Here is a 109522-nt window from a genome sequence, read left to right as displayed (position 1 = left end):
GTGAACCACCCTGGAGGGACGGAGCCAATGGACACCATCATCACCGCCGCCGACGGGCACCGCCTCTCGACCTATATGGCGGGGTCGGAGGCGGATGCGGATCGCGCCCTGGTCATCGTCCAGGAGATCTTCGGCGTGAACGACCACATGCGCTACGTGGCGGACAGCTTCGCGCGGGAGGGCTACTTCGTGGTCGTTCCCGCCCTCTTCGACCGGGCCGAGCGCGACGTCGAGCTGGGCTACGGCCCGGAGGACATCGAGCGCGGCCTGAAGCTGCGCAGCGGGATCCCCGAGGACAAGGTGCTGCTCGACATCCTGGCCGCGGCCGGCGCCGCGCCTTCCGGCATTCCGCGCGGCATCATCGGCTATTGCTGGGGCGGCACGGTCGCGTGGCACGGCGCCACGCGCAGCACCGCCTTCAGGGCGGCGGTGGGCTGGTATGGCGGCGGCATCGCGGCGGCCAAGGACGAGGTGCCCAAATGCCCGGTCCAGCTGCATTTCGGCGAGAAGGACGGCTCCATCCCGATGGCGCATGTGGAGGCCATCCAGGCGGCGCGCCCCGAGGTGGAGGTCTTCGTCTATCCCGGTGCCGGCCATGGCTTCGGCTGCGAGGCGCGCGGCAGCCACGTGCCGAAGGATGCCGCGCTGGCCCAGCAGCGCAGCCTGGACTTCTTCGCGACGCATCTCTGAGCGATGCGGCGCCGCGCGCCCTGGCTGCTTCTGCTGGCCGGCGGCGCCGCGATGCTCCTGGGCTTCGGGATGGACCCGCTCTGGCCGGCCCAGGACGCGCCGCCGGAGCTGGCGCGGCGCCAGGCCGCGGAGGCGGAAGCCGCCGGCCGCATCTACACGGCCGGCGGGGTCCTGCTGCTCCTCGGGACGGCATGGCTCCTCCTGCGCCTGGCGCGGCGCAGGCGGTGAGCCTCAGTCGTCCGGCAACGCGTCCTTCACCCGCGCGAGCTTCGCCTCGACGACGGCGGCCAGCACGCCGGCGCCATAGGGGATCGCCGCGTCGTTGAAGTCGAAGCTCGGATTGTGCACCTCGGCCGTGTCGCCGTTGCCGGTGACGATATAGGCGCCCGGGCACTTCTCCAGCATATAGGCGAAGTCCTCGCCGCCCATCACGGCCGCGAATTCGCGCTTCACGCCGCCCTCGCCGACCAGCGCCGCCGCGGCGTCGCCGAGCGAGACGGCCTCCATCGCGTCGTTCACCAGCGGCGTCGTGATCACCCGGAAATCCAGCACCGCCTGACCACCGAGGCCGGCGGCCACGCCCTCGCTGATCGCGCGCATCCGGTCTTCCACCAGCTTCATGGTCTCGTTGCTGAAGGCGCGGACCGTGCCGCCGAGGCGGACCTCGTTGGGGATGACGTTGTAGGCATTGCCCGCATCGAAGCGCGTGATGCTGAGCACGGCGCGATCGGCGGCCGGCACGTTGCGCGCCACGACGGTCTGCAGCGCCTGGACCACGGCCGCGCCCATCACCACGGGGTCGAAGGTCGCCTCCGGCCGGGCGCCGTGGCCGCCCTTGCCGGTGATGACGATGTCGTAGAAGGCCACGCCCGCCATCATCGGGCCGGGCCGCAGCCCGTACTCGCCGACCGGCAGGCCGGGGCGGTTGTGCAGGCCGAAGACGGCGTCGCAGGGGAAGCGCTCGAAGAGCCCATCCTCCAGCATGGCCAGCGCGCCGCCCGCGCCTTCCTCGCCCGGCTGGAAGATGAGGTGGACGGTGCCGTCGAAGTTCTTCGTCTCGGCCAGGTATTTCGCGGCGGCGAGCAGCATGGTCGTGTGCCCGTCATGGCCGCAGGCATGCATCTTGCCGGGCACGGTGCTGGCATGGCCGAAGGCATTGGCCTCGGTCATGGGGAGCGCGTCCATGTCGGCGCGCAGGCCGATGCGCCCCTGGCCATTGCCGTTGCGGATGACGCCGACCACGCCCGTCTTCCCCACGCCGGTGTGCACCTCGATGCCCATCTCGCCGAGCTTCCGCGCCACCAGCTCCGCCGTGCGGTGCTCCTCCAGCCCGAGCTCCGGATGGGCATGGATGTCGCGGCGGATGGCGGTGAACTCGGCCTGCCATTGGCCGATATGCTCGACGGGATGGGTCACGTGGATCCTCGATGCGGGTGTGAAGGCAGTCTTGCGCCGGCGAAGGCCGGGCGCAACGGCCTCAGCTCAGCCGGTATCTCGCGGCGGCAAGCTTGTCCTGCGTCAGCGCCCGCCTGACCTCCTCCCCCACGCCGCCCTCGTCGAGCACCAGCACCCGGTCGAACCACGGCACCGTCCCGCGCACCCGCGCCTGGAACAGCCGGTCCAGCGCCTGGGCCGCCTCGCCGCGCCCCTGGCAGCAGGCGCAGGCGACGGCATGGGGCGAGGCGCCGGCGGCGAAGCGCTCGGAGGCCACGCCGCCTTCCGGCCCCCCCCTCGGGCCCAGCACGGCGGCCGGCTTCCCCTGGGCCAGCGCGGCCGCCAGCGACGCCGCGTCGGGCAGGACGGAGAGCGGGATCCGGGCATCGAGCGACCACGTCATCGGCTGGACATAAGGATATCTTTATGCCATTTGAAGCCCATGGATCACCTCCTCTCCCAACTGCGCGCCGCGGCCGAGCCCACCCGGCTCCGGCTGCTGGCGCTCTGCGCGCGCGGGGCCTTCTGCGTCACGGAGCTTTGCGCGGTGCTGGGCCAGTCGCAACCGCGCCTGTCGCGCCACCTCAAGCTGCTGACCGAGGCCGGCCTGCTGGAACGCATCCCCGAGGGGCCCAACGCCTATTTCCAGGTGCCGGCCTCCGCCGACCTCGTGCGCGTGGTGCTCGCCCGGCTGCCGGAGGAGGAGACGGTGCTGCAATCCGACCGCCGCCAGGCCGCGCGCATCGCCGCCGAGCGCGCCCGCGCCGCCTCCGCCGCCTTCCAGCGCGACGGCATGGACTGGGACGAGCTGCGCGCCCTCGACCTCGACGCCCGCGCCATCGAGGCCGCCCTGCTCGCCGCCCTGCCTCAGCACATCGGCAACCTGCTGGACATCGGCACCGGCACCGGCAGCCTGCTGGAGCTCCTCGCCGATCGTACCGATCGCGCCCTCGGCGTGGATGCCAGCCGCGAGATGCTGGCCCTGGCCCGCGCGCGCCTCTCCGAGCGCGGCCTGGCCGATCGCTGCACCGTGCGCCAGGCCGACATGTACCGCCTGCCGCTGGCCGATGCTTCCTTCGATGCCGTGACGCTGCAGATGGTGCTGCACTATGCCGAGGAGCCCGCCGCCGCCCTGGCGGAGGCCGCCCGCGTGCTGCGGTCGGGAGGGGTGCTGCTGGTGGCCGACCTCGCCTCGCATGCCGAGGCGTCGGTGCTCACGCGCTTCGCCCATCGCTGGCCCGGCTTCGACGACGCGGCCTTGGCCGGATGGCTGGGCGAGGCCGGCTGCGCCATCGCCGCGACGGACGAGATCGGCGGACCCATGAAGGTCCGCCTCTGGCGCGCGGAAAAGCTCCCCGCGCACGCCCTTACGAACGCCTGAAGACAAGAAGAGCATCCCATGTCCTCACGCCCGCATCTCCTCGACGCCCTGCGCGACCGCGTGCTGCTTTGCGACGGCGGCATGGGTAGCCGCGTTCAGGCGCTGACCCTCGATATCGTCGAGGACTTCTGGGACAAGGAGAACTGCACCGAGGTGCTGAGCCTCTCCCGGCCGGAGCTGATCCGCGAGATCCATCGCGGCTATTTCGAGGCCGGCGCGGATATGGTGCTGACCAACACCTTCGGCGGCAGCCCCATCACGCTGGAGGAGTTCGAGCTCGGCAGCCGCGCCTTCGAGATCAACAAGCTCGGCGTGGAGCTGGCGCGCGAGGCGGCGGAGAGTTTCGCCGACGGACGCCACCGCTGGGTGATCGGCGATATCGGCCCGGGCACCAAGCTGCCCAGCCTCGGCCACATCGCCTATGACGTGCTGGAGGCGGGTCTCGTCGAGCAATGCATGGGTCTCATCGCCGGCGGCGCGGATGCGCTGCTCACCGAGACCAACCAGGACACGCTCTTCATCAAGGCGGCGGTGAATGCCGCGAAGATCGCCAAGGCGAAGACGAACAGCGACATCCCCATCTTCGTGCAGGTGACGGTGGAGACGACCGGCACGCTGCTCGTCGGCCCCGACATCGCCGCCGCGGCGGCCGTGATCCACTCGCTCGACGTGCCGCTGGTCGGCCTCAACTGCGCGACGGGCCCGCAGGAGATGGCCGAGCATGTCCGCTGGCTCAGCCAGAACTGGCCCGGCCTGCTCAGCGTGCAGCCCAATGCCGGCCTGCCCGAACTGGTCGACGGCAAGACGCACTACCCGCTCGGCGCCGAGGAGATGGCGACCTGGATGGAGCGCTTCGTGGTCGAGGACGGCTTCAACCTGATCGGCGGCTGCTGCGGCACCTCCATCCCGCATATCGCCGGGCTGGACGCCATGCTGCGCAAGCTGGGCGGCGCGAGCCATCGCCCGGTGCCGGTGGCGCGCAAGCATCATTGGGTGCCGAGCGTGGCGTCGCTCTATTCCGCCACGTCGCTGCGCCAGGAGAATTCCTATTTCTCCATCGGCGAGCGCTGCAACGCCAATGGCTCCAAGGCCTGGCGCGTGGCGCAGGAGGCCAATGACTGGGATAGCTGCCTCGCCATCGGGCGCGAGCAGGTGGCCGAGGGCTCCAACAGCCTCGACATCTGCACGGCCTTCGTCGGCCGCAACGAGATGGCCGAGATGAGCGAGGTCATCACGCGCTTCACCGCCTCGGTGAACAGCCCGTTGGTGATCGACAGCACCGAGACGCCGGTCATCGAGGCCTCGCTGAAGCTGCATGGCGGCAAGCCCATCATCAACTCGATCAACTTCGAGGAGGGCGAGGGCGCGGCCACGGACCGCATGCTGCTCGCCCGCAAGTTCGGCGCGGCCGTCATCGCGCTCACCATCGACGAGGTGGGCATGGCTAAGACCGCCGAGGACAAGCTGCGCATCGCCGAGCGGCTGGTGGATTTCGCCTGCAACAGGCACGGCCTGCCGCAATCGGATCTGATGATCGATCCGCTGACCTTCACCATCGCGACCGGCAATGAGGACGACCGCAAGCTCGGCGTCTGGACGCTCGACGGCATCCGCATGATCCGCGAGAAGTTCCCGGACATCCAGATCATGCTGGGCCTGTCCAACATCTCCTTCGGCCTCAACCCGGCCGCGCGGCACGTGCTGAACTCGGTCTTCCTGGATCACGCGGTGAAGGCGGGGATGACGGGCGCCATCGTGCACGTCTCCAAGATCAAGCCGCTGCACTCCATTCCGCCGGAAGAGGTGAAGGTCATGGAAGACCTCATCTTCGACCGCCGCGCGGAAGGCTACGATCCGCTGCAGAAGCTGCTGGAGATGTTCTCCGGCCGGAAGGCCGCCGACAACGTCGCCAAGGTCAAGGCGGAGACGGTCCAGGGCCGCCTCAAGGACCGTATCGTCGACGGCGACCGCAAGGGCCTGGACGACGAGCTCGCCGCCGCCATGGCCGAGGGCATGACGCCGCTCGCCATCATCAACGACGTGCTGCTGGACGGCATGAAGGTGGTGGGCGAGCTCTTCGGCGCGGGCAAGATGCAGCTGCCCTTCGTGCTTCAGAGCGCGGAGACGATGAAGGCGGCCGTCGCCTATCTCGAGCCGCATATGGAGCGCGTCGAAGGCCAGGAGAAGGGCATCATCGTGCTCGGCACCGTGCGCGGCGACGTGCACGACATCGGCAAGAACCTGGTCGACATCATCCTGACCAACAACGGCTACAAGGTCGTGAATCTCGGCATCAAGGTGCCGCTGAACCAGATCGTGGACGCGGCGCGCGAGCACAAGGCGAACGCGATCGGCATGTCCGGCCTGCTGGTGAAGTCCACCGTGGTGATGCGCGAGAACCTGGAGGAGATGAGCCGCCAGGGCATCGACATCCCCGTCCTGCTCGGCGGCGCCGCGCTGACGCGCAACTATGTCGAGGACGATTGCGTCCAGGCCTATGCCTCCGGCCGCGTCGTCTATGCGCGCGACGCCTTCGACGGCCTGCACCTGATGGACAAGGTGATGGGCAACGACTTCGAGGGCTATCTCGGAACGATCCAGGCCAAGCGCGCCGGCAAGTCGCGCAACGAGAAGCGCGTGCTCGGCCAGGCCGATCCGCGCGGCTTCGCGCCGGTCGATGTCGCCTATGCGCAGAACCGCCGCCGCCGCGAGACGGCCAACCAGCCCGTGCCGGTGCCGCCCTTCTGGGGCGCCAGGATCATCGAGACCGATCCGAAGGCGCTGGTGCCCTTCGTCAACGAGCGCAGCCTCTACCAGTTCCAGTGGGGATTTCGTAAGGCCGGCCGGTCGCTCGAAGACTTCCTCGGCTGGGCGAAGCAGGAGCTCCGCCCCGTCCTGAAGCGCATGCTCGCCATCGCGGACGAACAAAGAATCCTCAAGCCGCAGGCCTCCTACGGCTACTGGAAATGCGCGGGGCAGGGGAACGATCTCATCCTCTTCGAGGAGGACGGCACCACCGAGGTCGCCCGCTTCAACCTGCCGCGCCAGCCCAAGGAGGATGGCGAGTGCATCGCCGACTTCGTGCGCGACATCGACGACGGCGAGCGCGACGTGATCGGCCTGCAGGTCGTCACCATGGGCCAGAAGACCAGCGACGTGGCGCGCGAATGGTTCGAGGAGAATCGCTACCAGGACTACCTCTACCTGCACGGCCTCGGCGTGGAGATGGCCGAGGCCTTGGCGGAGGTCACGCACAAGCGCATCCGCGCCGAGCTCGGCTTCGCCTCCGAGGACGAGCGCGACATCGAGAAGATGCTGAGCCAGGGCTATCGCGGCGGCCGCTACAGCTTCGGCTACCCGGCCTGCCCGAAGCTGGAGGACCAGGCGCCGCTGCTGAAGCTGCTGGACGCGAAGCGCATCGGCGTGGAGATCTCGGACGAATGGCAGCTCCATCCCGAGCAGAGCACCAGCGCCATCGTGCTGCATCACCCGCGCGCCAAGTACTTCTCCGTCTGATGGCGGCGGCGCGCGTCCGGCTTTGCGTCGGCCTGGCCGCGCTCCTCCTCGCCGGCTGTGCGAGCCAGCCGACGCGTGACATGGCCAGCAGTTTCTGCGCGGCGCGGGTGGAGCGCCGCGCCTCTCCCCTGCCGCCGCCCGATCCCGATCGGGCGCGCGTCGTCGCGACGCTGGGATTCTCGAGCGAGGCCGTGGAGATCGCCGAGGTCATCGGGGCGCTCGACGCCATGGAGGCCCTGGTCGCGGCCGAAGGCCGGCCGGCGGTGGGCGTGAACTTCCTGCTCGCCCGCCAGGCCGTGACCGACCGCGTGCTGCTCGCCACGCTCGACGTGAACGCCTCGCTCGCCGCGATCGACTGCGAGGGCGAGCGGGGGGATTCGCTGCGGGGCCAGCTGCAGCGGGTGGAGTCCCGGCGCGCGCGCAACCTCGGCCTCGCGAGCATCCTCCTCGGCGCGACGACGGCGGCCCTCACGGGCGGGCTCGGCCTGGCCGGGGCCAATTCGGCGGATGACATCGTGGGCATCATCGGCGGTGCGGCCGAGGCGAGCCTCGGCGGCGCGCTGCTCTACAACTCGACCTCCGGCCGGCTCCGCACCCGCAACAACCTGCTGGGCGAGATCTGGCGAAGCCCGGAGCAGTCCACGCTCTTTCCCCCGACGGTCTGGCGCTACCTCACGCGGCGCGAGGCGCCGGATGCGCCGAGCATCGCCGAGGAGATCGCCGCCGGCTGGCGCGAGGCCGGGCTCGCCAGCGACGGCGACGCGCTCTTCGAGGCGGAGGGCGAATTCACGGTCGGCGACCTCGAGCGGCGCGACGCGATGCTGGACCTGCTGGAGGCGCGGATCGCGTTGATGAGCCGCGACCTGCGTATCCTGCTGGAGGAGGTGGTGGTGCGGACGCCCGCGGCGGTCCGGGATCAGCCGAGGCGCGTCAGGGCCCCATAGGCCTCGGGGATGGCGCCGAGCTCATGCGGCGTCAGCTCCTCCATCGCATGCACCCGCGCCTCGTGGGTTCCGTCCGGGTGGAAGCTGTGCTCGACCCAGCCGAGCAGCTTCCGGCCGACCGGCTTGTGATAGGCATCGCCCACGATGAAGGCCGCCGCCGGGGCCCAGATGTGGCGGATGCCGTCGGCCTCGCGATCGCGAAGCTGGTGGACATGCCCGCTGGCGACGAGGGCGGGCCGGCGATCGCCGAACATGGCCAGCAGCTCGGCGCGCGGCTCCGGCAGCAGCGGCCAGTAGTTCACGGCCGTGTCGGCGAGCGCCTCCTCGGCGATGGGCTTGTGCTGGAACAGCGCGATGCGGCGCTCGCCGGCGCCGCGGATGGCGGCGGCGGTGGCTTCGCGATGCCGCGGATTGGCGGCGAAGCCCTGGGTGTCGAGGCCGACGAGGCGCCAGCCCGGAACGTCGCGGAAGAAGCCGAGCGGCGCCACGCAGCCTTCCCATCGGGCGTGGCGCTCGGCCGTGACGGGCTGCCGGCTGGGCAGCGTCAGGTCGTCGCCGACATCATGGTTGCCCGGCACGGCCACCCAGTCGAGGCCGAGCGAATCCATCATCGCCCTGCCATGGCGCAGGTCCTCCTCGGAATCCGCCCCGTCCAGCGAGAGGTCGCCCGTGTGGACGACCAGCTCCGGCCGCGCCGCGCGCAGGGCTTCGGCCAGCGGCGGGAAATTGCCGTCGAAAAGGGGGCGGGTGCGCGAGAGATGCGTGTCGGTGATCTGGGCGACGCGGAAGGCCATGGGGAGAACTCACCAAATCGGAGGGAAGACGACAACGGAAATCCGGGCGCGCCGCGTTCCGGCGCGCCCGGCGTGCTTCGGCCGGACGATCAGCCGCGGGCGCGCGGCAGCAGCCGCCGGACCTCGCCCGCCATGTCGGCCAGCGCCTGCTCCGGCGTCGCGCGCTGCTCGACGATGCGGCCGGAATTGTTCACCACGCTCTGCGTCACGCGCACCGAGTTGCTGCCCGGGAAGGCGTACCAGGGGATGCTGATCGCCATCTGCCGCGTCGCCGGCACGTAGAGCGGGTTCCGGCGGTAGAACTCGCCGAGATGCTTGTCGTCGTCGATGGCGAGCTGGTTCGTCGGCACATAGCCGGTGTTGCGCGCCATCAGCGACGTGCCCTCGGGGCTGGTCGAGAAGCGGAGGAACTTCCAGGCCGCCTCGCGCTTCGGCCCGTCCTTCGTGACGAGCATGCCGGCGGCGCCGCCGGTCGGCAGGCGGCCCTTCTGCGCGTCGATGACCGGCATGGCGGTCGTGCGCAGCTGGAAATTGCGGCCGACCTGCTGGAGCGAGCCGCGGATCATCGCCGTCGTCCAGAAGAACATCCCCATCCTGCCCGCCGCGAAGGCCTGGGCCGCCGCGTCGCGCGAGAGGTTGGCCATGCCGCCCTCCTTCACCATGCGGTCGAGCAACACCATGGAGGCGAGGCCCTCGGGCCCGGCGAAGGCGATGTCGCGCTCATCCTCGGTCAGCATGCGGCCGCCATGGCCGAAGAGCAGGGCGGAGAACATCCAGTCGTCGCTCGACCAGGCGTAGTGCATGCCCTCGATGCCGTCGCCCAGCGCCTTGATCTTGGCGGAGAGCGCGAGGATGCCGTTCCAGTCCGTCGGCAGCGCGTCGGGATTGCCGCCGGCGCGGCGCACGAGGTCGGGGTTGTAGAAGCAGATCGGGTTGGACGCCGCGAAGGCCAGGCCCGACTGGATGCCGCCGAAATGGCCGAGCGACAGCATCTGCGCCGAATAGCCGTGGCTCGCCGGATCGCCCTCGCGCGCCAGCAGCGGCGTCAGGTCCTGCGCGATGCCGCGCTCGGCGAAGAGGCGCAGGCGGTTGAAGCCCTGGTAGGAGAGGTCCGGCAGCCCGCCCGCCGCGGCCTGGCGGAGGATGAGCTGCATGCCCTCCTCGTAGTTCACCGTGGTCACGTAGTTGATGCGGATATTCGGCTCGCGGCGAGCGAACTCGGCCGTGATGGCGTCGTAGGCCTCCTTGTAGATGACGGGCTGCGCGTAGTGGACGGTGATCTCGGTCACCGGCTGCGCGCGCAGCACGCGCGGCGCGAAGAGGGCGGCCGAGGCGCTGGCCAGGGCAAGGGTGCGGCGGTCGATCATGGCGGAAGTCTCCGGGGTCATGGCCTCAACCCTTGAGGCCGGTGGTCGCGATGCCTTCGACGAAGCGCCGCTGCGCGAAGAGGAAGGCCAGGATGAGGGGCGCGGTCATGATCGCCGAGGCGGCCATGAGGGCGGCGAAGTCGTCGCCCGCCTCGTCCGTGCGGAAATGCAGGACGCCGAGCGCGGGCGTGGCGTGCTCGTGGCCGGTGACGGCGATGAGTGGCCAGAAGAGGTCGTTCCAATGCGCGACGACGGAGAAGATCGCGAAGGCGGTCGCGGCGGGCCAGGCATTGGGCAGGGCCACACGCCAGACGATGGCGCCCTCGCCCATGCCGTCGAGGCGCGCGGCGTGGATCAGGTCGTCGGGCAGGGAGCGGAAGAACTGCCGGAAGAGGAAGATCGCGAAGACCGAGATGGTCGAGGGCAGGATCAGCGCCGTGTAGGTGTTCAGCATGCCGAGGCTGGAGAGGCCGACATAGAGCGGCAGCGCCTGCACATGCGGCGGGACGAGGAGGCCGAACATGACCGCGCCGAAGATCCACTCCTTGCCGGCGAAGCGCAGCTTGGCCAGGGCGTAGCCGGCGGGGATGGCGAAGAGCAGCTGGAAGAAGAGGATCCCGCCGCAGACGATCACGCCGTTCATGAGATAGCGCGCGACGGGAACCTGCGCGAAGACGCGGCCGTAGTTCTCGATCGCCGCCCAGCGCTCCGGGATCAGCGCGAGGTTGGCGCGGAAGATCTCGTCGGTCGGCTTCAGCGAGGCCGAGAGCATCCAGATATAGGGCGCCAGCATCAGCAGGCCGAGCACGCTCAGCAGCGCGAGGCGCGGCAGGTCGCGCATGAGGGGAGTGCGGCCGTCACCGGCCGATTCACGCCTCCGGGCCTGACGGCCCTGCGGCGATCGGACGGGGTCAACCATAATGCACCCGCTTGTCGAGCACCCGCGTCTGCAGGAGCATCAGCACGAGGACGATCGCGAGGAACACCAGCGTGATCGCGGCGGAATAGCCGAGCCGGAGGAAGGTGAAGCCCTCCGTGTACATGGTGTAGAGCAGCGTCTCCGAGGCGCGGTTCGGCCCGCCGCGCGTGAGCACGGCCACCGTGTCGAAGACGCGGATGCTGCGGATCAGCGTGATGGTCACGACGAAGAGCGTCGTCGGCCCGAGCAGCGGCCAGGTCACCAGCCGGAAGCGCGACCACGCACTGCGCGCGCCATCCACCGCAGCGGCCTCGCGCAGCTCGCGCGGGATGGCGGTGAGGCCCGCCATGAAGAGCACCATGTTGAAGCCCGCATTCTCCCAGACGCCGATCGCGGCCAGCGAGATCAGCACGGTGTCGGAGGAGGAGAGCCAGGCCGGCCCCGCGACGCCGAGGCTTCGCAGCAGCGTGTTCAATGGGCCGATGGTGGGGTGCAGCAGGTATTGCCAGGCCGAGGCCATCGCCACCGTCAGCGACACCACCGGCAGGAAGAAGACGGCGCGGAAGAAGGCGCGGCCGCGCGTCCCGGCCTCGATCAGCAGCGCGAAGGCGAGGCCGAGGCCGACCGAGGCGGGAGCGACCAGCCCCACATAGATCACCGTGTTGGCGAAGGACTGGCGGAAGCCGCGATCGCCGAGCAATTCGGTGAAATTCTCCAGGCCGATCCAGGCCGGCGGCCAGACGCCGAGCTCAAAATCGGAGAAGGCCATGACGATCGCGGCCAGCGTCGGCAGCAGCAGCAGGATCACGAAGGAGATCACGGCCGGAAGCGTCAGCAGCCAGGCGCCCAGCGCCTCGCCGCGACGGCGCTTCACGGGCGCCAGATCCAGATGGGGCAGGATGCCGGTGTCAGGCACGCGCGGGCTCCCGGAGCTCGGCGGGGATGCGCCGGCCGTCGGCGCCGAAGAGCAGGGCGCGCTCCGGCGCGAAGCCGAGGCGAAGGCTCTCGCCCACCGTCACGCGCAGCCCGGTCCCGGTGCGCAGGACGACGGGGGCCTCGGCGATGCGGAGATGCACCAGCGTGTGGTCGCCCAGGAACTCGGCGTGCTCCACGCGGGCGGGAAGGCCTTCCGCATCCATCACCCAATCCTCCGGGCGGATGGCCAGCGTCACCGGCCCGCGGGCGAAGCTGCGCAGCGGCGTCGGGTGGCCGGCCACGCGGACCTCGCCGGATTCGCCGGCCATGGCCGCCAGCAGGTTGATGCGGGGGCTGCCGATGAAGCTGGCCACGCGCAGGTCCACCGGGTCGCGATAGATCACCTCGGGCGTGGCGATCTGCAGGATCTCGCCGGCCTGCATGACCGCGATGCGGTCCGCCATGGTCAGCGCCTCGGACTGGTCGTGGGTGACGTAGAGCGTGGCCGCGCCGACGCGGCGATGCACCTCCACGATCTCGCGCCGGGTGGTCACGCGCAGCGCGGCATCGAGGTTGGAGAGCGGCTCGTCCATCAGGAAGGCGCCGGGCGCGCGGATCACGGCGCGCGCCAGCGCCACGCGCTGCCGCTGGCCACCGGAGAGCTGCCCCGGCTTGCGGTCCAGCAGGTGCGACAGGCCGAGCGGCCCCGCGCCGCGCGCGACATCCGCCTGGATGCCGGCCCGAGCCGCCCGGCTGCCGGGCATCATCCCGCCCAGCAGCGGCATGCGCTGGAGGCCGTTCAGCCGCGTCATGGTCAGCGGCACGGCGATGTTCTGCGCGACCGTGAGGTGCGGGTAGAGCGCATAGGACTGGAAGACCATGGCGACGTCCCGCTCGGCCGGATGGGCCGCCGTCACGTCGCGCCCGCCGATCCGCACGCGGCCGGAATCGGCCCGCTGGATGCCGGCGACGACCCGCATCAGCGTGGTCTTGCCGCAGCCCGAGGGGCCCAGCAGGGCAACGAACTCGCCCCGGGCCACGCGCAGGGAGACGTCGCGCAGGATCGGCTGGCCGCCGAGCGACAGCTGCGCCCGCTCGACCGAGAGGCCGGAATCGGGTCCGGGGGGTGTGGCTGAATTCATGGGCGCGGCGTAGGCCGCCACGGTTGCGGCGATGCGCCAGTTTCGTGAAGCTTCCATGTCACCGGCCCTGCTTCGCGGGCGGACGGGAATGGGTTAGACGGGCGCCGTCCGCGGAAGGTTTTGGAACGAGATTTGACCCGTGCCGTGAGCCTCGCGGCCGGCAGCGTCGCTGTCGCCCTCGCCGTCCTGGCGCTGAAGCTCGTCGCCTGGTGGCTGACGGGCAGCGTGGCGCTGTTCGCCGACGCGCTGGAGAGCGTGGTGAACGTGGCCGCCGCCGGCGCCGCCCTGGTGGCGATCCGCTTCTCCGCCATGCCGGCCGACGCCAACCACCCCTACGGCCACGACAAGGCCGAGTATTTCTCGGCCGTGCTCGAAGGCGCGCTGATCCTGGTGGCGGCGATCGTGATCCTGAGCGAGGTGTGGTCGGCCTGGAGCCATGCGCGCCAGCCGCAGCTGACGCCGCTCGGCATCGCGATCTCGGTGGCCGCCACGGTCCTGAACGCGATCTGGTGCGCCGTCCTGTTCCGCCACGGCCGGCGGCTGCGCTCGCCGGCGCTGCTGGCCGATGCCCGCCACCTGCTGGCCGACGTGGTGACCTCGGCGGGCGTGCTGGCGGGCATCACGCTGGCCCTGGCGACGGGCTATTTCTGGCTCGATCCGCTCCTGGCCGGGCTGACGGCGGTGAACATCCTGTTCAGCGGCGTGCGTCTGGTGCGCGAATCCGTGGGCGGGCTGATGGACGAGGCGGTGCCGCCCGAGCAGCTCGCGCGCATCCGCAGCACCGTCTCGGCCGCGGCCGAGGGCGCCATCGAGGCGCACGACATCCGCTCCCGCCAGTCCGGCCGCTGGACCTTCATCGAGTTCCACCTGGTCGTGCCCGGCGACATGCGGGTGGTCGAGGCGCACGCGATCTGCGACCGCGTGGAGGCCGCCCTGAAGACCGAGCTGGGCGACGCCGTCATCACCATCCATGTGGAGCCCGAGGGCAAGGCGAAGCACAGCGGCGTGCTGGTGCTGTGACGCTCCCTTGACCCCCGAGGGCCGCCGCCCGGCGCCCGGTCGCTTCGCCATGGCCGCGGCGGCCTCGGCGCTGGTCCATGCGGCGGCGCTGGCGGCCGTGCTGTTCTGGTCCGGACGCGGGCCCACGCCGCCTCCGCCGCCCGAGCAGGGGGTCGAGATCGTCTGGGACGAGGCCTCCGGCGCGGAGGTGGGCGAGGAGGCCTCTCCTGCGCCCCCCGGCGCGCCGCCCGACCCGCCGGCGCCGGAGGCGATGCCGGCACCGGAGGCGCCCCGCGCCATGGAGGTGCCGCCCAGGCCCGAAGCCGCCGAGCAGCCCCGACCCCCGCCGCCTTCGCCCCTCCCGCCGCCTGCGCCACGACTGGCCGAGGCGCCGCCCGCGCCCGCTCCCGCGCTCGACCTGCCGCCCGGCGAGGCGCTCCAGCCGGATCTGCCGGCCATTCCCATGGCGCCGCCTTTGCCGGAGATGCCGCCCTCGGGCGAGCCGGAAGCCCCGCCCGCGCCGCCGCCCGAACCCCCGCCCGCGCCGCCCCCGCCGGCGCGGGCGCGGGCCGCGCGGCAGCCGCCCTCCGAACCCGCCCGGCCCGGCAGCCAGTCGGCCGCCCCCAGCGCGGCCGGGGTGGGCCGGGCCATGGGCGCCGTCGTGCGGCCGGGCCTCGACCCCACCTACCGCAATGCCGCCCCCGCCTATCCGGAGGCGTCCCGCCTGCGCGGCGAGCAGGGCGCGGTGGGGCTGGATCTCTCGATCAGCGCCCAGGGTCGCGTCCTCAGCGTGACGGTGGCACGATCCTCAGGCTCGCCGGCGCTGGATGCGGCGGCGCGCAACGCGGTGGCGGAATGGCGCTTCCGGCCGGCGACGGTGGACGGCCAGCCCGTGCCGGGCGCCATCCGGACGACGGTGCATTTCCGGCTGAATTGAAGTCCGATCGTTCTAGCCCTCCCGGAGGTCCGCCCATGGTCAAGCTCGATGTCATCACCACCCGCGGCGGCGACGGCGGCGAGACATCGCTCGGCGACGGCACCCGGCTGCGCAAGGACGCGCTGCGCATCCAGGCGATCGGCGAGGTGGACGAGCTGAACAGCGTGCTCGGCCTGCTCCGCCTGCAGGCGGATGCCGAGGCCGACGCCATGCTCGCGCGCATGCAGAACGACCTCTTCGACCTCGGCGCCGACCTCTGCATGCCCGGGACGGAGGGCGGATTGCGGATGTCGGCGGCCCAATGCCTTCGGCTGGAGCGGGAGGTGGCGGCCATGAATGCGGCCATCCCGCCGCTGCGCAGCTTCGTGCTGCCCGGCGGCACGCCGGCTGCGGCGCATGCGCATCTGGCCCGGACGGTGGCGCGTCGGGCCGAGCGGAGCGTGGTGGCGCTGGCCGCCGCCGAGCCGGTGAATCCCGAGGCCGTCCGCTGGCTGAACCGGGCCTCGGATCATCTCTTCGTGCTGTCGCGCCGGTTCAACGGGAACGGCGCGGGCGACGTGCTCTGGGTGCCGGGCGGCAACCGCTGACGCGCGTCAGGCCTCGGCCAGGTCGCGGGCGCCGGCTTCCTCCAGCGTCCGACGCACCGCATCGGCCTTGCCGCCCGCCAGGCTGACCGAGACCTCGACGGCGCCATGCAGCGCCGCGTCGTCGCGCTCGCGGGTGCCGGGCTGGGCGTCCGGCGCGTCGGAGCCGGCGACCCGCGTGCCGGCCGTGTTCTCGGCTCCGAGCGGCAGCACCGAGATCCGGCTGCGATCGATCCCCTGCTCCTGCACGAGATGCTCGATCGCGAGCTCCGCGTCCCGGCGAGTCTCGAAGCGGCCTGTCAGGCTGCGGTCCATCCGTTTCCTCCGTCATGGGTGTCCATGGCGGGAGAACGTGCGGCGGGAAGCCCGGGTTGCCGCGCGGTGAGCGGGCCCGTCCCGCGGGACGGAGATGTCCCCGTTGGAGCTTAACGCGTGGGTGCCGGCGGATCCTGGCTGTAGTCGTAGAAGCCCTTGCCCGTCTTGCGTCCGTGCCAGCCGGCCTCGACATACTTCACCAGCAGCGGGCAGGGACGGTACTTGCTGTCCGACAGCCCGTCATAGAGCACCTGCATGACCGAGAGGCAGGTGTCCAGCCCGATGAAATCCGCCAGCTCCAGCGGCCCCATGGGATGGTTGGCGCCGAGCTTCATCGCCGTGTCGATGCTGCGGATGTCGCCCACGCCCTCGTAGAGCGCATAGACCGCCTCGTTGATCATCGGCACCAGGATGCGGTTCACGATGAAGGCGGGGAAATCCTGCGCCGTCGCCGTCATCTTGCCGAGCCGGCGGGCCAGCGCCTCGACGGCGCGGTAGGTCGGCTCGTCGGTGGCGATGCCGCGGATGACCTCGACCAGCTTCATGACCGGAACCGGGTTCATGAAGTGCATGCCGATGAAGCGCTCGGGCCGGTCGGTGCCCGCGCCCAGCCGCGTGATGGAGATCGAGCTCGTGTTGGAGGCGATGATCGCCTCCGGCTTGAGGTGCGGGCAGAGCGCCTTGAACACCTCGTGCTTGATCGCCTCCTTCTCCGTCGCCGCCTCGATGACGAAGTCGGTCCCGGCGAAGCTGGCATAGTCGGTGCTGGTGGTGATGCGCTCCAGCGCCTCGTCGCGCTGCTCGGAGGTGATCAGCTTGCGGCCGATCTGGCGCTCCATGTTGCGGGCGATGGTCTGCATCGCCTTGTCCAGCGCGTCCTTGCTGATGTCCACCATCGCCACGGGCAGGCCGGCCAGCGCGCTGACATGCGCGATGCCGTTGCCCATCTGGCCGGCGCCGATGATGCCGATGGAGCGAATCTCCGGAACATCCGGCGCGGAATCCGGCATGTCGGCGCGGCTGGCGAGGTGGAGCGACATCAGGCGGGCTTGCCCAGCTCGGCCTCGAGCTCCGGCAGGACCTTGAAGAGGTCACCCACGAGGCCGTAATCGGCCACCTGGAAGATCGGCGCCTCCTCGTCCTTGTTGATGGCGACGATGACCTTGCTGTCCTTCATGCCGGCGAGATGCTGGATCGCGCCCGAGATGCCGACCGCGATGTAGAGGTCCGGGGCGACGATCTTGCCCGTCTGGCCGACCTGGTGGTCGTTCGGCGCATAGCCCGCATCGACGGCGGCGCGCGACGCGCCGACGGCGGCGCCGAGCTTGTCGGCGATCGCCTCGATCAGGTGGAAGTTCTCGGACGAGCCCATGGCACGGCCGCCGGAGACGACGATCTTCGCGGCCGTCAGCTCCGGCCGCTCGGACTTGCTGACCTCGGCGCCGACGAAGCTCGACGTGCCGGGATCGGTGGCGGCGGCGACGTTCTCGACCGGGGCGGAACCGCCCGTGGCGGGCGCGGGATCGAAGCTGGCGGCGCGGACGGTCAGCACCTTCTTGGCGTCGGCGCTCTTCACCGTCGCCATCGCATTGCCCGCATAGATCGGGCGCACGAAGGTGTCGGCGTCGATCACGCCCGAGATGTCGCTGATCGGCTGCACGTCCAGGAAGGCGGCGACGCGCGGCATCACGTTCTTGCCGGCGGCCGAGGCCGGGGCCAGCAGATGCGTGTAGTTGGGCGCGAGGCTGACCAGCAGGGCCGAGACCGGCTCGGCGAGGCGGTTCGCCAGCGAGGCGTCCTCGGCCAGCAGCACCTTGGCCACGCCCGGCACGGCGGCGGCGGAAGCGGCGGCCGCGGCCGCGCCCTCGCCCAGCACGAGCACATGGACTTCACCCAGCTTGGCGCCGGCGGCGATGGCGCTGCGCGTGGGCTGGGAGACGATCGCGCCGTCGTGATCGGCGAGGAGGAGGACGGTCATCTCAGATCACCTTCGCTTCGTTGCGCAGCTTGGAGACCAGCTCCTGCACGGAGCCGACCTTGGCGCCGGCCTGCCGCTTCGCCGGCTCCTCGACCTTCAGCACGGCCAGCCGCGGCGTGACGTCCACGCCGAGATCGGCGGGCTTCACGTTGTCGATGGTCTTCTTGCGCGCCTTCATGATGTTGGGCAGCGAGGCGTAGCGCGGCTCGTTCAGGCGCAGGTCCGCGCTCACCACGGCCGGCAGCTTGACCTTGACCGTCTCCAGGCCGCCATCGACCTCGCGGGTGACGGTGGCGCTGCCGTCGGCGATCTCGATCTTGCTGGCGAAGGTCGCCTGCGGCCAGCCGAGCAGGGCGGCGAGCATCTGGCCCGTGGCGCTCATGTCGTCGTCGATGGCCTGCTTGCCGAGGATCACCAGCTGCGGCGATTCCTTCTCGACCAGCGCCTTGAGCAGCTTGGCGACCGCGATGGGCTCCAGCACCCCGTCATGCTCGACGAGGATGCCGCGGTCGGCGCCCATGGCCAGGGCCGTGCGGATCTGCTCCGAGGCGGCGGCGGGGCCGGCGGAGACGGCGACGATCTCGGTCGCGACGCCCTTCTCCTTGAGCCGCACCGCCTCCTCGACGGCGATCTCGTCGAAGGGGTTCATCGACATCTTGACGTTGGCGGTCTCGACGCCCGTCCCGTCCGACTTCACGCGGACCTTGACGTTGTAATCGACCACCCGCTTGACCGGGACGAGAAGCTTCATTGCCGGTTGCGCCTTCTTTGCTGCACTGCCGTGAAAACCGGTCGGACCCTACCTATCGGTCGGGTGAAGGGCAAGCCACGCTTCGGCCGGAAGCCTGTTCCGGCGGCGCTTCGAGCAGCGCCAGCAGCTCCGCCACCCGGGATTCGGGCAGGTCGCGGATGCGCCGGGCCAGCCGGTTGGCCAGCTCGGTCGCCTGGGGGCTGAGGCCGGAGGTGTCCACCACCACCCGCGGATGCGAGAGCCGGGCGAGGCGGACCAGCTCCTCGCCGTCGTCCCAGATGAGGCCGAAATGCTCGTTCACCTGATGGATGAGCCCGGCCGAGGGGCGGCCGCGCTTGCCGTGCTCGAGGGCGGAGAGATAGGCGGGGGAGACATGGAGGGCATGCGCCAGCTCGGTCAGGGAAATGCCGTGCTGGTCGCGCAGCGCCCGGAGCCGCTCGCCGAAGGGGGTCATTGCTTTGTGCCCTCAAACGCCGGGCGCCCGCTCCGCGGGCTTGGCTTCGCCGCGCCACGGCCGCACCAGGCCGGAAGCGCAGGTGGGCGGCGCCGGCCGCCTTGCGGCCGGATGCTCGGAGGGGCCGTCATGGCCTGGTCGGGCGTCATCGCGGCCGCCGCAGCAGCAGGTGGACCGAGCCCGCATTGGACCGGTGCGGATGCGCGGCCCCCAGGATGATGGGCCGCAGCGCCGGGGCGTTCAGCCAATGCGGCAGCTCCCGCCGGAGCACGCCGCCCTCGGCGCTGCTGCCCTTGCCGGTGACGATGCAGACGACGCGCAGCCCCTCGGCCTGGGCCGAGCGCAGGAAGCGCTCCACCTCCTGATGCGCCTTCGCGGCGGTCATGCCGTGCAGGTCCAGCTTGCGCTCCGGGCGCATGGTGCCGCGCCGCAGGTCGCGCCAGCGGCGCGCGTCGAGGCCGGAGGGCTGGGCACCCACGGCGATCTCGGGCGGCGGCAGCCGGCGCTTCGGGACGGCGGCGGGCGGCGGCTCCCCGGCGGGCCGCGGCGGGGGCGTGACGGTCACGGAGGGCGGCGCCTCCGGCATTTCCCGACCGGGCAGGGGGCGGATGCTGCGCGCCACGGCCGCCCAAATCGCCTTGTCCTCCGCCGTAAGGCCGCGCCGCCTCACGTGGGGGCGAGGGCGGCGGGGTCGTCATCCAGGAGGAGGACATGCAGCATCCGTGGGCCCCGGTCCGCGGAGCGGACGTTTGAATCAGGCATGGGCCACGGCTCCCGGATCGTCGTCGAGCAGAAGGACATGCAGCATCCGTGGCCCATGCGCGCCCAGCTCCAGCGTCTGCTCGATGTCCGCGCTGCGCGACGGGCCGGTCACCAGCATGACGTTGCGCGGCATGAAGCCGCCGGTGAGCGGATCCTTCCGCTCGGCCCGCAGCAGGTCCCAGGCCTCCTCATAGGCGCCCACGATGCGCGAGGCCCGCACCAGCACCATCGCCACATCCGGCAGCAGGTTCAGCGTGGTGGGGCGGATCGCATCCGAGGGGAGCATGAGCGTCCCGGTCTCGGCGACGGCGGCAAAGGCGCTCTGCAGGCTGACGATGTCGCTCGCCTCGCCCTTGCGCGCCTCGAATTGCAGCATGGGCCGGCTCGACCAGTCGATGCCCTGCAGCTCCGGATGGGGCGCCATGGCGAAGCGCGGCGGCTGGTTTTGGGCCGCCAGGTAGTCGGCGACGGCCGCCGGCACGGCATCGAGGTCGGGGATGCGCTCGACCGTGCCGAACTCCTTCTCGACATTGGCGATGAACAGCGCGATCTGCTCCGGCCGCGAGACGCGCGAGCGCGCCGGGATCAGGTGGCGCGGCGGCGCCGCCATGCGGGCGCGCAGCATGGCCTTCTGGTCCTCCGGCAGCTCGCCGCGCCGGAGCCCGCGACGGATGGCGCCGAGGATGGCCTCCTTGCTCATCGCCGCCGCCCCTCCTCGCGCTGGCGCTTCGCATACTGCGCCATGAAGGTGCCGCCTTGCGGCACGGGCAGGTCTCGCCCCTCGGTCCAGTTGCCGGCCATGGGCAGCGATTTGAAGGCGCCCTTGCCCCGGCCGAGCAGGCCCAGCGCGGCGATCCCCATCCTGGCGGCCCAGCGGTAGAACCCCGGCCGCCTGGCGAACCAGGCCCAGACGCCGAGGTTGGTCCGCATCGCCCCCGGCCGCAGGTGCCGCTCGAATTCGCGCTCGCGCCAGTGGCGCATGAGGTTGGGCAGCGGGATCTTCACCGGGCAGACGCTCTCGCAGCGGCCGCAGAAGGTGCTGGCGTTCGGCAGATGGCCCGACTTCTCGACGCCGATCAGCGAGGGCGTCAGCACCGCGCCCATCGGGCCCGGATAGACCCAGCCATAGGCATGCCCGCCCGTGGTCCCATAGACCGGGCAATGGTTCATGCAGGCGGCGCAGCGGATGCAGCGCAGCATGTCCTGGAACTCGGTGCCGATCATGTCGGAGCGGCCGCCGTCGATCAGCACGACGTGGTATTCCTGCGGCCCGTCGAGATCGCCCTCGCGCCGCACGCCCGTGCTGAAGGTCGTGTAGACGGAGAAGTCCTGCCCGGTGGCCGAGCGTGCCAGCAGCCGCAGCAGCGAGGTCGCATCCTCGATCGTGGGCACGCATTTCTCGATGCTGGCCAGCGCGATGTGCACGCGCGGCAGGGTCTGCGTCAGGTCGCCATTGCCCTCGTTGGTGACGATGACGCTGCTGCCGGTCTCGGCGATGAGGAAATTGGCGCCGGTGATGCCGACATCGGCTGCGAGGAATTTGCCCCGCAGCCGCGCGCGCGCTTCCGTGAGAAGGTCGCGCCTTTCGTGGAAGACGCGGTCCTTCGGCAGGTCGGTATGCGCCGCGCGAAAGCTCTCCTCCCAGTCCTCGACATTCAGATGAAAGGCCGGCGCGATGATGTGGGACGGCGTCTCCTTGCGGAGCTGGATGATGTATTCGCCGAGATCGGTCTCGACCGGCGTGATGCCGTGGCGCTCCAGGTGGTCGTTGATCCCGAGCTCCTCGGAGATCATCGACTTCCCCTTGGTCACCGTCCTGGCGTCGGCGTCCCGGCAGATCTTCAGGACGGCCGCGCGCGCCTCGTCCGGCGTGCTGCACCAATGCACCTTGCCGCCCGCGCGCTCGACGTTCTCGGCATAGGTCTCCAGGTAGAAGTCCAGGTTGGCCAGCGCGTGGTTCTTGATGTCCCGCCCGACGTTCCGGAGCTGCTCGAACTCCGGCAGGCGCTCGACGGCGGCGGCGCGGCGCTGGAGGAAGGCGCCCTTGGCCGTGGTCAGCGCCTTCTGCAGGCCGGGATCGGCCATCGCCCTTCGGGCGTTCTCCTTGAACTGGGGCGAGGTGGCGAGCAAGTCGGGCGTCCCTTCGGCGAAGTTCCGGCAGGTTAACGGAACTTCGCCCCCGGGAACATCGGGCCCGCGACTCAGAAGCTCATCCGCAGCCCGGCCGTGACCGCCTGGGAGGTCAGGTTCTCGCGCAGGTCGGCCGCGTAGTCCGCGAAGACCGAGACGCCGCCGCGCAGGCCGAGCGTGAGCCCGGCGCCCAGCACCGCCGCGTCGCGCCCCGGACGGGCCGAGCGCACGCGGAACCCCGCGCCCGGCGCGCCCTGGAAGGCCGCGTTGGTCAGCGCGGCCCCGTCGGCCAGCTCATGCGCCCAGGCGAGGCGGAAGACCGGCGTCAGGCTCACGCCGTCCCAGGCCGTGGCGAAGCGCCGCTGCGCGGTGACGCCCAGGCTGCTGCGGACGCTGTCCAGCGCGCCGCTCCGCACGTTCAGCCCGAGCGAGCCCGCCCCCGTCTCGGCCAGCGCGCCGCGATCCACGCGCTCGGCGCGGAGGGCCAGGCTCGGCTCCAGCGCCCAGCCCCGCCGCTCGAAGCGGAGGCCGGCCCGCAGCCCGCCGCCCACGGCGCCGCCATCCGCCGAGCCCAGGGCGCTGCGGCCGAAGCTGGCGAGATTCCGGCGGGTGCGGTCATGCGCCCAGCCGCCGCCGACATCCGCCTCGGCGAAGAGGCCGGAGGCGTCGGACCAGCCGCCATAGATCGCGAAATGCACCGCGTCGGAGTCGATCCGCCCGCCCGCGCGGGGCGTCAGCGTGCCGGAGGTGAAGCCGATGGCCGCGCCCAGCCGCCAGCTCGCGCCCAGCCGCATGTCCATGCCGGCCGCGACGCCGCCCATGGAGCCGCTGAAGCCGCTCGCATGGCCGTCCCCGCCCAGCCGCAGCATGGGCTGGCCCAGCGCCTGGATCCAGGCGGTGCGCTCGCCGCCGGACACGCTGGTCGATTGCCGGTCGGCGAGGCCGCCGCGCCCGGCGGCCAGCTGCCCGGCGATGGCGCCGGAGAAGAGCCGCCGCGACTCCATCCGCCCGGTCAGCCCGTCGCCGTAGGCCGAGCCGGAGAGCTGGTCGAGCGCGGTGCCGAGCTGGCCCGCGGACATCTGGTACAGGGTGTTGAAGACCTCGCCGACCTCGCCCGCCAGGCGCGGTCCTGCGGCCGGCCGGAAGGCGTCGAGCCCCGCGCCGGCGGCGGCGGCATTGGCCGTCCCGCCCAGCGCGGCGTAGCGGGCCGGCGTCGTCACCAGGGCCACGGCATTCGTGCCGTAGAGGGCGTCGAAGCGCGCGTTGGCGGGCAGGCCGGAGGCGGGCTGCGCGATGCCCGAGAAGGAGCCGAGCACGCCGCCATCGGCCTGCACGATGGTGAAGGCCTGGCCGAAGGCCGGCGTGAAGGCATTGGTGGCGGAGCCCGGGATGCCGCGCAGCTGCGGCACGATCTGGCCGGCGGCGGTGAAGCTGTTCCCCACCCCCGTGACCACCACCCGGTCGTGATTCCCGGCGCCGGTCCCGGTGCCCGGCCCGTCCACCTCGATGGCCAGGGCCGCGCCGGGCAGCATCACCACCGGCGCGGTGAAGGTGAGCGTGCCGGGCGAGCTGCCGGGCGCGATCGTGCCCGCCACCGCCGTCGGCGCGTTCACGACGCCGTTGCCCGCCAGCGTGGCGCCCGAGCCGATGGCCAGCGCCGGAGCGGTCAGCGTGCCGTTCACCGAGAGCGTGCCGGAGGCCGCGACCACGATCTGGCTGCTGGTCGTGTCCCCGGCCAGCTGGAACCTGCCCGCGCCGACATGCGCGACGGGCCCCAGGAAGCTGGTGGGCCCGTTCAGCTGGATGACGAAGCCCGCGCCCGTGTCGAAGGTGCCGCCCGCCGCGGCCACGGTCACCGGCCGCTGCGAGGTGATGTTGCCCAGCGCCCGCAGCGTGCCGCCGGAGAGGGTCAGCCCCGCCGTCGCCGCGCCCAGGGCCGCATCGGCATTGACGGCCAGGACCGTTCCCGCCCCGACCAGCGTGCCGCCCGAATGGGTATTGGCGCCGGTCAGCGTCACGGTGCCGCCGCCCCCGACCGTCAGCGCGCCGCTGCCCGAGATGACGCCGGAGAGCATCGACGCCTGCCCATTCCCCGAGATGGCGCCGCCCCCCTGGCCGAGCACGACCGGGAGCGCCAGGTTGAAGCCGCTGCCGGCCGTGCTCGCGCCCAGGATGCCGCCGGCCAGGGTCAGCGCGCCGGTGCCGAGCTCCCGCCCGGTCACGATCGAGAGCGTGGTGCCCCCGGTCACCGTGGTGCCGCCGGTGTAGCCGCCGGGGCCGGCGAGGTTGAAGGTGCCGCCGCCGGCCAGCGTCAGCGCGGCATGGCCGTTGATGCCGCCGGTGAAGCCCGCCGTGCCCGCGCTTTGCAGCGTGGTATCGGCCAGCAGGACGCTCGGCAGGCTGGAGAAGAAGGTGGCCGGCAGCGCCACGTTGCCCTGCAGCGCCAGCCCCGCCGCGACGCGCCCGGCGGCGGCGGCGGGCGCCAGCCGGTAGCCGATGAAGCCGTTCCCCGCGTCGAAGATCACGTCGAAGCTGTTGAGGAAGTGCCGGCCGGTGTTCACGAAGGCGTTGGAGCCGCCGGAGACCGTGATGTTCTGGGGCGTCAGCGGCGTGTTCTGCACCAGGTCGCCGCCGGCCCCGTTCTGCACGGTGAAGCTGTAGCTCAGGAAATCCGCCGCCCCGCCGGGCAGCGTGATGCCGACCACCGTGCCGTCGGCCACCGCCTGCGAGGGCACGAGCCCGGTGCCGGGAAGCGCGTGGAGGAACATGCCGCCGATGCCGGTATCCACCAGCGCGGTTCCCTGCCCGGTGACGCCGTTGACGCTCACCGCGCCCGGGGCCGCCTGCCATTCGTGCGCATAGGTGGCGGCCGGCAGCAGCTTCACGAAGGCGGCGCCGGCGGTCTCGGCGGCGCTCAGGCCGAGCGTCACGCCGCCGCGGCTGACGATATAGCCGTTGTGCCAGCCGGAAGGCAGGCTCTGCAGGCTTCCGCCCACCGTCGCATGGGTCAGGTTGAGGAGCGGGTTCTTGTCCGGCGTGCTCTGGGGCTGGTGATCGGCCTCGCGACCGAAGCCCACCCCCATCATGGCAACGCCCGTCGGGCTCGTCGTGGCCGTGCAGTGGCGCGCGCCCGGGACGCACCTGATCTCGGTCACCTGCAGCACCGGGACCCGCGCGATCGCGACCACGGTGCCGTCGGCCCCCTTGATGGACACGTCGGTCAGCCACCAGGTGCCCAGGTTGCGCTGGCCGCTGCTGCTGTAGGTCAGCTCGCCGGCGCCCATGTTGATGGCGCCCGGCCCCGGGGTGAAGTTCTCCGGCGAGGCCACGATCCCGGTCGAGCCGGTGTCCATGGTGAAGGCGGCCGCGGAGGGAGTGAAGCCGGCGAAGTCGAGCATGATCGACGGCGAGAAGTTCAGATGCGTGTTGGTGGCGGCGTTGTGGAAGGACACGAAGGCGCTCTGCCCGCCGTCATAGAGGCTCCAGCCCTGGGCCCATCCGGGCGGCGCCTGGCAGGCCAGCAGGCCGATGGCGAAGGCGGCGGTGGCGGTCTTGCGGGAAACGGTCGGGGCGGCGGGACGGGCGGCGCGGCGACGAGGCATGGAAGTCCGGATCTCGCGATTGAATTCAGCGCAAATCTGATGACCTGTGCGGAAGTTCTGCAACCTGGGATTGCAGGAATTTTCCCGGAAGTTGCAGCATCGCAACAGGTGCCGGAACGGGGAAGGATGCCCGTCGCGGGCGGCGTCAGCGGCCAGGCGAGAGGCGGGTTCCGCTCTCCAGCACCGTTCCACCGGCATGGCGGGCCTCGCCGGAGAGCCGGAAGGTGCCGCCGCCCGCCAGGACCAGCCGCCCCGGCCCCGAGACGCCGCCCCCCAGCTCGACATGGCCGGAGCTCGCCAGCCGGGTCTCGTCCAGCAGCGTGACGGGCAGGCTGGACCGGAAGCCGTCGGGCAGCGTCACGGGCCCCCGCAGCGCCAGGCCCGGGACGACCTGGCCCGCCGCGGAGCCGCGCGCCGGGCGGTAGCCGACGAAGCCGTTCGCCGGATCGAAGATCACCTCGAAGGCGTTCAGGAAGAAGCGCCCGGTGTTCACGAAGACCGCGTTGCCATGCGCCACCGTCACGCGCGCCGGCGTCAGCGGCGTGTCCCGCGCGAGGCGGTCGCCCGGGCCGTGCCGCAGGGTGAAGCCGTAGCGCAGGAAGGCGGCGCCGCCGCCGGGCAGGGTCAGGCCGATCGTCGTTCCCTCGGGCACGGGCTGCGCGGGCGCGAGGGGCGTGCCGGGCGGGGGCTGGAGGAACATCGAGCTCACGCCGGTGTCCACCAGCGCGCTGCCCTGTCCGGCGACGCCGCCGATGGCCAGCTCGCCCGGCGGCGCCTGCCATTCGCCCGGAAGGGCGGGATCGGGGAGGAGCTTCACGAAGGCCGCGCCTTCCGTCCGCTCGGGCGAGAGGCCGAGCGCGACGCCGTCGCGGCTCACGGCATAGCCGGCATGCCAGGCCGCGGGCAGCTCCTGCAGGCGGCCCTCCACCCGGAGGCGGCGGAGGTTGATGAGCGGGTTCCGGTCGGGCGTGCCCTGCGGCTGGTGGTCGGCCTCGCGGGCGAAGCCCACGCCCATCATGGCGACGCGGGTGGGGCTTTCGCTCGGCTCGCAGTCGCGGGCCCGCGGCAGGCAGGTGATGCGGGTCACCTGGAGCACGGGCACCTGCGCGACGGCCATCACCTCGCCATCGGGGCCGCGGATCTCGACCTGGCTGCGCCACCAGGTGCCGTGGTTGCGGCGGCCGGAGCTGCTGTAGGTCAGGGTTCCCGGCTCGACCGCCACCGCCCCGGGGCCGGGCTGGAAATTGTCGGGCGAGGCGATGATGCCCGTGGAGCCGGTGTCCATCGTGAAAGCCGCGATGGCCGGCGTGAAGCCCGGGAAGGACAGCGCCAGCGAGGGCGAGGCCTCCAGGTCCTGGTTGCTGCCGGCATTGTGGAAGGGGACGAAGACGCTCCGCCCGCCCTCGTACAGGTTCCAGCCCTGCGCGGCCGCCGGCCCCCCGGCGAGGGCCCCCCAGGCCGCGAGGCCCAGCGCGGCCCGCCGGGGCGCGCGCCGCGGGGCGGTCCTGTCCTTGCCTTCCGGCGCCTCGGTCGTCATGCCCGCAACCCTCCCCCCTGGCCTTGGACGGCCCGGCCTTGCGGGTCTAAGCTCCCGCCCACACGATCAGGACCCCGCCGATGAACGAGATCTCGCGTCCGAACAACATGGACGCCTTCTTCATGCCCTTCTCGGACAACAAGTACTTCAAGTCCCACCCGCGCATGCTCGCGCGCGCCGAGGGCATGAGCTACTACACCCCCGAGGGCCGCGAGATCCTGGACGGCACGGCCGGCCTCTGGTGCAGCAATGCCGGCCATGGCCGCCGCGAGATCACCGAGGCCATCCAGAAGCAGGCCGCCATCCTCGACTTCGCGCCCACCTTCCAGCTCGGCCATCCGCTGGCCTTCGAGGCCGCGGCCCGCGTCGCCGACCTGACGCCGGGCGGGCTGGACCGCGTCTTCTTCACCAATTCCGGCTCCGAGAGCGCCGACACGGCGCTGAAGATCGCGCTCGCCTATCAGCGCGCGCGCGGCCAGGCCCAGCGCGTCCGCCTCGTGGGGCGCGAGCGCGGCTATCACGGCGTGGGCTTCGGCGGCATGTCGGTTGGCGGCATCGGCGGCAACCGCAAGCAGTTCGGCGCCATGCTCCCCTATGTGGACCACCTGCCGAGCACGCATCTCCCGGGCCAGAACGACTTCTCCAAGGGCCAGCCCGCCAAGGGCGCCTACCTCGCCGACGAGCTGGAGCGGCTGGTGAGCCTGCATGGCGACACCATCGCCGCGGTGATGGTGGAGCCGGTCGCCGGCTCGACGGGCGTGCTGGTGCCGCCCGCCGGCTATCTCGAGCGCCTGCGCGAGCTCTGCACCAAGCACGGCATCCTGCTGATCTACGACGAGGTCATCACCGGCTTCGGCCGCATCGGCACCCCCTTCGGCGCCGAGCGCCTGGGCGTGATGCCGGACATCATGACCATGGCGAAGGGCCTCACCAACGCCGCGGTGCCCATGGGCGCGGTCGCGATCAACGAGCATATCTACGACACCATCGTGAAGGGCACGGAAGCGGGCATCGAGTTCTTCCACGGCTACACCTATTCGGGCCATCCGCTGGCGGCCGCCGCCGCCATCGCGGCCATCGACATCCATGTCCGCGAGGACCTGCCGGGCCGGGTGAAGTCCATCGAGCCGTACTGGGAGCAGGCCTCCCACGCCATGAAGTCCGCGCCCAACGTGATCGACATCCGCAACTACGGCCTGATCGCGGGCATCGAGCTGAAGTCGCGCGAGGGCAGGCCGGGCGACCGCGCCACGCAGGTCTTCCGCCGGTGCTTCGACGACGGGCTGCTGGTGCGCGTGACAGGCGACATCATCGCCCTCAGCCCGCCGCTCATCGTCGAGAAGAGCCATGTGGACCGCATCTTCACCACCCTGGCGGATGCGATCCACAAGGAAGCCGCCTGAGACTGGGGCCTGAGACTGGGGCCTGAGACTGGGGCCTGAGACGCGGTCCGGTTCGCCCGAGCCGGACCGTCCAAACCGACCGAAGGCGCCGCTGGCGTCAGTGGCCGACCTGGTCCTTCAGGGCCCCGCCGACCTCGCCCTGGCGGGGCGACTTCTTCGAGGGTGTCTCGCCGGCCCTCTCGCTGTGCGGCTTCACCTCGTCGGCCTGCTTGCCGTTCGCGTCGGTGCTCCGGGTGTCGATGTCGCCCTTCTTCGAACTGCCGGGAATGGATTTTCCTTTGGTCATGGCGGCCTCCTCTGATGGAGCCTGTTCAACCCGTGGCGCGCGGAATCGTTGAAGCCGGGGACATTCGGACCGGAATTCCGGTCATGACCGGCGCATCTTTCGGCCCTGGTCATCCAGGTCGAGCAGGGCGCCGAGATCGCCCTCCGGTGGCTCAGCGGTCCTGCCGGAAATAGGGCCTGTCCTTGACCATCAGCAGCGCCACCGGCCAGGCCATCAGCCCCGCCCCGATCGCCACCGAGAGCGCCAAGGCGCCCCAGCCCACCTCCGCCACCGCGTAGCAGGCAATCCCCAGCGGGTAGAACAGCAGCACCGCCGAGATCAGCCCCGGCGAGAAGCGCCCGCCGAAGCGGATCGCCGGCAGGACGTGGAAGAAGGTCGCGTTGATCAGCATCAGCGCCGGAAAGGCCAGCGCCACCGCGGGCAGGTTCGGCGCCACCATCGCCGCCGCCGCCCCCAGCACCGCGACGACGGCGTTCACAACGTAGAAATTCGGCCATTCCGCCGGCAGCCCGAGCACGTTCTGCGCCCAGCCCCGCCAGTCGAGGGTGAATTCCTCGATGACATGGGCGGCATAGGCGGCCGTCGAAAGCCAGAGCAGGTCCTGGAGGGTCATGGCCCCAGGCTATGCGCCCCCCGCAGCCCTGGCCAAGCGGCACTTTGCCCTTTCGCGCCCCTGCACCATATTGCGCGCGAAGCCTTTTCGGAGTTCCACCAGATGAGCGACACCGCGCCCGTCCCCGTCACCGTCCTGACCGGCTATCTCGGCGCGGGCAAGACCACGCTGCTCAACCGCATCCTCACCGAGAACCACGGCAAGAAATTCGCCGTCGTGATCAACGAGTTCGGCGAGCTCGGCGTGGACAACGACCTCGTCGTCGATGCCGACGAGGAGGTCTTCGAGATGAACAACGGCTGCATCTGCTGCACCGTGCGCGGGGATCTGATCCGCATCCTCTCGGGCCTGATGAAGCGCCGCGAGAAGTTCGACGGCATCATCGTCGAGACCACCGGCCTCGCCGACCCGGCCCCCGTGGCCCAGACCTTCTTCGTGGACGAGGATGTGAAGCGCGCCACCAAGCTCGACGCCATCGTCACCGTGGTCGACGCCAAGCACCTGCTGGCCCGCCTGGACGACACCAAGGAGGCCGAGGAGCAGATCGCCTTCGCCGACCTCATCCTGCTCAACAAGATGGACCTGGTGAGCGAGGCGGAGGCCGTCGAGGTCGAACGCCGCATCCGCGCCATCAACCCCATGGTCGAGCTGATCCGCAGCACGAAATCCGACGCGCCGATCGACAGCGTCATCGGCCGCGACGCCTTCAACCTCGACCGCATCCTGGCCCGCGAGCCCGACTTCCTGTCCGGCGACGACGACCACGAGCACGACAGCGACATCAACTCGATCTCCTTCGAGGTGTCGCGCCCCATCGACCCGGAGAAGTTCAACACCTGGATGACCGACCTGCTGGCCGCCAAGGGGCAGGACCTGCTGCGCACCAAGGGCATCCTCGCCTATCCCGGCGAGGACCGCCGCTTCGCCTTCCAGGCCGTGCACATGATCGCCGACGGCGACTATATCGGCCCCTGGAAGGAGGGCGATCCGCGCAAGTCGAAGATCGTCTTCATCGGCCGCGACCTCAACCGCCCGCAGCTGCGGCGCGGCTTCGAGGCCTGCCAGGTGGACGCCGCCTCCTGATGTCGGACACCGATATCGAATACCTGCTGGCCGAGCGCGGCCTCTCCCGCCAGCTCGGCGCCTGGGTCATCGGCGCGGCCTTCGGGCGCGAGGGCCGCAGCCTGCATTTCGGCCTGGGCGACGGCAGCGTGCATGTGGTGGACCTCGCCGCCAGGGGCGCGGACTGGACCAGCGTCGAGGCCCATAAGGGCGCGGTCCTCTCGCTCTGCGCCGACGGCAAGGACGGCGCGCTGACGGGCGGCGACGACGGCCGCGTGATGCGCATCGCCCCGGACGGCACCGTCACGGAGCTGCAGAAATTCGGCAGCAAGTGGATCGAGCATGTCGCCTCCCACGAGAGCGGCATCCGCGCGGCCGGCGTGTCCAAGGCCGTGCATGTCATCGACGCCAAGGGCAACGTGCAAAAGTCGCTGGCGCATCCCTCTACGGTCGGCGGCATCGCCTTCGACACCAAGGGCAAGCGCATCGCGGCGAGCCACTACAACGGCGCCTCGCTCTGGTTCGTCGGCGCCAAGGAGGACCGGCCGCGCGTGCTCGACTGGAAGGGCAGCCACGCCGCCATCGCCATCCATCCGGACGGCTCGCATGTCGTGACCGCGATGCAGGAGATGGCGCTGCACGGCTGGCGCCTGGCCGATGGGCAGCACATGCGCATGTCGGGCTACCCCTCCAAGACGCACAGCATCTCCTTCACCTCCAAGGGAAAATGGCTGGCGACGAGCGGCGCGGAATCGGTCGTGCTCTGGCCCTTCTTCGGCGGCGGCCCCATGGGCAAGGCGCCCACCGAGCTGGCCGGCGGCGACGGCGTGATGTGCACCCGCGTCGCCTGCCATCCGCAGCACGAGATGGTGGCGGCCGGCTTCGAGGACGGGCTGGTCCTGCTCTCGGACATCAACAGCGGCCGCATCGTCCCCGTCGCCCCGCCGGGCGAGGGCGGGATCTCGGCGCTGGCCTGGAACGCCAACGGCACGCTGCTGGCCTTCGGCACCGAGAAGGGTTTTTCGGGAGTCCTGGACCTCTCGGCTAGAGCATGATCGCCGTAGGTGGAATCACCGGAGGCGTGAATCATGCGCTTAAACAACAAGCTAGAGCCTTTGCAGTGAGCCCTTGCGAACGGAGAAGGCTCTAAGTGAACGCGCCCGGAGGTTGACGTGGCGTCCGGATGGGCTTGCTCTCCAGCAAACCTTGGAAAGCAGGCCCGCCGGATGAACGTCCCCATCCTCACCACCAAGCACATGGCCATGCCGGCCCTCGGCCTCGGCACCTGGCCCATGAAGGGCGCCGATTGCGAGGAGGCGGTCTGCAGCGCCCTCGCCATGGGCTACCGCCACATCGACACGGCCGAGATGTACGGCAACGAGGACGCGGTGGGCGCCGCCCTCGCGCGGACCCATGTGCCGCGCGGCGAGATCTTCCTCACCACCAAGGTCTGGTGGGACAAGCCCGATGGCCCGGCCTTCCGCGCGGCGTTCGAGGGATGCCTGTCCCGGCTCAGGCAATCCTATGTGAATCTGCTGCTGATCCATTGGCCCTCGCCCGAGCTCGACCTGCCCTCCGTGCTCACCGCGATGGCGAAGATCCGCGAGGAGGGGTTGGCCCGCGCCGTGGGCGTGGCGAACTTCCCGACCGCCCTGCTGAAGCAGGCGCTGGCGCTGGACATCGTGCCCATCGCCTGCAACCAGGTGGAGCAGCATGTGATGCTGGACCAGCAGAAGCTGCTCGACATCACGCAGCCCGGGGGCATCGTGCTCACCAGCTACACGCCGCTGGGCAAGGGCGAGGTGCTGGATCATCCGGAGATGCGGCGCATCGCCGAGGAGCATGACGCGACGCCGGGGCAGGTGGCCCTGGCCTGGCTGCTCTCCAAGAACCTCGTCGCGGCGATTCCCAAGGCGCGCGGCATCGAGCGCCAGAGGGAGAATCTGGGCGCGGCGAAGCTGCGGCTCAGCGAAACGGATCTGGCGGCGATCGGCGCGATGCCCAAGGACAGGCGCTACGTGAACCCGGCCTTCGCCCCGGCCTGGGACCGCTGATCAGGCTTGCTGCGGCCCGGCGTCCCGGATCAAACTCCGCCCGCCGGGCCGGATGAAGAAATCCGGCCGCCGGCCCCTTGCGGCCCGCAACGACCCCCGGCATTCCGCGTTTGCGCGAGGTGCCGTGGCCCCCTCGTACAAGGATGCGGGCCGAGACGAGGAAAGGCGAAGATATGGCAGAACCGGACGATGACGGCGAAGATGTCGATCTCGGCATCAGCCTGGAGGTCGTCGCCACGGTCGTCGACCTCGCCCATGCGGTGCAGGAGGCCGGGGAGGCCAAGCTCGGCGACGACGACGACGACGAGGAGCTCGACGACGACGAGGACGAGGAGATCTCCGAGGAGATGCTCACCGACTACATCGACGAGCTGAACGAGGAGCAGCAGGTGGCGCTCATCGCGCTCGCCTGGGTCGGCCGCGGCGACTACGAGCCCGAGGAATGGCAGGAGGCGCTGAAGCTCGCCGCCGAGCGCAACGTGAAGGGCGACGCCAGCGCCTATCTCTCCGGCCTGGAGGGCCTGGGCGACCTGCTCTCCGAGGGCGTGGGCGCCTTTGGCCTGGCCATCGAGGAAGTGGACCGGTAAGGGCCCTCAGGCCCCGCGCGGGAAGATCGCTTCCTCGATCATCGCGCAGATCGCATGGCCGAGCACCTCGTGCCCCTCCTGGATTGCGGGGGTCGAGGCGCTCGGCACGCTCACGGTCACGTCGCAATGCTCCGCCAGCACGGCCGCACCCGGCCCGTTGCCGGTGAACCCCACGCCGAGGATGCCGCGCTCCCTCGCCGCCCGCATGGCGGCCAGGACATTGGGCGAGCGCCCCGAGGTGGTGAGGCCCAGGAGCACGTCGCCCGCCACGCCCAGCGCCTCCACCTGCCGCGCGAAGACGCGCTCGTAGCCGTAGTCGTTGCCGATGGCCGTCAGGATGGAGCTGTCCGTCGTGAGCGCGATGGCCGGCAGGCCCGGCCGGTCGTAGTGGAAGCGGCTGACCAGCTCGCCCGCCCAGTGCTGGGCATCGGCGGCGCTGCCGCCATTGCCGCAGATCATCACCTTCCGGCCCGCGCGGAGCGCGGCGATGCAGAGTTCCGCCGCGCGGGTCGCGGCCTCGATCATGGGCTGGTCCGCGGCCATGCGGCCCATCAGCGCCTGCGTGGCCCGCACCGCCCCCAGGATCGTCCTCGTCTCGCCCATGCCGCGCATCCTCACCGGTGACGCGGGCTCTATCGCCCCGATCCCGCCGAAAGGCCAGGGTCGGAGAGGAGAGAGGTCAGAGCAGGGCGGCGTAGCGCTCCAGCCAGTCGAGGTCGGGGCAGAGGAGGATCTCGTCGCGCCGGTCCGGGCGCAGCAGCGCGCGGCGCAGGGCCGCGTCGAGCGCGACGCCGTCGAGCAGCACCCGCGGCTCGTGCGCCGCGTCGAAGCCCACGGCATGCGGGAAGCCCGCGACGCAGGCCGAGAGCGCCGCATGCGGCCCTGCCGGGTCGGCCACCAGCTCGGTCAGGTCGAAATTGACGATCGTCAGCGTGCCGCGCTCCAGCAGCCAGGGCGCCATCTGGGCCGCCATCCGCGCGGCGCCGGGCCCGCCCAGGCGCAGCGCATCCAGCCGGCCCAGCCCCTCGCGGGCCAGGGCGGCCGGAATCTCACCGAGCGGCACGGCGCGCGAGGCGGCCCGCGAGAGCCCGTTGCCGGCCAGGTTCTCCGCCAGCGCCGCGGCCTTGCGCAGCGAATCCTCATGCGCGACCAGCGCCGCATGGCCCGGCGCGCCCGTGGCCAGCCCGAGCGTGGCGACGCCGATCCCCGCGCCGTCCTCGAGGATCACGCGGCCCTCGCCGCCATCGGCCCAGGCCGCGCGCAGCAGCCTGGCCCAGCGCGGCGCGAAGCCGGGGGCGGCCAGGAATTCCGGCTCGCGGCTGTCGCCCGTCAGCACCACCTCGCCGCCGGGCAGCCGCAGGACCCGGCTGCGCGGTCCCTCGGGCTGCGGCAGGCGGTGCGCGACGGGGGGGCTGGCCAGCAGCACCTGCCGCAGCACGCGCAGGCTCGGCGCGCGCAGCCGCAGCTCCTCGACGGCGTCGTCCGCAGGCGCGGCGCCGTCGCGCAGGATCAGCGCGGCCCGGGCCGCCTCGTCCGTCATCCGGCTCTCGATCCAGGAGCCGCGCTCCGGGAAGCCGGCCAAGGCGAGGCCGGCCATCTCCGGGCTGGTCAGGATCCCGTCCATCAGCCCCGCGACGCTGCCCGCGCCGCACCAGGCGTCGAGCACGGCGTCGCTCTCCGGGTCGCGGCCCAGCAGGAAGCGATAGGCCCAGCGGACCGTGGCGGGCTCCAGCCTTTCGGTCATGAGGGGTCTCCGCTCACGCCCAGCGCTCCAGCCAGCCGAGGTCGTGGCACAGCACCAGGTCGTCCACCCCGGCGCGCCGGTCCAGCACGGCATGCAGCAGCCAGGGCAGATCCGCGGCGGCGGCGAAGGGGAGGGGATCGCCCTCGTCGTCGAAGCCGACGAGATGGGGGAAGGCGGCGTGCCATTCCTCCAGCACGGCCAGGGGGTTCTCGCGGGCCGCCGTCATCAGCGTCCAGAGGTCGAATTCGGCGAGGACCATCGGCCGGTCGCGGCGGATGGCCTGGACGGCGCCGAGCATTGCCTCGGTCTCGTGGCCGGCCGCCGCGAGGCGCAGGAGATCGAGCCGGTCCAGCCCCTGCTCGGCCAGCACGCCGTCGAGCCGGCGGCGGGAGAGGTCGGCCCGCCCTGCCACGACCCGGTCCTCGGCGCCCAGCGCGGTCCCGGCGAAGCGGGTCTCGTGCAGCCCGTTGGCGGCAAGGTTGTGGCGCAGCAGCCCGGCCGCGTCGGGCTCCGGCTCGATGCCGAGGATCCAGGCGTGATAGGGCAGGGCCGTGCCCATCGCGATCGCCGCGAGGCCGCTTCCGGCATGGGCGTCCACCAGGACCCTTCCGGCGCCCCCGTCCGGGAAGGCGGCAGCGGCGACGCGGGCCAGCCGCTCGGTCCGCGGATCGGGCCGGCCTTGCGCCAGATGGGGCCAGGCGGGCTCCCGCCCCGTGGCGCGCAGCGTGCGGCGCTGGCCGAGCAGGCGGAATTCCGCCTCCCGGATCTCCGCCGGATGCCCGGCATCCTCGGCATCCACGATCGCGACGGGGGCCTGCTCCATGCGGATGTTTTCCGCGCTGGCGTCCGCAGCGTCAATCCACGGCCCTTCTATGCGATCTCGCGGATCAGCTTGCGTCGCACCGCCGTGCCGAAGGACTCGAAGTCCTCGGCCACGATCAGGAAGGCGCCGTCGCCGCCGATGACGTGCTGCTGGAAATACTGGTCGAGCGGGATCGAGGGCATGCGGCCGAAGGTCGGCCGGTCGTTCACGATGGGCAGGCCGTTGATGACGATGCCCTCGGCCACGGCCTCGTCGCGCGCCGATTCCGCCGGGCGGCCGGAATTGTTCACCCCGTCGCCCGAGACGTCGATGACGCGGCGCGTGGCCTCGTAGGGCGCCTCGGCCAGGGTGCGGCGGGCGAAGTCGATGCCGCCCGAGATGGAGGTCCAGGAGAGCGAGTTGCGCGGCGCCTCGGCCAGCGCGGAGGACCAGGCGTCGGCGTCGCCCTGGCCGGCGATGCGCGTCCAGGGGATGACCAGCCGCTGGTACTCGAAGCCCGCCCATTCGACATAGGCGAGGCCGATGGCGCCGATCATGCCGCGGCGGACCACCTCCACCACGCGCGGGTCGCTCACCGCGCTGCGGTAGCCCTCGCGCTGGAGCCGGGCCTCGTCCTCGTCGATCGAGCGGCTGACATCCACGGCGAGAACCAGGAGCACGTCCACCGGCTCGGTCTCGGCCCGCGCGGGAGAGGCGGCCCAGAGGGCGGGCGCGGCGGCGGTGGCGGCGAGGAGAGAGCGACGGCGCATGGCGACGGACTCCACGAGGGAGTCCGCATGGAACCGCTCATTACGCCGTCAATGCAATCCCTAGTTGCGCTGCACTAAAGAGCGCCGACGACCGCCTCGGCCACCCGGTCCACCTCGCCCTCGGTCAGGTAGGGGTGCATGGGCAGCGACATCACCTGGTGGCAGAGCGCCTCGCTGACGGCCAGCGCGGGCGCCGCGGCCAGGCCCGCGGCATGGGCGGCCCGGTAGGCCGGCTGGTGGTGCAGCGGCTTGGGATAATAGACGCCGAAGGGGATGCCCTCCGACTTGAGCGATGCCTGCACGCGGGCGCGCTGCTCGGCGTCGGCAAGGCGGATCGTGTAAAGGCCCCAGGCGCTCTGCGCCTCGTTGGAGATGCGCTGGAGGGCGACCTTGCCGGTCAGCCGGGCCGCGTACCAGGAGGCGACCTTGGCGCGGTCCTGCAGCTCCTGCGCGAAGAGATCCATCTTGCACAGCAGGATGGCGGCCTGGAGCGTGTCGAGGCGCCCGTTCATGCCGGTGCGCAGCACCTCGTAGCGGCCGCCGCCCTCGCCATGGGTCCGCAGCGAGCGGTAGAGCTCGGCCTTCTCGGCGCTCTCGGTCAGCATGGCGCCGCCGTCGCCGTAGCAGCCCAGCGTCTTGGTCGGATAGAAGCTGAGCGTGGTCACGTCGGCGTGGCGGCCGAGCGCCTTGCCGTGCAGCGTGGCGCCGAAGGCCTGGGCGGCGTCGTCCAGCGTGACCATGCCGTGCTTCTGCGCGAGGGCGTTGAGCGCGGGCCAGTCGGCCGGTAGGCCGAAGAGGTCCACGCCGACGATGGCGCGGGGCTTCAGCCTGCCCTCCTTCAGCACCAGCCCGATGCGGCGCTCCAGGTCGGCGAGGTCGATGTTGAAGGTGTCCGGGTCGACGTCCACGAAGACGGGCGTGGCGCCCAGCACCAGCGGCACCTCGGCGGTGGCGGTATAGGTGAAGGCCGGCAGGAAGACCGCGTCGCCCCGGCCGATGCCCTCGGCCATCATGGCGATCTGCAGCGCGTCCGTGCCGGAGGAGACGCCGACGGCATGGCCGCAGCCGGCGAAATCCGCCAGCCGCTTCTCCAGCTCGGCGACCTCGGGCCCGTTGATGAAGCGGCCGGAGGAGAGGACATGCGCGATGCGCCGGTCCAGCTCGGGCCGGATCAGCGCCTGCTGGGCCTGCATGTCGAAGAGCGCGATGGGGCGGGTCTGGTCGTTCATGGGCGCCTTGGTGCGCCGCGGGGCGGGACGGATCAAGACCCGGCCGATTCAACTGGTGTGACGAAACGCTACCGGCGCGGTCGGGCGCCCGGGCTTCAGCCGCCGCCCTTCTGGCCCACCGTCGCCGCGTCCTGGTGATCGAATTCCGGCACGAGCCGCGAGAGCTGCGCCAGCGCCAGCCGCCCGTGCCCCCCGCGCGCGGCGGTGGCGATCTCGTCCAGCGCCCGCGCGACCAGCGCCGCATCCGCCGTGCGCGGCGTCGCCACCAGCAGGCCCGGGAACTGCGTCGGCCGCGGCGGCTCCTGCCCGTGGAACATCTCCTCGAACAGCTTCTCGCCGGGGCGCAGGCCGGTGAAGCGGATCTCCACATCCTCGTCCGGCCGCAGCCCCGCGAGCCGGATCATCCGCCGCGCGAGATCCACGATCTTCACCGGGCTGCCCATGTCGAGCACGAAGATGCCGCCCTCGCGCAAGGCATCCTTCAAGTCGGCCGCGCCGGACGCGGCCTGCGGCGGCGGCGCATCGTCGCGGTCCACGGCGCCGACCACGGCCGCCTGCAGCACCAGCCCCACCGCCTCGCGCACCGTCATGAAGTAGCGGCGCATGTCGGGATGCGTGACGGTCAGCGGCCCGCCGCGCTCCAGCTGCCGGCGGAAGAGCGGCACGACGGAGCCCGTGGAGCCCAGCACATTGCCGAAGCGCACCGTGATGCAGCGCATGCCCTGGCCGGTCTGCCGCGCCTCGCGATCCAGCGCCTGGCAATACATCTCGGCCATGCGCTTGGACGCGCCCATCACGCTGGTCGGGTTCACCGCCTTGTCGGTCGAGATGAAGACCATCAGCGAGCAGCCCGCCGCCCGCGCCGTGTCGGCCACGATGCGCGTGCCGTGCGCGTTGGTGAGCAGGCCCTCCAGCGGGTCGTTCTCCACCATCGGCACGTGCTTCAGCGCGGCGGCGTGGAAGACCAGCTCCGGCCGGAACTCCTCCATCAGCCGGCGCATCCGCGCCTCGTCGCGCACATCGGCCAGCACCGAGCGGCGGACGACGTTCGGATGCCGCTCCGACAGCTCCAGGTCGATCTCGTAGAGCACGTATTCGCCGTGATCGAGCAGCGTCAGCACCGAGGGCCCGAGGGCAGCCACCTGCCGCGCCAGCTCGCCGCCGATGGTGCCTCCGGCGCCCGTCACCAGCACGCGCCGGCCCTGGACCAGCCGGGCCATGCCCTCGCGGTCCAGCGGCACCTGCGGGCGGTCCAGCAGCTCCTCGATGGAGACGGGGCGGAGGCTGATCTTCGTCGCGTCCTGCGGCCGCGCCGCCTGGCCGAGCATGGTGGGCTGCGGCGCGCGGCGGATCGGCACCCCATGATGGTCGGCCGCGTCCAGCAGCGCCTCCAGCATGGGGCCGTTCAGGTCGGGCGAGGCCAGCACCAGCAGGGCAGGGAGCCGCCCCTCGGCGCGCAGGCTCTCCAGCACCGCATCCGTCTCCTCGATGGTGCCGAGGATGGGGTGCCCCTGGATGCGCCGCGCCACCTGCCGCGAGCGCCGGGCCAGGATGCCCTGCACGCGATAGGCGGGCTTCCGCTCCTGCTCCAGCGCGCGGATGAAGAGGTCCGCCTGGTCCACGCCGCCCACCACGAGGACCGGCTGGGTATCGCCCTCCTCGGCGATGCGGCGGATGGTCCGCAGGCGCGCGTTGAGCCGCGGGATGCCGAGCAGCCCGGTCACCGCCATGGCGTGCAGCGCCGGGAAGGCCAGGTTGGGCGAGTGCCAGGCGCCGAGCAGCCACAGCGCCGCCGTGAAGATCGCTGCCGCGCCGATTGCGGCGCCGAGCACGGCCAGCAGGTCCCGCACGCCGGAATAGCGCCAGTATTGCTGCGGCAGGCCCAGCGCCCAGGCGGGCGCCAGCATGGACAGGGCCGCCAGCGGAATGCCGAGCCGCCACCAGCCGGGTTCCGGCCAGCTCCCCAGCCCCGCCAGGAGCAGCGCGACCGGCAGCGCGACGACGGCGAGCGCCGCGTCGAGCGAGAGGTTCATCAGGATTCGCGAGGAGGCCCTGGGCATCGCGCGGGTTATAGTCGCTCCGGCCCCGTGCTGGAACGCCGGGCGCGAAATGGCTGGTTCCGGGGTCTCAGCCATCCGCGCGGCCGCAGCCGAATCCGGGCCGCGGGCGCCTCACGCCCGCTTGCCCGGCAGGTCCGGAACGGCGGCCGCCGTTTCGTCCCTGGCCCGCCCCGGCGCCGTCAGCCCGCGATAGAGCTCCACCAGCCGCTCGGCCTCGGCCGCCCAGCCCCAGGGGCCGCGCGCGGCGCGCCAGCCCGCATCGCCGAGCCGGACGCGCGCCGCCCGATCGGTCAGGGCCGTGACGGCGGCGGCGATGCAGGCCGGGCTGCCCACATCCACCAGCACGCCGCAGCCGGCGCCGCGCACGATCCCGGCCACCCCGGTCGCGAAATCCGGCGCGATGACCGGCAGGCCGATCGCCATGCCGTCGAAGAGCTTGTGCGGCAGGGCCAGCCGGTGGTTCTCCTCGCCCGGCTGGAAGAGGACGAGGTTCACATCCGCCTCGGCCGCCGCGCGGGCGAGGGCGGCCTCGGCGGGCATCCAGCCGGCGACCTCGATGCGCCCGGCGAGGCCGGCGCGCTCCGCCGCCTCCCGGAAATCCGCCTCGCTGCCGTCGGTGAAGCGGCCGATGACCAGGAGGCGGGTGCCGGCCGGCGCGAGCGCCATGGCCGCCAGCAGCTGCGGCCAGCCGCGCCTCACGCCGATGGCGCCGAGATGCAGCAGGGTAATGGGCCCGTCGCGATGCTCGCGGCGCGGCAGGCCCGCCGGCACCAGCGCATGGTTCCGCACGGCGACCAGGGGCGTGCGCGCCGTAAAATCCGCGGCCAGCCCCTCCTTGGCGAGGACCACCGCATCGGCCGCCCGCCCCATCGCCCGCATGGCGAGCCGCAGCGCCGCTCGCGCCACGGGCCGCAGCGCCGCCGGCAGCCGGCCGTCGAGGCGGGAGGGGTAGTGCTCGTGGACGTCGAGCACCACGCGGGCGCCGCAACGGGCACCGGCCAGCAGCGCCACGGCCCAGGAATCCGGCTCCGAGGCGTGGATCACGGCGGGGCGCAGCGCCACCGCGCGCCGATACAGCGCGGGCAGCCGGCGCAGCCGCGAGCGGCCGGCGACGGTATCGATCGCCACGCCCCCGACCGGCGGCAGGGGCCCGCCGGCCCCCGGACAGAGATGCATGACCCGCCAGCCGGCGGCGGCCAGCGCCGCCCCCTCCTTGCGGACGACGCGCATGTCGTCGGGCGGATGGGCCGCGGAGAGCAGCAGGATCATGCGGCGTCCCAGCCCGGCGCCGCGGCCGCGCGTGAGGTCGCGGCCCCCTCGGCGGCCGCCCCCTCGACGGCCGTCACGAAGCGCGCGGCGAGCAGCCGCCGGTCGAAGCGCCGGACCGCGAGATCCCTCGCCGCCCGGCCCATCGCCTCGCGCCGCCCGGGGTCGGCGGCGAGGCGGGACAGCGCGGCGGCGAGCGAGGCCGCGTCCGCGCAGGTCTCGCCCGCGCCGCCGGAGAGGATCCGCGCGGCCTCGCCCGGAACGTTGGACAGCACGGGCAGGCCGGCGGCGAGGTAGTCCATCAGCTTGTTCGGCGCCGTCCACTCGGCGAATTCGGGCAGGGGCGCGAGGCAGAGCAGCCCGGCCCGGCTGCCGGCGAGCAGCCGCGCCAGCTCCCGCTTGGGCAGGGGGTCGAGGAAGGTGACGTTGCCGAGCCCGCGCGCCGCCGCATCGGCCACCAGCGCCGGCCTCTCGCCGCCCTCGCCGACCAGGACCAGCCGCACCCGCCGCTCGCCCGCCGCGCGCAGCCGGGCCGCCGCGTCGAGCAGCAGCCCCAGCCCGTTCGCGCGGCCATGCGCCCCGGCATAGACGGCCAGCATCTCCTGGCTGCCCGCCGCCTCCGGCCGCCAGGGCGCGACCTGCGGGCCGAAGAGGTCGAGGTCGCAGCCCTGGGGGATGACATGCAGCCGTCCGGCCGGGGTGCCGCGGGCGAGCGCGGTGGCGCCGATCCCCTCGGTCAGGGCGACCACGGCCGAGGCGTTCCGGCAGGCCGCGCCGGCGAGGCGCTCCATGGCGGCGAGCAGGCCCGGCGCCCGCAGCCCCAGCGCGGCCGGCAGCTCCGGCCAGGGATCGCGGATCTCGAAGAGGAAGGGCGTACCCCGCAGCCGCCGCGCCGCCAGCGCCGGCAAGGCGACGGTCAGCGGCGTGGAGCTGGCGATCACCAGGTCCCATTCGCCGCGCGCCGCCATCCACCCGGCGCGCGCGGCATAGCGCAGGAAGGCGGCGGTCCGGGCCTTGAGGCTCATCGCATTGCCGCAGGGAATGGCGAATTCGACCAGTTCGAAGCCCGAGACGCGACCGGAGCGGCGTCCCCGGCGGAAGGGGCCGGAGAGCCCGGTCGCCGCCCCGGAGAATTGCCCGCAGGCCAGCGTCACCGCATGGCCGCGCTGCGCCAGGGCGCGGGCCATGGCATGGCTGCGCGTGGCCGTCGCGCCATCGGGCGTGGAGAAGTGCTGGTGCAGATAGAGGATGCGCAAGCTGGCGGCGCCGGCCTCAGCGATGCAGCGCACGGATGGCCGAGATGGCCCGGAACTGCTGCGGCACCGTCATCGCGCTCCCCGAGGGCAGGCAGAGTCCCTGCTCGAACAGCGCCGCCGCCACCTCGCCGCCGACCGAGGGCGCGTGCCGGAAGGCGGGCTGCAGGTGCAGCGGCTTCCAGACCGGCCGGCTCTCGATCCCCTGCTCCGCCAGCGCCAGGCGGATGGCCTCGCGGTCGCGGCCGAAGTGCTGCGGGTCGACCCGCATCGCGCTCAGCCAGCGCGTGGAGCGCGACCAGCCCGGCTCCGGCATGAAGGAGAGGCCAGGGAGCAGGCCCAGCGCGTCGAGGTAGCGGCCGAAGACCGCGCGGCGCGTCTCGACCCGCTCCTCCAGGCTCGGCAGCTGCGCCAGGCCGACGGCGGCGAGCACCGAGCTCATGGCATAGTTGAAGCCCGTCGTCTCGTGCTGATAGTGGGGCGCCGGCTCCTTGGCCTGGCTGGCGAGGTGGCGGGCCCGGGCGATCATGTCGCCATCGGCGGAGAGCAGCGCCCCGCCGCCGCCGGCCGTCACGATCTTGTTGCCGTTGAAGCTCACCGCCACGAGGTCGGCGCCATGGCCGGCCGGCCGGCCGTGCTGCCGCCCCCCCAGGGCGCAGGCGCTGTCGGAGAGCACCGGCACGCCCCAGCGGGCGCAAACGGCGCGGATCGCCGCCATGTCGGAGGGCTGGCCGTAGAGATCCGCCGGCACCACCACGCGGGGCAGCCGGCCGCGCCGCGCGGCGGCGGCGAGTTCCTCGCCCAGCAGCTGCGGGTCGAGCGTCCAGCTCGCGGGATCGACGTCCAGGAAGCGGGGCGTCGCGCCCATCTGCACGGCGGGGGCGATGGTGGCGACGAAGGTGAGAGTGCTGGTCCAGACCTCGTCGCCCGGCTCGACGCCCAGCAGCCGATAGCCCAGATGCAGCGCCGCGGTGCCCGAGCTCAGCGCCGCCGCATGGGGCAGCTGCATCGTCCCGGTCAGCGCGGCCTCGAAGCGGGCGAGGGTGGGGCCGGCGGGCGCGAGCCAGCCGGATTCCAGCGTCTCGCGCAGGGCGTCCATCTCGGTGCCGACGAGGTGGGGCGGCGAGAGGCGCAGCGGCGCCGGCATTTCGGGCCGCTCCCGCCGGAAGGGGAGGATCGGAGCTGAGGGAAGCGCAACGGAAGGTTGCACGGGCGCCATAAGGCTCACTCTCGCTGGACAGGACGAGGGTGAGCAAATCATTGATTGTTAAGGATTGCAAGTCATGCGTGCATTGCTGGCCAACGAAACAACCACGCATTTCACGGCATATTTACGCACCAGATATGGTCGGCCGCAGCCGGCGCCGTCGCACCGCTTGTGCTGGACCTCAGGCAGTGCCTGAGGTCTGACCGCGGCGATTTTGCCACAGTTGGACGAAATCGATGGGATTGAGCATCACCGGGGGGAAGCCGCCGCCGGCCGTCACATCGGCCAGGATGTTGCGGGCGAAGGGGAACAGCAGTCGAGGGCATTCGACCAGCAGCACCGGCTCCAGATGCTCCTGCGGCACGTTGACGGTGAAGATTCCGCAATAGGTCAGCTCGGCGATGAAGCACTGGGTGCCGTCTGCCGCCTTGGCGTCCGCCCGGATGATGAGCGAGATCTCGAAGACGTTCTCCCCCTCCTGGACCGGCCGGGCCTGGACGTCGAGCGCGAGGTCGACCCGCGGCTGCTCGCGCAGGGTGGCGAAGATGCCGGGGGCGCCGGGCACCTCGAAGGAGAGGTCCTTGGTGAACTGGATGTTGAGCGTCAGCGGCAGCGGCGGCTCGCCGTTGGGCGGGTTCGGGAGCTGGATCGGCTGGTCGGACATAGCGGCCCTCTGGGGAGATTGCGTCCGGCGGCGGCTACCACGCGGGCGGCCGGGCCGCCAGAGGATCCCGCAGGCCGGCCATTCGCGGCGGGACGGGCCCCGAGGCTTTGCGCGCTGCGGCATAAGGCCTATCTTATGCTGCGATGCCGTTGTCCTCCCCCTCTCCCCGGAAGCTCTCGCACCTGCGCGACATCTCGCTGCGCGGCTATGCGCGGGAGGACGGGCAGGTCGACATCGAGGCCCATCTCACCGACACCAAGACCTACGGCTTCCCCTCCGAGCACCGCGGCGACGTCCATCCGGGCGACCCGATCCACGGCATGTGGGTCCGCATGACGGTGGACATGGAGATGAGGATCACGGCCTGCGAGGCGGTGTCGGACCATACGCCCTTCGCCGTCTGCCCGGGCGCCACGCCGAATTTCGCGAAGCTGGCCGGGCTGACCATCGGCGCCGGCTTCAACCGCGCGGTCAACGAGCGGGTGGGCGGGGTGCTGGGCTGCACCCATCTGCGCGAGGTCATCGCCCAGATGGCGACGGTGGCCTTCCAGACCGTCTGGCCGATGCGCAAGCGCCAGCAGGACGAGCAGCGCCAGGCCGAGGCCGCCGGCGCGCCGCGCAAGCGCCCGCACCTCCTCGGCACCTGCCACGCCTATGCGCCGGACAGCCCGGTCGTCCGGAAGAAGTGGCCGGAATGGAGCGACCTGGCCGAGAGCGCCGCCGAGAAGACCGCGGGCTGATCCCGCCCGGTTGGCCATCGGCCCGCCACGCTTGATTTTTGCGGTCCGGAAGGACATCTCTTCCCCATGCCTGCCCGCCTCGCCATTTCTGGACGCGGCCTCGCTCGTGCGGGGCGCCTGATCGCGGGCCTCTAGCCCGGGCCGGCGGCGGCGCGTCTCGCGCCCCCTCGCCCGGGACGACTTCCATCTCCATCCCTTCGCGGACGCTCCCTGCGTCCGGGCTCCGGCGCGTCCGGCGCGCCCAGGAACATTCGAGACATGACCCAACCCCTCGCGCTTCGGCGCCCGCCCCTGCTGATGTCCATCGAAGGCCAGATCCAGCTGGTGGCCCTGGCGGATGCGGCGGCGCGCCGCCATCCGCAGGTCGCCAGCCTGCTGCACGAGGAGGCGGACCGCACCGAGCTGGTCGCCGCCGCCGAATTGCCGGCCACCACCGTCGCGCTCGGCTCGCTCGTGGAGTTCCACGACGCCGGCACGGGGGAGAGGCGCGCCGTCCGGCTCGTGCTGCCCGGCGAGGCCGACATCGCCGAGGGGCGCGTCTCGGTGCTGTCCCTGGTGGGGGCGGGGCTGATCGGGCTGTCGGAAGGCCAGTCCATCGACTGGCCGACCCAGGACGGGCGGATGCGCCGCCTGACCGTGCTCTCCGTCCGGCCCGGCTCAGCTGACCTCTGAGGGGGCCCGCAGCGTCAGCGCCAGCGCGTGCAGCCCGCCGGAGAATTCGGCTTCCAGCGCCGCATGCACGGCGCGCGAGCGCGCCACGCGGTTCATGCCCGTGAAGGCGTCGCTCACCAGCAGGACGCTGTAATGCGTCTGCCCGCCAGGTCGCGCGCCGGCATGCCCCGCATGCTTCGCGCTGTCGTCCACCACCTCGATCCGCGCCGGGGCGAATTGCGCCGCCAGCACGGATCGGATCCGATCGGCCCGATTGTCCATGACACAAGCTTTCGCCCGCGAAGCCGACGTTGCCAAGCCCGTGCCGCCCACCCATAAAGTCCGGATGGCGCGCCGCGCGAGTTTCCAGCCCCAGACCGACCCCAAGGCGCCGCCCCGCGACTGCGCCTCGCCCGGCTGCGGCAAGCATGGCGAGTTCCGCGCCCCCAAGGACCGCGCCCTGCGCGAATACCTCTGGTTCTGCCTGGACCATGTGCGCCAGTACAATGCCGGCTGGGACTTCTACCGGGGCATGGGCGAGGCCGCGATCGAGACCGCCATCCGCTCCGACACGGGCTGGCAGCGGCCGACCTGGCCGCTGGGCCGCCTTGGCGGCGCCTCCTACATCGATCCCGAGCTGATCGCCGATCCGCTGGGCATCCTGCGCGACACGGCGCTGCACGAGAAGCGCCGACAGCCGCCCCGGCACGAGGCGCCGCCCGAGCTGCGCGCGGCCCTCGGCCTGCTCGAGCTGGAATGGCCGCTCGACCCGGCGACGCTGAAGATGCGCTACAAGGAGCTCGCCAAGCGCTACCATCCGGATGCGAATGGCGGCGACCGCAGCACCGAAGAGAAGCTGAAGGACATCAACCGGGCCTATTCGCTCCTGCGCCAGCGCGTGGGGCGGGCGGCGGATGCCGCCCAGCCTGCCCACGCGGGTTGAGTGCGCCGGACATCCGGCCGGCTTCGGCCCCGAGCCGGGTAGCCGCGGGACGCGGGCTGCCCTAACATCCCTCCACACCCAAATGCAACGAAGCGGAAGCGTGATGACGAAGCTGGCCCAACTTGGCGATGTGAGCCCGACCTCGGCGATCAATTTGCCCGATATCACCGTGAATGCCCGCGAGGTCTTCGGCGTGGACATCGACATGCAGGTGCCGGCCTATTCGACTCGCACCGAGCACGTCCCCGAGCTCGACACCTCCTATCGCTTCGACAAGGAGACGACGCTCGCGATCCTCGCCGGCTTCGCCTTCAACCGGCGGGTGATGGTCCAGGGCTATCACGGCACGGGCAAGTCCACGCATATCGAGCAGGTCGCGGCGCGCCTCAACTGGCCCTGCATCCGCGTCAACCTCGACAGCCACATCTCGCGCATCGACCTGATCGGCAAGGACGCCATCGTCCTCAAGGACGGCAAGCAGATCACCGAGTTCCGCGAGGGCATTCTCCCCTGGGCGCTGCAGCATCCCTGCGCGCTCGTCTTCGACGAGTATGACGCGGGCCGTCCGGACGTGATGTTCGTGATCCAGCGCGTGCTCGAGGTCGAGGGCAAGCTGACGCTGCTCGACCAGAACCGCGTGATCCGCCCGCACCCGCAGTTCCGCCTCTTCTCCACGGCGAACACGGTCGGCCTCGGCGACACGACGGGCCTCTATCACGGCACGCAGCAGATCAACCAGGGCCAGATGGACCGCTGGAACATCGTCGCGACGCTGAACTACCTGCCGCATGCGCAGGAGACCGAGATCGTGCTGGCCAAGCTGGGCGCCTCGGGCGACGCGAAGATGAAGAAGCAGGTGGAGTCGATGGTGGCGCTGGCCGACCTCACGCGCGCGGGCTTCATCGCCGGCGACATCTCCACCGTCATGTCGCCGCGCACCGTCATCACCTGGGCCGACAACACGCGCATCTTCGGCGATGTGGGCTTCGCCTTCCGGCTGACCTTCCTGAACAAGTGCGACGAGGCCGAGCGCTCGACGGTGGCGGAATACTACCAGCGCTGCTTCAACGCCGAGATCTCGACCGGGCTCTACAAGAAGGCGAGCTAGAGATGGGATCGGGGCAGGGCCGTCGCGCCCTGGCCCGCCCCCGGTGCCTGACTTGGAGCGGCCCGAACGCCGCCTCGATCTGACGAGCTGAGAGAAGATGTCGAAGCAGGACCTCACGCGGCAGGAAGAGTTCAAGCGCGCGACCGCCGGCGCCGTCCGCGCCATCGCCCAGCAGACGGAGGTGCAGGTCGCCTTCCAGCCAGGGCCGGCCGGCGTCTCCGGCAAGCGCGCGCGCCTGCCGCTGCCCACGCGCTCCCTCCCGCCCGCCGAGATGGCGAAGCTGCGCGGCGCGGCCGACGCCGTCGCGCTCAAGCTGCGCCACCATGACGAGGCCGCGCACGCCGCCCGCTCGCCCTCGCGCAAGGAGGCGCGCGAGGTCTTCGACGCGCTGGAGGATGTGCGCGTCCAGGCGGTCGGCAGCCGCCACATGGCCGGCGTTGCCGCCAATCTCCGCGCCCGCCTCTCCGAGGAATGCGAGGCCGAGGGCTACGACCGCATGACGCGGAAGGACCAGCTGCCGATGCACACGGCGCTGTCCCTGATGGCGCGCGAGCGCATCTCGGGCGAGGCCGTGCCGGCCGCCGCCCAGCGGGTGCTCGACATGTGGCGCGAGAGCCTGGACGAGAAGGCCAGCGCCGCCATGGACGATCTCGCCCATACGGCGACGAACGACCAGGAGGCCTATGCCCGCGCCGCCCGCAAGCTGCTGACCGCGCTCGACCTGGCCGAGGCCGAGGTCGACAGCGAGGCCGACCAGGACGAGGAGGGCGACGAGGGCGGCGACCAGTCCTCCCAGCAGGAGCAGTCCAGCGCCGGCGAGGCCCAGTCCCAGGAACAGGAATCCATGCAGGGCGCCGAGCCCGAGAGCATGGAGGGCGAGGCCGCCGACGAGGAGGCCGAGGAGAGCGAGGAGGAGGGCGCCGCCGCCGAGGGCGACGAGAAGCCCGGCGGCCCGCAGGCCCGCAAGGAAGTCCCGCAGACCGACGACAGCTCGCGCTACAAGCCCTTTTCCACCCAGTTTGACGAGGTGGTCGAGGCCGAGGATCTCTGCGATCCAGAGGAGCTGACGCGCCTGCGCCAGCAGCTCGACCAGCAGCTGCAGCACCTGCAGGGCGTCGTCTCGAAGCTCGCCAACCGTCTGCAGCGCCGCCTCATGGCGCAGCAGCAGCGCGCCTGGGAGTTCGACCTGGAGGAGGGCCTGCTCGACGTCGCGCGCCTCGCGCGCGTGGTGGCCAATCCCACGCTCTCGCTCTCCTACAAGCGCGAGCGCGACGCGGATTTCCGCGACACCGTGGTCACGCTGCTCATCGACAATTCCGGCTCCATGCGCGGGCGGCCGATCACCGTCGCCGCCATGTGCGCCGATATCCTGGCCCGCACGCTGGAGCGCTGCGCGGTGAAGACCGAGATCCTGGGCTTCACCACCCGCGCCTGGAAGGGCGGCCAGTCGCGCGAGAAATGGGTGCAGGAGGGCAAGCCGCGCAATCCGGGCCGCCTGAACGACCTGCGGCACATCGTCTACAAGTCGGCCGATGCGCCGATGCGACGCTCGCGCCGGGCCATCGGGCTCATGCTGCGCGAGGGGCTGCTGAAGGAGAACATCGACGGCGAGGCGCTGAACTGGGCCTATCGCCGGCTGCTCTCGCGCTCCGAGCATCGCCGCATCCTGATGGTCATCAGCGACGGCGCGCCGGTGGACGACAGCACGCTCTCGGTCAATCCGGGCAACTACCTGGAGCGGCACCTGCGCGAGGTCATCAAGGAGATCGAGGGCCGCAGCGCGGTGGAGCTCATCGCCATCGGCATCGGCCACGACGTGACGCGCTACTACCGCCGCGCGGTGACGATCGTGGATGCCGAGGAGCTGGGCGGCACCATGATGAAGAAGCTGGCCGAGCTCTTCGACGAGGATGCGGCCGAGGCGTGGCATCGCGCCGCCGCGGAGCGCGCGCCGCTGGTGGCCTGAGGTTCCGGGACGCTCCGCACGCAGGGTTTCTCGTTTCGCCTTGATGGGCTGGCACAGGCCCCCGCTCACCTCCGGATGATCCTGGCTTGATCCGTCGCCGCCACCTCTTCGCGGGGCTTTCCCTGCTGTCCGTCGGCTCGGCCGGGGCGACCGGCCCGGCCTCGACGCCCCTGGCCCTTCCCGCCCCACGCGGCGGCCGGCTGCTGCCGCTCGGCGGGTTGGAGCTGAGCACCTCCGCCTGGGGCTTCGGCGGGCTCTCGGCCCTCCACCTCGCGCCCGACCTCACGCTCACCGCGGTCAGCGATCGAGGCCGCTGGTGGCGGGCCCCGCTGCGGCTCAGCGCGGGACGGCTCGCCGGCCTCGGCGAAGCCGCCCACGGCCCGCTGCGCGATGCGGCGGGCGCCGCCCTGGGGCAAAGCGCCAATGCGGATTCCGAGAGCCTGGCGCGGCTTCCCAACGGCGACTGGCTGGTTGGCTTCGAGCGATGGCACCGCATCCTGCGCTACCGCGACCTCGCGGGGGCCGCGCAAGCCTTCGAGGCGCCGCCCGGGCTGGAGGGGGCGCCGCGCAACGGCGGGCTGGAGGCGCTGACCGTGCTGGCCGACGGGCGCCTCCTGGCCGTCGCGGAGCAGCTGGCGGGCGGCGATTCCGAAAGCCGCGCCGCCTGGATCGGCACCTTCCAGGGCCCGCGCCTCGCCTGGCGCCGCAGCGAGTACCGCCCGGCCCCCGGCCTCGATCCCACCGACGCCGCGGGCCTGCCCGATGGCGGGGCGCTGGTGCTGGAGCGGCGCTTCTCGCTCTTCGGCGGCTTTTCCGCGCGGCTCGCGCATCTGCCCGCCGCCGCCCTGCGCGGCACGGCCCCGCTCGCCGGCGAGACCTGGCTCGAACTGCCGCCCGATGCCCCCGCCGAGAACTGGGAAGGCGTCGCCACCACGCAGCATCAGGGCCGCGGCCTGGTGGCCCTCGTCTCCGACGACAACCAGAGCCCCTTCCAGCGGACCCTGCTGCTGCTCTACGCCATCGCCTGATCCATCGCCGCCATGCGCTCCGGCGGCAGCGACAGGAAGGCGCGCGCGCCGATCCCCGGCGCGGCCTCGATCACCAGCTCGCCGCCATGCGCGCGCAGCAGCGAGCGCGCCAGCGAGAGGCCGAAGCCCAGCCCCCGCGTGCGCTCCGGCGCGCCGTCATGCAGGGCCGGCGACAGCTCCTCGACGGCCACGCCCACCCCCTCATCCTCCACGATGATGGAGGCGGCATGCGGCCGGAGATCGGCGCGGATGTCGATGAAGTCGCCCTCCATGGTCGCGCGGGCGGCGCGGCCCAGCACCTGCACGACCGCCCCGCGCAGCGCGCGCCGGTCGGCCGTCACGCTCAGCCCTTCGAGATTCGGGGTGATCCGCCAATGCCGGGTTCCGGGCCCGAGCTGGGCGCCGGCGATGGCCACGGCCTCCTGCAGGACGGGCGCGAGGGCGAAGCGCTCCTCCACGAGGTTCCGGGCCGGCGCGGCCCCCGCGCCCTCCTCGGCGGCGGCATCGGCCAGGGCGAGGAGTTGGCGCGCGTCGCCCTCGAAGGCCAGGCCCGCCTCCTGGCCGAGATGCTGGGCCCGGCCGAGCAGGGCCAGGCCGATGCCGTTCATGTCGCGCGCGATCAGGGCGAAGCTGCGGGCCCGGCTCTCGGCCAGGCCGCGATGCGTGGCGAGCTCGGCCGAAAGCCGGGCGGCGTGCGTCGAGGAGCCGACGGCGGCGAGGGCGCCGCCCAGCGCCAGGACGGCCAGGAAAGCGTGCAGGAGATCCAGCGTCATGCCCGGAGCATGCCGGGGACAGGTTAATGCCGGGCTAACGGCCCCATGCGAGCGGGCGCATGCCAAAAGGGCCCGGTTCCACCGGAACCGGGCCCTTTTCACCATGTCGCTGCCGGAAGGTCAGGCGGCCGCGGCGGCCTTCTTGGCCTGGGCGCGCAGGATGCGGCGCTTCAGGACCAGCGCCTCGGGCGGCAGGTTGCGCGTCTTGGTGCCGAGAAGGAACGAGTCCAGCCCGCCATTGTGCTCGATCGTGCGGATGCCGTTCGTCGTCAGGCGAAGCTGGATCGAGGCGGCGAGGATGTCCGAGAAGAACGAGGTCTCCTGCAGGTTCGGCAGGAAGCGCCGGCGCGTCTTGTTGTTCGCGTGGCTGACGTTGTTGCCGGACTGAACGCCCTTGCCAGTGATGCCGCAGCGGCGAGCCATGATCTACATCCTGCAGTCGGGCCGCGCGCAGGTCTCCGCGGCCGGTGGAAAACGGAGCCGGGCGTATGCGGCAGCCCGGCCGGGGAGTCAAGTCAGCGCTTGGGAAGGCTGGGCAGCTGCCGCAGCTCGCCGGCCTCGACGCTGGCCAGCGCCTGGCGCAGCACGCCGGCGATGGCGCGGTCGTCCATGCTGCGCGAGAGCAGGCCCAGCGCGCCGCCCAGCAGGGCCGAGGCGGCCGAGACGGGGGCGATCTGCTGCTCCATCATGTACTCGATGGCCTTGTCCACGACCGAGCCGGCGTGGCTCAGATCCTCGGGGGCTTCGTCATCCATCAGCTGATCTCCAGTCACGCCCGAAATGGGACGGAAACATTCCCGAGGAAAGCCCCGCCGGCCCCCTTCCGCATTACGCCTTCGTCATCTCTTCCGCCGACCGCGCGCTGACGCCGCTGCCGAACTGGGCCTGGGCCTGGGCGATGGCGGCCGCCTCGGCCGCCGCGACGGCCTCGGACTGGCGGCGCCACATCTCGGCATAGAGACCGTCCTGGGCGATCAGCCCGCCATGGGTGCCGCGCTCGGCGATGCGGCCGTCCTCCAGCACGATGATCTCGTCGGCCTCCACCACGGTGGAGAGCCGGTGCGCGATGACCAGCGTCGTCCGCCCGCGCGAGACGTCGCGCAGGGCGGCCTGGATCTCCTGCTCGGTGCGGGTGTCCAGCGCGCTGGTCGCCTCGTCCAGGATCAGGATGCGCGGGTCCTTCAGGATGGTGCGCGCGATGGCGACGCGCTGCTTCTCGCCGCCGGAGAGCTTCAGGCCGCGCTCGCCGACGCGGGTGCGGTAGCCTTCCGGCAGCTTCAGCACGAAGTCGTGCACCTGGGCGAGGCGGGCGGCCTGCTCCACCTCCTCGTCCGAGGCGCCGGGGCGGCCATAGGCGATGTTGTAGCGGATGGTGTCGTTGAACAGCACCGTGTCCTGCGGGACCACGCCGATGGCGCGGCGCAGGCTGTCCTGCGTCACCGCGCGCACGTCCTGCCCGTCGACCAGCACGGCGCCGCCGGTCACGTCGTAGAAGCGGAAGAGCAGGCGGGAGAGGGTGGATTTGCCCGCGCCGGTCGGGCCCACGATGGCGAGCATCCTCCCCGGCGGCACCTCGAAGCTGACGCCCTTCAGGATCTCGCGGTCCGGCCGGTAGGCGAAGCGCACGTCGCGGAAGGCGATGGCGCCGTCGGCGACGGCGAGGGGAGGGGCGCCGGGCGCGTCCGCGATCTCCTGCGGGACGTCGAGGAGCTGGAACATGGCCTCCATGTCGGTGAGGCCCTGCTTGATCTCGCGATAGGCGAAGCCGAGGAAGTTCAGCGGCAGGTAGAGCTGAATGAGGTAGGAATTGACCATCACGAAGTCGCCGACGGTCATGGTGCCGCCGACGATGCCGTTCCCGGCCAGCAGCATCACCACCGTGAGGCCCAGGGCCATGATCAGCGCCTGGCCGGCATTCAGCGCGTTGAGCGAGATCTCGGAGCGGGCATAGGCGGTCTCGTAGCGGCTCAGGCTCTCGTCGTAGCGGCGGGCCTCGTGCGCCTCGTTGTTGAAGTACTTCACCGTCTCGTAGTTGAGCAGGCTGTCCACCGCCTTGGTGTTCGCCTCCTGGTCGGTGTCGTTCATGGCGCGGCGGAAGGCGAGGCGCCAATTGGTGAAGAGCAGCGTGAAGGCGACGTAGCCGCCGATCGTCACCAGGATCGTCAGCGCGAAGGAGACGCCGAACATCCACCACAGGATCCCGGCGACCAGGACGATCTCGAAGATGGTCGGGATGATGTTGAAGAGCAGGAAGTTCAGCGCCGTCGCGATGCCGCGCGTGCCGCGCTCGATGACGCGGGAGAGCCCGCCCGTCGAGCGGTCCATGTGGAAGCGCATGGAGAGCGCGTGCAGGTGCCCGAACACCTCCAGCGCCACGCGGCGGCCGGCGCGGGCCTGGACCTTGGCGAAGACGGCGTTGCGCAGCTCGTTCAGCGCGGCGGCGGTGAGGCGCAGCAGGCCGTAGCCGAGCACCAGCGCGACGGGCAGCGCGACGACGAGGCCCATGCCCTCCTTCGGCGTCAGCGCGTCCACGGCGCGGGCATAGGCGATCGGCACCAGCACATTGGCCGCCTTGGCCGCGACGAGGCTGACCACCGCGAGCACGACCCGCACCTTCAGCCCGAGCTCCCCCCGGGGCCAGAGATAGGGCAGGATGGCCAGCAGGGCCCGGCCGTGATTGTCGTTCTTCGCGCTCATGGCCTCCCATGTGGCGCGGGGCCGGGGGTTTGGGAACCGGCGGCGGCAGCAGGGCAGGGTTTTGCTCCACCGGCCAACGCGCCCTACATGACGGGATGAGCTCCTCCCTCTTCCGCCACATCGAAGCCTGCAACAACACGCCCTCGCCGAGCCATCTGCTGCCCTTCCGTTTCGGCGCCGAGCAGGTGGGCTGGGTCTCGGCCGAGTTGGCCCGTGCGCTGACCTTCTTCCCGCGCGACTTCCACTTCGAGGGGCGCGGCGTCTCCATGGCCGGGCGGCTGCGCACGCCGGGGATGCGCAGCGATGCCCTGGCGGCCACCGCGCGCGAGCTGGCGAAGCAGGGCTTCGGCCGGATCCGCGGCGAGCTCTTCGACATCCGGGCCGAGGCGAACGGCCCGGTGCTGGGCACGCTGGACCGGGGGCTGATCCCGCAATTCGGCGTCATCGGGCAGGGGGCGCATCTGAACGGGCTGGTCCGGCGGGCGGACGGGCTGCACGTCTGGGTCGGCATCCGCGCGAAGGACAAGGCGGTGGCGCCCGGGCAGGTGGACAATCTGGTCGCCGGCGGCATCCCGGCCGGCATGACGCCCGAGGAGACGCTGCTGAAGGAGGCGGGGGAGGAGGCCTCGCTGCCGCCGGAGCTGGCGGTGGCGGCGCGGCGCGTGGGGCGGCTCTCCTATATCCTCTCGAACAACGAGGGGCTGCGGCGCGACGTGCTGCACGTTTTCGACCTGGAGCTGCCCGAGAGCTTCGTGCCCAGGCCCAACGACGACGAGGTGGAGCGCTTCGAGCTCTGGCCCGTGGCGCGGCTGCTGGAGGTGGTGCGCGAGACGGAGGAGGTGAAGTTCAACGTGAACCTCGTGCTGATCGACCTCTTCCTGCGCGAGGGTCTGGTCGATCCGGCCGGCGCGGAAGGGCAGGCGCTGCGCGCGGGACTGGACCAGGGGCCCTGAGCATCGGTATGATTTCTTCCTACCGAAGTGGGAGCGGATCATGGCATCGGTCGAGAAGCGCACGGTGAGCCTGCCCGCGGAGCAGGCCAGCTACATCGACGGCCTCGTCGCCTCGGGCACCTATGCCACGGCGAGCGAGGTGGTTCGCGCCGGGCTGCGGGCGCTGCAGGAGCGCGACGCGGCGGTGGAGAGATGGCTGCGGGAGGAGGTGACAGCGGGGCACGCCGAATACCTTGCCGACCCCTCAAAGGGAGTTCCGGCCGAACAGATTCTGGACCGCATCAAGGCGCGCCGCGCGGCCGTCCGAAGCCGCTGAAGGACCGTGCGGGTCGTCTTCACGCCCCGCTGGCCGAGCGCCAGGTCGACAGGCTGCACGGGCATTTGACGCAGATCGCGGGCGAGGGGAGGGCGGATGCCGTCGTGAACCGTCTCACCCCCTACTGTCTGGGCCTCGAGGTCTTTCCGAAGCGCGGCATGCGGCGCGACGACATCGTCCCCGGACTGCGGATCATCGGCTTCGAGCGGCGCTTCGCGATCGCCTTTGTCGCGACCGAAGACCTTGTGCTGATCGAAGGCGTCTTTCACGGTGGGCAGGATTACGAGGCGGCTTATCGCGAGCGTGACGAAGGCTGGACTGACTTGCGCAACTGTGCCGCAAACCTGGCGTTCAGCGGGGCACCATGCTCCTCCTGCTCGCCCTGACGCTGCTGCTGGCCGGGCCCGGCCTGGCGACGGCTCAGCTCCAGACCGACCGTTTCGGCACCACCACCGGACGGATCGGCGGCGCGCCCGTGCAGGGCCTCACGCGGAACGGCATGACCACGGGCCGCATCGGGGAGCGGGGCTTCCAGGTGCAGACCGACCGCTTCGGCAACACCACCGGGCGCATTGGCGATGCGCCGGTGATCGGCCAGCGGGACGCGCTCGGAAACACCCGCGGAACGGTCGGCGGGCGGCCCTTCAGCTGCACCGCGAACGGGATGGGCGGGCAGACCTGCCGCTGATCGGCCCGCGCCCGCCTCAATCCGCGAAGTCCGGCTGCTCCTTCATGAGCTGCCGCTTGATGCTCTCCAGATGCAGGACGGCGCTCTCCCGGTCGCCCTCGCGCATCTGCGCGTAGGTGGCTTTCGCGACCGCCTCCGGCACTGGCTTCAGGGCGCGGCCGGTCGCCATCGCCAGCCGCTGCACCTCGGCCGCGCGCTCCAGGTAGTAGAGGTCGTCCCAGGCCTCGGCGCAGCTCGCGCCCACCACCATCACGCCGTGGTTCTTCATGAAGACGACATCTGCATCGCCCAGGGAATCCGCGATCCGGTCGCCCTCCCGCTCGTCGAGCGCGAGGCCGTTGTAGTCCTCGTCCACCAGCGTGCGGCCGTAGAACTTCAGCGCCGTCTGCCCGGCCCAGACCAGCGGCGGCCCCTCCAGCATCGAGAGCGCCGTGGCGTTGGGCATATGCGTGTGGAAGGCCGCCTTGGCGCGCGCATGCCTCATGTGGAGGCGGGCGTGGATGTAGAAGGCCGTCGCCTCCGGCACGCCCTTGCCGGCCACCACGCGGCCCTGGAAGTCGCAGATCACCAGGTTCGAGGCGGTGACCTCCGCGAAGGCATAGCCATAGGGGTTCACCAGCATCAGCTCGTCATGCCCGGGCACGACGAGGCTGAAGTGATTGCAGATCCCCTCCTGCAGCCCGAGCTTCGCGGCCATGCGGAAGCAGGCGGCGAGGTCGATGCGCGCCTGGCGGATCCCGGGCGCATCGAGCGCGGCGTTGCGGAGAAGGGCGGGGGCGGCGGTGTCGAGGGCATGGGCCATGGCCCCAGAATGCCGGCCACCCCCGGCCCGGGGCAAGACGGGGCCAAGGGGTTTCCCGGCGGGTTTGACGCGCCGGCCTCCCGCCTTTAGGTGCGAAGGCGAAACGCCATGGGGGAAAAATACATGCCCAATACGCATCGCCGCGCCCTGCTCGCCGGCGCCGGCTTCGCCGTCATCGGCCGCGCGCAGGCCCAGGCGCGCACCGTCCTCCGCATCGGCTGGACCACCAGCGACGGCCCGCAGGACCCCTATGCCTCGGGCGCCCGCGCCTTCAAGGAAGAGGCCGAGAAGCTCTCCAACAACCGGCTGGACGTGCAGCTCTTCCCCAACCGCGCCCTGGGCGACGAACGCCCGATGCTGGACGGGATGCGCCTCGGCACGGTCGACATGGCGGTCATCACCAATGCCGTGATCGCGCAGATCGAGCCGTCCTTCCAGATCAACGACATGCCCTTCCTCTTCCCCGACGAGGCGACCGCCCAGCGCGGCCTTGACGGCGCGATGGGCCGCAGCCTCGCCCAGCGGCTCGACGCGCGCGGCGTCGTCCCCCTCGGCTACATGGAGGGCGGCTTCCGGCAGATGATCAACAACGTCCGCCCGATCGCCCGCCCGGCCGACGTCCGCGGCGTGAAGTTCCGCGTGCTGCAGAGCCCGATCTTCATCGGCATGTACAACGCGCTGGGCGGCACCGCCGTGCCGATGGCCTGGGGCGAGACCTTCACCGCCGTCCAGCAGGGGACGATCGACGGGCTGGAGATCCCGCTCGCGGTCATCGACGCCAATCGCTACAACGAGGTCACGAAGTACCTCTCGCTGACCAACCACATCTACTCGATGAACGCGCTGCTCATCGGCAAGCGCAACCTCGAGCGCCTGCCGGCCGACCTGCGCGACATCGTCCGCGCCGCTGGCACCGCGGCCACCGCGAAGCAGCGCGCCGCCTCGCTCGCCAATGCGCGGCTGATCGTGGAGTCGCTGCGCGGCAAGGGCATGGCCGTGAACCCGGTGGCCGATGCCGCCGAGTTCCGCCAGGCCGTCCTGCCCATGTACGAGAGCTTCCGCGGCGCCATCGGCGCGGAGATCGTCCAGCAGGCGCTCGCGGCCTCGCGCTGACCGCCTGGGGGGAAGGGGAGCGATGAAGCTGGCCGCCGCGGGCCTCGCCGGCCTCGCCGCGCTGCTGCGCTGGAGCCTGATTCTGGCGACGCTCGCCATGCTCGTGCTCATCTTCGTCCAGGTGGTGATGCGCTACGTCTTCTCGCACACGCCGCCGTGGTCGGAGGAGCTCGCGCTCCTCGCCTTCTCCTGGGCCACCATGGGCGGCCTCGCGCTCGGCGTGCGCGAGGGCTTTCATGTGCGCCTCACCCTGCTGAGCGACCGCCTGCCTCCGCGCGCCGCCGTGGCCTGGGAGGCGGGGATCAACCTGCTGACGGCCGGCCTCGGCGCCTATTTCCTCTGGTCCGGCCTGCGCTTCCTGGAATTCACCGAGGGCAGCACCTCGGCCGCGATGGAATATCCGATCGAGCTGCTGAACGGCATGGCGCCCATCGCCGGCGCGCTGGTCTGCCTCTTCGCGCTCGGCCGCGTGATCCTGCCGCCCCCGCCGCCCGTCGAGACCGCCGACGCATGATCGGGATCCCCGTCCTCCTCACGGCCGGCTTCGCCACGCTCGTGATCTGCGCCGTGCCCTTCGCCATCGCCATCGCGACGGTGACCATGGGCTCGCTCCTCGCGGCCGACATCGAGCCCGCCTTCCTGGCGCAGCAGTTCATCGCCGGCTCGCAATCCTTCAGCCTGCTGGCCATTCCGCTCTTCATGCTGGCGGGCGAGATCATGTCGGCCGGCGGGCTTTCGCAGCGCCTGGTCGAGGTCGCCTCCACGCTGGTGCGCCATCGCACGGGCGGGCTGGCCATGGTGACGGTGCTGGCGGCCATGGTCTTCGCGGCCATCTCCGGCTCGGCGCCGGCGACGACGGCGGCCATCGGCGGCATCATGATCCCGGCCATGGCCAAGGCGGGCTACGACAAGGCCTTCGCCGCCTCCATCGCCGTCTCGGCCGGCGTGCTGGGGCCGCTGATCCCGCCCTCCATCGCCTTCGTCATCTGGGGCATCGTGGCCGAGCAGTCGATCGGCCGGCTCTTCCTCTCGGGCATCGTCCCCGGCCTCGCCATCGCGATCGGCCTGCTGGGCGTCTGCTGGTTCCATGCGCGCCGCCACAATGTGCCGAAGCAGGCGCCGGCGAGCTGGGCCGAGGTCGGCCGCGCGGTGAACGACGGGAAATGGGCGCTGCTCTCGCCGGTCTTCGTGCTGGGTGGCATCTATGGCGGCATCTTCACGCCGACCGAGGCGGCCGCCATGTCCTGCGTCTATGCGCTGGTGGTGGGGCTGCTGGGCGGGACGCTGAAGCTGCGCGTGCTGCCGGAGCTCTTCCTGCGCTCGGCGCGGACGAGCGCCATGATCACCTCGATCATCGCCGTCTCGGTGGGCTTCGGCGTGCTGGTGGCGCAGGAGCGGATCGCGGTGGATTTCGCGGCCTGGATGGCGGACAGCCTGGGCACGAAGTGGCTGGCGCTGGCCTCGCTGAACCTGGCCTTCTTCCTGCTGGCGGCGGTGATGGACGAGATCGCCATCATGGTGGTGCTGGGGCCGATGCTGATCGCCATCGCGAACCGCTTCGGGGTGGACCCGGTGCATTTCGGCGCCATCATCGTGACGAACGTGTCGATCGGCATGGCGGCGCCGCCGATCGGCTATTGCCTGTTCGTGGGGATGGCGATCAGTGGGTTGTCGCTGGCCAGGATCTCGCGGGCGATCTGGCCGCAGATCTTGGTGATGTTGGTGGTGCTGATGCTGACGACCTACATCCCCGGCTTCGCCCTGCTGCTGCAGCCCCGATAGCCTGCCGCCACGGGTTGCCGCCCGTCCTGCCGGGGCCATCTCCCCCCGGCAGCCACGGATTCACGAATGCCCCCCATCCTCTCCATCGCCGGCGTCGAGAAGCACTACCCTTCCGGCCTGACCGCCCTGGCCGGCATCGACCTCGAGGTCCGGCGCGGCGAGATCTTCGCGCTCCTCGGCCCCAACGGCGCCGGCAAGACCACCCTGATCAGCATCGTCTGCGGCACCGTCACCATGACCGCCGGCCGCGTCTCGGTCGGCGGCCACGACATCCTCCGCGACTTCCGCCGGACGCGCGCCACCATCGGCCTCGTCCCGCAGGAGATCGCGATCGACATCTTCGCCACCGTCTGGAACACGGTGCGCTTCAGCCGCGGCCTCTTCGGCCTGCCGCCCAACCCCGCCTATATCGAGCAGCTCCTGCGCGACCTCTCGCTCTGGGAGAAGCGCGACAGCCGCATCATCGAGCTCTCCGGCGGCATGAAGCGCCGGGTGATGATCGCCAAGGCGCTCAGCCACGAGCCCGAGCTGCTCTTCCTCGACGAGCCCACCGCCGGCGTCGACGTCAACCTGCGCCGCGACATGTGGGCGCTGGTCCGCAAGCTGCGCGACAAGGGCGTCACCATCGTCCTCACCACCCACTACATCGAGGAGGCCGAGGAGATGGCCGACCGCGTCGGCGTCATTGACAAGGGCCGCATCCTGCTCGTCGAGGACACGGCGGCCCTCATGCGCCGCTTCGGCAAGCGCCGCCTGAAGCTGGTGCTCCACCAGCCCCTGGCGACCCTCCCCGCCGCCCTCGCCGACTGGCCGCTGGAGCTCCAGGCCGAGGGCCACGAGCTTCTCTACAGCTTCGACGCCAATGCCGGGGGCGCCGGCATCCCCGACTTGCTGCGGCGCCTCGACGCGCTGGGCATCGGCTTCAAGGACCTCGACACCGAGCGCAGCTCGCTGGAGGACATCTTCATTCGCCTGGTGGAGCCCGCCTGATGCCCCTCATCAACCGTCACGGCGTCTGGGCGGTCTACCGCACCGAGATGGCGCGCGCCCTGCGCACCATGTGGCAGAGCATCGTCACGCCCGTCATCACGACCGCGCTCTACTTCGTCGTCTTCGGCGGGGCGATCGGCTCGCACATGCAGCAGGTCGGCGGCGTCGACTACGGGGCCTTCATCGTCCCGGGGCTGATCATGCTGACGATCCTCACGCAGAGCATCTCCAACGCCTCGATCGCGATCTACTTCCCGAAATTCACCGGCACCATCTTCGAGATCCTCTCCGCGCCGCTTTCCGCCTTCGAGGCGGTGGTGGCCTATGTGGGCGCGGCCGCGACCAAGTCGGTCGGCATCGGGCTGATCATCCTGGTGACGGCGACCTTCTTCGTGCGGCTCGAGATCCAGCATCCCGTCTGGATGGTCGCCTTCCTGCTGCTGACCTGCGTCACCTTCAGCCTCTTCGGCTTCATCATCGGGATCTGGGCGCGGAACTTCGAGCAGCTGGCGATCATCCCCTCGCTGGTGGTGACGCCGCTGACCTTTCTCGGCGGGGCGTTTTACTCGATCGACATGCTGCCGGAGCCGTGGCGGACGATCAGCCTGTTCAATCCGGTGGTGTACCTGGTGAGCGGGTTCCGGTGGAGCTTCCATGGGGCAGGGGATGTGAGCGTGGCCGCGAGCCTGGGGTTCACGGCGGGATTCATGGTGCTGTGCTTGGCGGTGCTGTGGTGGATGTTCCGGACGGGGTATCGGTTGAAGGCTTAGTGGGTGGATCGCGATCCGCTTCGCAGACACAATCGGAAAAGCGCTGGTTGTGCCGAATCCACACGCTGTGATGTTGGAATAGTCCGAACTTAAAATACCCAGCGTGAGGAGGCTTTGGCGATCAGACATGAGATTCATCGCTGAAGGGCCCGATCTGCCGGGTGATTTGCTCGACGCTCGGGATGAGGGACAGGTTATATTCTTCTGCGGCGCTGGCGTCTCACGCGCGGAGGCTGGCGGACCCAGCTTCCGTGAGTTGGCTGATCGCGTCGTAACCGAACTGGGGTCCTCCCAGACTAGCCCGGCCCGACAGCTTCTCGCCCTATCGGACAAGATCGCGCCGGTTCCGGGTGTCGGCGGCATACCCTCGGCAGATCGGATCTTTGCGCTGCTTGAGCAGGAGTTCCCCGTCGCGGACGTGCGTGGCGCGGTAGCAAGGTCGCTCCGTCCAAAGCCAGACGCAGGACTAGGTCCGCATCAGTCGCTAATCAATCTGTCGAGAGCACCTGATGGGGCCGTGAGGCTCGTTACAACCAACTTCGACCGCGTCTTCGAGCAGGCTGATCCGTCGCTTGAGCCTATCATCCCGCCGGCGCTTCCAGACCCCGCCCGGCCAGGATCGTTGAATGGGATCATCCATCTCCATGGCAAAGTCTCGCTGGACTATAAGAGGTCGGAGGGGCCAGAGTTTGTGTTGTCATCAGCGGACTTCGGACGGGCCTATCTAGCTGACGGATGGGCCACCACATTCATGCGTGCCCTGATGGACCGATATCGAATCGTGTTCGTAGGGTATTCCGCCGACGATCCTCCGATGCAGTACCTTCTGGAGGCGCTTCAGGCCAAGGTGGGATCTGGGCGGTTGTATGCGCTTCAGGAAGGCGACGCATCGTACGCGTCGGGTCTCTGGAGGCACAAGGGCGTCACGGCGATCCCTTTCGATGGCTTTTCAACGCTATGGAGAACGCTTGCCGCCTGGGCGGAGCGGGCCACCGATCCAGAACGCTGGCGTAAAATGATTGCAACCATGGCGGTGACCGGTCCTAGGGAACTGCTTCCCTATCAACGAGGGCAAGTCGCTCATCTCGTGTCCTCTCCGATTGGTGCGGGTATTTTTTCAGAACACGAACCAGCGCCGCCCGCCGAGTGGCTCTGTGTATTTGATGCAAATGTTCGATACGATAGATGCCGACCGGTAGCTTGGCGTGATCCGGAGCCAGATCACTTTAATCCCTTTGAAAGCTACGGACTCGACGGGGAGACACCGCCGCTCCGTGACGAGGATCGTCCTGAGCCGATCACACCCCCGCCAGGAAGCTGGTCTGCGTTTGAATCGGTAGCCAGTGAGAGTCCGGCAGGACGCCCCGTCTCCCCATCTCTGCGCGGGCCTGCTTCGCGACTGCCGCCTCGGCTATCGGTGCGCCTCTGGCGCCTTGCGCGATGGTTTGGCCGTGTCGTGAGTGACCCCGTGGCTCTCTGGTGGGCTTCGGGAGAGAAGGCACTACATTCGGATCTAGTGTTCTTCGCTCGTGATGCTCTGCTGAGGGGTGAAGTGCCATCGGACATTCGGACGGCATGGCGCTTACTCCTGGTGTCGCTCGACGAACAAAGTCAATATGAGCGCGATCGATTTGAGCTTCGGCGCGTAATTAAAGCCGAAGGATGGTCACGATTAAATATACTGGAGCTGGTGGAAGTCGAGCGGCCTAGACTGACCACCAAACGTCCCATGACATCTCCGATCTCGGGGCAATTAGGGCAGCTTCGGTATATCGACGCGACCGTTTTGTATCCGGGTCGTGATTCCAATTTGAAAGTACCAGCAGATTATTTGATGGACTATGTAGATGGAACTCACCGCAATCTGATCATCGCGACAAGATTAGAAGAGGAAGTTGGCAGTTTTGCCTTCACGAATCTGAGGCCATTAAACGCTTTCAAGCGCGAACCTAACGAGTTCAACACGAGATCACCGGATCTATCTTCGCTGATAGCTCACCTCGCTGCGCTCGTTCGCCACCTACTTGAGACCGCGCCGGATCTCGCGATCGCGCAGGTCAGGAACTGGCGTAATGAACAGGGCATTCCCTTTCGGAACCTGCGGGTTTGGGCCGCGAGTGAGGCGAGGCTCACCAATCCAAAAGAGGCGGCTCTTATCCTTCTTTCCCTTGAAGGAGGCGTGTGGGACGGTAGACTTGAGCGTGATTTTCTCACCGCGATAAAGGCACGCTGGTCCGAACTGCCCAGAGGCTCGAGGAAGCGTATTGAGGCTATCACGCTTGCGGGCCCCCAGCCGTGGCGGGACGCCGACGCTGTGGAATTTGAGCCATATCGCATCCGCGCTGTATTGGGTCGTCTATTTTGGATGGAGCGGGAGGGGATAAAGGTCTCTTTCGATCTCCCCAAAAAGCTTGATCGTCTCAAGCGGCAACTTCCTACATGGAATGCGCAGGATGCAGCCGAACAACTTGATCGAAGCCCGTCGAGGGGCGGGTGGGTCGCGACGGACAAAAGCCATGCCCTGTTGCTCGACGTTCCGTTAGATAATCTTTTGCTTGAGGCCGAGGCCGCTAGGGGGCGAGGTAGAGACTTCCTAACGGAAACACGACCTTTCCGTGGTCTAGTAGAGACAAGGCCGGTGAGGGCGTTGGCCGCACTTCGCCAAGCAGCGGATCGTGGTGAGACATGGAACTGGGCTTGGAATGACCTGTTCTGGTCAGAGGCCCGCGGAAGTGACAAGCGCCGCTTTCGCTGCCTTCTGGCTCGGCGTATTGCAGAGTTGCCAGACGCCATCCTGTCCACGAACCTCCAGGCAGCGGCCCAATGGTTTACGAGCCATTCGCGCCCAATTTGGGAAGATGACAGGGATTTGTATCTCGCCACCTGGAACCTGCTCGTCGACACGATTTACCATCATCCGACCGCAGCCAGTTCTGCGGTCCTGACGCGCGGCCAGCAGGACTGGATCACTGAGGCGATCAATTCGCCCAGCGGACGTCTTGCTGACCTCATATTTGATGAACTCGGCTGGTCTGACGATCCTCAAGCGATTGATGTTGTGTTTAAGGATCGGGCCACAAAGCTGCTCAGGTTATCGCCAGAACCTCGTGCGTATTCCGCAGCCATATTTGCTAGACAATGTAATTGGCTTTTCATGCACGATCGTGATTGGACGGAAGCACATATACTTGCGATTATTGAAAATGAAGATGATGAGAAATCGGTATCGGATGCTGCCTTATCCGGATTTCTTCAACAGTCGAGCTTTTTGCCAAATGATCTGTTTTTGGCGGTAAAACCATTACTTATTTCACTTTTGAAAGAAAGAAAATCGTCACCCCGGCGGCATGAAAATCTTTTGGAAATTGTACTTTCTGGTTGGTTTCGAAAACAGCCAGAAGGTGGTCGATTGATTACATCAATCGATTTACGAGAGGCGTTGCTCACTACGAGCGAGGAGCAGCGGCTCCACACATTGCATGTCGTTGCAAATTGGTCCGAAGAATCGGAGGAATGCGCTGAGCAGCTGACCGAATTCCTTGGCTGGGTCTGGCCACGCCAGCTCGCTGCGCGGAGTCCAGCTGCATCTTCTGCTCTCGCAGAGATCGCCCTTCGCGCCGGAGATAGGATGCCCGAAGTTACTGTCGCAGTATTGTCAATACTAGAGAGTGCGGCTGAGCCAATCGACTCTGTCCCGCACCTTCATCACATTGAGGATGATCGAATATCAATGTTTCCAGCGGAACATCTTGCACTGTTCTACGCTCTGTTGCCGAAGGATGCACAAACTTGGCCCTGGGGTATGGCGCAGATTGTCGCGAAGCTCGCAGCGATGCCATCCCTGACGAACGATCGACGCCTATCTGAACTTAGGCGGCGTATCGCCCGAACATAGCGCACCCAATTCCACCCCCACCCATCCTCCCCTAAAACCCACCCCATGAACCCCACCACCAACCAGCGCATCAACGCCCCCCGCCTCTGGTCCACCCTCATGGCCATGGCCGAGATCGGCGCCACCCCCAAGGGCGGCGTGAAGCGCCTCACCCTCACCGAGGTCGACAAGGCCGGCCGCCAGCGTTTCACCGATTGGTGCGAGGCCATCGGCCTCACCGTGCGCGTCGACGCCATCGGCAACATGTTCGCCCGCCGCGAGGGCCGCGACCCCGCGCGCAAGCCGGTCCTCCTCGGCAGCCATCTCGACAGCCAGCCCACCGGCGGCAAGTTCGACGGCGCGCTGGGCGTGATCGCCGGCCTCGAGGTCCTGCGCACGCTGAACGACCTCGGCATCACCACCGAGGCCCCCATCGAGCTGGTGAACTGGACCGACGAGGAGGGCAGCCGCTTCGGCCATTCCCTCATGGGCAGCGGCGTCTGGGCCGGCGTCTATCCCCAGGACAAGGTCTATGCCCTGACCGACACCGACGGCGTCACCGTCGGCGATGCGCTGGACGCCATCGGCTACAAGGGCGAGCACCCGGCAAAGCCCTTCCCCGCCGATTCCTACTTCGAGCTGCACATCGAGCAGGGCCCCTTCCTGGAGCGCGAGGGCCGCCAGATCGGCATCGTCACCGGCGCCCAGGCCCAGGTCTGGTACGACGCCGTCATCATCGGCCAGGACGCCCATGCCGGCACCACGCCGCCCTCCACCCGCAAGGACGCGCTGGTCGCCGCCGCCCGCCTGATCGCCCGCGTGGACGAGATGATGCGCGCCCGCGGCGACGACGGCCGCGGCACGGTGGGCCGCCTGCAGGTCTTCCCCAACAGCTGCAACGTCGTCCCCGGCGAGGTGCGTTGCAGCATCGAGTTCCGCCACCCCGACGGCGCCGAGATCGACGCCATCGCCAAATCCTTCCCCGCCGAGGCGAAGGCGCTGGTGGAGGAAGGCGGCTGCCAGCTGGAGCTCAAGGAGCTCTTCGTCATCCCCGCCCAGCCCTTCGACGCGGACTGCGTGGACCTCGTCCGCCAGGCCGCCGCCCGCCTCGGCTACCCCGCCCGCGAGATCATCTCCGGCGCCGGCCACGACGCGGTCTATGTCGCGCGCCTGATCCCCACGGCAATGATCTTCACCCCCTGCAAGGACGGCCTCAGCCACAACGAGGCGGAGAGCATTCTGCCTGAGGAGGCGGAGGCCGGCTGCCAGGTGCTGTTCGAGGCGGTGGTGGCCCGGGCGAACCGGTAGCTCACAGGATCGGTGGGCCATCCGGGCATCCGGCCGCACGGCGGCCGGCGCGCCCAGGCTACCCTCACATCCCGCGTGCCAGTCTTGGCGCGAAGCCAAGGCGGCGGAGCCGCCGCCCGGCGTTTGAGAGCATAAAAATCGAGGTTTTGGTTGCGCTAAAGCGCAGCCAAAACCGTCTCAGCCTTGCTCACCTCGAAGGCGCCCGGCGCCTCCACGGCCACATGCGTCACCACGCCGTTCTTCGCCACGAGCGCGAAGCGCTGGCTCCGCACGCCGAGGCCGCGCGCCGTCAGGTCGAACTCCAGCCCCATCGCCTTGGTGAAGGCCGCGCTGCCATCCGCCAGCATCACCACCTCGTCGCCGATCGACTGGTCCTTGCGCCAGGCGCCCATCACGAAGGCGTCGTTCACCGCGATGCAGGCCACCGTGTCCACGCCCTTGGCCTGGAACGCGGCCGCCTGGGTCACGAAGCCCGGCAGGTGCTTGGCCGAGCAGGTCGGCGTGAAGGCGCCCGGCACGCCGAAGAGCACGACCGTCTTGCCGGCGAAGAGGTCGTCCGTGGAGACCTCCACCGGCCCCTCCGCCGTGGCCTGCATGAGCTTCGCCGAGGGGATATTGTCGCCGGCCTTGATCGTCATCCTGGTGTTCCTCCGAGGGGAAAGTGGGGGAAGGTTTAGGCCCTGGGAAGAATCCTGTCACGCTTGCGGAGGCGATGGCGCATCCTCACATTCGTCCCCATGGCAAGACATGACTGGAAATCGGCCTTCGGGGCCCCCAAGCCGCTCGAGGAGGCCGGCACGCCGCTGGCGGGGCAGCTGCTGGTCGCCATGCCCAATATGCGGGACCCCAACTTCGCCGGCAGCGTGATCGTCCTCTGCGCGCATTCCGCCGGCGGCGCGATGGGGCTCATCCTCAACCAGCCCATCCCCAAGCTCTCCTTCGAGGAGCTGCTGAAGCAGGCGGGCGTGGAGCCGCTGCCGCCCCAGCGCAGCATCCGCCTGGTGAATGGCGGCCCCGTCGAGGAAGGCCGCGGCTTCGTGCTGCACAGCGGCGAGTGGAAGGCCGAGGGCTCGCTCCCCGTCGAGGGCGGCTACGCGCTCACCGCCAGCCTCGACATCCTGAAGGCCATCGCCTCCGGCGGCGGCCCGCGCCAGGGCCTGCTCGCGCTCGGCTATGCCGGCTGGGGCGCCGGCCAGCTGGAGGCCGAGATCGCCCGCAACGACTGGCTCTCCGTCCCCGCCGACGAGGACCTGCTCTTCGGCGGCGACGATGCGACGCGCTGGCGCCGCGCCCTCGCCAAGCTGAACATCGACCCCACGCTCCTCTCCGCCGAGGCCGGCCACGCCTGATTCATTCTCTTTTTGTTCTTGACGGACGGGCCGGCCTTCGCCACCTTCCGCTTAGGAACAAGAAGAGAACACGGTCATGCCGGACGGTGCTCATTATCCTCTCGCCCCCAGCGGGTACCAAAAGGGCCGCGGCGCGGTTTCCAACCCGCATGTGCGCTACGAGACGCAGGTCGCCGAGGCCTTCGACGACGGCTGGGGCTCCCTGGTCGAGGACATCGCGCCGCTGCGCACCACGCTGACGCGCGAGGCGGCGAAGTCGGCGCTCACCTACAATGACAGCCCGGACATCGGCTTCGACCGCTCGCTCAACCCCTACCGGGGCTGCGAGCACGGCTGCGTCTATTGCTTCGCCCGGCCGAGCCACGCCTATGTCGGCCTCTCCCCCGGCCTCGATTTCGAGACCAAGATCCTCTTCAAGCCCGACATGCCGGAGATCCTGGCGCGCGAGCTCTCCCGCCCCGGCTACACGCCGAAGCCGGTGACGCTGGGCGCCAACACCGACCCCTACCAGCCCATCGAGCGCCACCAGGGCCTGACGCGCCGTATCCTCGAGGTGCTGGACCGCTTCAACCACCCGCTGAGCATCGTGACCAAGGGCGCGGGCGTGATCCGCGACATCGACATCCTCGCGCGCATGGCGAAGAAGAACCTGGTGCGCGTCTGCGTCTCGATCACCACGCTCGACGCCCGGCTGGCGCGCATCATGGAGCCCCGCGCGGCGAGCCCGGTGCGGCGGCTGGAGGCGGTGCGCCAGCTTTCGGCGGCCGGCATCCCCGTGGCGGTGCTGGCGGCGCCGATGATCCCCGGCATCAACGATGCCGAGATGGAGAAGATCGTGGAGGCCAGCGCCCGGGCCGGGGCGGACAGCGCGGGCTACGTGCTGCTGCGCCTGCCGCTGGAGCTGAAGCAGATCTTCGAGGACTGGCTGAACCAGCACTTTCCGGACCGCGCGGCGAAGGTGCTGGCGCTGATCCGGCAGACGCGGGGCGGGAAGCTATACGACCCCACCTTCGGGCAGCGGCAGAGCGGGAACGGGGCCTATGCCGGGGTGCTGGGGCAGCGGTTCCAGCTGGCGGTGAAGCGCGCGGGGATCGGGGAGCGGATGTGGGCGAAGGCGCTGGACTGCTCGCAGTTCAATGGGCGGGTGGATGATCGGCAGCTGGCTTTGTTGTAAGGGCCTCCATAGTTAGCTCCGTGACCGGAGTACCTTAGATATGTAGGCTGCCTGGGTTTCGCCTGAACTCGCTCTGGTTCAGCCTGCGATTCCGGCGATCCGCTTGCCCCATGGCGCAACGGTCTCCTTATGTGCATGGTGAGGAGGTGGCAGGCTTGAACCCCGAGATCCTGATCTGGGCGCGAGAGACTGCGGGTCTCGATAGGGAAACGGCTGCCCGCAAGATCGACCTGAAGGCCGCTCGAGGAGTGGCGGGTGAAGACCGGTTAGCGGCCTTGGAGACCGGCCAGGTACCCCCCACGGCACCACTGTTGCGACGCATGGCGGCGCAGTATCATCGCCCACTGCTTACATTTTACCTACCGAAAGTGCCCACGCCGGCAGACCTTGGTCACGACTTCAGGACGCTACCGGATCAAGGTGAGCCCTCCAACGTGTTGCTGGCTTCTCTACTCCGGGATGTGAAGGCGAGGCAGGCGTTGGTGAGGGAGGTCCTTGAGGACGACGAAGATGTGGCCGAGGTAGAATTGGTGGGCTCGGCCGTCACCATACGAAATCCCGAGGCGCTGGCGGAGAGGATCGTCGCGGCAATTGAATTCAACCGCCAAACGTACCGCGCCCACGCAAGAAATGAGGATGCATTCGCCTACCTTCGAGGGTTGGTTGAAGGCAAGGGCGTATTTGTCTTGCTGGCTGGGGATTGCGGGCATTGGTCTACGGCTATCGAGGCAAACGTCTTCCGCGGCTTCGCCATTGCGGACAAACTGGCTCCCTTCATCGTTGTGAACGACCAGGACGCTAAGTCCGCGTGGGCCTTCACGCTGCTTCATGAATTGGCGCACTTGCTGTTGGGTGAAACGGGCGTTAGCGGCGGCGCGCCGCATGGTCGCGTGGAGCAACTTTGCAACGACGCAGCGGCCGCGGTGCTCGTGGATCTGACAGAGATCACCAGTATTGGGCCGCTGCTGGACGGCGGTGAAGGCGATGTCGACGCTATTGATGCGCTGGCAAATCAGGCACGCATTAGCCGATCTATGGTTGCTTACCAGCTGTTCCGCACTGGAATGATCGCCGAAGCTCGTTGGGAGGCGTTGCGGGATGCGTTTCAGGGACAGTGGCGCGCTCAGAAAGCGCTGAATCGGGAAAAGAGCCGGAGCGAAGATGGCGGGCCAAATTGGTACGTCGTCAGGCGACATCGTCTTGGCGCTGCCATTCTTGCCGTTGCCCGCCAAGGTATGGCCGATGGATCTCTTACGCCGACCAGGGCGGCAAGGATGCTCGGCGTCAAGCCGATGAACGTCTACCCGCTACTAAATGAGCCGCGGCGGGCCTCGACCTAATGCTCTACCTGCTTGATGCAAACGCGCTCATCACGGCGCAGAACACATGGTATGGGCATCGGCGTGTTCCGGAGTTTTGGCGGTGGCTGCTCCACCACGGCGAAGCCGGGACGGTGAAGCTGCCCGCTGAAATTTATGCAGAGGTTGAAAGCGGGACCGACGAACTTGCCCGTTGGATGCGCGATACGGCGACCAAGAAGGCGTTGCTCTTAGGAGAGACGAGCGAACCCTCCGCTGTTCAGAGGGTGCTCAGCCTTTACGGCGATTCACTTACAGAAGCCGATCTAATCACAATTGGGCAGGACCCATTTCTTATAGCTGCCGCGCTCGGCCATATTGACCGCCGGGTGGTCACCGCCGAGGTCTCAAAGCCGAAGCGTACTGGGGCTAGGCGTCATGTCCCCGACGTCTGTAGCGATTGCGGGGTGAGCTGGATGAATCCCGTGACCTTCATTGCCAACCTCAACTTTTATACAGGCTGGGAGGCGAGCATGTAGCCGCCTCAGGTTTTGAGCGGCCAGTACTAATTGCGCAGCAGAGAACGGCTGTTCTGTGTTTGATTCTAACGGATATAAGCAGCATGGACGGCGTAAGGCCCTCATAGATGCGCAGGATAACGATTTTTCTTGTAATTTTATGGTTATTTTCCTATAATTCCGAGATGCCCGCTCCCCTCCGCATCCCCCACACCCTCCTCTCCGATGCCGAATGGGCCGCCCTCTCCCCCTACGTCCTCCGCGCCTCGCGCGGCTCTCGCGGCCGCCCCTGCGACCACCGCGCCCGCTTCGACGCCATCTTCCGCGTCGCCGCCACCGACGGTCCCTGGCACGAGCTCCCCGAGAGCCACGGCAAGCCCGACACTGTCTCCCGCTACTTTCGGCGCCTCACCCATCAGGGGCTCTGGGAACACCTTCTCCTCGCCCTGGCCGCCGCCCCCAAGGGCCACCCGCTGAAAAACCTCCTCGGCCCCATCTGCCGCGCGGCGCGCCGGGCCATCCGCCTGCGCGGCTTCCGCATCATCCTCCTGGCCCGCCGGCTCGAGCTGAAGCGCGCCTTGCCCGGGCCGCCCTGGATGTGCCCCGATCCGGATTTGTCCGAAAAGCTCTTCGACCTGCAATTGGCGCGGCTTCCCACCATCAGAGGCTGGCCGAAGCAGCGCGCCTTCACCTGGCTCCGCGCCATGCGGAAGTGCCTTACCGTGGTCGCCGGCCGCAGATACATCCCGCGCGCCCTCAAGGCGTGCTGGCCATGACCAAAATCCTACCCCACCAGCCGCCGCACCGCCGCCACCATGTCCGGCCGGTCCCAGGCCGCGTCGCCCTCCAGCCGGGCGCGCTCCTGTCCCGTCCGGTCCACGACGACCGTCGTCGGCAGCCCGCGCGCGCCCAGCGCCCGGGCCGCGGCGCCGCGCGGGTCCAGCCAGACGCCCAGCCCCGTGATCCCCGTGCGCTGATAGAACCCCTCCACGGCCGATTTCCCGCCCCGGTCGGAGGAGAGCGGCAGCACCGCCACCCGCTCGCCCGCCAGCGCCGCCGCCAGCCGCTCCAGCGCCGGCATCTCCGCCACGCAGGGCGCGCACCAGGTCGCCCAGAGGTTCACCACCAGCCCCTGACCGGCGAAATCCGCCGCCGTCTTTTCCTTCCCCTCCGCGTCCAGGAAGGTGAAGCCGGGCAGGGGGCGCGTGTCCTCCCGCAGCCGCTCCGGGCCGGCGGCCGCGCGCGCGGCTTGCGCGCCCAGCAAGGCGGGGGCTACGACCGTGCCAGCCTGGATCAGCCGGCGTCGCGACATCAGCACGGAAGCGGTACTCCCTTGTCCATCCCCAACGACAGCAACACCAACCAGCAATGGGGCGGCCGCTTCGCCGAGGGCCCCTGGGCCATCATGCAGGCCATCAATGCCTCGATCGGCTTCGATGCCAAGATGTGGCGGCAGGACATCCGCGGCAGCCTCGCCCATGCGGCGATGCTGGCGCATGTGGGGATCATCTCCGCCGATGACGAGGCCGCCATCCGCCAGGGCCTGGCCGAGATCGGCCAGGAGATCGAGGCCGGCCGCTTCGAATGGTCCGAGGCGCTGGAAGACGTCCACATGAACATCGAGGCCCGCCTGACCGAGCGCATCGGCGAGGCCGGCAAGCGCCTGCACACCGCCCGCAGCCGCAACGACCAGGTGGCGACCGACTTCCGCCTCTGGACCCGCGACGCCATGGACGGCCTCGCCGCCCAGATGCTCGATTGCGTGCGCGCCTTCGTCGCCCGCGCCGAGGAGCATGCCGGCACCATCATGCCCGGCTACACCCACCTCCAGCCCGCGCAGCCCACCACCTTCGGCCACCACATGCTGGCCTATGCCGAGATGCTCTGGCGCGACCGCGGCCGCATGCTCGACGCCCGCGCCCGGCTGAACGAATGCCCGCTCGGCTCGGCCGCCATGTGCGGCACCGGCTTCCCGATCGACCGCCACGGGACGGCGAAGGCGCTGGGCTTCGACGGCCCCACGCGCAACAGCCTCGACGGCGTCGGCAGCCGCGACTTCGCCATGGAGTTCCTGGCCGCCTGCGCCATCTGCGCCACGCATCTCTCCCGCCTCGCCGAGGAGATCGTGATCTGGACCAACCCGGCCTTCGGCTTCGTGAAGCTGAGCGACGGGCTGACCACCGGCAGCTCCATCATGCCGCAGAAGCGCAACCCCGACGCGGCGGAGCTCGTCCGCGGCAAGACGGGCCGCATGACCGGGAACCTCGTGGGCCTGCTGACCGTCGTGAAGGGCCTGGCGCTGACCTATGCGAAGGACCTGCAGGAGGACAAGGAAGGCGTCTTCGACTCCGCCGAGAACCTGACCCTCTGCCTCGCCGCCACGGCCGCCATGGTGCGCGACATGCAGCCCAACGTCGCCCGGATGGCCGCCGCCGCCGGCGAGGGCTTCTCCACCGCGACCGACCTCGCCGACTGGCTGGTGCGCGAGCTGAAGCTGCCCTTCCGCGACGCCCATCACGTCACCGGCCGTCTGGTGGCCAAGGCCGAGGGCATGGGCGTGGACCTCCCGGGCCTCAGCCTCGCCGAGATGCGCGAGGTGGAGCCCCGGATCGACGACAGCGTCTTCGGCGTGCTGACGCCGGCGGCCTCGGTGGCCTCGCGCCGCTCCCATGGCGGCACGGCGCCCGAGAACGTCCGCGCGATGGTGGCGGAGTGGAAGGGGCGGCTGGCATGAGGGCGCTCCTGGCCCTGCTGGCCGCGAGCCTCCTGCTCGCCGCCTGCGGCCGCGTGGGCCCGCCGCGGCCGCCGGGCCCGCGCTCGGCGATCACCTATCCGCGCGTCTATCCCGCGCCCACGGCCGAGGACCGCGCCTTGGCGCAGGAGCGGACGCGGGCCCTGCAGGAATACCTCTCCACGCCCGCCGGGCGGGAGGAGTATCTGCGCGCCAATCCCGGCGCGGTGCTGCCCGCGCTGCCGGCGGCGCCGTGAGCGGCAGGTTGACTCGGCGGAAGGCTCCGCCTATTTCGCTGCCTTCTCGGGGCAGGCGCCGTTTGCCCCGCAACCCTTTTCGCGTTTTGTGAGTCCGCGTCATGAAGATCCGCAACAGCCTCAAATCCGCCAAGACGCGCGACAAGAACTGCGTGGTGGTCCGCCGCCGCGGCCGTCTCTACGTGCTGAACAAGAAGAACCCCCGCTTCAAGGCGCGCCAGGGCTGAACAGCGGGCGAAGCCGGCTTTCAGCCGGTTTGGGGGTCTCAGGGGGGCGAAAGCCCCCCGTCTTCGTCTCTGGGGCTACCGCGGCAGCCAAGTCTCGGTGCCCAGCCCGCCCTCGCGCCCCTGGGTCCAGCGGCCGACGAGGCGCCCGTCCGCCTGCTGCTCATAGGCGGCGACCCCCGTCTCGCCGCTCAGCACATAGCCGACCACCAGCAGGTTCCGCACCATCATGCCGACGCCGCGGGCCGTCTCGCCGCCCACGCGCCAGGTGACCCGCCAGGTCTGCGGGCCCGTCGGCACCAGGTTGACCGCGCCGGCATAGACGGAGCCATCGGCCGCGCGGCCCTCCACGGCATAGGCCCCGGCGCGCTGGGCCGCGGCGGGCAGGGCGGCGGTGGCGAGGCACAGGGCCGTCAGGGCGATGCGCAGCATGGGCGTGTCTCCTCCTGGTTCTTGCGGCCGCATGTTCATCGCCCCGGGGCCGCCCTTGCAAGCGCCCCCTGGGCGTCATGGCTTGCAGCCGGGCGGGGTGAGCGACATCTTCATCGTCAAGACGTCCGGACCCCTATCGCCATGATCTCGCTCCCGGCCCCCAAGCCCGACATCCTTGCCCGCCGCGACGCCATCCTCACCGACCTGGCCCGCCTGCTCCCCGCCGACGCCGTGATCGGCGAGCCCCTGCGCCTGCGCCCCTACGAGACGGACGGCCTCGCCGCCTACCGGCAGATCCCGCTCGCCGTGGTCCTGCCGCGCACCACCGCCGAGGTCGCCGCCGTCCTGCGCTACTGCCATGCCAACGGCATCCGCGTGGTGCCGCGCGGCGCCGGCACCTCGCTCTCGGGCGGCGCGCTGCCGCTGGCGGATGCGGTGGTGATCGGCCTCATGCGCATGAACGTGATCCGCGAGATCAATTGCGAGGACCGCTACGCCGTCGTGGGCGCCGGCGTCACCAATATCGGCATCACCAACGCCGTCGCCGGCAACGGCTTCTTCTACGCGCCCGACCCGTCCAGCCAGCTCGCCTGCATGATCGGCGGCAACGTCATGATGAATTCCGGCGGCGCGCATTGCCTGAAATACGGCGTGACGGCGAACAACCTGCTGGGCCTGACCTTCGTCACCATCGAGGGCGAGGTCATCGAGATCGGCGGCCGGCATCTCGACGCGGCGGGCTATGACTGGCTCGGCCTCATCACCGGCAGCGAGGGCCAGCTCGGCCTGGTGACCGAGGTCACCGTCCGCATCCTGCGCGGCCCCGAGGGCGCGCGCGCCATGCTGGCGGCCTTCTCCAGCGTGGAGATCGCCGGCGCCGCGGTGGACGCCATCATCGGCTCGGGCATCATCCCCGTGGCGCTGGAATTCATGGACCGCCCCTGCATCCATGCCTGCGAGGCCTTCGCCCATGCCGGCTATCCGCTGGACGCCGAGGCCATGCTCATCATCGAGGTCGAGGGCAGCATCGCCGAGCAGGAGATGCTGCTGGACCGCATCCGCGGCATCTGCGCGCGCTTCGACCCCATCAGCATGAAAGTCGCGGAGAGCGCCGAGCAGTCGGCCGCCATCTGGAAGGGCCGCAAGGGCGCCTTCGGGGCGGTGGGGCGCATCTCGCCCGACTACCTCTGCATGGACGGCACCATCCCCACCGGCGAGCTGCCGCATGTGCTCAGGCGCATCGGCGAGATGTCGGTGCAATACGGGCTCGGCGTCGCCAATGTCTTCCACGCCGGCGACGGCAACCTGCATCCGCTCATCATGTTCGACGCCAACGACGCGGACAGCTTCCGCCGCGCCGAGGCCTTCGGCGCCGAGATTCTCAAGCTCTGCGTGGAGGTGGGCGGATGCCTGACCGGCGAGCACGGCGTCGGCGTCGAGAAGCGCGACCTCATGACCACGCAGTTCACGCGCAGCGAACTCGACCTCCAGCGCGCCATCAAGTCCGCCTTCGATCCCGACTGGCTGCTGAACACGGCCAAGGTCTTCCCCATCGACGACAACCCGAAGCTCGCCGCGTGAAGAACATCATCTGCCCCGAGACGGAGGAAGCGCTGGCCCGCGTCGTCGCGCGCGCCCATGCGGCGCGCGAGCCGCTGGTCATCGAGGGCCACGGCACCAAGCGCGCCATGCTCCGCCCCCTGCACGACCTCTGGGGGAAGGTGGGCAGCACGCTCTCCACCCGCAACCTCACCGGCATCACGCTCTACCGGCCGACGGAGCTGATGATCCGCGCGCGCGCCGGCACGCCGATTCCCGAGATCGAGGCCGCGCTGGCCGAACACAACCAGCAGATCATCGCCGAGCCGCCGGACCTGCGCGCCCTCTTCGACACGGAGGAGCCGGCGACGCTGGGCGGCGTCGTCTCCACCAACCTCTCCGGGCCCCGCCGCATCATGTGGGGCGCCATGCGCGACCATGTGCTCGGCATCAGCGCCGTCACCGGCGATGGCGAGATCTTCCGCTCCGGCGGGCGGGTGCTGAAGAACGTCACCGGCCTCGATCTCTGCAAGCTGCTGAGCGGGGCGCATGGCACGCTCGGCGTGATCACGGAGATCGCGCTGAAGGTGCTGCCGGCGCCCGAGGCCACCGGGACGCTCTCCATCCGCGTGCCCGACGTGGCGGCAGGCGTGGCCGCGCTGAGCGCCGCGCTGGGCTCGCCCTATGGCGTGAGTGGCGCGGCGCTGACGATCGGCGCCGAGGGCATTTCCGCTTTGGCGCGACTGGAGGATTTCGCCGAGAGCGTGGCCTATCGCATGGGCCGGCTGCGCGAGGACCTGGCCGCGCACGGCGACATCTCCGTGGTCGAGGATCCGCGCGCTCTCTGGCGCGCCATCCGCGACGCCAAGCCCTTGAACGCCGCGCCGGAGGAGGCCGTCTGGCGCCTCTCCGTCGCGCCCTCCCGGGCCCCGGCGGCGGTGGCTTCGCTGCGCGCCGCCTTCGCCGAGAAGCTGCTGCTCGACTGGGGCGGCGGGTTGATCTGGGTGGCCGGCCCGGCGACGGAGCAGGCGCATGGCGCCGTGATGCAGGCCGCCGCCGCGGCCGCCGGCACCTTCACCCTCTTCCGCGCCCCGCCCTCGCTGGCCGCCAGCGTGCCGGTCCTGCCAGAGGAGCCGCTGCCGCTCGCCGCCATCGCGCGGCGCGTGAAGGCCGTGCTGGACCCGGCCGGCGTGCTCAATCCTGGACGTATGTGGGCCTAGACGATGCAGACCAGTTTCACCGCCGAGCAGCTCCGCGACCCCGATACCGCGGAGAGCAACAAGATCCTCCGCACCTGCGTGCATTGCGGCATGTGCACCGCGACCTGCCCGACCTTCCTGCTGCTGGGCGACGAGCTCGATTCCCCGCGCGGCCGCATCTACCTCATCAAGGACATGCTGGAGAGCGGCCGGCCCGCCTCGGAGCTGGAGGTGCGGCATGTGGACCGCTGCCTCTCCTGCCTCTCCTGCATGACGACCTGCCCGTCCGGCGTGAACTACATGCATCTGGTCGACCATGCGCGGGCCTATATCGAGGAGACCTACAGGCGCCCCTGGCCAGAGCGGATGCTGCGCGCCGTGCTCGCGCGCGTGCTGCCCGACCCGAAGCTGTTCCGGATGTCGCTGAAGGCCGCCGCGCTCGCGCGTCCGCTGGAGGCGCTGATCCCCGGCCAGTCGATGCTCGCGCAGCGCCTGCGCGGCATGCTGGCGCTTGCGCCGAAGTCGCTGCCCGCGCCGAGCCCCGTGCAGGAGCCGCAGATCCATCGCGCCGAGGGCGAGCGGCGCGGGCGCGTCGGCCTGCTCACGGGCTGTGCCCAGAAGGTGCTGGACCCGGAGATCAACGCGGCCACCATCCGCCTGCTGACGCGCATGGGCATCGAGGTCGTCATCACGCCCGGCCAGGGCTGCTGCGGCGCGCTGACGCACCACATGGGCCATCACGAACGCGCCATGTCGGCCGCGCGCGCGAATATCCACGCCTGGAGCGCGGAGATCGCGGGGCAGGGGCTGGATGCGATCGTGGTGAACGCCTCGGGCTGCGGCACCACGCTCAAGGATTACGGCTTCATGTTCCGCGAGGAGCCGGATGCCGAGGACGCCGCGCGCGTGTCCGCGCTGGCCATGGACATCACCGAGGTGCTGGAGAAATTCGTCTATGCGCCCTCGCGGGAGCCGGCGGCCGTGACGGTCGCCTACCATTCCGCCTGCTCGCTGCAGCACGGCCAGAAGATCACGGCGCTGCCGAAGCAACTGCTCGCCCGGGCGGGTTTCAAGGTGAAGGAGCCCGCCGAGGGCCATATCTGCTGCGGCAGCGCGGGCACCTACAACATCCTGCAGCCGGCCATCGCCGGGCAGCTGCGGTCGCGCAAGCTGGAGAACCTCCGCCGCACGGAGGCGGACGTCATCGCCGCGGGCAATATCGGCTGCATGACGCAGCTCGCGGGCGACGTGATGCCGGTCGTCCACACGGTGCAGCTTCTCGACTGGATGGCGGGCGGGCCGAAGCCCGCCTCCCTCGACGCTCTCTCCTGAATCGTTCTAGCTTCCGAACAACGCCTCGGGAGCGAACGACGATGAAGCGCAGAACACTGCTGGCCGCGCCCGCCCTCCTGGCGGCGCCGGCGCGCGCGCAGTCGAGCTATCCCGAACGCCCGATCAACGTCGTCGTCGGCTTCCTCGCCGGCGGCTCCACGGACATCGCCGCGCGGCTGCTCATCGATCGCATGGCGCCGCACCTCGCGCCCCATGCGCGCATGATCATCGACAACCGGGCCGGGGCCGGCGGCTCGATCGGCGCGGAATTCGTCGCGCGGCAGGCGCCCGACGGCTACACGCTGGCCGTGCAGTCCGCCTCCAGCCAGGGCACCAATCCCGCGGCGCTGCCGGACACGGTGCGCTACGACGCGGTGGAGGACTTCACCCATATCGCCATCCTCGGCGGCGGGCCGATGCTCCTCATCGTGCCGGGGGCCAGCCCGCATCGCAGCCTGGCCGGGCTGGTGAGCGCGGCGAAGTCCGGCTCGGCACCGCCGCTCTGGGCGAGCTCCGGCACGGGCGGCATCGGCCATCTGACCGGCTCGCTCTTCGCTCATCGCGCCGGGTTCCGGGGCGAATACGTGCCCTATCGCGGCGGCTCGGCGGTGCTGGAGGCCATGCGCAAAAGCGAGGTCGAGTTCTCGGCCGAGGTGCTGGCCTCGGCCTACCCGCATGTCCGCGACGGCAGCTCGCGCCCGCTCGCCGTGACCTCGCTGGCGCGCCACCCGCTGCTGCCGAACGTGCCGACCATGCAGGAAAGCGGCTTCGACGGCTTCGACATCGTGACCTGGAACGTGGTGCAGGGGCCCAAGGGCATCCCGGAGCCCCTGCTCGCGCGCCTCAACAGGGCGGCGATGGACGCGCTGGCCGAGCCCACGCTGCGGCGCCGGCTGGCGGAGGCCGGCGTGGACCCGGCCGGTCCCTCGACGCCGGAGAGCACGCGCGCCTTCGCGGCCTCGGAGCTGGAGAAGTTCAGGTCGATCGTGCGCGAGACGGGGCTGCGGATGGGCCGGAACTGAAGCGGGGCGACCGGACCAGCCGCCTGCAGACCGAACGCCCGCCGCGCGCGAGACCTCGCCCGAGCCAGTGCAGGGCGCGAAGGAGCGCTTTGAGGGCCATCCTCATGCCCATCTTCGCGGCCCGCCATGCCCAGCGGATCGTGCCGACGACCGCGGATGTCGCGAGGCCGCCGGCCAATGCGAGCAGGAGCAGGCCTGCCCATCGTCCCCACCGCCAGACGGACCCAGCCTCGATGCCGATCCAGAGGGCGGTCTCGATGACCAGCATCGCGCAATAGCCCCAGAGGGGGCGGAAGCCGAAGTGATGGACGGCGGCCGTCATCACGATGACATAGATGACCAGCCAGCCCAGGACCTTCCGGTTGCGCGCGACCTCCTGCGGGGTGAGGGGCGGTCTCGGCCGCTCGGGGAATTGCCTCTTCATCCACTCCGCCTGGCGGCGGTCTTCCGCGGCCATCATGGCGTGCATCTGGCCATAGGCGGCGTCCAGGCCGCCATTCCCGCCGCCCATGGTTCCGAGCATGTACTGGCTGAGACTGTCGTCGCGCTGGGACATGGTTTTCCCCTCGGCCGAGCCATACTGCCGTCCGGGTTCCGCCCCAAGCTTCTCGCGGAGGACTGTCAAGGATCCCGATTCATCGCGCCGTTGCCGGGGCGTCCGGGCGACTGCCGCCCCACTTCCCTTGCTTCCGGATGCGCGCGGGCCGAACATCCGCCGATGCGTCGCGCTCTGCTCGCCCTGCTCCTGTTCGCCCCCGCCGCCTTCGCCCAGCCCGCTCCCGGCGTGGCGCAGGCCCAGCGCGACCTGGAGCGCGCCTTCGAGGCGTTGCGCGACGCGCCGGACGATCGCGGGGCCCAGTTGGCCGAGGCCGCCATCCGTCAGATCTGGGGGCGGCAGGCCACGGCGGCCGTGGGCCTGCTGCTCAACCGGGGCGTCCGCAACCTCCGCGCCAACCAGGCCGACGACGCGCTGGAGGATTTCGACGCCACCATCACCCTGGCGCCCGGCCTCGCGGATGCCTGGCACTGGCGCGCCCAGGCCCATGCCCAGGCGGGCGACCGCGTGGCCGCCGCGGCCGACTTGCGCGAGTGCCTGCGCCTCGACCCGCGGCACTTCCCGGCGCTGATCAGCCTCTCTCGCCTCCAGGAGGAGGCCGGCGACCTGCGCGGTGCCCTGCTCAGCCACGAAACGGTGCTCGCCATGCATCCCCGCCTCGCCGGCGGCCACGAGCGCCTGCGCGAGCTGCTGCGCAAGGCGGAAGGCGAGGAGATGTAGGCTCTCCCCCAATCGCGGCGCATGGGCCAACCTGCGTGCCGACCCGGAGGATCCACCATGAAGAAGCTGGTCAACGATCCGCGCCACGTCGTGCGCGAGATGCTCGAGGGCATCTGCGATCTTCACCCCGGGCTCGCGCTGCTGCCGGACGAGGATGTCGTCGTCCGCGCCGGGCTGCCGGTGCCGGCCGACCGGCACGTGGCGCTGCTCTCCGGCGGCGGCTCGGGGCATGAGCCGGCCCATGCGGGCTATGTCGGCCCCGGCCTGCTGACGGCGGCCATCGCCGGCGACGTCTTCACCTCGCCCAGCGTGGACGCCGTGCTCGCCGCCATCCGCGGCGCCGCGGGCCCGGCCGGCGCCGTGCTGATCGTGAAGAACTACACCGGCGACCGGCTGAACTTCGGCCTCGCCGCCGAGCTGGCCCGCGCCGAGGGCATTCCCACCGAGATCGTGGTCGTCGCCGACGACGTGGCCCTGCGGGACACCGTACCCCCCGACCGCCGCCGCGGCATCGCCGGCACGGTGCTGATCCACAAGGTGGCGGGCGCCGCCGCGGCGGCGGGCAAGCCGGTCGCGGAGGTCGCCGCGCTGGCCCGCGCCGCCGCCGCGAACCTCGGCACCATGGGCGTGGCGCTCGGCGCCTGCACGGTCCCGGCCGCCGGTCGCCCGGGCTTCGAGATCGGCGAGGCGGAGATCGAGCTGGGCCTCGGCATCCATGGCGAGCAGGGCGTGGAGCGCGGGCCGCTGCAGCCGGCGGATGCGCTGGTGGACCGCATCCTCGCCACCATCGTCGAGGATCGCGGCCTGCGCTCGGGCGAGCATGTGGTGCTGATGGTCAATGGGTTGGGCGGCACGCCGCCGATGGAGCTGGCGATCGTGGCGCGACGGGCGCTCGCCGTGCTGCGGGGGAGGGGCATCATCGTCGAGCGCGCCTGGGCCGGCGTCTTTCTTTCGGCGCTGGAGATGCCAGGCGTCTCGCTCTCGGTGCTGCGGGTGGACAGCCCACGCCTCGCGCTGCTGGACGGCCATGCCGAGGCGCCGGCCTGGCCCGGCCCCGGCCGCGTCGAGCCCTCGCGCCACATGCTCGCCGCCGCGCCCGCGCCGCTGCCCGCGCCGCCCATGCCGGCCGGCCTGCTGGCGCCCGCGCTGAAGCGTGGCGCGCTGGCCGTGGCCGCCGCGCTGGAGGCGGCCGAGGCGCATCTGACCGACCTCGACAGCCGGGCCGGCGACGGCGACCTCGGCATCAGCATGCGGCGCGGCGCCCAGGCCCTGCGCGCCCTGCCGGAGGGCGCCTGGGCCGATCCGCCGACGGCCTTCGAGGCGATGGCAGGCACGCTGCGCCGCGCCCTGGCCGGCAGCTCCGGTCCCTTCTACGCGACGGCGCTGCTGCGCGCCGCCCGCGCGCTGCCGGCCTCGCCGGAGCCGGGCGACTGGGCCGAGGCCTTCCGCCTGGCCGTCGCCTCGGTCGGCGAGCTGGGCGGCGCGAAGCCGGGGGACCGCACCATGCTGGATGCCCTGCACCCGGCGGCGGAGGCCTTCGCCGCGGGCGGCCTCCAGGCCGCGGCGCTGGCCGCCGAGGAGGGCGCGGCCGCGACGGCCGCCATGCTGCCGCGCGTCGGCCGGGCCAGCTATCTCGGCGCCCGCGCGGTGGGCGCCCCCGATGCGGGCGCGGCGGCCGTGGCGATCTGGCTGCGCGCCCTGGCCGGGCCGGGCGGCTAGGGCAGCGGGTGCAGGAAGGGCGTGCCCGGATCGGCCACGTAGAAGATGATCACCCGGGCCGGCTCCGTGGCGCTGCGGTTGTGGCCGGTCATCGGCACGTTCGGCGGCTCGATCATCGAACGGCCGGCGGGGACGGTCACGGTCCCGCGGCCCTGCAGGTCCAGCGTGAAGGTGCCTTCCAGCACGACGACCGTCACGGGGAAGCTGTGCGTGTGGAAGATGGTGCTCTGCCCCGGCGCGATGGTGGCGGCGAGCACCTGCACCTCCTGCCGCTCGCCGCGCGGCATGCCCGCGATGGTCTCGCGCAGCAGCAGCTCCGGCTGGGCCGGCGCCTGCTCCCCGGCGGGCGCCATGGCGGCCGAGGCGACGAAGAGCGGCACGGCAAGGCGCATCGGCTCATCCTCCGGACGGGGGCGGAGCCTAGAATCGGCGACGCCAGGCCGCCTAGGAAATTCTCGCGGCGCCGCCGCCTTCCTGGAGGCCCACGCCGGGCGGCCATGACGAGATCGCGAGGCGAGGGGCCGGACCACCGTGCTATGCGCCGCGCCATGATCATCGCCATCGGATCCGACCATGCCGGCCTGCCGCTGAAGCGGGCCCTTCTCGCCGCGCTCGAGGCCGGCGGCCATCAGGTGCTCGACGCCGGCGCCTTCGACGAGGCGAGCGTCGATTATCCGGATTATGCCCATCAGGTCTCGGCCAAGGTCGCCTCCGGCGAGGCGCGCTTCGGCGTGCTGGTCTGCGGCTCGGGCATCGGCATGTGCATCGCGGCGAACCGGCATGCGGCGATCCGCGCGGTGAACCTGCACAACTCCACCGAGGCGCGGCTGACCCGCCAGCACAACGACGCCAACGTCGCCTGCTTCGGCGCGCGCACCCTGGGCGCGGAGGTGGCGCTGGACGCGCTGGCGGCCTTCCTCGCGACGGAGTTCGAGGGCGGCCGGCACCAGCGCCGGATCGACAAGCTGAGCGCCGAATCCGCGCTCGCCTGAGCCCGTCACGCCGTCGGGACCGGCCTGGCCCGAGGCGCCCCCGGTATCCCGCCCCGCGCGGCCTGTGATATGCCCCGCGGGACACGCCGAAGGACCGTCCGCGATGAACGAAGCTGCCGCCCGTTTCCTCCCCGCCCGCTTCTTCCAGGCCGGAATCGCCGAAGCCGATCCCGAGATCGCCGATGCCATCGGCAAGGAGCTGGTCCGCCAGCAGGACGGCATCGAGCTCATCGCCTCGGAGAACATCGTCAGCCGCGCCGTGCTGGAGGCGCAGGGCTCGGTGCTCACCAACAAGTATGCCGAGGGCTATCCCGGCCGCCGCTACTACGGCGGCTGCGAGTTCGTGGACGTGGCCGAGACGCTGGCCATCGAGCGCGTGAAGCAGCTCTTCGGCGCCGGCTTCGCCAATGTCCAGCCGCATAGCGGCGCCCAGGCCAACCAGGCCGTGTTCTTCTCGCTGATGCAGCCCGGCGACACCTTCATGGGCCTCGACCTCGCGGCCGGGGGGCATCTGACGCATGGCTCGCCCGCCAACCAGTCGGGCAAGTGGTTCAAGGTGGCGCCCTATACCGTGCGCCGCGAGGACCAGCTGATCGACATGGACGAGGTCGCGCGCATCGCCCGCGAGTCCCGCCCCAAGGTCATCGTCGCCGGCGGCTCGGCCTATGCCCGCCACTGGGACTTCGCCCGGTTCCGCGAGATCGCGGACGAGGTGGGCGCCTATTTCATGGTGGACATGGCGCATTTCGCGGGCCTGGTCGCCGGCGGCGCGCATCCCTCGCCGGTGCCGCATGCGCATGTCACGACCAGCACCACGCACAAGACGCTGCGCGGCCCGCGCGGGGGGCTGATCCTCACCAATGACGAGGCGCTCGCCAAGAAGATCAACTCGGCCGTCTTTCCCGGTCTCCAGGGCGGGCCGCTGATGCATGTCATCGCCGGCAAGGCCGTGGCCTTCGCGGAGGCGCTGCGCCCCGACTTCCGCGCCTATGCGCGCCAGGTGGTCACCAATGCCGCGACGCTGTCCGACAGCCTGAAGGCCCAGGGCTTCGGCATCGTGACCGGCGGCACGGACAATCACCTGATGCTGGTGGACCTGCGGCCGAAGAACCTCACCGGCAAGGATGCCGAGGCGGCGCTGAACCGCGCGCATCTCACCTGCAACAAGAACGCGATCCCCTTCGATCCGGCCAAGCCCATGGTGACCTCGGGCGTGCGGCTGGGCTCGCCGGCCGCGACCTCGCGCGGCTTCGGCGAGGCGGAGTTCCAGCAGGTGGCGAAGCTGATCGGCCGCGTGCTGGACGGGTTGGCCTCGGCGAATTCGGCCGAGGGCAATGCGGCGGTGGAGAAGTCGGTGGCCGAGGAAGTGAAGGCGCTTTGTGCCCGCTTCCCCATCTACTGAGGGCGCGCGATCTCCTGCTAGGATCAGCACGGGTTGAGAGAATCCGGCCGCACGTGCGGCCGGCGCGCCGCGACCGACCGCTGAGCTGGCGATCCATGACAGGGCGCGAAGCCAAGCCGGCGGAGCCGGCGCCCGGCGTTTGAGGGCGTAAAATGCGTTGTCCCTATTGCAGTAACGATGAGACCCAGGTGAAGGACAGCCGTCCTTCCGACGACGGCTCCTCCATCCGGCGGCGGCGCTTCTGCCCGGCCTGCGGCAATCGCTTCACGACCTTCGAGCGGGTGCAGCTGCGCGAGCTCACCGTGCTCAAGACCGACGGCCGCCGCGTCCCCTTCGACCGCGACAAGCTCGGCAAGTCCATCCGCATCGCCTGCCGCAAGCGGCCCATCGGCGACGACCAGATCGAGCGCCTGCTCAACGGCATCCAGCGCCGCCTCGAGATGGAGACGGATGCCGAGATCTCCTCGCGCCGCATCGGCGAGATGGTCATGGACACGCTGAAGGGCGTGGACCAGGTGGCCTATGTGCGCTTCGCCTCGGTCTACCAGAACTTCTCCGAGGCCAAGGACTTCCAGGCTTTCCTCGGCGGCCTGGACACTCCGTGACAAAGACGGGGCCCTGATGAGTGACGAGGCCCATATGCGGGCCGCGCTCCAGGTCGCGGCGCGGGGCCTCGGCAATACCTGGCCGAATCCCTCGGTGGGCTGCGTGCTGGTGAAGAACGGCGTGGTGATCGCCCGCGGCTGGACCCAGCCCGGCGGGCGGCCGCATGCCGAGGTGGAGGCCCTCACCCGTGCGGGCGAGGCCGCGCGCGGCGCCACCGCCTATGTGACGCTGGAGCCCTGCTCGCATCACGGCCGCACGCCGCCCTGCTGCGACGCGCTGATCCGCGCCGGCGTCTCCCGCGTCGTGGTGGCGCTGCGCGACCCGGACGGCCGGGTGGACGGGCGCGGGCTCGCGCGCCTGCGCGCGGCCGGGATCGCGGTCGAGGAGGGGCTGATGGGGGCGGAGGCCGCCGCGCTGAACGCCGGCTTCATCCGCCGTGTCACCCAGGGCCTGCCCATCGTCACCCTCAAGCTCGCCTCCACTCTGGACGGGCGCATCGCGACGGCCTCGGGCGAGAGCCGCTGGATCACGGGCGAGGGCGCCCGCCGCGCCGTCCATGCCCTGCGGGCCAGGCACGACGCCGTGATGGTGGGCAGCGGCACCGCCATCGCCGACGACCCCGAGCTCGACTGCCGCATCCCCGGCCTGGACCCCGTGCCCATGCTGCGTGTGGTGGCCGATGCCCGGCTGCGCCTGCCGCTGGGCTCGAAGCTGGTCGCCGGCGCGCGGTCCCAGCCGACCTGGGTGCTGACCGGCGCCGGCCATCGCCCGGCTAGCCTGACCCCCTTTATCGCGGCCGGCGTCGAGGTGGTGACGATCCGCCGCACCGCCGGCGGCGGGCTCCAGCCGCGCGCCATGCTCCAGGCGCTGGGCGCCCGGGGCGTGACCCGGGTGATGGTGGAGGGCGGCGCCAACCTCGCGGCCTCGCTGCTCAAGGCGGGGCTGGTGGACCGGCTGGTGTGGTTCCATGCCCCGGCCGCGCTGGGCGCGGAGGGGCTGGCAAGCCTCGGCAGCCTCGGAGTCGGGCCGCTTGCGGCCATGCCGCGCTTCCGCCTGCTGGACTCGCGGCGCCTGGGCGCCGACATCATGAGCGATTACGTGAAGGAATAGCGCATGTTCACCGGGATCATCACCGCCCTCGGCACGCTGCGCGAGGTCCTGCCGGTCGGCGGCGGCCACGACATGCGCCTGGTCATCGGCGTCTCGCCGGACTTCCTGACGGGCGCCGAGCTCGGCTGCTCCATCGCCTGCTCGGGCATCTGCCTGACCGCCGTGGAGCTGAACGGCGACAGCTTCGCCGTCGATGCCAGCGCCGAGACCCTCTCCCGCACCACCATGGGCGGCTGGAAGGCCGGGGACCGGGTCAACCTGGAGCGCAGCCTGAGGCTGGGCGACGAGCTGGGCGGCCATCTCGTCTCCGGCCATGTGGACGGGGTGGGGAGGGTGATCTCGGCCCTGCCGGAGAACGCCTCGGTCCGCTGGCGCTTCGGCGTGCCCGCCGATCTCGCGAAGCTCATCGCCGTGAAGGGCAGCATCGCGGTGGACGGGGTCTCGCTCACGGTCAACGAGGTTGACGGGGAGAGCTTCGGGGTCAACATCATCCCCCACACCACCGCCGTGACCAGCTTCGGCACGCTGCAGCCGGGCGACGGGGTCAACATCGAGATCGACACCCTGGCGCGCTATGTCGCCCGGCTCCTGGAGTTCCGTGCGTGAGCCTTGCCACCCGTACCACCACCTTCCACGACTTCATCACGCCCACCGAGGAGCTCCTCGAGGAGGCGCGCCGGGGGAAGATGTTCATCCTGGTCGACGACGAGGACCGCGAGAACGAGGGCGACCTCGTCATCCCCGCGCAATTCGCGACACCGGACGCGATCAACTTCATGGCCCGCTTCGCGCGCGGGCTGATCTGCCTCGCCATGACGCGGCCGCGGGTCGAGCAGCTCGGCCTGCCGCTGATGGCGCAGAGCAACGGCACGCGGCACCAGACGGCCTTCACCGTCTCCATCGAGGCGCGGGACGGCGTGACCACCGGCATCAGCGCCGCCGACCGGTCGCGCACGGTGGCCGTGGCCATCAACCCCGAGCTCTCGCGCGAGCACATCGTCACGCCCGGCCACGTCTTCCCGCTGGTGGCGCGCGACGGCGGCACGCTGGTCCGCGCCGGCCACACCGAGGCGGCGGTGGACTTCGCCCGCCTCGCCGGGCTGAACCCGGCCGGCGTGATCTGCGAGATCATGAACGACGACGGCACCATGGCCCGCCTGCCGGACCTGGTGCAGTTCGCCCAGCTGCACGGGCTGAAGCTCGGCACCATCGCCGACCTCATCGGGTATCGCCGCCGCACCGAGCGGCTGGTGCGCCGCGTCGAGGAGGGCGAGGTGGCCCATGCGGTGGGCGGCGACTGGCGCATCATCGTCTATGCCGGCGCGGTCGAGGGCGGCGAGCACATCGCGCTCATCAAGGGCGACATCACCGGGCCGCAGCCCGTGCTGACGCGCATGCACGCGGCGAGCATCCTCAACGACATGGTCGGCGGCCGCGGCATCCGCGAGCTGCACGGCGCCATGGAGGCGATCGCGGCCGAGGGGCGGGGCGTGGTCGTCATGCTGCGCGACTGGCGGCACGACGGCATCAGCCAGCAGATCCGCAAGCGCCGCAACGGCAAGGCCCAGCCGCAGCTGCGCGACTACGGCATCGGCGCGCATATCCTGGCGGATCTGGGGCTGAAGGACATCATCCGGCTCTCCAACAACCCGCGCCCGGTGGTCGGGCTGGAGGGCTGGGGTCTGCGCGTGGTCGAGACCCGGCCCGTGGTGGGAGAGAAGGCGTGAGCACCGTCGACGGACCGAAGCGCGACACCGTCCGCATCGAGGGGCCGGCGCCCCGGATCCTGCTGATCCAGGCGCCCTATTACGATCAGGTCGTGGGCGGCATGCGCCGCGGCGTCGAGCGCGTCGTCGCCGAGGCCGGCGGCGTGCTGGAAGTGGTGGACGTGGCGGGCGCCTTCGAGCTGCCGGCCGCGCTGCGCATGGCGCTGGACGCCATGGAGCACCCGGAGGAGCCGCCCCTCTGGGACGGCTTCGTGCTGCTGGGCTGCGTGGTGAAGGGCGACACGGACCATTACGACCACATCTGCCGCGAGGCCTGCTCGGGCGTGATGAGCGTGGCCGTGGGGACCGGGGCGGCCATCGGCTTCGGGTTGCTGACGGTCCACACCTTGCAGCAGGCGATCGAGCGCTCCAGCGACGACGGGCACAACAAGGGCGCCGAGGCGGCCCAGGCCGCTCTGCTCCAGGTCGCGCTGCGCCGCAAATGGCGCATGGCGTGAAGACCGTGACGAAGCTTCCGAAGCCCAATCCGGGCCGCCCGCGCACCGGCGCCCGCGTGGCCGCGGTGCAGGCGCTCTTCCAGGCCGAGCAGTCGGGCGACCCCATCGAGACGGTGCTGGACCAGTTCGTGCGCCATCGCCTCGGCGCCGTTCCGGGCCAGGAGGGCTTCGAGGACGGGCGCGTGGAGGAGGCGGACGTGCCGCTCTTCGCGCGCATCCTGCGCGGCGCCGCCACCGGCACCGAGGATCTGGACCAGGTGATCGCCTCCCATCTCGCCGCCGGCTGGGCGATGACGCGGCTGGACCCGGTGCTGCGCGCCATCCTGCGCGCGGCGGGCGGCGAGATGCGCGACATGGGCGGGCCGCCGGCGCGCGTCGTCATCAAGGAGTACATGGACATCGCCCATGGCTTCTTCGGCGGCGAGGAGCCGCGCTTCTGCAACGGCGTGCTGGACGCGATGGCGCGCGTGCTGCGGGCCGAGGAGTTCAACGGGGGGTGAGCCTGCCCCCGGAATTCTCCCTCATCGCGCGGCATTTCCTGCCGCTGGCGGCGGAGGGGGCCCTGGCGCTCTCCGACGACGCCGCCGTGCTCGACGCGCCTGCGGGCCAGCTGGTCCTGGCGGCGGATGCGATGGTGGCCGGCGTCCATTTCCTGCCGGACGACCCGCCGGAGACCATCGGCCGCAAGCTGCTGCGGGTGAACCTCAGCGACCTCGCGGCCATGGGCGCGGCGCCGCTCGGCTATCTGATGACCGTGGCGCTGCCGAAGGGCACGCCGCCGTTGTGGCTGGAAGGCTTCACCGCCGGGCTGGCGGCCGACCAGGCAGAATTCGGGCTTTCCGTCCTGGGTGGCGACACCGTCTCCACCCCGGGGCCGGTCACGCTCTCGCTCACCATCCTGGGCACCGTGCCGCCGGGGCAGGCGCTGCTGCGCCGGGGCGCCCGGGCGGGCGACGAGATCTGGGTCTCGGGGACCATCGGCGATGGGGCGCTCGGGCTGCGCGCCGCCCGGGGCAGGCTGGCGGATGACGGCTTCCTCGCCGGCCGCTACCGGCTGCCCCGGCCGCGCCTCGCCCTCGGCCAGGCGCTGCGCGGCGTCGCGCGGGCCGCCTTGGACGTGTCGGACGGCCTCGCCCAGGATTGCGGCCATCTCTGCCGCCTCGCGGATTGCGGCGCGGAGATCGAGGCCGCCGCGGTGCCGCTCTCGGACGGCGCGCGGGCCGCGCTGGCGGGTGACTCGGCGCTGCTGCCGCTGATCCTCACTGGCGGCGACGACTACGAGCTGCTCTTCGCCGCCGCCCCGGAGGACGCCCCCCGCGTGGCCGAGGCCGGCCGCGCCGCGCGCACGGCCGTCACCCGCATCGGGCGCTTCACGGCCGGCGCGACGGATGTGAAGCTGCTCGACCCGAACGGCCGCGAAATAAGCCTGCCGCGGGGGGGATGGAGCCACTTCTGAATGTCGGTTGAGAATCCTTCCGGGGATCGCGCGATGCGCGTCACGGTCTGGCGGCTGTTCTTCTGCCAGGCGCTGATGAACCTGACGATGATCGGCCAGGCCACCATGGGCGCCCTGATCGGTCGCAGCCTCTCCTCCGACATCGCGCTCGCGACGCTGCCCATGGCCATCCAGATGGCCGGCAGCATGACGGCCTCGATCCCGGCCTCCTACGTCTTCGCCCGCTGGGGGCGGCGGGCGGGCTTCCTCGCTGGTGCCGGCGTCTCGATCCTCGCCTCGGTGGCCTTCGGGCTCGGCGTCTATCACCAGGATTTCTGGGTCTATTGCCTGGGCGCGGCGCTCGCGGGGCTGAGCTGGGGCGTGGCGCAGCACTACCGCTTCGCCGCGGCCGAGGCGGCGACGCCGGCCTATCGCCCGCGCGCCATCGCGCTCGTCATGGCGGGGCCGGTCCTCTCCGCCCTCTTCGGGCCGGAGATCGTGAAGCACACGCACCAGGCCTTCCTGCCGCATGTCTTCCTGGGCACCTATATCGTGATGGGGCTGGTCCCGCTGGCGACCCTCGTGCTGCTGAGCGGGCTCAAGCTGCCGCCGCTGCCGGCCCGGGCCAAGGTTGCGACGCCGCTCGGCGACATCATCCGGCGCCCGACCTTCGTCACCGCCGTCGTCGCCGGCATGGTGGCCTATGGCACGATGAACCTCGCCATGACGGCGACGCCGCTGGAGATGCAGCTCTGCGGCTTCTCGATCAGCGATTCCTCGACGGTGGTGCAGCTGCATGCGCTGGCGATGTTCGCGCCCGGCTTCTTCACGGGGCGGCTGATCCAGCGCTTCGGCGTGCGGCCGGTCATCGTGGCGGGCGCGCTGCTCACGGCCGTCTGCGTCGTGGTGCTGCTCTCCGGCGAGACCTTCACGCATTTCGCCGTCGGACAGGCGGTGCTGGGGCTGGGCTGGAACTTCATGTTCGTGGGCGCGACCTCGCTGCAGGCGGCGAGCTACGCGCCGCAGGAGCGGGTGAAGGCGCAGGCGGCGAACGACTTCATCGTCTTCGGGACGGTGGCCTGCACGGCCTTCCTCTCGGGCTACGTGCATGCGCGCCTGGGCTGGAGCGTGCTGAACCTGACGCTGATCCCGCCGCTGGTGGCGGCGCTGGCGCTGCTGGCCTGGCAGAGGGCGCGGGGGACGGGCCGGGTGGCGGCTGCGGCGCGGTAACCCTCCGGCCGCAAGGCGGCCGGCGCCGCCCGCTCCACCTCCCGAGCTGCGGGACTCTCGCGCGGCGAAGGCCAGGCGGCGGAGCCGCCGCCCGCCGTTTGAGATGGGAACCCTCCGGCCGCAAGGCGGCCGGCGCCGCCCACCCGACCTTCCCGATCTGCGGGACTCTCGCGCGGCGAAGGCCAGGCGGCGGAGCCGCCGCCCGCCGTTTGAGGGCATAAAAAAAGAACGCCGGGGGTTTCCCCCCGGCGCCCGTCACGCGATCGCGTGTGAGGGAACTACTCCGCCGGCCTGTAGCCCGGCGCACGGACCGGCGCATGGTCCTCGGCGAAGAGGTCGCGGTCCTTCGTCTCCGGCACGAAGATCAGGCCGATGATGACCGTCGCGACCGCGAAGATGATCGGGTACCAGAGGCCGAAGTAGATATCGCCCGTGGCCGCGATCAGCGCGAAGGTCGTGGCCGGCAGCAGGCCGCCGAACCAGCCGTTGCCGATATGGTAGGGCAGCGACATGCCGGTGTAGCGGATGCGCGTCGGGAAGAGCTCCACGAGCGCGGCGGCGATCGGCCCGTAGACCATGGTCACGTAGATCACCAGGATGAACAGGATCCCGATGATCATCCCCGGCTGCTGGCGGAAGATGTCGAAGGGATGCGCCATCCGCACGACCGAGGGGTTGGCCGCCGGCGGGAAGCCGGCCGCGGTCAGCGCCGTGGTAAGCTCGCGGGTGAAGGTCGCGCGGGCCGCCGCCACGCCCGTGCCGGCCTGGTTGGCGTCGAAGGAGGTCACGCTGGAATTGCCGACACGGACCACCGCGGGCGAACCGGCCGGTCCGGTCTCGGTCCGGTAGGGGATGGACAGCCCGGCGAGCGCCGCCTTGGCGATGTCGCAGGAGGTGGTGAAGGTCACCGTGCCGGTCGGGTTGAACTGGAAGTTGCAGTCGCCGGGCGCGGCGACGACGGTCACCGGGATGGTCTGCTGGGCCTGGTAGAGCGCCGGGTTCGCCTCCCGCGTCATCATCTGGAAGAGCGGGAAGTAGGTCAGCGCGGCGAGCGCGCAGCCCAGCAGGATGATCGGCTTGCGGCCCACCTTGTCGGACAGCCAGCCGAAGAAGATGAAGCCGCCGGTGCCCAGGATCAGCGACCAGGCGATCAGCAGGTTCGCCGTATAGCCGTCCACCTTCAGGATGCTCTGCAGGAAGAACAGCGCGTAGAACTGGCCCGTGTACCAGACGACGCCCTGGCCCATGGTCAGGCCGAAGAGGGCGATGAGCGCGATCTTGGCGTTCTTCCACTGGCCGAAGGCCTCGGCAAGCGGCGCCTTGGAGCCGGTGCCCTCCGCCTTCATCTTCTGGAAGGCCGGGCTCTCCTGCAGCTGCAGCCGGATCCAGACCGAGATGCCGAGCAGCACGATCGAGAGCAGGAAGGGAATGCGCCAGCCCCAATCGGCGAAGGCCGCCTCGCCCAGCGCCGTGCGGGTGAAGAGGATCACCAGTAGCGAGAGGAAGAGGCCCATGGTGGCCGTGGTCTGGATCCAGCTCGTGTAGAAGCCGCGCCGGCCGGGGGGCGAGTGCTCGGCCACATAGGTCGCGGCGCCGCCGTACTCGCCGCCGAGCGCCAGACCCTGCAGCAGGCGCAGGATGATGAGGATGACCGCGGCCGTGATGCCGATCTGGTCGGAGGTGGGGAGGATGCCGACGATGAAGGTCGAGGCGCCCATGATGACGATGGTGACGAGGAAGGTGTATTTGCGCCCGACGAGGTCACCCAGGCGGCCGAAGACGAGCGCGCCGAAGGGACGGACCAGGAAGCCGGCGGCGAAGGCCAGCAGCGCGAAGATGTTGCGCGTGTTCGGGTCGAACTGGCTGAAGAACTTGGCGCCGATGATCACGGCCAGGCTGCCGTAGAGGTAGAAGTCGTACCATTCGAAGACGGTGCCCAGCGAGGAGGCGAAGATCACCTTCTTCTCGCCGGGCGTCATGGGCCTCGCGGCCCCCCCTGCTTGTGCGGACATTCCCAACCCTTTCTTGGCGGCCACTCGGCCGTGATGCACGCCTCGACGCGCTCGGAGCGCCCAGGTCGCTCTTTCCCTTCTGCCCGTCCCGGCCGGGCCGGATCAACTTAACGATTAATGAAGTTTCCGTAATTTATTCTAGTAACGGGATATTCTGCAATCGAGAATAGCTGGCCGGTACGAGGCGGAAAAACCCGCAGAGGGAGCCCAAACAGGACTTCGCCCCGAGGGCAGATTGCGATTTCGCCATGTCGCCGTGGAATATATCCCCTTTTGGTAATCTGAACCGCACTGGCTTCCCATGGCTGGAGGCTGCGTCAAAGGCACCCCGCCGCCCGCGCCCGGGCGCGCACCAGAGCCAGAACCACGCGGCAGGTCGGCGCAGGAAGTCCGGTTAGCCCGGCGAATTCCAGGATGACGCCCAGCAACGCCTCGATCTCCATGGGCCGTCCGCGCTCCAGGTCCTGCAGCATGGAGGTGCGGTGCGCGCCCACCTCGGCGGCGCCGGCGATGCGCTTGTCCACGTCGATGGCGAAGCGCACGCCCAGCGCCTCGCCGATTGCCTGGGCCTCCAGCATCATGTCCCGGGCCACCCCGCGCTGGCCGGGGTCGCCGGTGAGCGCGTCGAGCGTGCTGGAGGTGAGCGCGCTGATCGGGTTGAAGGCCAGGTTGCCCCAGAGCTTCACCCAGATCTCGTCGCGGATCCGGGGCCGGATCGGCGCCTTGAACCCGGCGGCGATCAGCGAGGCGGCCACGGCCTCGATGCGCGGCGTGCGGACCCCGGACGGCTCGCCCAGGGTGAAGCGGTCGCCATAGCCGTGCGCGATCACCCCGGGCTCCACGACCTCGGCCGCCGGATAGACGATGCAGCCGATGGCGCGCTCGGGCGGCAGCAGGCGCGAGACCTCGCCGCCGGGATCCACGCTTTCGACCCGGCGGCCCTCATGCGCGCCCCCGATGCCGTGGAAGTACCACCAGGGAATGCCGTTCACGGCCGAGACGACGGCCGTCTCGGGCCCGAGCAGCGGCTGCATCTGCGCCGCCGCCGAGGGCAGGGCATGCGCCTTCAGCGTGACGATCACCGCATCCTGCGGCCCCGCCTCCCCGGCGGTGGCGACGCAGCGCGGGTGGACGACGGTCTCCGCGCCGTCGCTGATCAGCCTGAGGCCGCGCTCCTGCATCGCGGCCAGATGCGGCCCGCGCGCGATGATGGTGACCTCGGCCGACTGCGCGGCGGCAAGGCGGGCCGCCATGAGGCCGCCGATGGCGCCGGCTCCGAAGACGCAGATGCGCATGTGATTCTCCTGCCCTGGGGTGCGAGGGCTCTGCCCCTCGTTCGTCTCCCCTTCAAGTCACAGGCTGAGCCCCAGCTTCTCGGCCAGCCCGATCCGCATCAGCTTCCCCGTCGCGCCTTTCGGGATCTCCGCCAGGAAGACCACCTTCCGCGGCACCTTGAACTCCGCGAGGTGCAGCGCCGCGAAGTCGCGCAGCTCGCGCTCGGTGAGGGCGGTGCCCTCGCGCAGCACCACCGCCGCGCCGATCTCCTCGCCCAGCTTGCCGTGCGGGATGGCGAAGCAGAGCGCCTGGGCCACGCAGGCATGGCCGGAGAGCACGCCGTCCACCTCCAGCGGGCTCACCTTCTCGCCGCCGCGGTTGATGATCTCCTTGAGGCGCCCGGTCAGCCGAAGGTAGCCCTCGGCGTCGAGCACCCCCTGGTCGCCGGTGCGGAACCAGCCGCGGGTGAAGGCCTTGGCATTGGCCTCCGGATTGGCCTCGTAGCCGGCCGTCACGTTGGGGCCGCGGATCACCACCTCGCCCTCCTCGCCGCGCGGCAGGAGGGTGCCGCCGTCGTCCATGATGCCCACCTCGGGCCCCGCGGCCAGGCCGACCGCGCCCGGCTTGCGGGCGCCGCGCAGCGGGTTGGAGGCCATCTGGTGGGCGGCCTCCGTCATGCCGTAGCTCTCGACCAGCGGGCAGCCGAAGGCCGCCTCCATTTGCTGCATGACCGGCCCGGGCAGCGAGGCCGAGGAGGAGCGGATGAAGCGCAGCCTCGCCTGCGCGATGGTCTCGGCGTTGCGTTCGGCGCGGCCGAGGATCGCCTGGTGCATGGTGGGCACGGCCGTGTACCAGCTCGGCCGCTCCTCCTCGAGCCAGCGGTAGAAGCGCAGCGCGTCGAAGCCCGGCGTGCAGCAGACGGCGCCGCCGGCGGCGGCGCTCGACAGCACGGCCGCGATCAGCCCGTGGATGTGGAAGAGCGGCATGATGTTGAGGCAGCAATCGGCCGGCGAGAGCTCCAGCGTGGCGCCGATATGCCCGGCCGAGGCGGCGATGTTGGCCTGGCTGAGCGGCACGATCTTGGGCCGCGCCGTGGTGCCGGAGGTGTGCAGCACCAGCGCCTCGTCCTCCGCCTGTGCCATGCCGGGCCGTGCCGCGGCACCGGTGCCGCCACCCTCCAGGGCGAAGCTGCCCGCGGCCTCGCCGGGGATCAGCTCCAGGACCGCGATGCCCAGCCCCTCGGCCACCGCCCGCGCGGGCGTCTCGACCCCGCGCTGAAGCACGATGGCCCGGGCCCGGAGGTCTTCGAGATAGAAGGAAAAATCCTCGGCGCGATAGGCGGGGTTGAGCGGCGCGGTGGAGGCGCCGGCGGCGAGGCAGAGAAAGGCCGCCGCCATCTCGGGCCCGTTGGGCAGCACGATCGCCACCCGGTCGCCCCGGCCGATGCCGCGGGCGTTCAGCGCGGCGACGGTGTCCCGCGCGAGGGCGCGCAGGGCGCCATGGCTGAGATAAGGGCGCCCATGGGGTTGGAGGGCGGGGGCACGAATCGCCGGCGCGTCGTCCTCGCCGCGCCGCAGCAGGGCTTCCATGGTGCGTGCCGCACTCATCCGGAGCGTCTCCCGATTGTTCTTTCGGGGATCGTGCGCCATCCGGCGACGGACGGGAAGCGATCGTTTCGTCTCGGCGAATCGCGCTATCCTGTCATCCATGGATCAATGGCTGCGCTGGACCCTCCGCATGTCCCAGTGGCTGCGCCGCCCGCCCTCGCGGCGCAGGCTGATCCTCATGGGCGTGGCGGTCGCGCTCTGCCTGATCGTCTTCGCCTTCGAGCGGCTTTACGGCTGGCCGTCCTGGATGACGGTGAACGGGCGCATGCCGCGCGTCCCGCGTCCCCTGTGACGGATCAGCGCAGCCCCAGGACGTCGTTCATGCCGTAGAGCCCCGGCGTCCGGCCTTGCAGCCAGAGTGCGGCGCGCACCGCGCCCGTCGCATAGGCACGCCGGTCGAAGCTGCGATGGGTGAGCGCGATGTGCTCGGAGCCCGCGGCGAAGAGCAGCGTGTGCTCGCCCACCACCTGGCCGCCGCGCAGCGCGGCGAAGCCGATCGTGCCGGTCCCGCGCGCGCCGGTATGGCCGTCCCGCCCGCTCTCGCGCCCGGCCTCCTCCAGCGTGGTGCCGCGACCCTTGGCCACGGCGCGGCCCAGGGCGACGGCGGTGCCGGAGGGCGCGTCCACCTTCTGGCGGTGATGCATCTCGACGATCTCGGCGTCGTACTGCGCGGCGGGCAGGGCGGCGGCCAGCTTCTCGGCCATGGCGAGCACGAGGTTCACGCCGGTCGCGAAATTCGCGGCATAGACGATGGGAGCGCGCCGCGCGGCCTCGGCCACCGCCTTCTCCTCCCCGGCGGAAAGCCCCGAGGAGCCCAGAACCAGCCCCTTGCCCAGCTCCGCCGCCAGCGCGGCGTGGACCGGCGCGGCATGGGCGTGGGTGAAGTCGATCACCACGTCGCTGTCCTGGAACAGCGCGCGCGGATCGTCGCCGCGCCGCGTGCCGCCCGCCAGCGTCGCGCCCGCGGCGGCGGCCTCCTCGGAGAGCAATTGACCCATGCGGCCGGCGATGCCGGCGATGCCGATGCGGAGGCTCATTCCCGTTCCTTCCTCGATGGCAACGTCATGGAACGGGCCGGCCCGCCAAGGCAACCCCGCTTCCGCGCGGGCGTTCTTCCGGCAAGGCAAACAGGAAGGGATGACACCATGGTGGATACCATCCATCAGCCGACCACCGCGGACCTCACCGAGGACACGGACGGCTATCTCGTCGCCGCCGGCAAGGTGAACGGCGTCTCGGTCTATGGCGCCGATCGCGAGCGCATCGGCCATATCGAGGATCTGATGATCGACAAGCGCGCCGGCACCGTCGAATACGGCGTGCTGCATTTCGGCGGCTTCCTCGGCCTGGGGTCCAAGCACTACGCCGTGCCATGGCGCATGCTGCGCTACGACAACCAGCTGGAAGGCTTTGTCGTGGACAACATCACCAAGGCGCGGCTGGACAATGCGCCGGTCTACGAGCCGGTGGGCGTCCGCGACTGGACCATGGTCGACAACTACTGGGGCATGTAGCGCCCCGGCTTCTCCGGAACGCGAGGCGGCCGGTTCCTTCGGGAACCGGCCGTTTTCGCGTCAGCTGCGATCGGCCATCAAGCTTCAGCGCGCCAGCCCGTCCCAGAATTCCTTCACCTTGGCGAAGAAGCCCTCGTTCTCGGGCGAATGCTTGCCGCCCTTCTCCGCCTCGGCCTCGAAGGCCTCCAGCAGCTCGCGCTGACGGGCCGACAGGGCCTGGGGCGTCTCCACCACGACCTGCACATACATGTCGCCCCGCGCCGCGCTGCGCAGGACGGAGAATCCCTTGCCGCGGAGGCGGAAGTTGTCGCCCGTCTGCGTGCCCGCCGGAATCTTCACCGCCGAGCGGCCGCCGTCGATGGAGGGCACCTCCACGCTGGCGCCGAGCGCCGCCTGCGTCATGCGCAGCGGCACGCGGACCATGATGTTGGGTCCCTCGCGCTGGAAGATCGGGTGCGGCTTCACGCCGATATCGACGTAGAGATCGCCGGCCGGCGCTCCGCGCAGCCCGGCCTCGCCCTCGCCGGAGAGGCGAATGCGGTTGCCGTCCTCCACGCCCGCGGGGATGGAGACGTTCAGCGTGCGGTCGCGCTGCACGCGGCCCGCGCCATGGCAGACCTTGCACGGGTTCTTGATGATCTTGCCCGAGCCCGAGCAGGTCGGGCAGGTGCGCTCGATCAGGAAGAAGCCCTGCTGCGCCCGCACCTTCCCCGAGCCCCGGCAGGTGCCGCAGGTCTGGGCGCTGGCGCTGCCGCCCTCGGCCCCCGAGCCGGTGCAGGCCTCGCATTGCACGGAGGAGGGGACGCGGATCGGCTTCTTCACGCCGGCGAAGGCCTCCTCCAGCGTGATCTCGATCTCCTGGCGCAGGTCGGCGCCGCGGCCGCTGTTCTGGCGCCCGCCGCTGCGGCCGCTGAAGCGGCCGAACATCTCCTCGAAGATGTCCTCGAAGCCGCCGCCCTGACCGAAGGGGCTGCCGCCGCCCCCGCCGCCATTCTCGAAGGCGGCGTGGCCGTAGCGGTCATAGGCCGCCCGCTTCTCGCCGTCCTTCAGGATCTCATAGGCCTCGCTGACCTCCTTGAACCGCGCCTCGGCCCTGTCGTCGCCGTGGTTGCGGTCGGGATGGTACTGCATCGCAAGCTTGCGATAGGCCTTCTTGAGGTCGTCCTCGGTCGCGTCGCGGCCGACGCCGAGCACCTCGTAACAATCGCGCTTGGCCATGTTCTCGCCCTACCCGAAACGAAGTGGCGCCCGGGCCATCGCTGGCCCGGGCGCGAAGATGTGGAGGATGCTGCCGTGCAACCTCAGCTCTTCTTCTTCTTCGGATCGACTTCTTCGAACTCGGCGTCCACGACCTTGTCGTCCGGCTTGGCCTGACCCGTGGGCCCAGCCTCGGGCTGCGGCGACGCCTGCTCCGTCTTGTACATGGCCTCGCCGATCTTCATCGACGCCTGGCCGAGCTTCTCGGTCGCGGCGTTGATGGCGTCGAGGTCGCCGCCCTCCATGGCCGCGCGGGCCTCGGAGATGGCGGCCTCGGCGGCGGCGCGCTCCTCGGCCGGCACCTTGTCGCCGTTCTCGCGGATGGTCTTCTCGGTCGAATGCACCAGCGTGTCGAGCTGGTTGCGGGCCTCGACCGACTCGCGGCGCTTCTTGTCGGCCTCGGCATTGGCCTCGGCGTCGCGCACCATCTTCTCGATATCGGCGTCCGACAGGCCGGACTTGGCCTGGATCTTGATCTGCGTCTCCTTGCCGGTGGCCTTGTCCTTCGCCGAGACGCTCACGATGCCGTTCGCGTCGATGTCGAAGGTCACCTCCACCTGGGGCACGCCGCGCGGCGCGGGCGGGATGCCCTGAAGGTCGAAGTTGCCGAGCAGCTTGTTGTCCGCCGCCATCTCGCGCTCGCCCTGGAACACCTTGATGGTGACGGCCGTCTGGTTGTCGTCCGCGGTGCTGAAGGTCTGCGACTTCTTGGTCGGGATGGTCGTGTTGCGGTCGATCAGGCGCGTGAACACGCCGCCCAGCGTCTCGATGCCCAGCGAGAGCGGGGTCACGTCGAGCAGCAGAACGTCCTTCACGTCGCCCTTGAGCACGCCGCCCTGGATCGCCGCGCCGATGGCCACGACCTCGTCGGGGTTGACGTTGCGCGCGGGCTCCTTGCCGAAGAGGTTCTTCACCGCCTCGATGACCTTGGGCATGCGCGTCATGCCGCCGACGAGGATGACCTCGTCCACCTCGCCCGCCGTCAGGCCGGCATCGCCCAGGGCCTTCTTCACCGGCTCCAGCGTGCGCTGGACCAGGTCGTCCACCAGCGCCTCGAGCTTGGCGCGGGTGAGCTGCATCACGAGGTGCTTCGGACCCGAGGCATCGGCCGTGATGAAGGGCAGGTTGATCTCGGTCTGCTTGCTGGAAGACAGCTCGATCTTGGCCTTCTCGCCGGCTTCCTTCAGGCGTTGCAAGGCGAGCTTGTCGCCGCGCAGGTCGATGCCGTTCTCCTTCTTGAACTCGTCCGCGAGGTAGTCGATCACCCGCTGGTCGAAGTCCTCGCCGCCGAGGAAGGTGTCGCCATTGGTGGACTTCACCTCGAAGACGCCGTCGCCGATCTCCAGGATCGAGACGTCGAAGGTGCCGCCGCCGAGGTCATAGACCGCGATGGTGCCGGCCGTCTTCTTGTCCATGCCATAGGCGAGCGCCGCGGCCGTCGGCTCGTTGATGATGCGAAGCACCTCGAGGCCCGCGATGGCGCCGGCCTCCTTGGTCGCCTGGCGCTGGGCGTCGTTGAAATAGGCCGGCACCGTGATGACGGCCTGCGTGACCTTCTCGTTGAGATAGGCCTCGGCCGTGTCCTTCATCTTGGTGAGGATATTGGCGCTGATCTGCTGCGGCGCGTATTTCTTGCCGTCCACCTCGACCCAGGCGTCGCCGTTGTCGGCCTTCACGATGCTGAAGGGGGCGAGGCCCTTTTCCTTCTGCACCATGGCGTCGTCGAACTTGCGGCCGATGAGGCGCTTGACGGCATAGAGCGTGTTGTTGGGGTTGGTGACGGCCTGGCGCTTGGCGCTCTGGCCGACGAGGCGCTCGCCGTTCTTGGCGAAGGCGACCATGGAGGGGGTGGTGCGCGTGCCCTCCGCATTCTCGAGGACCTTGACCTCGCCGCCTTCCATGATGGCGACGCAGGAATTCGTGGTACCGAGGTCGATACCGATGACTTTGCTCATACACCTGCTCCTATGCGGCGGCTCATTCCGGCCCTGACAGGCACCGGGCAAAGCCCCTGGCAGCCCGCGCCCCATGCGCGGCCCTTCGTTACGTGCCCATGTATTGAGCAGCGGGGCCCTGGACAAGATGGGACGAGCGAGTTTCGCAGAAGAAGGCGCGCTGTGGCCGTCAAGCCTCCGATCGCGCGGCGCGCCTGCAGGGGAGCCCAATTTTTTCCTTCACAAATATAGGTATTCCGCATATGATCCGGTCATGGACGAGATAGACCGGAAGATCGCCATCGCCGTCCAGCAGGATGGCGCTGCGGGCCTCTCCGACCTCGCCAAGGTCTCGGGGCTCTCCGTCTCCGCGACGGCAGAGCGGGTGAAGCGGCTGGAGGAGCGGGGGGTGATCCGCGGCTGGCACGCCGCGCTGGACCCCGCCGAGGTGGGCTGCCCGCTGCTGGCCTTCCTGCGTGTGGCGATGCGGCCCGGCAAGGAGGAGATCGCCTTCCGCCGCGCCATCCGCAAGCTGGATTCCGTGCTGGAGTGCCACCAGCTCACCGGCGAGTGGTCCTATCTCGTGAAGCTGCGCGTGGCCGATATCCGCGCGCTCGACACGATCCTCGCCGAGGAGATCCGGCCGCTGGCGGGCATCGAGCGCTTGGCCGTCGAGGTCGCCATGGCCTCGGTGAAGGAGACGGCGCTGCTGCCCGTCGCGCATCAGCCGGAGGAGGAGACTTAGCCGTCCCTCCCGCCTAGGCTCCCCCCAAACAAGGGAGGCCGTCATGTCACATCCATTCCCACGCCGGACGGCGCTGGCGGGCGCCGGGCTGGCAGGAACCGGCTTGTCCGACACGGGGCGGGCCCAGGCGCCGCTGCGGCTGACGCTCGCCACCGCCACGCCGGGCGGCGGCTTTCCAGCCTATGGCGCGGCCTTCGTGGCCGCCATCGCCGCGGCCGATCCCACCATCGCCATCGAGCCCCGCAACACGGCAGGCAGCCTCGAGAATGTGCGCCTGCTGCGCGAGGGGGCCGTCGATCTCGGCCTGGTGGCCGGCGAGACGGCGACCGAGGCCCTGGCCGCCGGCATCGGCACGACCCTGCTCGCCGCGATGTACGCGCAGCCGGGGCTTTTCGGCCTGCGGGGCGATTCCCCGATCCGCTCCATCGCCGAGCTGCGCGGCCAGCCGGTCGCCTGGGGCGCGCGGGGCTCGGGCTTCGTGGTGCTGGCGCGGCAGGTGATGGCCGGGCTCGGCCTCGACATCGAGCGCGATTTCTCGGCCGTCCTGCTCGACCGCGCGGGGGACGGGCCGGCGATGGTCATGGACGGGCGCGTGGCCGCGCTCTGGGGCGGCGGCGCGGGCTGGCCCGGCTTCGTGACGCTGGCGGGGCAGGGCGGCCGCTTCCTCGCGCCGGACGAGGCGGAGCGGGCGCGCATCCTCGCCGCCGATCCGCGGCTGCGGCCGACGTCGCTGCCGGCGGGAAGCTATCCGGGGCAGACGGCGCCCATCGCCTCGGTGGGGACCTGGAGCCTCGTGCTGGCGCGGCCGGGGCTGGAAGAGGAGGCCGGCTTTCGCGTGGCCCGCGCGCTGCATGCGGCCCGCGCGGACCTCGCGGCCCGGCTCGCCCAGGCCGCCGAGACGACGGCGGAGAACACGGCCGCGGCCGTCGCCGATCCGGCGCTGATCCATCCGGGCGTCCGGCGCTTCGTGCGCGAGCGGGGCCTGCCCGGCTGAGCAGGGAGGGGCGGCGTTCGCGCTGGCGGGAACTGGTCAGCCCGAGCGGGGCGCCGATAGATTGACCTGGGGGCCAAGCCCCCAAGCATGACAGGGAGTGTCCATGGACATCCGCGACTGCCCCGGCCCCGATCCCCATCCGCGCAAGCCCGCCATGGCCCTGCCGGAGGGCGCCTGCGACACGCATTTCCACGTTTTCGACGCAGCCCGTTATCCCTACCAGGCCGCGCGGGGCTACACGCCGCCGGACAACGACATCGGCGTGGCCCTGGCGCTGCACGATCAGCTCGGCCTTTCGCGCGGCGTGGTGATCCAGGCGAGCGTGCACGGCACCGACAACCGCGCCGTGCTCGACGCCGCCTCCGCCCATCCCGACCGTCTGCGCGCCATCGTCGCCGTCGCCGAGGGCGTCACCGAGGCCGAGATCGCCGCCATGCACGCCAAGGGCGCGCGCGGCATCCGCGTGAACCTGGTGGATCGCGGCGGCATGCCCTTCCGCTCGCTGGATGCGCTGGCCGAGGTCGCGGAGGTGCTGCGGCCCTTCGGCTGGCATGTCGAGCTGCTGGTGCATGTGGAGGAGATGGCGGCCGAGCTCCGCAAGCTCGCGGAGACCATGCGGCTGCCCATCTCGGTTGGGCATATCGGCTACACCAAGGTGGCCAAGGGCGGGATCGACCACCCCGGCTACCGCGAGTTCCTGGCGATGCTGCGCGACGGGCTGCTCTGGGTGAAGCTGACGGGGCTCGCCCGCATCTCGGCCGAGCCGGAATTTCCCTACGCGGACACGGCGGGGATGGCGCGGGCGGTCATCGAGGCGGCGCCGGACCGCGTCCTCTGGGGCAGCGACTGGCCGCATGTGAGCCACTTCCAGGGCGTCATGCCGAATGACGGCGACGTGCTGGGGCTGCTGGCCCAATGGGCGCCGGAGGAGGCGCTGCGCCGGCGGATCCTGCGCGACAATCCGGCGAGGTTCTACGGATTCTGAGGCGCGCGGCGCGCGGCCTTCACCGCACGCAGCGCAGCTGGAGGTGGCCGCGCAGCTCCTCGTCGGTGACCAGCGTGCCGCGGGGCAGCGTGCCGACGAGATAGGTGCCGCGCGCCTGCGTCTCCAGCGTGCGCCACTGGTTCACGGCGGGCATCTGCACGTTGGGGGCCGTGAAGTTCATGACGAAGGCGGCCGAGCGCGGCGTGCGGTTCTGCAGCGTCACGGTGATCGACAGCCGCCCGCTTTCATGGGCGCCCGTCAGCTCCCGGGCGATGCCGACGAAGGACAGGATGCCGGCCGCGACGCATTCCACCTCCGCCGGGGGGGGCTGCTGCGGCGGCGACAGCCCCTGCGCCAGCGCCGGCGGCGCGCCGATCGTCAGGACGGCGAGGAGGGCAAGGCGGCGCATCGATCTTCTTCTCCGGAGCACAGGCTGTGCGAAGCGGCGCGCTTCGTCCAGCCCGGGACATTCCAGAAAGACACCCATGAGGTGACACGCCGCCTCATGGCCGCTGCCCATGGAACGGCACGAATTTCCAGCATGAGGTGAGCGTCGCCTGTCCCGGACCCGATCTCGAAGGCCGCCGCCTATCCGCGCAGCGTGGCACCCACCGCCTTGGCCGCCGCCGCGACGATCCTGGCCGCGACGACCTCGATCTCGGCATCCGTCAGCGTCTTGTCGCGCGGCTGCAGCGTCACCTGGACGGCGAGGCTGACCTTGCCCTCCGGCAGGCGATCGCCGGCATAGCGGTCGAAGAGGACCACCTCGGTGATGAGCGTGCGCTCCACGGCGGAGACGGCGCGCAGCAGCTTGTCCGCCGGCGCGTCGGCGTCCACGAGGAAGGCGAAGTCGCGCCGCACCGGCTGGAAGGCGGAGAGTTCCGGCGCGGATTTCTTGCGGCGCTTGGGCTCGGGGATGGCGTCGAGGAAGATCTCGAAGCCCACCGCGCCGGCCGGCACGTCGAGCGCGGCGCAGAGGCCCGGATGCAGCTGGCCGAACTGCGCCAGCACCACCTTCGGCCCCTGGCGCAGCACGCCCGAGCGGCCAGGGTGGTAATGGCCCGGCGCGTCGGCCGTGACCTGGAGCGCGGCCATCGGCACGCCCAGCGCCTCCAGCACGGCGAGCACGTCGCCCTTGGCGTCCAGCGCGTCCAAGGGGCGCGCGGGCGAGGCCCAGTTCGCGGGCGAGCTGCCGGCGCGCAGCCCGCAGGCGATGGCCAGCTGCCCCGCCGGCGAGGTGTCGCGATAGCCGCCGCCGACCTCGGACAGCGCCACATCCGCGAAGCCGCGCGCGGCGTTCCGCGCGGCGGCCATGGCGAGGGAGGCGAGCGGCGTCGGCCGCATCTGGTCGAGGTCCGAGGCGATCGGATTTTCCAGATGCAGCGCCTCGGGCGTCTCGCCGAACATCGCGGCGATGCGGGTCTCCAGGAAGCCGTAGGTCACGGAATCCTGCATTCCGCGCGCGGCCAGCACCCGGCGCGCGAGCACGGCGCGCACCTGCTTCGGCTCCAGCGAGGGCAGGGGCACGGGCGAGGCGACCGGCAGCGAGACCGAGGGCACCGCGTCCAGCCCGCCGAGGCGCAGCACCTCCTCGATCAGGTCGCATTCGGCCTCGACGGCGGCACAGCCTTCGGCGGCGACGCGCGCGCGCTCGGGGTCGAGCCTGGGATCCTGGTCGAGCACGATGTGGGCGGCGATGTCGTTGCGCCAGGGCGGCACGGCGACGGTCAGGCGATCGGCGCCGCGGGCGGTGACGGTGAAGCCCAGACGCTCCAGTCGTCCCTCGGCCTCGTGCGGCGGCAGCATCAGCCCGCCGAGCTCCGCGAGGCGGGGGAGGCGCAGCGTGGCCTCACGGCGCCAAAGCGGCTCGGAGCCGGCCTCGCTGACGGTGGAGGGCTCGCCCCCGCAGAGCTCGACGATCATGGCCGTGGCGGCGTCCAGCGCCGCCGGCAGCATCGCCTGGTCGAGGCCGCGCTCGTTGCGGGCGCGGGCGTCGGTGAAGATGTTGTGCCGCCGGCCGCTGAGCGCGATGCGCACGGGGTCGAAGAGGGCGCATTCGATGAAGACCTCGGTGGTCGTCTCGTCGCAGCCGGAGGGCTCGCCGCCGAGGATGCCGCCCAGCGCCTCGGGGCCGGCCGCGTCGGCGATGATGCCGTCCTCGTCCGTCAGGGCGTAGGTCTTGCCGTTGAGGCCGTGCAGCTCCTCGCCCGCCCGCGCCATGCGCATGGAGAGCGTCGAGCCCTTCACCTTCGCCACGTCGAAGACATGCAGCGGGCGGCCGAGGGCGAAGGTGAACCAGTTGGTCACGTCCACCAGCGCGGAGATGGGGCGCAGGCCGATGCCCGTCAGCCGGTCCTGCAGCCATTGCGGCGAGGGGCCGTTCTTCACGCCCCGGATCGCGCGGCCGACCACCCAGGTGCAGGCGCGCGGATCCTCGATCTGCCAGCGCAGCGGCGTCTCATAGACCGAAGCGATCTTGGGCGCGGACCAGGGCTTCAGCGTGCCGAGCCCGGCGGCGGCGAGGTCGCGCGCCACGCCGCGGATGGCCAGGGCGTCGCCGCGGTTGGGGGTGACCTTGATCTCGAGAATGGGATCGTCGAGGCCAGCGTAATCCACGTAGCGCGAGCCGATCGCCGCGTCTTCCGGCAGCTCCACGATGCCGGAATGGTCGTCGCCGAGGCCCATCTCCCGCTTGGAGAGCATCATGGCCTCGGACTTCACGCCGCGGATCTCGCCGACCTTGAGCGTGACGTCGGTGCCGGGGATGTAGTCGCCGGGCAGGGCGGCCACGCCGACGAGGCCCGTGCGCGCATTGGGCGCGCCGCAGACCACGGAATATTCACGCCCGTCGCCGAGATCGACGCGCAGCTGGCGCAGGCGGTCGGCATTGGGGTGCTGCACGGCCTCGATCACGCGGGCGATGCGGAAGGAGGCGAGCGCGGCGGCCGCGTTCTCGATGCCTTCGACCTCGATGCCGATGGCGTTGAGCGTCGTGGCGATCTCATCGACCGAAGCGTCGGTGTCGAGATATTCCTTGAGCCAAGACAACTGAAACTTCATCGGCCTGCTCCAGCCTCGAGAGAATGGCGCGCGAACAGCGCGCCCGCCGCCCCACCGACCGTGATCGTCGGCGCGACAATGCTGCGGCGAAGCCAAGGCCGCGGATGCGGCCGCCCGGCGTCTGAGGGCGCAAAAAACATCTTCAAACCCCTTCGTGCAGCGAAGGGGTTTGAAGAGGGCTGGTGCCGTAATGGCTCAGCCAGCGCGTATCGGCCTCGAAGAAGGGGCGCAGGTCGGCCATGCCATGCTTCAGCATGGTGATGCGCTCGATGCCCATCCCGAAGGCGAAGCCCTGCCACTCGCGCGCGTCCAGCCCGCAATTGGCCAGCACGCGCGGATGCACCATGCCGCTGCCCAGGATCTCCAGCCAGTCGGTGCCCGCGCCCAGCTCGCCCGTCTTCCGGTTCCAGCCGATATCGACCTCCATGGAGGGCTCGGTGAAGGGGAAGTAGCTGGAGCGGAAGCGCACCGGCAGGGTGGCGATGCCGAAGAAGGCGCGCAGGAAGTCGGTCAGGCAGCCCTTGAGATGGCCGAGGGTGATGCCCCGGTCGATCACCAGCCCCTCCACCTGGTGGAACATGGGCGAATGGGTCGCGTCATGGTCCGAGCGGTAGGTGCGGCCGGGCGCGATGATGCGGATGGGCGGCTCCTGGCCGATCATGGTGCGGATCTGCAGCGGCGAGGTCTGGGTGCGCAGGACGGTGCGGCGGCCATCCACCATTCCGGGCAGGTAGAAGGTGTCCTGGTCCTGCCGGGCGGGGTGATGGTCGGGGATGTTGAGCGCGGCGAAGTTGTACCAGTCGCCCTCGATGTCCGGGCCTTCGACGACCCGGAAGCCCATGGCGCCGAAGATCGCCGTCAGCTCCTCGATGGTGCGGTTGATCGGGTGGATGCCGCCCGTGCCGCCTGGTGCCGTAGGGCGCGGCGGCAGGGTCATGTCCAGCTTCTCGGCGGCGAGGCGGGCGTCGAGCGCGGCGGCATCGAGCACGGCGCGGCGGGCCTCGATGGCGGCCTCCAGCCGGGTCTTCAGCGCGTTCACGGCCGCGCCGCGCTCCTTGCGCTGCTCGGCCGGAATGGCGCCCAGGCCCTTGAGCAGCGCGGTCAGCGCGCCCGACTTGCCCAGCACGCCCACCCGGATGGCATCCAGCGCGCGCAGGTCGGCGGCGGCGGCGAGCTCGGCCTCGGTGCTGGCGGCGAGCGCCGAAAGATCGTCGGTCATCGATCCGTCCCCAAGCGTGATGGTCGCAGGCGCGAAGGCGCCGAATCACGCGACAATCGAAACATGAAAAGGGCCGCCCACGCTTGCGCGCAGCGGCCCTTCGAAAACCCGGTCCCCGGCGAGACTACGCCGCGGGGGCGAGCGCTTCCTTGGCCTTCTCGACGACGGCCGCAAAGGCTGCGGGCTCCTCGTAGGCCAGGGCGGCCAGGACCTTGCGGTCCATCTCGATCCCGGCGGCCTTGATGCCGGCGATGAACTGGGAATAGGTCATCCCCTGCTCACGGCAGGCCGCGTTGATGCGCTGGATCCAGAGGCCACGGAAATCGCGCTTCTTGTTGCGGCGGTCGCGATAGGCGTACTGAAGCGCCTTCTCGACGCGCTGCAGGGCCGCGCGGTAGGTCGTGGACGACCGGCCGACGTAACCCTTGGCGAGGTCCAGGACCTTCTTGTGGCGGGCATGGGCGGTAACGCCGCGCTTGACACGAGCCATTTGTCTTCTCCTTCCCGGGTCTTAGCGCGGCAGGCCGTAGGGCAGCCAGTTCATCACCGTCTTGGCGTCCTGCGGTTCGAGAACCTGGGAGCCGCGGTTCTGGCGCTTGGCCTTCTGGCTGCGGTTGGAGAGCATATGCCGCTTGCGGCCCGGGCCGGCCATGACCTTGCCGGTGCCCGTGATCTTGAAGCGCTTCTTGGCGCTCGAGGTCGTCTTCATCTTGGACATTCTGGCCCTCCTGTCGGTGGGTTGGGGCTGCCCCTGGCGATCGCACCATGCGACGGAGGCGAGCTTCCCCGACCGGGCTGTCCAGGGCCTCGGTACGGGAGGCGGGTCTTTAGACGGGTGATCCGGCCAAGTCCAGGGGCCTTGTCGCGACAAGGCGGCCCGCATGGCAGGCATTCGCCCGGAGGGGTCTCCGTGCGGCTTCAGCGGATCGCCGGACCGGCGATCGGGGCCAGCGTCTCGGCCGGCACGGCGGGCGGCGGGGCGTCGAGCGGCGTCGCGGGCGCGGGGCTCGCGGCGGGCTGGGACGGCAGCGGCTCGGCCGGGACGGGGGCGGCGGCCGGCACCGGGCTGCCCGCCGGGTCGGGTCCGGCCGGGGCCGGCGCCTGCGCGGTGGGGCCCTCGGGCGCGGGCGAGAGGTCGGGCAGGGACTCCGATCGCGGCGCGTCCGGCAGCGGCGCCGTGCCGCCGGCCGCGGCCTCC

Annotated in this window: 110 protein-coding genes and 1 pseudogene; 59 read left to right on the top strand and 52 right to left on the bottom strand. The window is 70.7% G+C overall.

Annotated elements, in window-relative coordinates; all coding sequences use genetic code 11:
* Positions 1-27: 27 nt before the first annotated feature.
* Positions 28-690 (top strand): dienelactone hydrolase family protein, encoded by a 663-nt coding sequence (locus EJV46_RS18845; RefSeq protein WP_131550254.1) that lies wholly within the window; start codon positions 28-30, stop codon positions 688-690.
* A gap of 3 nt (positions 691-693) precedes the next feature.
* The gene (locus EJV46_RS18840) at positions 694-918 is read left to right on the top strand and encodes a hypothetical protein (protein WP_131550253.1); all 225 of its coding nucleotides are present in this window, start codon (positions 694-696) and stop codon (positions 916-918) included.
* Between the two features lie 3 nt (positions 919-921).
* On the opposite strand, the gene EJV46_RS18835 is transcribed toward EJV46_RS18840, so the two are convergent.
* Positions 922-2106 (bottom strand): M20 aminoacylase family protein, encoded by a 1185-nt coding sequence (locus tag EJV46_RS18835; protein ID WP_206020875.1) that lies wholly within the window; start codon positions 2104-2106, stop codon positions 922-924.
* 61 nt (positions 2107-2167) lie between these two features.
* Complete coding sequence (locus EJV46_RS22935) at positions 2168-2527, bottom strand: GTP-binding protein (RefSeq protein ID WP_165585613.1); 360 nt, start codon at positions 2525-2527, stop codon at positions 2168-2170.
* A gap of 39 nt (positions 2528-2566) precedes the next feature.
* Between EJV46_RS22935 and EJV46_RS18825 the strand changes: the two genes are divergently transcribed.
* The 3 genes from EJV46_RS18825 to EJV46_RS18815 all read left to right on the top strand — a co-directional run bounded on the left by EJV46_RS18825 (position 2567) and on the right by EJV46_RS18815 (position 7965).
* A complete protein-coding gene (locus EJV46_RS18825; protein ID WP_131550251.1) occupies positions 2567-3505 on the top strand; it encodes a metalloregulator ArsR/SmtB family transcription factor in 939 nt (312 codons plus the stop codon).
* A gap of 18 nt (positions 3506-3523) precedes the next feature.
* Positions 3524-7021, top strand: coding sequence for a methionine synthase (gene metH / locus EJV46_RS18820; RefSeq protein WP_131550250.1), 3498 nt, complete (start codon positions 3524-3526; stop codon positions 7019-7021).
* A gap of 80 nt (positions 7022-7101) precedes the next feature.
* Positions 7102-7965, top strand: coding sequence for a hypothetical protein (locus EJV46_RS18815; RefSeq protein ID WP_165585612.1), 864 nt, complete (start codon positions 7102-7104; stop codon positions 7963-7965).
* Here the strand turns inward: EJV46_RS18815 and EJV46_RS18810 are convergent.
* From EJV46_RS18810 to EJV46_RS18790, 5 genes are all read right to left on the bottom strand, one after another.
* Positions 7938-8759 (bottom strand): metallophosphoesterase, encoded by an 822-nt coding sequence (locus tag EJV46_RS18810; RefSeq protein ID WP_131550248.1) that lies wholly within the window; start codon positions 8757-8759, stop codon positions 7938-7940. The two genes, EJV46_RS18815 and EJV46_RS18810, sit on opposite strands and share 28 nt — an antisense overlap.
* An 89-nt stretch (positions 8760-8848) precedes the next feature.
* Complete coding sequence (locus tag EJV46_RS18805; protein ID WP_206020874.1) at positions 8849-10126, bottom strand: ABC transporter substrate-binding protein; 1278 nt, start codon at positions 10124-10126, stop codon at positions 8849-8851.
* Positions 10127-10151: 25 nt separating this feature from the next.
* On the bottom strand, positions 10152-10967 hold the full coding sequence (locus tag EJV46_RS18800) for a carbohydrate ABC transporter permease (protein WP_131550247.1): 816 nt from the start codon (positions 10965-10967) through the stop codon (positions 10152-10154).
* A gap of 70 nt (positions 10968-11037) precedes the next feature.
* Positions 11038-11961 carry a carbohydrate ABC transporter permease gene (locus EJV46_RS18795; protein ID WP_131550246.1) on the bottom strand — a complete coding sequence of 308 codons (924 nt, stop codon included), beginning with the start codon at positions 11959-11961 and terminating at the stop codon, positions 11038-11040.
* On the bottom strand, positions 11954-13159 hold the full coding sequence (locus tag EJV46_RS18790; RefSeq protein ID WP_240782651.1) for an ABC transporter ATP-binding protein: 1206 nt from the start codon (positions 13157-13159) through the stop codon (positions 11954-11956). The genes EJV46_RS18795 and EJV46_RS18790 overlap by 8 nt, the downstream gene beginning before the upstream one ends.
* Positions 13160-13234: 75 nt before the next feature.
* Between EJV46_RS18790 and EJV46_RS18785 the strand changes: the two genes are divergently transcribed.
* Genes EJV46_RS18785 through EJV46_RS18775 form a run of 3 tightly spaced genes read left to right on the top strand, consistent with a single transcriptional unit; the run spans position 13235 to position 15625 of the window.
* Positions 13235-14122 carry a cation diffusion facilitator family transporter gene (locus EJV46_RS18785; protein WP_131550245.1) on the top strand — a complete coding sequence of 296 codons (888 nt, stop codon included), beginning with the start codon at positions 13235-13237 and terminating at the stop codon, positions 14120-14122.
* Between the two features lie 7 nt (positions 14123-14129).
* A complete protein-coding gene (locus EJV46_RS18780; protein WP_131550244.1) occupies positions 14130-15038 on the top strand; it encodes an energy transducer TonB in 909 nt (302 codons plus the stop codon).
* A 35-nt stretch (positions 15039-15073) separates the two neighbouring features.
* Positions 15074-15625, top strand: coding sequence for a cob(I)yrinic acid a,c-diamide adenosyltransferase (locus EJV46_RS18775; protein WP_131550243.1), 552 nt, complete (start codon positions 15074-15076; stop codon positions 15623-15625).
* A gap of 6 nt (positions 15626-15631) precedes the next feature.
* On the opposite strand, the gene EJV46_RS18770 is transcribed toward EJV46_RS18775, so the two are convergent.
* The 10 genes from EJV46_RS18770 to EJV46_RS22930 all read right to left on the bottom strand — a co-directional run bounded on the left by EJV46_RS18770 (position 15632) and on the right by EJV46_RS22930 (position 27151).
* Positions 15632-15937, bottom strand: a complete 306-nt coding sequence (locus tag EJV46_RS18770; protein ID WP_131550242.1) for a hypothetical protein — start codon at positions 15935-15937, stop codon at positions 15632-15634.
* 110 nt (positions 15938-16047) lie between these two features.
* Positions 16048-16977: a 3-hydroxybutyryl-CoA dehydrogenase gene (locus EJV46_RS18765; protein ID WP_240782650.1), complete on the bottom strand. Its 930-nt coding sequence runs from the start codon at positions 16975-16977 to the stop codon at positions 16048-16050.
* On the bottom strand, positions 16977-17915 hold the full coding sequence (locus EJV46_RS18760; protein ID WP_131550241.1) for an electron transfer flavoprotein subunit alpha/FixB family protein: 939 nt from the start codon (positions 17913-17915) through the stop codon (positions 16977-16979). Before EJV46_RS18760 ends, EJV46_RS18765 begins: the two co-directional genes overlap by 1 nt.
* A 1-nt stretch (position 17916) precedes the next feature.
* Complete coding sequence (locus tag EJV46_RS18755) at positions 17917-18666, bottom strand: electron transfer flavoprotein subunit beta/FixA family protein (protein ID WP_131550240.1); 750 nt, start codon at positions 18664-18666, stop codon at positions 17917-17919.
* Positions 18667-18718: 52 nt separating this feature from the next.
* Positions 18719-19120, bottom strand: a complete 402-nt coding sequence (locus EJV46_RS18750; protein ID WP_131550239.1) for a helix-turn-helix domain-containing protein — start codon at positions 19118-19120, stop codon at positions 18719-18721.
* 145 nt (positions 19121-19265) lie between these two features.
* Positions 19266-19742 carry a Smr/MutS family protein gene (locus EJV46_RS18745; RefSeq protein ID WP_240782649.1) on the bottom strand — a complete coding sequence of 159 codons (477 nt, stop codon included), beginning with the start codon at positions 19740-19742 and terminating at the stop codon, positions 19266-19268.
* A gap of 132 nt (positions 19743-19874) precedes the next feature.
* Complete coding sequence (locus EJV46_RS18740; protein WP_131550238.1) at positions 19875-20582, bottom strand: lactate utilization protein; 708 nt, start codon at positions 20580-20582, stop codon at positions 19875-19877.
* Positions 20579-22012, bottom strand: coding sequence for a LutB/LldF family L-lactate oxidation iron-sulfur protein (locus EJV46_RS18735; RefSeq protein ID WP_131550237.1), 1434 nt, complete (start codon positions 22010-22012; stop codon positions 20579-20581). Before EJV46_RS18735 ends, EJV46_RS18740 begins: the two co-directional genes overlap by 4 nt.
* Positions 22013-22083: 71 nt before the next feature.
* On the bottom strand, positions 22084-25614 hold the full coding sequence (locus EJV46_RS18730; RefSeq protein WP_165585611.1) for an autotransporter outer membrane beta-barrel domain-containing protein: 3531 nt from the start codon (positions 25612-25614) through the stop codon (positions 22084-22086).
* Between the two features lie 145 nt (positions 25615-25759).
* A complete protein-coding gene (locus EJV46_RS22930) occupies positions 25760-27151 on the bottom strand; it encodes a hypothetical protein (protein WP_165585610.1) in 1392 nt (463 codons plus the stop codon).
* An 80-nt stretch (positions 27152-27231) separates the two neighbouring features.
* Here EJV46_RS22930 and EJV46_RS18725 point away from each other — a divergent pair, with 80 nt between their 5' ends.
* The gene (locus EJV46_RS18725) at positions 27232-28554 is read left to right on the top strand and encodes an aspartate aminotransferase family protein (protein WP_131550235.1); all 1323 of its coding nucleotides are present in this window, start codon (positions 27232-27234) and stop codon (positions 28552-28554) included.
* Positions 28555-28651: 97 nt separating this feature from the next.
* Here EJV46_RS18725 and EJV46_RS18720 read toward each other — a convergent pair whose 3' ends face one another.
* Both EJV46_RS18720 and EJV46_RS18715 read right to left on the bottom strand, forming a co-directional pair.
* A complete protein-coding gene (locus EJV46_RS18720) occupies positions 28652-28840 on the bottom strand; it encodes a hypothetical protein (RefSeq protein WP_131550234.1) in 189 nt (62 codons plus the stop codon).
* A 151-nt stretch (positions 28841-28991) separates the two neighbouring features.
* A complete protein-coding gene (locus tag EJV46_RS18715; RefSeq protein WP_131550233.1) occupies positions 28992-29453 on the bottom strand; it encodes an HXXEE domain-containing protein in 462 nt (153 codons plus the stop codon).
* A gap of 102 nt (positions 29454-29555) precedes the next feature.
* Between EJV46_RS18715 and EJV46_RS18710 the strand changes: the two genes are divergently transcribed.
* The 4 genes from EJV46_RS18710 to EJV46_RS18695 all read left to right on the top strand — a co-directional run bounded on the left by EJV46_RS18710 (position 29556) and on the right by EJV46_RS18695 (position 33156).
* Positions 29556-30536 (top strand): GTP-binding protein, encoded by a 981-nt coding sequence (locus EJV46_RS18710; RefSeq protein WP_131550232.1) that lies wholly within the window; start codon positions 29556-29558, stop codon positions 30534-30536.
* Positions 30536-31570, top strand: coding sequence for a WD40 repeat domain-containing protein (locus EJV46_RS18705; RefSeq protein WP_131550231.1), 1035 nt, complete (start codon positions 30536-30538; stop codon positions 31568-31570). The genes EJV46_RS18710 and EJV46_RS18705 overlap by 1 nt, the downstream gene beginning before the upstream one ends.
* 171 nt (positions 31571-31741) lie before the next feature.
* A complete protein-coding gene (locus EJV46_RS18700) occupies positions 31742-32569 on the top strand; it encodes an aldo/keto reductase (protein ID WP_131550230.1) in 828 nt (275 codons plus the stop codon).
* A 173-nt stretch (positions 32570-32742) separates the two neighbouring features.
* On the top strand, positions 32743-33156 hold the full coding sequence (locus tag EJV46_RS18695) for a DUF3775 domain-containing protein (protein WP_240782648.1): 414 nt from the start codon (positions 32743-32745) through the stop codon (positions 33154-33156).
* A gap of 6 nt (positions 33157-33162) precedes the next feature.
* On the opposite strand, the gene EJV46_RS18690 is transcribed toward EJV46_RS18695, so the two are convergent.
* From EJV46_RS18690 to secB, 10 genes are all read right to left on the bottom strand, one after another.
* Positions 33163-33759, bottom strand: a complete 597-nt coding sequence (locus tag EJV46_RS18690; protein ID WP_206020873.1) for a D-sedoheptulose 7-phosphate isomerase — start codon at positions 33757-33759, stop codon at positions 33163-33165.
* Positions 33760-33835: 76 nt separating this feature from the next.
* Positions 33836-34900: a hypothetical protein gene (locus tag EJV46_RS18685; RefSeq protein WP_131550228.1), complete on the bottom strand. Its 1065-nt coding sequence runs from the start codon at positions 34898-34900 to the stop codon at positions 33836-33838.
* 13 nt (positions 34901-34913) lie between these two features.
* Complete coding sequence (locus EJV46_RS18680; protein ID WP_131550227.1) at positions 34914-35723, bottom strand: hypothetical protein; 810 nt, start codon at positions 35721-35723, stop codon at positions 34914-34916.
* 47 nt (positions 35724-35770) lie between these two features.
* Complete coding sequence (locus tag EJV46_RS18675; protein ID WP_131550226.1) at positions 35771-36472, bottom strand: DUF1194 domain-containing protein; 702 nt, start codon at positions 36470-36472, stop codon at positions 35771-35773.
* A 74-nt stretch (positions 36473-36546) separates the two neighbouring features.
* The gene (locus EJV46_RS18670; protein ID WP_131550225.1) at positions 36547-37701 is read right to left on the bottom strand and encodes a DegT/DnrJ/EryC1/StrS aminotransferase family protein; all 1155 of its coding nucleotides are present in this window, start codon (positions 37699-37701) and stop codon (positions 36547-36549) included.
* 95 nt (positions 37702-37796) lie between these two features.
* Entirely contained in the window at positions 37797-39734 is a 1938-nt protein-coding gene (locus tag EJV46_RS18665; RefSeq protein ID WP_240782647.1) for a nucleoside-diphosphate sugar epimerase/dehydratase, read from the bottom strand.
* Positions 39735-39872: 138 nt separating this feature from the next.
* Positions 39873-41030 carry a glycosyltransferase gene (locus EJV46_RS18660; protein WP_131550223.1) on the bottom strand — a complete coding sequence of 386 codons (1158 nt, stop codon included), beginning with the start codon at positions 41028-41030 and terminating at the stop codon, positions 39873-39875.
* Positions 41027-42283, bottom strand: coding sequence for a glycosyltransferase family 4 protein (locus tag EJV46_RS18655; RefSeq protein WP_131550482.1), 1257 nt, complete (start codon positions 42281-42283; stop codon positions 41027-41029). Before EJV46_RS18655 ends, EJV46_RS18660 begins: the two co-directional genes overlap by 4 nt.
* A 16-nt stretch (positions 42284-42299) precedes the next feature.
* Positions 42300-43427, bottom strand: a complete 1128-nt coding sequence (locus tag EJV46_RS18650; RefSeq protein ID WP_131550222.1) for a DegT/DnrJ/EryC1/StrS aminotransferase family protein — start codon at positions 43425-43427, stop codon at positions 42300-42302.
* A gap of 241 nt (positions 43428-43668) precedes the next feature.
* Positions 43669-44151: a protein-export chaperone SecB gene (secB, locus tag EJV46_RS18645; protein WP_131550221.1), complete on the bottom strand. Its 483-nt coding sequence runs from the start codon at positions 44149-44151 to the stop codon at positions 43669-43671.
* Between the two features lie 143 nt (positions 44152-44294).
* On the opposite strand from secB, the gene EJV46_RS18640 reads away from it, so the two are divergent.
* Positions 44295-44891, top strand: a complete 597-nt coding sequence (locus EJV46_RS18640; RefSeq protein WP_131550220.1) for a DUF2889 domain-containing protein — start codon at positions 44295-44297, stop codon at positions 44889-44891.
* Positions 44892-45149: 258 nt separating this feature from the next.
* Positions 45150-45563, top strand: a complete 414-nt coding sequence (gene rnk, locus EJV46_RS18635; RefSeq protein WP_131550219.1) for a nucleoside diphosphate kinase regulator — start codon at positions 45150-45152, stop codon at positions 45561-45563.
* Here rnk and EJV46_RS18630 read toward each other — a convergent pair.
* Positions 45549-45824 (bottom strand): BolA family transcriptional regulator, encoded by a 276-nt coding sequence (locus EJV46_RS18630; protein WP_131550218.1) that lies wholly within the window; start codon positions 45822-45824, stop codon positions 45549-45551. The two genes, rnk and EJV46_RS18630, sit on opposite strands and share 15 nt — an antisense overlap.
* On the opposite strand from EJV46_RS18630, the gene EJV46_RS18625 reads away from it, so the two are divergent.
* The 4 genes from EJV46_RS18625 to EJV46_RS18610 all read left to right on the top strand — a co-directional run bounded on the left by EJV46_RS18625 (position 45823) and on the right by EJV46_RS18610 (position 50587).
* Positions 45823-46485, top strand: a complete 663-nt coding sequence (locus tag EJV46_RS18625) for a J domain-containing protein (protein WP_240782646.1) — start codon at positions 45823-45825, stop codon at positions 46483-46485. The two genes, EJV46_RS18630 and EJV46_RS18625, sit on opposite strands and share 2 nt — an antisense overlap.
* A gap of 103 nt (positions 46486-46588) precedes the next feature.
* Positions 46589-47593, top strand: a complete 1005-nt coding sequence (gene cobS, locus EJV46_RS18620) for a cobaltochelatase subunit CobS (protein WP_131550217.1) — start codon at positions 46589-46591, stop codon at positions 47591-47593.
* 97 nt (positions 47594-47690) lie between these two features.
* Entirely contained in the window at positions 47691-49559 is a 1869-nt protein-coding gene (gene cobT, locus EJV46_RS18615) for a cobaltochelatase subunit CobT (protein WP_131550216.1), read from the top strand.
* Between the two features lie 86 nt (positions 49560-49645).
* On the top strand, positions 49646-50587 hold the full coding sequence (locus tag EJV46_RS18610) for an esterase-like activity of phytase family protein (RefSeq protein ID WP_131550215.1): 942 nt from the start codon (positions 49646-49648) through the stop codon (positions 50585-50587).
* Here the strand turns inward: EJV46_RS18610 and EJV46_RS18605 are convergent.
* From EJV46_RS18605 to EJV46_RS18590, 4 genes are all read right to left on the bottom strand, one after another.
* Positions 50572-51360 (bottom strand): sensor histidine kinase KdpD, encoded by a 789-nt coding sequence (locus EJV46_RS18605; RefSeq protein ID WP_165585609.1) that lies wholly within the window; start codon positions 51358-51360, stop codon positions 50572-50574. The two genes, EJV46_RS18610 and EJV46_RS18605, sit on opposite strands and share 16 nt — an antisense overlap.
* Positions 51361-51480: 120 nt before the next feature.
* The gene (gene rpmB, locus EJV46_RS18600) at positions 51481-51783 is read right to left on the bottom strand and encodes a 50S ribosomal protein L28 (RefSeq protein ID WP_131550213.1); all 303 of its coding nucleotides are present in this window, start codon (positions 51781-51783) and stop codon (positions 51481-51483) included.
* A gap of 92 nt (positions 51784-51875) precedes the next feature.
* Entirely contained in the window at positions 51876-52115 is a 240-nt protein-coding gene (locus tag EJV46_RS18595) for a hypothetical protein (RefSeq protein WP_131550212.1), read from the bottom strand.
* A gap of 73 nt (positions 52116-52188) precedes the next feature.
* Entirely contained in the window at positions 52189-54057 is a 1869-nt protein-coding gene (locus EJV46_RS18590; RefSeq protein ID WP_131550211.1) for an ABC transporter ATP-binding protein/permease, read from the bottom strand.
* 95 nt (positions 54058-54152) lie between these two features.
* On the opposite strand from EJV46_RS18590, the gene EJV46_RS18585 reads away from it, so the two are divergent.
* The 4 genes from EJV46_RS18585 to EJV46_RS18570 all read left to right on the top strand — a co-directional run bounded on the left by EJV46_RS18585 (position 54153) and on the right by EJV46_RS18570 (position 56014).
* Complete coding sequence (locus tag EJV46_RS18585; RefSeq protein ID WP_131550210.1) at positions 54153-55010, top strand: NUDIX hydrolase family protein; 858 nt, start codon at positions 54153-54155, stop codon at positions 55008-55010.
* A gap of 40 nt (positions 55011-55050) precedes the next feature.
* Positions 55051-55326, top strand: coding sequence for a type II toxin-antitoxin system ParD family antitoxin (locus tag EJV46_RS18580; protein WP_131550209.1), 276 nt, complete (start codon positions 55051-55053; stop codon positions 55324-55326).
* Between the two features lie 104 nt (positions 55327-55430).
* A complete protein-coding gene (locus EJV46_RS18575) occupies positions 55431-55712 on the top strand; it encodes a type II toxin-antitoxin system RelE/ParE family toxin (RefSeq protein ID WP_131550208.1) in 282 nt (93 codons plus the stop codon).
* Positions 55691-56014: a hypothetical protein gene (locus tag EJV46_RS18570; protein ID WP_131550207.1), complete on the top strand. Its 324-nt coding sequence runs from the start codon at positions 55691-55693 to the stop codon at positions 56012-56014. The genes EJV46_RS18575 and EJV46_RS18570 overlap by 22 nt, the downstream gene beginning before the upstream one ends.
* Positions 56015-56030: 16 nt before the next feature.
* Here the strand turns inward: EJV46_RS18570 and EJV46_RS18565 are convergent, their stop codons facing one another.
* Positions 56031-56816 carry an aldolase gene (locus tag EJV46_RS18565; protein WP_131550206.1) on the bottom strand — a complete coding sequence of 262 codons (786 nt, stop codon included), beginning with the start codon at positions 56814-56816 and terminating at the stop codon, positions 56031-56033.
* 123 nt (positions 56817-56939) lie between these two features.
* Between EJV46_RS18565 and EJV46_RS18560 the strand changes: the two genes are divergently transcribed.
* From EJV46_RS18560 to EJV46_RS18530, 7 genes are all read left to right on the top strand, one after another.
* The gene (locus tag EJV46_RS18560; RefSeq protein WP_131550205.1) at positions 56940-57929 is read left to right on the top strand and encodes a TRAP transporter substrate-binding protein; all 990 of its coding nucleotides are present in this window, start codon (positions 56940-56942) and stop codon (positions 57927-57929) included.
* Between the two features lie 22 nt (positions 57930-57951).
* A complete protein-coding gene (locus EJV46_RS18555; protein WP_165585608.1) occupies positions 57952-58443 on the top strand; it encodes a TRAP transporter small permease in 492 nt (163 codons plus the stop codon).
* Positions 58440-59711 (top strand): TRAP transporter large permease, encoded by a 1272-nt coding sequence (locus EJV46_RS18550; protein WP_131550203.1) that lies wholly within the window; start codon positions 58440-58442, stop codon positions 59709-59711. Before EJV46_RS18555 ends, EJV46_RS18550 begins: the two co-directional genes overlap by 4 nt.
* 66 nt (positions 59712-59777) lie before the next feature.
* Positions 59778-60701 carry an ABC transporter ATP-binding protein gene (locus tag EJV46_RS18545; protein WP_131550202.1) on the top strand — a complete coding sequence of 308 codons (924 nt, stop codon included), beginning with the start codon at positions 59778-59780 and terminating at the stop codon, positions 60699-60701.
* Between the two features lie 8 nt (positions 60702-60709).
* The gene (locus tag EJV46_RS18540; protein WP_408894015.1) at positions 60710-61471 is read left to right on the top strand and encodes an ABC transporter permease; all 762 of its coding nucleotides are present in this window, start codon (positions 60710-60712) and stop codon (positions 61469-61471) included.
* Positions 61472-61598: 127 nt separating this feature from the next.
* Entirely contained in the window at positions 61599-65366 is a 3768-nt protein-coding gene (locus EJV46_RS18535) for an SIR2 family protein (RefSeq protein ID WP_131550200.1), read from the top strand.
* Positions 65367-65411: 45 nt separating this feature from the next.
* Positions 65412-66653: a Zn-dependent hydrolase gene (locus tag EJV46_RS18530; RefSeq protein ID WP_131550199.1), complete on the top strand. Its 1242-nt coding sequence runs from the start codon at positions 65412-65414 to the stop codon at positions 66651-66653.
* A gap of 155 nt (positions 66654-66808) precedes the next feature.
* Here EJV46_RS18530 and EJV46_RS18525 read toward each other — a convergent pair whose 3' ends face one another.
* Positions 66809-67291 (bottom strand): peroxiredoxin, encoded by a 483-nt coding sequence (locus EJV46_RS18525; RefSeq protein ID WP_131550198.1) that lies wholly within the window; start codon positions 67289-67291, stop codon positions 66809-66811.
* 99 nt (positions 67292-67390) lie between these two features.
* On the opposite strand from EJV46_RS18525, the gene EJV46_RS18520 reads away from it, so the two are divergent.
* From EJV46_RS18520 to EJV46_RS18500, 5 genes are all read left to right on the top strand, one after another.
* Positions 67391-68002 carry a YqgE/AlgH family protein gene (locus EJV46_RS18520; RefSeq protein ID WP_131550197.1) on the top strand — a complete coding sequence of 204 codons (612 nt, stop codon included), beginning with the start codon at positions 67391-67393 and terminating at the stop codon, positions 68000-68002.
* Between the two features lie 76 nt (positions 68003-68078).
* The gene (locus tag EJV46_RS18515; protein WP_131550196.1) at positions 68079-69176 is read left to right on the top strand and encodes a PA0069 family radical SAM protein; all 1098 of its coding nucleotides are present in this window, start codon (positions 68079-68081) and stop codon (positions 69174-69176) included.
* Positions 69177-69331: 155 nt separating this feature from the next.
* A complete protein-coding gene (locus tag EJV46_RS18510; protein ID WP_206020871.1) occupies positions 69332-70516 on the top strand; it encodes an ImmA/IrrE family metallo-endopeptidase in 1185 nt (394 codons plus the stop codon).
* Positions 70516-71013, top strand: coding sequence for a DUF4411 family protein (locus EJV46_RS18505; RefSeq protein ID WP_131550195.1), 498 nt, complete (start codon positions 70516-70518; stop codon positions 71011-71013). Before EJV46_RS18510 ends, EJV46_RS18505 begins: the two co-directional genes overlap by 1 nt.
* Before the next feature lie 164 nt (positions 71014-71177).
* Positions 71178-71768: a transposase gene (locus tag EJV46_RS18500; protein ID WP_131550194.1), complete on the top strand. Its 591-nt coding sequence runs from the start codon at positions 71178-71180 to the stop codon at positions 71766-71768.
* 8 nt (positions 71769-71776) lie between these two features.
* Here EJV46_RS18500 and EJV46_RS23345 read toward each other — a convergent pair whose 3' ends face one another.
* Positions 71777-72304, bottom strand: coding sequence for a TlpA disulfide reductase family protein (locus EJV46_RS23345; protein ID WP_240782667.1), 528 nt, complete (start codon positions 72302-72304; stop codon positions 71777-71779).
* A gap of 93 nt (positions 72305-72397) precedes the next feature.
* On the opposite strand from EJV46_RS23345, the gene argH reads away from it, so the two are divergent.
* The 3 genes from argH to ykgO all read left to right on the top strand — a co-directional run bounded on the left by argH (position 72398) and on the right by ykgO (position 74207).
* Positions 72398-73726 carry an argininosuccinate lyase gene (gene argH, locus EJV46_RS18495; RefSeq protein ID WP_240782666.1) on the top strand — a complete coding sequence of 443 codons (1329 nt, stop codon included), beginning with the start codon at positions 72398-72400 and terminating at the stop codon, positions 73724-73726.
* Entirely contained in the window at positions 73723-73980 is a 258-nt protein-coding gene (locus EJV46_RS23550; protein ID WP_131550192.1) for a hypothetical protein, read from the top strand. The genes argH and EJV46_RS23550 overlap by 4 nt, the downstream gene beginning before the upstream one ends.
* Positions 73981-74081: 101 nt before the next feature.
* Positions 74082-74207: a type B 50S ribosomal protein L36 gene (gene ykgO / locus EJV46_RS18485; protein ID WP_131550191.1), complete on the top strand. Its 126-nt coding sequence runs from the start codon at positions 74082-74084 to the stop codon at positions 74205-74207.
* A gap of 75 nt (positions 74208-74282) precedes the next feature.
* Here ykgO and EJV46_RS18480 read toward each other — a convergent pair whose 3' ends face one another.
* The gene (locus EJV46_RS18480; protein ID WP_131550190.1) at positions 74283-74636 is read right to left on the bottom strand and encodes a hypothetical protein; all 354 of its coding nucleotides are present in this window, start codon (positions 74634-74636) and stop codon (positions 74283-74285) included.
* Positions 74637-74777: 141 nt separating this feature from the next.
* Between EJV46_RS18480 and EJV46_RS18475 the strand changes: the two genes are divergently transcribed.
* Genes EJV46_RS18475 through EJV46_RS18460 form a run of 4 tightly spaced genes read left to right on the top strand, consistent with a single transcriptional unit; the run spans position 74778 to position 79728 of the window.
* Positions 74778-76217, top strand: coding sequence for an FAD-linked oxidase C-terminal domain-containing protein (locus EJV46_RS18475; RefSeq protein WP_131550189.1), 1440 nt, complete (start codon positions 74778-74780; stop codon positions 76215-76217).
* Positions 76214-77395: an FAD-binding protein gene (locus tag EJV46_RS18470; RefSeq protein WP_240782645.1), complete on the top strand. Its 1182-nt coding sequence runs from the start codon at positions 76214-76216 to the stop codon at positions 77393-77395. The genes EJV46_RS18475 and EJV46_RS18470 overlap by 4 nt, the downstream gene beginning before the upstream one ends.
* 3 nt (positions 77396-77398) lie before the next feature.
* On the top strand, positions 77399-78706 hold the full coding sequence (glcF, locus tag EJV46_RS18465) for a glycolate oxidase subunit GlcF (protein WP_131550188.1): 1308 nt from the start codon (positions 77399-77401) through the stop codon (positions 78704-78706).
* Positions 78707-78747: 41 nt separating this feature from the next.
* Positions 78748-79728 carry a tripartite tricarboxylate transporter substrate binding protein gene (locus EJV46_RS18460; protein ID WP_131550187.1) on the top strand — a complete coding sequence of 327 codons (981 nt, stop codon included), beginning with the start codon at positions 78748-78750 and terminating at the stop codon, positions 79726-79728.
* Here the strand turns inward: EJV46_RS18460 and EJV46_RS22925 are convergent.
* Positions 79682-80284 (bottom strand): hypothetical protein, encoded by a 603-nt coding sequence (locus tag EJV46_RS22925; RefSeq protein WP_165585607.1) that lies wholly within the window; start codon positions 80282-80284, stop codon positions 79682-79684. The genes EJV46_RS18460 and EJV46_RS22925 overlap by 47 nt on opposite strands.
* Before the next feature lie 162 nt (positions 80285-80446).
* On the opposite strand from EJV46_RS22925, the gene EJV46_RS22920 reads away from it, so the two are divergent.
* Positions 80447-81004, top strand: coding sequence for a tetratricopeptide repeat protein (locus EJV46_RS22920; RefSeq protein ID WP_165585606.1), 558 nt, complete (start codon positions 80447-80449; stop codon positions 81002-81004).
* A 57-nt stretch (positions 81005-81061) separates the two neighbouring features.
* Positions 81062-82723 (top strand): dihydroxyacetone kinase family protein, encoded by a 1662-nt coding sequence (locus tag EJV46_RS18450; RefSeq protein ID WP_131550185.1) that lies wholly within the window; start codon positions 81062-81064, stop codon positions 82721-82723.
* Here the strand turns inward: EJV46_RS18450 and EJV46_RS22915 are convergent.
* On the bottom strand, positions 82720-83115 hold the full coding sequence (locus EJV46_RS22915; RefSeq protein WP_165585605.1) for a cupin domain-containing protein: 396 nt from the start codon (positions 83113-83115) through the stop codon (positions 82720-82722). The two genes, EJV46_RS18450 and EJV46_RS22915, sit on opposite strands and share 4 nt — an antisense overlap.
* Before the next feature lie 156 nt (positions 83116-83271).
* On the opposite strand from EJV46_RS22915, the gene rpiB reads away from it, so the two are divergent.
* From rpiB to EJV46_RS18395, 10 genes are all read left to right on the top strand, one after another.
* Positions 83272-83715, top strand: coding sequence for a ribose 5-phosphate isomerase B (rpiB, locus tag EJV46_RS18440; protein ID WP_240782644.1), 444 nt, complete (start codon positions 83272-83274; stop codon positions 83713-83715).
* Positions 83716-83818: 103 nt separating this feature from the next.
* Entirely contained in the window at positions 83819-85117 is a 1299-nt protein-coding gene (gene glyA / locus EJV46_RS18435) for a serine hydroxymethyltransferase (RefSeq protein WP_131550182.1), read from the top strand.
* 152 nt (positions 85118-85269) lie between these two features.
* The gene (gene nrdR, locus EJV46_RS18430; RefSeq protein WP_131550181.1) at positions 85270-85722 is read left to right on the top strand and encodes a transcriptional regulator NrdR; all 453 of its coding nucleotides are present in this window, start codon (positions 85270-85272) and stop codon (positions 85720-85722) included.
* A 16-nt stretch (positions 85723-85738) separates the two neighbouring features.
* Entirely contained in the window at positions 85739-86833 is a 1095-nt protein-coding gene (gene ribD / locus EJV46_RS18425; RefSeq protein ID WP_131550180.1) for a bifunctional diaminohydroxyphosphoribosylaminopyrimidine deaminase/5-amino-6-(5-phosphoribosylamino)uracil reductase RibD, read from the top strand.
* Positions 86834-86836: 3 nt separating this feature from the next.
* The gene (locus EJV46_RS18420) at positions 86837-87439 is read left to right on the top strand and encodes a riboflavin synthase (protein ID WP_131550179.1); all 603 of its coding nucleotides are present in this window, start codon (positions 86837-86839) and stop codon (positions 87437-87439) included.
* On the top strand, positions 87436-88560 hold the full coding sequence (gene ribB / locus EJV46_RS18415; protein ID WP_131550178.1) for a 3,4-dihydroxy-2-butanone-4-phosphate synthase: 1125 nt from the start codon (positions 87436-87438) through the stop codon (positions 88558-88560). The genes EJV46_RS18420 and ribB overlap by 4 nt, the downstream gene beginning before the upstream one ends.
* A complete protein-coding gene (gene ribH / locus EJV46_RS18410; protein WP_131550177.1) occupies positions 88557-89057 on the top strand; it encodes a 6,7-dimethyl-8-ribityllumazine synthase in 501 nt (166 codons plus the stop codon). The genes ribB and ribH overlap by 4 nt, the downstream gene beginning before the upstream one ends.
* Before the next feature lie 5 nt (positions 89058-89062).
* Positions 89063-89557, top strand: a complete 495-nt coding sequence (gene nusB, locus EJV46_RS18405) for a transcription antitermination factor NusB (protein ID WP_240782643.1) — start codon at positions 89063-89065, stop codon at positions 89555-89557.
* Positions 89554-90513, top strand: coding sequence for a thiamine-phosphate kinase (gene thiL / locus EJV46_RS18400; RefSeq protein ID WP_131550175.1), 960 nt, complete (start codon positions 89554-89556; stop codon positions 90511-90513). The genes nusB and thiL overlap by 4 nt, the downstream gene beginning before the upstream one ends.
* Positions 90514-90546: 33 nt before the next feature.
* Positions 90547-91722 carry an MFS transporter gene (locus EJV46_RS18395; protein ID WP_240782642.1) on the top strand — a complete coding sequence of 392 codons (1176 nt, stop codon included), beginning with the start codon at positions 90547-90549 and terminating at the stop codon, positions 91720-91722.
* 278 nt (positions 91723-92000) lie between these two features.
* On the opposite strand, the gene EJV46_RS18390 is transcribed toward EJV46_RS18395, so the two are convergent.
* From EJV46_RS18390 to EJV46_RS18380, 3 genes are all read right to left on the bottom strand, one after another.
* Positions 92001-93734 carry an MFS transporter gene (locus tag EJV46_RS18390; protein WP_240782641.1) on the bottom strand — a complete coding sequence of 578 codons (1734 nt, stop codon included), beginning with the start codon at positions 93732-93734 and terminating at the stop codon, positions 92001-92003.
* A gap of 317 nt (positions 93735-94051) precedes the next feature.
* Positions 94052-95029, bottom strand: coding sequence for a 2-dehydropantoate 2-reductase (locus tag EJV46_RS18385; RefSeq protein WP_131550172.1), 978 nt, complete (start codon positions 95027-95029; stop codon positions 94052-94054).
* Positions 95030-95086: 57 nt separating this feature from the next.
* A complete protein-coding gene (locus EJV46_RS18380) occupies positions 95087-96616 on the bottom strand; it encodes an acyl--CoA ligase (protein WP_131550171.1) in 1530 nt (509 codons plus the stop codon).
* A gap of 130 nt (positions 96617-96746) precedes the next feature.
* Between EJV46_RS18380 and EJV46_RS18375 the strand changes: the two genes are divergently transcribed.
* Complete coding sequence (locus EJV46_RS18375; RefSeq protein WP_206020870.1) at positions 96747-96908, top strand: hypothetical protein; 162 nt, start codon at positions 96747-96749, stop codon at positions 96906-96908.
* A gap of 4 nt (positions 96909-96912) precedes the next feature.
* On the opposite strand, the gene dapB is transcribed toward EJV46_RS18375, so the two are convergent.
* Positions 96913-97653, bottom strand: a complete 741-nt coding sequence (gene dapB, locus EJV46_RS18370; protein WP_131550169.1) for a 4-hydroxy-tetrahydrodipicolinate reductase — start codon at positions 97651-97653, stop codon at positions 96913-96915.
* Positions 97654-97761: 108 nt separating this feature from the next.
* Between dapB and EJV46_RS18365 the strand changes: the two genes are divergently transcribed.
* Positions 97762-98130: a PRC-barrel domain-containing protein gene (locus EJV46_RS18365; RefSeq protein ID WP_165585604.1), complete on the top strand. Its 369-nt coding sequence runs from the start codon at positions 97762-97764 to the stop codon at positions 98128-98130.
* Positions 98131-98214: 84 nt separating this feature from the next.
* On the opposite strand, the gene dnaJ is transcribed toward EJV46_RS18365, so the two are convergent.
* On the bottom strand, positions 98215-99348 hold the full coding sequence (gene dnaJ, locus EJV46_RS18360) for a molecular chaperone DnaJ (protein ID WP_131550167.1): 1134 nt from the start codon (positions 99346-99348) through the stop codon (positions 98215-98217).
* 83 nt (positions 99349-99431) lie between these two features.
* On the bottom strand, positions 99432-101342 hold the full coding sequence (gene dnaK / locus EJV46_RS18355) for a molecular chaperone DnaK (RefSeq protein WP_240782640.1): 1911 nt from the start codon (positions 101340-101342) through the stop codon (positions 99432-99434).
* A gap of 253 nt (positions 101343-101595) precedes the next feature.
* Here dnaK and EJV46_RS18350 point away from each other — a divergent pair, with 253 nt between their 5' ends.
* From EJV46_RS18350 to EJV46_RS18340, 3 genes are all read left to right on the top strand, one after another.
* Entirely contained in the window at positions 101596-102066 is a 471-nt protein-coding gene (locus EJV46_RS18350) for an Lrp/AsnC family transcriptional regulator (protein WP_131550165.1), read from the top strand.
* Between the two features lie 43 nt (positions 102067-102109).
* On the top strand, positions 102110-103060 hold the full coding sequence (locus EJV46_RS18345; protein WP_131550164.1) for a TAXI family TRAP transporter solute-binding subunit: 951 nt from the start codon (positions 102110-102112) through the stop codon (positions 103058-103060).
* Positions 103061-103163: 103 nt separating this feature from the next.
* Positions 103164-104045 (top strand): amidohydrolase, encoded by an 882-nt coding sequence (locus EJV46_RS18340; protein WP_131550163.1) that lies wholly within the window; start codon positions 103164-103166, stop codon positions 104043-104045.
* A 19-nt stretch (positions 104046-104064) separates the two neighbouring features.
* Here the strand turns inward: EJV46_RS18340 and EJV46_RS18335 are convergent, their stop codons facing one another.
* The 6 genes and pseudogenes from EJV46_RS18335 to EJV46_RS22910 all read right to left on the bottom strand — a co-directional run.
* Positions 104065-104454, bottom strand: a complete 390-nt coding sequence (locus EJV46_RS18335) for a hypothetical protein (RefSeq protein ID WP_131550162.1) — start codon at positions 104452-104454, stop codon at positions 104065-104067.
* Positions 104455-104633: 179 nt separating this feature from the next.
* A complete protein-coding gene (pheT, locus tag EJV46_RS18330; protein WP_131550161.1) occupies positions 104634-107105 on the bottom strand; it encodes a phenylalanine--tRNA ligase subunit beta in 2472 nt (823 codons plus the stop codon).
* Between the two features lie 142 nt (positions 107106-107247).
* Positions 107248-108324 carry a phenylalanine--tRNA ligase subunit alpha gene (pheS, locus tag EJV46_RS18325; protein ID WP_131550160.1) on the bottom strand — a complete coding sequence of 359 codons (1077 nt, stop codon included), beginning with the start codon at positions 108322-108324 and terminating at the stop codon, positions 107248-107250.
* A 124-nt stretch (positions 108325-108448) separates the two neighbouring features.
* Positions 108449-108814: a 50S ribosomal protein L20 gene (gene rplT, locus EJV46_RS18320; protein ID WP_131550159.1), complete on the bottom strand. Its 366-nt coding sequence runs from the start codon at positions 108812-108814 to the stop codon at positions 108449-108451.
* Positions 108815-108835: 21 nt separating this feature from the next.
* Positions 108836-109042: a 50S ribosomal protein L35 gene (gene rpmI / locus EJV46_RS18315; RefSeq protein WP_131550158.1), complete on the bottom strand. Its 207-nt coding sequence runs from the start codon at positions 109040-109042 to the stop codon at positions 108836-108838.
* Positions 109043-109242: 200 nt separating this feature from the next.
* Positions 109243-109522, bottom strand: a pseudogene (locus EJV46_RS22910) (hypothetical protein); the annotation flags it as partial.

This window comes from Roseococcus sp. SYP-B2431 (assembly GCF_004336745.1).
Lineage (GTDB): Bacteria > Pseudomonadota > Alphaproteobacteria > Acetobacterales > Acetobacteraceae > Roseococcus.
The sequence above is the reverse complement of the archived record's forward strand: the minus strand, read 5'-3'. Positions and strand labels throughout refer to the sequence as shown.

Excerpts from the sequence above, each read along its gene's own strand:
- EJV46_RS18480 (WP_131550190.1), bottom strand. The coding sequence starts at position 74,636 with ATGCTGCGCATCGCCCTGACGGCCCTGTGCCTCGCCACCGCCGCCCTG.
- EJV46_RS18545 (WP_131550202.1), top strand. The coding sequence starts at position 59,778 with ATGCCCCCCATCCTCTCCATCGCCGGCGTCGAGAAGCACTACCCTTCC.
- dapB (WP_131550169.1), bottom strand. The coding sequence starts at position 97,653 with ATGAGCCTCCGCATCGGCATCGCCGGCATCGCCGGCCGCATGGGTCAA.
- EJV46_RS18770 (WP_131550242.1), bottom strand. The coding sequence starts at position 15,937 with ATGGACCGCAGCCTGACAGGCCGCTTCGAGACTCGCCGGGACGCGGAG.
- EJV46_RS18670 (WP_131550225.1), bottom strand. The coding sequence starts at position 37,701 with ATGAACGACCAGACCCGCCCCATCGCGCTCTTCGACATGCAGGCCCAG.
- EJV46_RS18515 (WP_131550196.1), top strand. The coding sequence starts at position 68,079 with ATGCCGGACGGTGCTCATTATCCTCTCGCCCCCAGCGGGTACCAAAAG.
- rpmI (WP_131550158.1), bottom strand. The coding sequence starts at position 109,042 with ATGTCCAAGATGAAGACGACCTCGAGCGCCAAGAAGCGCTTCAAGATC.
- secB (WP_131550221.1), bottom strand. The coding sequence starts at position 44,151 with ATGTCCGACCAGCCGATCCAGCTCCCGAACCCGCCCAACGGCGAGCCG.
- EJV46_RS22925 (WP_165585607.1), bottom strand. The coding sequence starts at position 80,284 with ATGTCCCAGCGCGACGACAGTCTCAGCCAGTACATGCTCGGAACCATG.
- rpiB (WP_240782644.1), top strand. The coding sequence starts at position 83,272 with ATGATCATCGCCATCGGATCCGACCATGCCGGCCTGCCGCTGAAGCGG.
- EJV46_RS18500 (WP_131550194.1), top strand. The coding sequence starts at position 71,178 with ATGCCCGCTCCCCTCCGCATCCCCCACACCCTCCTCTCCGATGCCGAA.
- EJV46_RS18675 (WP_131550226.1), bottom strand. The coding sequence starts at position 36,472 with ATGCGCCGTCGCTCTCTCCTCGCCGCCACCGCCGCCGCGCCCGCCCTC.
- EJV46_RS18700 (WP_131550230.1), top strand. The coding sequence starts at position 31,742 with ATGAACGTCCCCATCCTCACCACCAAGCACATGGCCATGCCGGCCCTC.
- EJV46_RS22930 (WP_165585610.1), bottom strand. The coding sequence starts at position 27,151 with ATGACGACCGAGGCGCCGGAAGGCAAGGACAGGACCGCCCCGCGGCGC.
- EJV46_RS18555 (WP_165585608.1), top strand. The coding sequence starts at position 57,952 with ATGAAGCTGGCCGCCGCGGGCCTCGCCGGCCTCGCCGCGCTGCTGCGC.
- dnaK (WP_240782640.1), bottom strand. The coding sequence starts at position 101,342 with ATGAGCAAAGTCATCGGTATCGACCTCGGTACCACGAATTCCTGCGTC.
- EJV46_RS18365 (WP_165585604.1), top strand. The coding sequence starts at position 97,762 with ATGGTGGATACCATCCATCAGCCGACCACCGCGGACCTCACCGAGGAC.
- EJV46_RS18825 (WP_131550251.1), top strand. The coding sequence starts at position 2,567 with ATGGATCACCTCCTCTCCCAACTGCGCGCCGCGGCCGAGCCCACCCGG.
- EJV46_RS18580 (WP_131550209.1), top strand. The coding sequence starts at position 55,051 with ATGGCATCGGTCGAGAAGCGCACGGTGAGCCTGCCCGCGGAGCAGGCC.
- EJV46_RS18715 (WP_131550233.1), bottom strand. The coding sequence starts at position 29,453 with ATGACCCTCCAGGACCTGCTCTGGCTTTCGACGGCCGCCTATGCCGCC.
- EJV46_RS18755 (WP_131550240.1), bottom strand. The coding sequence starts at position 18,666 with ATGAAGCTTCTCGTCCCGGTCAAGCGGGTGGTCGATTACAACGTCAAG.
- EJV46_RS18520 (WP_131550197.1), top strand. The coding sequence starts at position 67,391 with ATGGCAAGACATGACTGGAAATCGGCCTTCGGGGCCCCCAAGCCGCTC.
- EJV46_RS18720 (WP_131550234.1), bottom strand. The coding sequence starts at position 28,840 with ATGACCAAAGGAAAATCCATTCCCGGCAGTTCGAAGAAGGGCGACATC.
- EJV46_RS22935 (WP_165585613.1), bottom strand. The coding sequence starts at position 2,527 with ATGACGTGGTCGCTCGATGCCCGGATCCCGCTCTCCGTCCTGCCCGAC.
- metH (WP_131550250.1), top strand. The coding sequence starts at position 3,524 with ATGTCCTCACGCCCGCATCTCCTCGACGCCCTGCGCGACCGCGTGCTG.
- rplT (WP_131550159.1), bottom strand. The coding sequence starts at position 108,814 with ATGGCTCGTGTCAAGCGCGGCGTTACCGCCCATGCCCGCCACAAGAAG.
- EJV46_RS18845 (WP_131550254.1), top strand. The coding sequence starts at position 28 with ATGGACACCATCATCACCGCCGCCGACGGGCACCGCCTCTCGACCTAT.
- EJV46_RS18395 (WP_240782642.1), top strand. The coding sequence starts at position 90,547 with ATGCGCGTCACGGTCTGGCGGCTGTTCTTCTGCCAGGCGCTGATGAAC.
- ribD (WP_131550180.1), top strand. The coding sequence starts at position 85,739 with ATGAGTGACGAGGCCCATATGCGGGCCGCGCTCCAGGTCGCGGCGCGG.
- EJV46_RS18565 (WP_131550206.1), bottom strand. The coding sequence starts at position 56,816 with ATGGCCCATGCCCTCGACACCGCCGCCCCCGCCCTTCTCCGCAACGCC.
- EJV46_RS18650 (WP_131550222.1), bottom strand. The coding sequence starts at position 43,427 with ATGCCGGCGCCGCTGCGCCTCTCGCCGCCCCACCTCGTCGGCACCGAG.
- EJV46_RS18630 (WP_131550218.1), bottom strand. The coding sequence starts at position 45,824 with ATGGACAATCGGGCCGATCGGATCCGATCCGTGCTGGCGGCGCAATTC.
- EJV46_RS18390 (WP_240782641.1), bottom strand. The coding sequence starts at position 93,734 with ATGTCCGCACAAGCAGGGGGGGCCGCGAGGCCCATGACGCCCGGCGAG.
- EJV46_RS18810 (WP_131550248.1), bottom strand. The coding sequence starts at position 8,759 with ATGGCCTTCCGCGTCGCCCAGATCACCGACACGCATCTCTCGCGCACC.
- EJV46_RS18680 (WP_131550227.1), bottom strand. The coding sequence starts at position 35,723 with ATGGAGCAGGCCCCCGTCGCGATCGTGGATGCCGAGGATGCCGGGCAT.
- EJV46_RS18340 (WP_131550163.1), top strand. The coding sequence starts at position 103,164 with ATGGACATCCGCGACTGCCCCGGCCCCGATCCCCATCCGCGCAAGCCC.
- EJV46_RS18760 (WP_131550241.1), bottom strand. The coding sequence starts at position 17,915 with ATGACCGTCCTCCTCCTCGCCGATCACGACGGCGCGATCGTCTCCCAG.
- EJV46_RS18585 (WP_131550210.1), top strand. The coding sequence starts at position 54,153 with ATGAGCTCCTCCCTCTTCCGCCACATCGAAGCCTGCAACAACACGCCC.
- EJV46_RS18385 (WP_131550172.1), bottom strand. The coding sequence starts at position 95,029 with ATGCGCATCTGCGTCTTCGGAGCCGGCGCCATCGGCGGCCTCATGGCG.
- EJV46_RS18420 (WP_131550179.1), top strand. The coding sequence starts at position 86,837 with ATGTTCACCGGGATCATCACCGCCCTCGGCACGCTGCGCGAGGTCCTG.
- EJV46_RS18805 (WP_206020874.1), bottom strand. The coding sequence starts at position 10,126 with ATGATCGACCGCCGCACCCTTGCCCTGGCCAGCGCCTCGGCCGCCCTC.
- EJV46_RS18800 (WP_131550247.1), bottom strand. The coding sequence starts at position 10,967 with ATGCGCGACCTGCCGCGCCTCGCGCTGCTGAGCGTGCTCGGCCTGCTG.
- EJV46_RS18530 (WP_131550199.1), top strand. The coding sequence starts at position 65,412 with ATGAACCCCACCACCAACCAGCGCATCAACGCCCCCCGCCTCTGGTCC.
- glcF (WP_131550188.1), top strand. The coding sequence starts at position 77,399 with ATGCAGACCAGTTTCACCGCCGAGCAGCTCCGCGACCCCGATACCGCG.
- glyA (WP_131550182.1), top strand. The coding sequence starts at position 83,819 with ATGAACGAAGCTGCCGCCCGTTTCCTCCCCGCCCGCTTCTTCCAGGCC.
- EJV46_RS18690 (WP_206020873.1), bottom strand. The coding sequence starts at position 33,759 with ATGGGCGAGACGAGGACGATCCTGGGGGCGGTGCGGGCCACGCAGGCG.
- EJV46_RS18730 (WP_165585611.1), bottom strand. The coding sequence starts at position 25,614 with ATGCCTCGTCGCCGCGCCGCCCGTCCCGCCGCCCCGACCGTTTCCCGC.
- EJV46_RS23550 (WP_131550192.1), top strand. The coding sequence starts at position 73,723 with ATGAGGGCGCTCCTGGCCCTGCTGGCCGCGAGCCTCCTGCTCGCCGCC.
- rnk (WP_131550219.1), top strand. The coding sequence starts at position 45,150 with ATGACCCAACCCCTCGCGCTTCGGCGCCCGCCCCTGCTGATGTCCATC.
- EJV46_RS18525 (WP_131550198.1), bottom strand. The coding sequence starts at position 67,291 with ATGACGATCAAGGCCGGCGACAATATCCCCTCGGCGAAGCTCATGCAG.
- cobS (WP_131550217.1), top strand. The coding sequence starts at position 46,589 with ATGACGAAGCTGGCCCAACTTGGCGATGTGAGCCCGACCTCGGCGATC.
- argH (WP_240782666.1), top strand. The coding sequence starts at position 72,398 with ATGCAGGCCATCAATGCCTCGATCGGCTTCGATGCCAAGATGTGGCGG.
- EJV46_RS18570 (WP_131550207.1), top strand. The coding sequence starts at position 55,691 with ATGCTCCTCCTGCTCGCCCTGACGCTGCTGCTGGCCGGGCCCGGCCTG.
- nrdR (WP_131550181.1), top strand. The coding sequence starts at position 85,270 with ATGCGTTGTCCCTATTGCAGTAACGATGAGACCCAGGTGAAGGACAGC.
- EJV46_RS18350 (WP_131550165.1), top strand. The coding sequence starts at position 101,596 with ATGGACGAGATAGACCGGAAGATCGCCATCGCCGTCCAGCAGGATGGC.
- EJV46_RS18840 (WP_131550253.1), top strand. The coding sequence starts at position 694 with ATGCGGCGCCGCGCGCCCTGGCTGCTTCTGCTGGCCGGCGGCGCCGCG.
- EJV46_RS23345 (WP_240782667.1), bottom strand. The coding sequence starts at position 72,304 with ATGTCGCGACGCCGGCTGATCCAGGCTGGCACGGTCGTAGCCCCCGCC.
- EJV46_RS18625 (WP_240782646.1), top strand. The coding sequence starts at position 45,823 with ATGACACAAGCTTTCGCCCGCGAAGCCGACGTTGCCAAGCCCGTGCCG.
- EJV46_RS18605 (WP_165585609.1), bottom strand. The coding sequence starts at position 51,360 with ATGACGCTGGATCTCCTGCACGCTTTCCTGGCCGTCCTGGCGCTGGGC.
- EJV46_RS18685 (WP_131550228.1), bottom strand. The coding sequence starts at position 34,900 with ATGACCGAAAGGCTGGAGCCCGCCACGGTCCGCTGGGCCTATCGCTTC.
- EJV46_RS18560 (WP_131550205.1), top strand. The coding sequence starts at position 56,940 with ATGCCCAATACGCATCGCCGCGCCCTGCTCGCCGGCGCCGGCTTCGCC.
- EJV46_RS18765 (WP_240782650.1), bottom strand. The coding sequence starts at position 16,977 with ATGTCGCTCCACCTCGCCAGCCGCGCCGACATGCCGGATTCCGCGCCG.
- EJV46_RS18750 (WP_131550239.1), bottom strand. The coding sequence starts at position 19,120 with ATGACCCCCTTCGGCGAGCGGCTCCGGGCGCTGCGCGACCAGCACGGC.
- EJV46_RS22920 (WP_165585606.1), top strand. The coding sequence starts at position 80,447 with ATGCGTCGCGCTCTGCTCGCCCTGCTCCTGTTCGCCCCCGCCGCCTTC.
- EJV46_RS18450 (WP_131550185.1), top strand. The coding sequence starts at position 81,062 with ATGAAGAAGCTGGTCAACGATCCGCGCCACGTCGTGCGCGAGATGCTC.
- EJV46_RS18710 (WP_131550232.1), top strand. The coding sequence starts at position 29,556 with ATGAGCGACACCGCGCCCGTCCCCGTCACCGTCCTGACCGGCTATCTC.
- EJV46_RS18695 (WP_240782648.1), top strand. The coding sequence starts at position 32,743 with ATGGCAGAACCGGACGATGACGGCGAAGATGTCGATCTCGGCATCAGC.
- EJV46_RS18775 (WP_131550243.1), top strand. The coding sequence starts at position 15,074 with ATGGTCAAGCTCGATGTCATCACCACCCGCGGCGGCGACGGCGGCGAG.
- pheT (WP_131550161.1), bottom strand. The coding sequence starts at position 107,105 with ATGAAGTTTCAGTTGTCTTGGCTCAAGGAATATCTCGACACCGACGCT.
- EJV46_RS18550 (WP_131550203.1), top strand. The coding sequence starts at position 58,440 with ATGATCGGGATCCCCGTCCTCCTCACGGCCGGCTTCGCCACGCTCGTG.
- rpmB (WP_131550213.1), bottom strand. The coding sequence starts at position 51,783 with ATGGCTCGCCGCTGCGGCATCACTGGCAAGGGCGTTCAGTCCGGCAAC.
- EJV46_RS18790 (WP_240782651.1), bottom strand. The coding sequence starts at position 13,159 with ATGGAAGCTTCACGAAACTGGCGCATCGCCGCAACCGTGGCGGCCTAC.
- EJV46_RS18345 (WP_131550164.1), top strand. The coding sequence starts at position 102,110 with ATGTCACATCCATTCCCACGCCGGACGGCGCTGGCGGGCGCCGGGCTG.
- ykgO (WP_131550191.1), top strand. The coding sequence starts at position 74,082 with ATGAAGATCCGCAACAGCCTCAAATCCGCCAAGACGCGCGACAAGAAC.
- EJV46_RS18705 (WP_131550231.1), top strand. The coding sequence starts at position 30,536 with ATGTCGGACACCGATATCGAATACCTGCTGGCCGAGCGCGGCCTCTCC.
- EJV46_RS18740 (WP_131550238.1), bottom strand. The coding sequence starts at position 20,582 with ATGAGCAAGGAGGCCATCCTCGGCGCCATCCGTCGCGGGCTCCGGCGC.
- EJV46_RS18815 (WP_165585612.1), top strand. The coding sequence starts at position 7,102 with ATGGCCAGCAGTTTCTGCGCGGCGCGGGTGGAGCGCCGCGCCTCTCCC.
- EJV46_RS18535 (WP_131550200.1), top strand. The coding sequence starts at position 61,599 with ATGAGATTCATCGCTGAAGGGCCCGATCTGCCGGGTGATTTGCTCGAC.
- dnaJ (WP_131550167.1), bottom strand. The coding sequence starts at position 99,348 with ATGGCCAAGCGCGATTGTTACGAGGTGCTCGGCGTCGGCCGCGACGCG.
- cobT (WP_131550216.1), top strand. The coding sequence starts at position 47,691 with ATGTCGAAGCAGGACCTCACGCGGCAGGAAGAGTTCAAGCGCGCGACC.
- EJV46_RS18595 (WP_131550212.1), bottom strand. The coding sequence starts at position 52,115 with ATGGATGACGAAGCCCCCGAGGATCTGAGCCACGCCGGCTCGGTCGTG.
- EJV46_RS18380 (WP_131550171.1), bottom strand. The coding sequence starts at position 96,616 with ATGAGTGCGGCACGCACCATGGAAGCCCTGCTGCGGCGCGGCGAGGAC.
- EJV46_RS18640 (WP_131550220.1), top strand. The coding sequence starts at position 44,295 with ATGCCGTTGTCCTCCCCCTCTCCCCGGAAGCTCTCGCACCTGCGCGAC.
- EJV46_RS22915 (WP_165585605.1), bottom strand. The coding sequence starts at position 83,115 with ATGCGCCTTGCCGTGCCGCTCTTCGTCGCCTCGGCCGCCATGGCGCCC.
- EJV46_RS18375 (WP_206020870.1), top strand. The coding sequence starts at position 96,747 with ATGTCCCAGTGGCTGCGCCGCCCGCCCTCGCGGCGCAGGCTGATCCTC.
- EJV46_RS18475 (WP_131550189.1), top strand. The coding sequence starts at position 74,778 with ATGATCTCGCTCCCGGCCCCCAAGCCCGACATCCTTGCCCGCCGCGAC.
- pheS (WP_131550160.1), bottom strand. The coding sequence starts at position 108,324 with ATGACCGACGATCTTTCGGCGCTCGCCGCCAGCACCGAGGCCGAGCTC.
- EJV46_RS18590 (WP_131550211.1), bottom strand. The coding sequence starts at position 54,057 with ATGAGCGCGAAGAACGACAATCACGGCCGGGCCCTGCTGGCCATCCTG.
- EJV46_RS18505 (WP_131550195.1), top strand. The coding sequence starts at position 70,516 with ATGCTCTACCTGCTTGATGCAAACGCGCTCATCACGGCGCAGAACACA.
- EJV46_RS18725 (WP_131550235.1), top strand. The coding sequence starts at position 27,232 with ATGAACGAGATCTCGCGTCCGAACAACATGGACGCCTTCTTCATGCCC.
- EJV46_RS18335 (WP_131550162.1), bottom strand. The coding sequence starts at position 104,454 with ATGCGCCGCCTTGCCCTCCTCGCCGTCCTGACGATCGGCGCGCCGCCG.
- EJV46_RS18665 (WP_240782647.1), bottom strand. The coding sequence starts at position 39,734 with ATGAACCTCTCGCTCGACGCGGCGCTCGCCGTCGTCGCGCTGCCGGTC.
- EJV46_RS18460 (WP_131550187.1), top strand. The coding sequence starts at position 78,748 with ATGAAGCGCAGAACACTGCTGGCCGCGCCCGCCCTCCTGGCGGCGCCG.
- EJV46_RS18660 (WP_131550223.1), bottom strand. The coding sequence starts at position 41,030 with ATGATCCTGCTGCTCTCCGCGGCCCATCCGCCCGACGACATGCGCGTC.